The sequence below is a fragment of the Pseudorhodoferax sp. Leaf265 genome (genome assembly GCF_001422365.1).
Taxonomy (GTDB): Bacteria; Pseudomonadota; Gammaproteobacteria; order Burkholderiales; family Burkholderiaceae_C; genus Pseudorhodoferax.
The window spans coordinates 1-109,949 of the sequence record NZ_LMMT01000001.1 but is presented as its reverse complement, the minus strand read 5'-3'; the positions used below and the strand labels follow the sequence as shown (position 1 = coordinate 109,949).

Annotated in this window: 108 protein-coding genes, 3 tRNA genes and 1 pseudogene (1 of these 112 running past the window's edge); 52 read left to right on the top strand and 60 right to left on the bottom strand. The window is 70.2% G+C overall.

The genetic code is table 11. The features are described 5' to 3' along the window. Positions 1-883 carry the 3' portion of a mechanosensitive ion channel domain-containing protein gene (locus ASF45_RS00545; RefSeq protein ID WP_082550728.1) on the top strand. 287 nt of this gene lie to the left of the window's left edge, so only the last 883 of its 1,170 coding nucleotides appear in the window; its start codon lies beyond the left edge, outside the window; its stop codon occupies positions 881-883. Positions 884-908: 25 nt separating this feature from the next. Here ASF45_RS00545 and ASF45_RS00540 read toward each other — a convergent pair whose 3' ends face one another. After that, complete coding sequence (locus tag ASF45_RS00540) at positions 909-1,814, bottom strand: cytochrome c (RefSeq protein ID WP_056655274.1); 906 nt, start codon at positions 1,812-1,814, stop codon at positions 909-911. Further along, on the bottom strand, positions 1,811-2,773 hold the full coding sequence (locus ASF45_RS00535) for a VOC family protein (protein ID WP_056655271.1): 963 nt from the start codon (positions 2,771-2,773) through the stop codon (positions 1,811-1,813). Before ASF45_RS00535 ends, ASF45_RS00540 begins: the two co-directional genes overlap by 4 nt. An 89-nt stretch (positions 2,774-2,862) precedes the next feature. Between ASF45_RS00535 and ASF45_RS00530 the strand changes: the two genes are divergently transcribed. After that, positions 2,863-3,570 carry a TetR/AcrR family transcriptional regulator gene (locus ASF45_RS00530; RefSeq protein WP_056655268.1) on the top strand — a complete coding sequence of 236 codons (708 nt, stop codon included), beginning with the start codon at positions 2,863-2,865 and terminating at the stop codon, positions 3,568-3,570. 7 nt (positions 3,571-3,577) lie between these two features. Here ASF45_RS00530 and ASF45_RS00525 read toward each other — a convergent pair whose 3' ends face one another. Continuing rightward, positions 3,578-4,483 carry a LysR family transcriptional regulator gene (locus tag ASF45_RS00525; protein WP_056655265.1) on the bottom strand — a complete coding sequence of 302 codons (906 nt, stop codon included), beginning with the start codon at positions 4,481-4,483 and terminating at the stop codon, positions 3,578-3,580. Positions 4,484-4,577: 94 nt separating this feature from the next. On the opposite strand from ASF45_RS00525, the gene ASF45_RS00520 reads away from it, so the two are divergent. Continuing rightward, positions 4,578-5,741 carry a mandelate racemase/muconate lactonizing enzyme family protein gene (locus ASF45_RS00520; RefSeq protein ID WP_056655262.1) on the top strand — a complete coding sequence of 388 codons (1,164 nt, stop codon included), beginning with the start codon at positions 4,578-4,580 and terminating at the stop codon, positions 5,739-5,741. A gap of 22 nt (positions 5,742-5,763) precedes the next feature. After that, positions 5,764-6,831: an alpha/beta fold hydrolase gene (locus ASF45_RS00515; RefSeq protein ID WP_056655259.1), complete on the top strand. Its 1,068-nt coding sequence runs from the start codon at positions 5,764-5,766 to the stop codon at positions 6,829-6,831. 16 nt (positions 6,832-6,847) lie between these two features. On the opposite strand, the gene ASF45_RS00510 is transcribed toward ASF45_RS00515, so the two are convergent. The 6 genes from ASF45_RS00510 to ASF45_RS00485 form a co-directional block, all read right to left on the bottom strand. Then, on the bottom strand, positions 6,848-7,252 hold the full coding sequence (locus ASF45_RS00510; protein WP_056655256.1) for a phage holin family protein: 405 nt from the start codon (positions 7,250-7,252) through the stop codon (positions 6,848-6,850). Positions 7,253-7,288: 36 nt separating this feature from the next. Beyond that, positions 7,289-8,455 (bottom strand): GGDEF domain-containing protein, encoded by a 1,167-nt coding sequence (locus ASF45_RS00505; protein WP_056655254.1) that lies wholly within the window; start codon positions 8,453-8,455, stop codon positions 7,289-7,291. A 6-nt stretch (positions 8,456-8,461) separates the two neighbouring features. Then, positions 8,462-9,958, bottom strand: a complete 1,497-nt coding sequence (locus ASF45_RS00500; protein WP_056655251.1) for an AMP nucleosidase — start codon at positions 9,956-9,958, stop codon at positions 8,462-8,464. Between the two features lie 30 nt (positions 9,959-9,988). Then, the gene (gorA, locus tag ASF45_RS00495) at positions 9,989-11,356 is read right to left on the bottom strand and encodes a glutathione-disulfide reductase (protein ID WP_056655249.1); all 1,368 of its coding nucleotides are present in this window, start codon (positions 11,354-11,356) and stop codon (positions 9,989-9,991) included. Positions 11,357-11,425: 69 nt separating this feature from the next. Continuing rightward, complete coding sequence (locus tag ASF45_RS00490) at positions 11,426-11,968, bottom strand: hypothetical protein (RefSeq protein WP_056655245.1); 543 nt, start codon at positions 11,966-11,968, stop codon at positions 11,426-11,428. A 4-nt stretch (positions 11,969-11,972) separates the two neighbouring features. Beyond that, complete coding sequence (locus ASF45_RS00485) at positions 11,973-13,511, bottom strand: class I adenylate-forming enzyme family protein (protein ID WP_056655242.1); 1,539 nt, start codon at positions 13,509-13,511, stop codon at positions 11,973-11,975. A gap of 73 nt (positions 13,512-13,584) precedes the next feature. Between ASF45_RS00485 and ASF45_RS00480 the strand changes: the two genes are divergently transcribed. The 5 genes from ASF45_RS00480 (at position 13,585) to ASF45_RS00460 (ending at position 16,710) form a co-directional block, all read left to right on the top strand. Then, positions 13,585-14,133, top strand: coding sequence for a phosphatidylglycerophosphatase A (locus ASF45_RS00480; RefSeq protein WP_056655239.1), 549 nt, complete (start codon positions 13,585-13,587; stop codon positions 14,131-14,133). Next, the gene (locus tag ASF45_RS00475) at positions 14,130-14,612 is read left to right on the top strand and encodes a CinA family protein (protein WP_369802089.1); all 483 of its coding nucleotides are present in this window, start codon (positions 14,130-14,132) and stop codon (positions 14,610-14,612) included. The genes ASF45_RS00480 and ASF45_RS00475 overlap by 4 nt, the downstream gene beginning before the upstream one ends. A gap of 77 nt (positions 14,613-14,689) precedes the next feature. Continuing rightward, complete coding sequence (locus ASF45_RS00470) at positions 14,690-15,136, top strand: MarR family winged helix-turn-helix transcriptional regulator (RefSeq protein ID WP_056655232.1); 447 nt, start codon at positions 14,690-14,692, stop codon at positions 15,134-15,136. A 54-nt stretch (positions 15,137-15,190) separates the two neighbouring features. Continuing rightward, positions 15,191-15,613: an organic hydroperoxide resistance protein gene (locus ASF45_RS00465; RefSeq protein ID WP_056655229.1), complete on the top strand. Its 423-nt coding sequence runs from the start codon at positions 15,191-15,193 to the stop codon at positions 15,611-15,613. A gap of 50 nt (positions 15,614-15,663) precedes the next feature. Continuing rightward, positions 15,664-16,710 carry a serine/threonine protein kinase gene (locus tag ASF45_RS00460; RefSeq protein ID WP_056655227.1) on the top strand — a complete coding sequence of 349 codons (1,047 nt, stop codon included), beginning with the start codon at positions 15,664-15,666 and terminating at the stop codon, positions 16,708-16,710. A gap of 3 nt (positions 16,711-16,713) precedes the next feature. On the opposite strand, the gene ASF45_RS36875 is transcribed toward ASF45_RS00460, so the two are convergent. Beyond that, on the bottom strand, positions 16,714-17,070 hold the full coding sequence (locus tag ASF45_RS36875) for a hypothetical protein (protein WP_056655223.1): 357 nt from the start codon (positions 17,068-17,070) through the stop codon (positions 16,714-16,716). A gap of 14 nt (positions 17,071-17,084) precedes the next feature. After that, positions 17,085-19,121, bottom strand: a complete 2,037-nt coding sequence (gene htpG / locus ASF45_RS00450) for a molecular chaperone HtpG (RefSeq protein ID WP_056655220.1) — start codon at positions 19,119-19,121, stop codon at positions 17,085-17,087. A gap of 213 nt (positions 19,122-19,334) precedes the next feature. Here htpG and aqpZ point away from each other — a divergent pair, with 213 nt between their 5' ends. After that, positions 19,335-20,030, top strand: a complete 696-nt coding sequence (gene aqpZ / locus ASF45_RS00445) for an aquaporin Z (protein ID WP_056657340.1) — start codon at positions 19,335-19,337, stop codon at positions 20,028-20,030. Between the two features lie 143 nt (positions 20,031-20,173). Here the strand turns inward: aqpZ and ASF45_RS00440 are convergent, their stop codons facing one another. Continuing rightward, positions 20,174-21,004: a pseudouridine synthase gene (locus ASF45_RS00440; protein WP_082550726.1), complete on the bottom strand. Its 831-nt coding sequence runs from the start codon at positions 21,002-21,004 to the stop codon at positions 20,174-20,176. 382 nt (positions 21,005-21,386) lie between these two features. Here ASF45_RS00440 and infA point away from each other — a divergent pair, with 382 nt between their 5' ends. From infA to ASF45_RS00430, 3 genes are all read left to right on the top strand, one after another. Continuing rightward, positions 21,387-21,647: a translation initiation factor IF-1 gene (gene infA, locus ASF45_RS00435; RefSeq protein WP_056655216.1), complete on the top strand. Its 261-nt coding sequence runs from the start codon at positions 21,387-21,389 to the stop codon at positions 21,645-21,647. A 186-nt stretch (positions 21,648-21,833) separates the two neighbouring features. Then, on the top strand, positions 21,834-22,340 hold the full coding sequence (locus ASF45_RS34150; protein ID WP_082550725.1) for a pilin: 507 nt from the start codon (positions 21,834-21,836) through the stop codon (positions 22,338-22,340). A gap of 527 nt (positions 22,341-22,867) precedes the next feature. Continuing rightward, complete coding sequence (locus tag ASF45_RS00430; protein WP_235580775.1) at positions 22,868-24,274, top strand: PglL family O-oligosaccharyltransferase; 1,407 nt, start codon at positions 22,868-22,870, stop codon at positions 24,272-24,274. On the opposite strand, the gene moaC is transcribed toward ASF45_RS00430, so the two are convergent. Then, positions 24,247-24,744 (bottom strand): cyclic pyranopterin monophosphate synthase MoaC, encoded by a 498-nt coding sequence (gene moaC, locus ASF45_RS00425; protein WP_056657336.1) that lies wholly within the window; start codon positions 24,742-24,744, stop codon positions 24,247-24,249. The two genes, ASF45_RS00430 and moaC, sit on opposite strands and share 28 nt — an antisense overlap. A 67-nt stretch (positions 24,745-24,811) precedes the next feature. Here moaC and ASF45_RS00420 point away from each other — a divergent pair, with 67 nt between their 5' ends. Next, entirely contained in the window at positions 24,812-26,341 is a 1,530-nt protein-coding gene (locus tag ASF45_RS00420; RefSeq protein ID WP_056655210.1) for a M48 family metalloprotease, read from the top strand. Between the two features lie 20 nt (positions 26,342-26,361). Here the strand turns inward: ASF45_RS00420 and ASF45_RS00415 are convergent, their stop codons facing one another. After that, positions 26,362-26,841, bottom strand: coding sequence for a hypothetical protein (locus tag ASF45_RS00415; protein ID WP_056655207.1), 480 nt, complete (start codon positions 26,839-26,841; stop codon positions 26,362-26,364). A gap of 77 nt (positions 26,842-26,918) precedes the next feature. Then, the gene (locus ASF45_RS00410) at positions 26,919-27,608 is read right to left on the bottom strand and encodes a TerC family protein (protein ID WP_056657333.1); all 690 of its coding nucleotides are present in this window, start codon (positions 27,606-27,608) and stop codon (positions 26,919-26,921) included. Between the two features lie 356 nt (positions 27,609-27,964). On the opposite strand from ASF45_RS00410, the gene ASF45_RS00405 reads away from it, so the two are divergent. After that, positions 27,965-28,399: a DUF3717 domain-containing protein gene (locus ASF45_RS00405; RefSeq protein WP_056655206.1), complete on the top strand. Its 435-nt coding sequence runs from the start codon at positions 27,965-27,967 to the stop codon at positions 28,397-28,399. Here ASF45_RS00405 and ASF45_RS00400 read toward each other — a convergent pair whose 3' ends face one another. Together ASF45_RS00400 and purB are read right to left on the bottom strand one after the other, a co-directional pair. Next, positions 28,400-28,963: a YaeQ family protein gene (locus tag ASF45_RS00400; protein ID WP_056655203.1), complete on the bottom strand. Its 564-nt coding sequence runs from the start codon at positions 28,961-28,963 to the stop codon at positions 28,400-28,402. It abuts the gene before it with no gap. Positions 28,964-28,967: 4 nt separating this feature from the next. Continuing rightward, positions 28,968-30,347, bottom strand: coding sequence for an adenylosuccinate lyase (gene purB / locus ASF45_RS00395; protein ID WP_056655201.1), 1,380 nt, complete (start codon positions 30,345-30,347; stop codon positions 28,968-28,970). Between the two features lie 102 nt (positions 30,348-30,449). Between purB and ASF45_RS00390 the strand changes: the two genes are divergently transcribed. Both ASF45_RS00390 and ASF45_RS00385 read left to right on the top strand, forming a co-directional pair. Beyond that, a complete protein-coding gene (locus tag ASF45_RS00390) occupies positions 30,450-31,064 on the top strand; it encodes a glutathione S-transferase N-terminal domain-containing protein (protein WP_056655198.1) in 615 nt (204 codons plus the stop codon). A 339-nt stretch (positions 31,065-31,403) separates the two neighbouring features. Next, positions 31,404-32,258 (top strand): hypothetical protein, encoded by an 855-nt coding sequence (locus tag ASF45_RS00385; RefSeq protein WP_056655195.1) that lies wholly within the window; start codon positions 31,404-31,406, stop codon positions 32,256-32,258. On the opposite strand, the gene ASF45_RS00380 is transcribed toward ASF45_RS00385, so the two are convergent. Beyond that, entirely contained in the window at positions 32,255-33,463 is a 1,209-nt protein-coding gene (locus ASF45_RS00380; RefSeq protein WP_056655192.1) for an HD-GYP domain-containing protein, read from the bottom strand. The genes ASF45_RS00385 and ASF45_RS00380 overlap by 4 nt on opposite strands. Before the next feature lie 90 nt (positions 33,464-33,553). Here ASF45_RS00380 and rfaE2 point away from each other — a divergent pair, with 90 nt between their 5' ends. Beyond that, positions 33,554-34,048: a D-glycero-beta-D-manno-heptose 1-phosphate adenylyltransferase gene (gene rfaE2, locus ASF45_RS00375; RefSeq protein ID WP_056655189.1), complete on the top strand. Its 495-nt coding sequence runs from the start codon at positions 33,554-33,556 to the stop codon at positions 34,046-34,048. Here the strand turns inward: rfaE2 and ASF45_RS00370 are convergent. The 6 genes from ASF45_RS00370 to ASF45_RS00345 all read right to left on the bottom strand — a co-directional run bounded on the left by ASF45_RS00370 (position 34,003) and on the right by ASF45_RS00345 (position 44,478). Next, positions 34,003-34,596, bottom strand: a complete 594-nt coding sequence (locus ASF45_RS00370; protein ID WP_056655185.1) for a hypothetical protein — start codon at positions 34,594-34,596, stop codon at positions 34,003-34,005. The two genes, rfaE2 and ASF45_RS00370, sit on opposite strands and share 46 nt — an antisense overlap. A 4-nt stretch (positions 34,597-34,600) precedes the next feature. Further along, positions 34,601-37,687, bottom strand: coding sequence for an efflux RND transporter permease subunit (locus tag ASF45_RS00365; protein ID WP_056655182.1), 3,087 nt, complete (start codon positions 37,685-37,687; stop codon positions 34,601-34,603). Positions 37,688-37,700: 13 nt separating this feature from the next. Then, entirely contained in the window at positions 37,701-38,852 is a 1,152-nt protein-coding gene (locus ASF45_RS00360; RefSeq protein WP_056655179.1) for an efflux RND transporter periplasmic adaptor subunit, read from the bottom strand. 2 nt (positions 38,853-38,854) lie between these two features. Further along, positions 38,855-40,360, bottom strand: a complete 1,506-nt coding sequence (locus ASF45_RS00355) for an efflux transporter outer membrane subunit (RefSeq protein ID WP_056655176.1) — start codon at positions 40,358-40,360, stop codon at positions 38,855-38,857. Continuing rightward, positions 40,357-41,064 carry a CerR family C-terminal domain-containing protein gene (locus ASF45_RS00350; protein ID WP_056655173.1) on the bottom strand — a complete coding sequence of 236 codons (708 nt, stop codon included), beginning with the start codon at positions 41,062-41,064 and terminating at the stop codon, positions 40,357-40,359. The genes ASF45_RS00355 and ASF45_RS00350 overlap by 4 nt, the downstream gene beginning before the upstream one ends. Before the next feature lie 213 nt (positions 41,065-41,277). Further along, positions 41,278-44,478, bottom strand: coding sequence for a YCF48-related protein (locus ASF45_RS00345; protein ID WP_162243944.1), 3,201 nt, complete (start codon positions 44,476-44,478; stop codon positions 41,278-41,280). 242 nt (positions 44,479-44,720) lie between these two features. Between ASF45_RS00345 and ASF45_RS00340 the strand changes: the two genes are divergently transcribed. The 4 genes from ASF45_RS00340 to ASF45_RS00325 all read left to right on the top strand — a co-directional run bounded on the left by ASF45_RS00340 (position 44,721) and on the right by ASF45_RS00325 (position 47,177). After that, a complete protein-coding gene (locus tag ASF45_RS00340; protein WP_056655168.1) occupies positions 44,721-45,581 on the top strand; it encodes a hypothetical protein in 861 nt (286 codons plus the stop codon). 78 nt (positions 45,582-45,659) lie between these two features. Continuing rightward, positions 45,660-46,139: a DM13 domain-containing protein gene (locus ASF45_RS00335; RefSeq protein ID WP_056655166.1), complete on the top strand. Its 480-nt coding sequence runs from the start codon at positions 45,660-45,662 to the stop codon at positions 46,137-46,139. A 106-nt stretch (positions 46,140-46,245) separates the two neighbouring features. Continuing rightward, positions 46,246-46,737: a GNAT family N-acetyltransferase gene (locus ASF45_RS00330; protein WP_056655163.1), complete on the top strand. Its 492-nt coding sequence runs from the start codon at positions 46,246-46,248 to the stop codon at positions 46,735-46,737. Positions 46,738-46,742: 5 nt separating this feature from the next. After that, complete coding sequence (locus ASF45_RS00325) at positions 46,743-47,177, top strand: gamma-glutamylcyclotransferase family protein (RefSeq protein ID WP_156472759.1); 435 nt, start codon at positions 46,743-46,745, stop codon at positions 47,175-47,177. On the opposite strand, the gene ASF45_RS00320 is transcribed toward ASF45_RS00325, so the two are convergent. The 3 genes from ASF45_RS00320 to ASF45_RS00310 form a co-directional block, all read right to left on the bottom strand. Then, positions 47,156-47,605 (bottom strand): sigma 54-interacting transcriptional regulator, encoded by a 450-nt coding sequence (locus ASF45_RS00320; RefSeq protein ID WP_056655157.1) that lies wholly within the window; start codon positions 47,603-47,605, stop codon positions 47,156-47,158. The genes ASF45_RS00325 and ASF45_RS00320 overlap by 22 nt on opposite strands. Positions 47,606-47,877: 272 nt before the next feature. After that, on the bottom strand, positions 47,878-48,117 hold the full coding sequence (locus ASF45_RS00315) for a hypothetical protein (protein WP_056655155.1): 240 nt from the start codon (positions 48,115-48,117) through the stop codon (positions 47,878-47,880). 183 nt (positions 48,118-48,300) lie between these two features. After that, positions 48,301-48,531, bottom strand: coding sequence for a hypothetical protein (locus ASF45_RS00310; protein WP_056655152.1), 231 nt, complete (start codon positions 48,529-48,531; stop codon positions 48,301-48,303). Positions 48,532-48,969: 438 nt separating this feature from the next. On the opposite strand from ASF45_RS00310, the gene ASF45_RS00305 reads away from it, so the two are divergent. After that, on the top strand, positions 48,970-49,434 hold the full coding sequence (locus ASF45_RS00305; protein WP_156472757.1) for a hypothetical protein: 465 nt from the start codon (positions 48,970-48,972) through the stop codon (positions 49,432-49,434). Positions 49,435-49,445: 11 nt separating this feature from the next. On the opposite strand, the gene ASF45_RS00300 is transcribed toward ASF45_RS00305, so the two are convergent. Further along, positions 49,446-51,062 carry a hypothetical protein gene (locus tag ASF45_RS00300; protein ID WP_056655145.1) on the bottom strand — a complete coding sequence of 539 codons (1,617 nt, stop codon included), beginning with the start codon at positions 51,060-51,062 and terminating at the stop codon, positions 49,446-49,448. A gap of 124 nt (positions 51,063-51,186) precedes the next feature. On the opposite strand from ASF45_RS00300, the gene bla reads away from it, so the two are divergent. Beyond that, positions 51,187-52,092, top strand: a complete 906-nt coding sequence (bla, locus tag ASF45_RS00295; protein WP_056655142.1) for a class A beta-lactamase — start codon at positions 51,187-51,189, stop codon at positions 52,090-52,092. Here the strand turns inward: bla and ASF45_RS00290 are convergent. From ASF45_RS00290 to ASF45_RS00280, 3 genes are read right to left on the bottom strand one after another with little or no spacing between them, the layout of a single operon-like run. Continuing rightward, positions 52,089-52,601 carry a GNAT family N-acetyltransferase gene (locus ASF45_RS00290; RefSeq protein ID WP_056655140.1) on the bottom strand — a complete coding sequence of 171 codons (513 nt, stop codon included), beginning with the start codon at positions 52,599-52,601 and terminating at the stop codon, positions 52,089-52,091. The genes bla and ASF45_RS00290 overlap by 4 nt on opposite strands. A gap of 22 nt (positions 52,602-52,623) precedes the next feature. Continuing rightward, positions 52,624-53,535, bottom strand: coding sequence for a lysylphosphatidylglycerol synthase transmembrane domain-containing protein (locus ASF45_RS00285; protein ID WP_056655137.1), 912 nt, complete (start codon positions 53,533-53,535; stop codon positions 52,624-52,626). Positions 53,536-53,539: 4 nt separating this feature from the next. Then, the gene (locus ASF45_RS00280) at positions 53,540-54,559 is read right to left on the bottom strand and encodes a glycosyltransferase family 2 protein (protein WP_056655134.1); all 1,020 of its coding nucleotides are present in this window, start codon (positions 54,557-54,559) and stop codon (positions 53,540-53,542) included. Positions 54,560-54,678: 119 nt separating this feature from the next. On the opposite strand from ASF45_RS00280, the gene ASF45_RS00275 reads away from it, so the two are divergent. Further along, the gene (locus ASF45_RS00275) at positions 54,679-56,148 is read left to right on the top strand and encodes a glycosyltransferase family 39 protein (RefSeq protein WP_200932088.1); all 1,470 of its coding nucleotides are present in this window, start codon (positions 54,679-54,681) and stop codon (positions 56,146-56,148) included. Here the strand turns inward: ASF45_RS00275 and ASF45_RS00270 are convergent. The 4 genes from ASF45_RS00270 to ASF45_RS00255 form a co-directional block, all read right to left on the bottom strand. Next, a complete protein-coding gene (locus tag ASF45_RS00270) occupies positions 56,130-57,482 on the bottom strand; it encodes an ATP-binding protein (protein ID WP_056655129.1) in 1,353 nt (450 codons plus the stop codon). The two genes, ASF45_RS00275 and ASF45_RS00270, sit on opposite strands and share 19 nt — an antisense overlap. Then, on the bottom strand, positions 57,479-58,147 hold the full coding sequence (locus tag ASF45_RS00265; RefSeq protein ID WP_056655126.1) for a response regulator transcription factor: 669 nt from the start codon (positions 58,145-58,147) through the stop codon (positions 57,479-57,481). The genes ASF45_RS00270 and ASF45_RS00265 overlap by 4 nt, the downstream gene beginning before the upstream one ends. 49 nt (positions 58,148-58,196) lie before the next feature. Beyond that, a complete protein-coding gene (locus ASF45_RS00260; protein ID WP_369802088.1) occupies positions 58,197-59,369 on the bottom strand; it encodes a glycerophosphodiester phosphodiesterase in 1,173 nt (390 codons plus the stop codon). 111 nt (positions 59,370-59,480) lie between these two features. Then, on the bottom strand, positions 59,481-59,801 hold the full coding sequence (locus tag ASF45_RS00255; RefSeq protein ID WP_156472755.1) for a hypothetical protein: 321 nt from the start codon (positions 59,799-59,801) through the stop codon (positions 59,481-59,483). Between the two features lie 188 nt (positions 59,802-59,989). On the opposite strand from ASF45_RS00255, the gene ASF45_RS00250 reads away from it, so the two are divergent. Then, complete coding sequence (locus tag ASF45_RS00250; RefSeq protein WP_056655118.1) at positions 59,990-61,201, top strand: MFS transporter; 1,212 nt, start codon at positions 59,990-59,992, stop codon at positions 61,199-61,201. Here the strand turns inward: ASF45_RS00250 and ASF45_RS00245 are convergent. From ASF45_RS00245 to ASF45_RS00235, 3 genes are read right to left on the bottom strand one after another with little or no spacing between them, the layout of a single operon-like run. Beyond that, positions 61,177-62,049, bottom strand: a complete 873-nt coding sequence (locus tag ASF45_RS00245; protein ID WP_056655115.1) for an oxaloacetate decarboxylase — start codon at positions 62,047-62,049, stop codon at positions 61,177-61,179. The genes ASF45_RS00250 and ASF45_RS00245 overlap by 25 nt on opposite strands. Continuing rightward, complete coding sequence (locus ASF45_RS00240) at positions 62,046-63,005, bottom strand: tripartite tricarboxylate transporter substrate binding protein (protein WP_056655112.1); 960 nt, start codon at positions 63,003-63,005, stop codon at positions 62,046-62,048. Before ASF45_RS00240 ends, ASF45_RS00245 begins: the two co-directional genes overlap by 4 nt. 34 nt (positions 63,006-63,039) lie before the next feature. Beyond that, the gene (locus ASF45_RS00235) at positions 63,040-64,158 is read right to left on the bottom strand and encodes a TauD/TfdA family dioxygenase (RefSeq protein WP_056655108.1); all 1,119 of its coding nucleotides are present in this window, start codon (positions 64,156-64,158) and stop codon (positions 63,040-63,042) included. 89 nt (positions 64,159-64,247) lie between these two features. On the opposite strand from ASF45_RS00235, the gene ASF45_RS00230 reads away from it, so the two are divergent. Further along, positions 64,248-65,129, top strand: coding sequence for a LysR family transcriptional regulator (locus ASF45_RS00230; protein WP_056655105.1), 882 nt, complete (start codon positions 64,248-64,250; stop codon positions 65,127-65,129). A 20-nt stretch (positions 65,130-65,149) separates the two neighbouring features. Here the strand turns inward: ASF45_RS00230 and ASF45_RS00225 are convergent, their stop codons facing one another. Continuing rightward, on the bottom strand, positions 65,150-66,316 hold the full coding sequence (locus tag ASF45_RS00225; protein WP_056655102.1) for an acyl-CoA dehydrogenase family protein: 1,167 nt from the start codon (positions 66,314-66,316) through the stop codon (positions 65,150-65,152). A gap of 192 nt (positions 66,317-66,508) precedes the next feature. Between ASF45_RS00225 and ASF45_RS00220 the strand changes: the two genes are divergently transcribed. Further along, positions 66,509-67,003, top strand: a complete 495-nt coding sequence (locus ASF45_RS00220; protein WP_056657326.1) for a DUF6321 domain-containing protein — start codon at positions 66,509-66,511, stop codon at positions 67,001-67,003. A gap of 71 nt (positions 67,004-67,074) precedes the next feature. Continuing rightward, the gene (locus ASF45_RS00215) at positions 67,075-67,578 is read left to right on the top strand and encodes a TspO/MBR family protein (RefSeq protein WP_235580774.1); all 504 of its coding nucleotides are present in this window, start codon (positions 67,075-67,077) and stop codon (positions 67,576-67,578) included. A 7-nt stretch (positions 67,579-67,585) separates the two neighbouring features. Here the strand turns inward: ASF45_RS00215 and ASF45_RS00210 are convergent, their stop codons facing one another. From ASF45_RS00210 to ASF45_RS00190, 5 genes are all read right to left on the bottom strand, one after another. Beyond that, entirely contained in the window at positions 67,586-68,569 is a 984-nt protein-coding gene (locus tag ASF45_RS00210) for a tripartite tricarboxylate transporter substrate binding protein (protein WP_056655098.1), read from the bottom strand. Positions 68,570-68,664: 95 nt separating this feature from the next. After that, positions 68,665-69,093 carry a VOC family protein gene (locus tag ASF45_RS00205; RefSeq protein ID WP_056657323.1) on the bottom strand — a complete coding sequence of 143 codons (429 nt, stop codon included), beginning with the start codon at positions 69,091-69,093 and terminating at the stop codon, positions 68,665-68,667. 88 nt (positions 69,094-69,181) lie between these two features. Next, positions 69,182-70,684: a tripartite tricarboxylate transporter permease gene (locus ASF45_RS00200; RefSeq protein WP_056655095.1), complete on the bottom strand. Its 1,503-nt coding sequence runs from the start codon at positions 70,682-70,684 to the stop codon at positions 69,182-69,184. Between the two features lies 1 nt (position 70,685). After that, complete coding sequence (locus ASF45_RS00195; protein WP_369802087.1) at positions 70,686-71,192, bottom strand: tripartite tricarboxylate transporter TctB family protein; 507 nt, start codon at positions 71,190-71,192, stop codon at positions 70,686-70,688. Between the two features lie 9 nt (positions 71,193-71,201). Further along, on the bottom strand, positions 71,202-72,161 hold the full coding sequence (locus ASF45_RS00190) for a tripartite tricarboxylate transporter substrate binding protein (protein ID WP_056655090.1): 960 nt from the start codon (positions 72,159-72,161) through the stop codon (positions 71,202-71,204). A gap of 131 nt (positions 72,162-72,292) precedes the next feature. On the opposite strand from ASF45_RS00190, the gene ASF45_RS00185 reads away from it, so the two are divergent. Both ASF45_RS00185 and ASF45_RS00180 read left to right on the top strand, forming a co-directional pair. Beyond that, on the top strand, positions 72,293-72,958 hold the full coding sequence (locus ASF45_RS00185; RefSeq protein WP_056655086.1) for a response regulator transcription factor: 666 nt from the start codon (positions 72,293-72,295) through the stop codon (positions 72,956-72,958). Continuing rightward, positions 72,958-74,361, top strand: coding sequence for a sensor histidine kinase (locus ASF45_RS00180; RefSeq protein WP_056655083.1), 1,404 nt, complete (start codon positions 72,958-72,960; stop codon positions 74,359-74,361). Before ASF45_RS00185 ends, ASF45_RS00180 begins: the two co-directional genes overlap by 1 nt. A gap of 26 nt (positions 74,362-74,387) precedes the next feature. On the opposite strand, the gene ASF45_RS00175 is transcribed toward ASF45_RS00180, so the two are convergent. After that, positions 74,388-74,759, bottom strand: coding sequence for a PilZ domain-containing protein (locus tag ASF45_RS00175; protein ID WP_056655079.1), 372 nt, complete (start codon positions 74,757-74,759; stop codon positions 74,388-74,390). Between the two features lie 152 nt (positions 74,760-74,911). Between ASF45_RS00175 and otnI the strand changes: the two genes are divergently transcribed. Together otnI and ASF45_RS00165 are read left to right on the top strand one after the other, a co-directional pair. After that, positions 74,912-75,703, top strand: a complete 792-nt coding sequence (gene otnI, locus ASF45_RS00170; protein WP_056655078.1) for a 2-oxo-tetronate isomerase — start codon at positions 74,912-74,914, stop codon at positions 75,701-75,703. Positions 75,704-75,805: 102 nt separating this feature from the next. Then, the gene (locus tag ASF45_RS00165) at positions 75,806-77,068 is read left to right on the top strand and encodes a glycosyltransferase (RefSeq protein WP_156472753.1); all 1,263 of its coding nucleotides are present in this window, start codon (positions 75,806-75,808) and stop codon (positions 77,066-77,068) included. Between the two features lie 52 nt (positions 77,069-77,120). Here ASF45_RS00165 and priA read toward each other — a convergent pair whose 3' ends face one another. The 8 genes from priA to apaG all read right to left on the bottom strand — a co-directional run bounded on the left by priA (position 77,121) and on the right by apaG (position 87,171). Beyond that, on the bottom strand, positions 77,121-79,226 hold the full coding sequence (priA, locus tag ASF45_RS00160) for a primosomal protein N' (RefSeq protein WP_056655073.1): 2,106 nt from the start codon (positions 79,224-79,226) through the stop codon (positions 77,121-77,123). Between the two features lie 353 nt (positions 79,227-79,579). After that, positions 79,580-80,665, bottom strand: coding sequence for a uroporphyrinogen decarboxylase (hemE, locus tag ASF45_RS00155; RefSeq protein WP_056655070.1), 1,086 nt, complete (start codon positions 80,663-80,665; stop codon positions 79,580-79,582). 32 nt (positions 80,666-80,697) lie between these two features. Next, a complete protein-coding gene (locus tag ASF45_RS00150) occupies positions 80,698-81,417 on the bottom strand; it encodes a hypothetical protein (protein ID WP_056655067.1) in 720 nt (239 codons plus the stop codon). A 4-nt stretch (positions 81,418-81,421) separates the two neighbouring features. Further along, complete coding sequence (gene thiL, locus ASF45_RS00145; protein WP_056655064.1) at positions 81,422-82,378, bottom strand: thiamine-phosphate kinase; 957 nt, start codon at positions 82,376-82,378, stop codon at positions 81,422-81,424. A 1-nt stretch (position 82,379) separates the two neighbouring features. Continuing rightward, entirely contained in the window at positions 82,380-83,498 is a 1,119-nt protein-coding gene (locus ASF45_RS00140) for a YbdK family carboxylate-amine ligase (RefSeq protein ID WP_056657319.1), read from the bottom strand. 5 nt (positions 83,499-83,503) lie between these two features. After that, positions 83,504-84,757, bottom strand: a complete 1,254-nt coding sequence (locus ASF45_RS00135; RefSeq protein WP_056657316.1) for a cation:proton antiporter — start codon at positions 84,755-84,757, stop codon at positions 83,504-83,506. Continuing rightward, a complete protein-coding gene (locus ASF45_RS00130; protein WP_063887551.1) occupies positions 84,726-86,765 on the bottom strand; it encodes a site-specific recombinase in 2,040 nt (679 codons plus the stop codon). The genes ASF45_RS00135 and ASF45_RS00130 overlap by 32 nt, the downstream gene beginning before the upstream one ends. Before the next feature lie 10 nt (positions 86,766-86,775). After that, a complete protein-coding gene (gene apaG, locus ASF45_RS00125; protein ID WP_056657313.1) occupies positions 86,776-87,171 on the bottom strand; it encodes a Co2+/Mg2+ efflux protein ApaG in 396 nt (131 codons plus the stop codon). Positions 87,172-87,237: 66 nt separating this feature from the next. Here apaG and rpe point away from each other — a divergent pair, with 66 nt between their 5' ends. Together rpe and ASF45_RS34920 are read left to right on the top strand one after the other, a co-directional pair. Next, positions 87,238-87,924 carry a ribulose-phosphate 3-epimerase gene (rpe, locus tag ASF45_RS00120; protein WP_056655061.1) on the top strand — a complete coding sequence of 229 codons (687 nt, stop codon included), beginning with the start codon at positions 87,238-87,240 and terminating at the stop codon, positions 87,922-87,924. 77 nt (positions 87,925-88,001) lie between these two features. Beyond that, on the top strand, positions 88,002-88,142 hold the full coding sequence (locus ASF45_RS34920) for a hypothetical protein (protein WP_156472749.1): 141 nt from the start codon (positions 88,002-88,004) through the stop codon (positions 88,140-88,142). A 3-nt stretch (positions 88,143-88,145) separates the two neighbouring features. Here the strand turns inward: ASF45_RS34920 and trpB are convergent, their stop codons facing one another. The 5 genes from trpB to ASF45_RS00095 form a co-directional block, all read right to left on the bottom strand. Further along, the gene (trpB, locus tag ASF45_RS00115) at positions 88,146-89,351 is read right to left on the bottom strand and encodes a tryptophan synthase subunit beta (RefSeq protein ID WP_056655058.1); all 1,206 of its coding nucleotides are present in this window, start codon (positions 89,349-89,351) and stop codon (positions 88,146-88,148) included. An 85-nt stretch (positions 89,352-89,436) separates the two neighbouring features. Continuing rightward, positions 89,437-90,009, bottom strand: coding sequence for a DUF2894 domain-containing protein (locus tag ASF45_RS00110; protein ID WP_056655055.1), 573 nt, complete (start codon positions 90,007-90,009; stop codon positions 89,437-89,439). Then, entirely contained in the window at positions 90,002-90,658 is a 657-nt protein-coding gene (locus ASF45_RS00105) for an OmpA family protein (RefSeq protein WP_056655052.1), read from the bottom strand. Before ASF45_RS00105 ends, ASF45_RS00110 begins: the two co-directional genes overlap by 8 nt. A gap of 73 nt (positions 90,659-90,731) precedes the next feature. Further along, the gene (locus ASF45_RS00100) at positions 90,732-93,536 is read right to left on the bottom strand and encodes a DUF802 domain-containing protein (protein WP_056655050.1); all 2,805 of its coding nucleotides are present in this window, start codon (positions 93,534-93,536) and stop codon (positions 90,732-90,734) included. A 197-nt stretch (positions 93,537-93,733) separates the two neighbouring features. Further along, on the bottom strand, positions 93,734-94,450 hold the full coding sequence (locus ASF45_RS00095; RefSeq protein WP_063887550.1) for a DUF3348 family protein: 717 nt from the start codon (positions 94,448-94,450) through the stop codon (positions 93,734-93,736). A 173-nt stretch (positions 94,451-94,623) separates the two neighbouring features. Between ASF45_RS00095 and ASF45_RS00090 the strand changes: the two genes are divergently transcribed. Genes ASF45_RS00090 through ASF45_RS00080 form a run of 3 tightly spaced genes read left to right on the top strand, consistent with a single transcriptional unit; the run spans position 94,624 to position 96,369 of the window. After that, complete coding sequence (locus ASF45_RS00090; RefSeq protein WP_056657312.1) at positions 94,624-94,998, top strand: hypothetical protein; 375 nt, start codon at positions 94,624-94,626, stop codon at positions 94,996-94,998. A 28-nt stretch (positions 94,999-95,026) separates the two neighbouring features. Continuing rightward, entirely contained in the window at positions 95,027-95,557 is a 531-nt protein-coding gene (locus tag ASF45_RS00085; protein ID WP_056655042.1) for an RNA polymerase sigma factor, read from the top strand. A 2-nt stretch (positions 95,558-95,559) separates the two neighbouring features. Then, entirely contained in the window at positions 95,560-96,369 is an 810-nt protein-coding gene (locus ASF45_RS00080) for an anti-sigma factor (RefSeq protein WP_056655040.1), read from the top strand. Positions 96,370-96,401: 32 nt separating this feature from the next. Here ASF45_RS00080 and ASF45_RS00075 read toward each other — a convergent pair whose 3' ends face one another. Then, on the bottom strand, positions 96,402-96,941 hold the full coding sequence (locus tag ASF45_RS00075) for a cytochrome b (RefSeq protein ID WP_056655037.1): 540 nt from the start codon (positions 96,939-96,941) through the stop codon (positions 96,402-96,404). A gap of 221 nt (positions 96,942-97,162) precedes the next feature. Between ASF45_RS00075 and gph the strand changes: the two genes are divergently transcribed. Next, a complete protein-coding gene (gene gph, locus ASF45_RS00070) occupies positions 97,163-97,873 on the top strand; it encodes a phosphoglycolate phosphatase (protein ID WP_082550719.1) in 711 nt (236 codons plus the stop codon). A gap of 220 nt (positions 97,874-98,093) precedes the next feature. Then, a complete protein-coding gene (locus ASF45_RS00065; RefSeq protein ID WP_056655034.1) occupies positions 98,094-100,277 on the top strand; it encodes a catalase in 2,184 nt (727 codons plus the stop codon). Between the two features lie 220 nt (positions 100,278-100,497). On the opposite strand, the gene ASF45_RS00060 is transcribed toward ASF45_RS00065, so the two are convergent. Next, entirely contained in the window at positions 100,498-101,475 is a 978-nt protein-coding gene (locus tag ASF45_RS00060) for a chemotaxis protein (protein ID WP_056655031.1), read from the bottom strand. A gap of 365 nt (positions 101,476-101,840) precedes the next feature. On the opposite strand from ASF45_RS00060, the gene trpE reads away from it, so the two are divergent. The 12 genes and pseudogenes from trpE (at position 101,841) to tuf (ending at position 109,949) form a co-directional block, all read left to right on the top strand. Continuing rightward, on the top strand, positions 101,841-103,352 hold the full coding sequence (gene trpE / locus ASF45_RS00055; RefSeq protein ID WP_056655028.1) for an anthranilate synthase component I: 1,512 nt from the start codon (positions 101,841-101,843) through the stop codon (positions 103,350-103,352). A gap of 3 nt (positions 103,353-103,355) precedes the next feature. Beyond that, positions 103,356-103,928, top strand: coding sequence for an aminodeoxychorismate/anthranilate synthase component II (locus ASF45_RS00050; RefSeq protein WP_056655025.1), 573 nt, complete (start codon positions 103,356-103,358; stop codon positions 103,926-103,928). After that, on the top strand, positions 103,925-104,962 hold the full coding sequence (gene ltaE, locus ASF45_RS00045) for a low-specificity L-threonine aldolase (protein ID WP_056655022.1): 1,038 nt from the start codon (positions 103,925-103,927) through the stop codon (positions 104,960-104,962). Before ASF45_RS00050 ends, ltaE begins: the two co-directional genes overlap by 4 nt. 10 nt (positions 104,963-104,972) lie before the next feature. Next, complete coding sequence (locus tag ASF45_RS00040; protein ID WP_056655019.1) at positions 104,973-105,623, top strand: LysE family translocator; 651 nt, start codon at positions 104,973-104,975, stop codon at positions 105,621-105,623. 24 nt (positions 105,624-105,647) lie between these two features. Next, on the top strand, positions 105,648-106,679 hold the full coding sequence (trpD, locus tag ASF45_RS00035; protein ID WP_056655016.1) for an anthranilate phosphoribosyltransferase: 1,032 nt from the start codon (positions 105,648-105,650) through the stop codon (positions 106,677-106,679). 8 nt (positions 106,680-106,687) lie between these two features. Further along, positions 106,688-107,482 (top strand): indole-3-glycerol phosphate synthase TrpC, encoded by a 795-nt coding sequence (trpC, locus tag ASF45_RS00030; RefSeq protein ID WP_056655013.1) that lies wholly within the window; start codon positions 106,688-106,690, stop codon positions 107,480-107,482. After that, positions 107,479-108,213 (top strand): uracil-DNA glycosylase, encoded by a 735-nt coding sequence (locus tag ASF45_RS00025; protein WP_056655010.1) that lies wholly within the window; start codon positions 107,479-107,481, stop codon positions 108,211-108,213. Before trpC ends, ASF45_RS00025 begins: the two co-directional genes overlap by 4 nt. A 13-nt stretch (positions 108,214-108,226) precedes the next feature. After that, positions 108,227-108,312: transfer RNA gene (locus tag ASF45_RS00020), tRNA-Tyr, on the top strand. Between the two features lie 96 nt (positions 108,313-108,408). Further along, positions 108,409-108,482 (top strand) — tRNA-Gly (locus tag ASF45_RS00015). A 31-nt stretch (positions 108,483-108,513) separates the two neighbouring features. Continuing rightward, positions 108,514-108,588 (top strand) — tRNA-Thr (locus ASF45_RS00010). Continuing rightward, positions 108,588-108,757, top strand: a pseudogene (locus tag ASF45_RS37010) (GTP-binding protein); the annotation flags it as partial. The gene ASF45_RS00010 and the pseudogene ASF45_RS37010, both read left to right, overlap by 1 nt. 1 nt (position 108,758) lies before the next feature. After that, positions 108,759-109,949, top strand: a complete 1,191-nt coding sequence (tuf, locus tag ASF45_RS00005; RefSeq protein WP_056657307.1) for an elongation factor Tu — start codon at positions 108,759-108,761, stop codon at positions 109,947-109,949.

Here is a 109,949-nt window from a genome sequence, read left to right as displayed (position 1 = left end):
GCTGGCCTGCCTGACCTGGGTCGGGCTGCGCGCGGTGGCCGGCGTGGGCCAGGGCGTGGTCGACCAACACCCGCTGAACGTGGCGGACAACCTGCATGCGCGGCGCATCCATACCCAGGCCAAGGTGCTGTCGCGCACCGTCATGGTCGTGGTGGGCCTGGCCGGCGTGGCGCTGATGCTGATGACCATTCCGGGCGCCCGCCAGTTCGGCACCAGCCTGCTGGCGTCCGCCGGCGTGGTCGGCCTGGTGGTCGGCATGGCCGCGCAGCCGGTCTTCGGCAACCTGATCGCCGGCTTGCAGCTGGCGCTGGCGCAGCCGATCCGCATCGACGACGTGCTGATCGTGCAGGGCGAGTGGGGCCGCGTCGAGGCCATCACCGGCACCTACGTGGTGCTGGCCATCTGGGACCAGCGCCGGCTCATCATCCCGCTGCGCTGGTTCATCGAGAACCCGTTCCAGAACTGGACGCGCACCAGCTCGGACATCATCGGCACGGTATTCCTGTGGGTGGACTACCGGTTGCCTTTGGCCCCGCTGCGGGCCGAGGCGCAGCGCCTGTGCGAAGCCTCGCCGCACTGGGACAAGCGGCTGTGCCTGCTGCAGGTGACCGACACCACCGAGCGGACCATGCAGCTGCGGCTGCTGTGCACGGCGTCCGATTCGGGCAAGGCCTGGGACCTGCGCTGCTTCCTGCGCGAAGGGCTGATCGCCTTCATCGCCCGCGAGTACCCCGAGCACCTGCCGCTCACGCGGACCGAGCTGCGCGGCGGCGAGCCGCCGCTGTCGGTCTCGCAGGGCCTGGCCGAGCGGCCGCTGCCGCCCGGCCCGGCGCAACCCATGCCGCCGGTGCAGCCCCAGCCGCCTTCGCCCAATCCGGTCTGAGCGTTGTCGGCCCGCGCCGCGCCGGTCAGCGCCCTCCCGCGGGCCGGGGCGGCAGCGCCTTGAGGTACAGGTACAGCGCGTCGGCGTCGGTGGCACTCATGGCCTGCAGCGAGCCGAACGGCATCACCGGGCTCACGGCCGTGCCGTCCGGGCGCTTGCCCGTGGACAGCATGCGGCGGAACTGCTCGGCACTGGCGTAACGCGGCATCACGCTGCCCTCGCCCGAGGTCAGGTTCGAGGCCGCGGGCCAGTCCGGCGGTCCGCCGGGGATCCTGCCGCCCGACAGGCCGGGGCCATGGCAGCCCAGGCACATGTTGGCCACGTAGGCACCGTGCGCGGGCGTCACGCCTTCGGCCACCGGCTGCTGCGGCGGCAGGCGGTGGTCGATCTTCTCGTAGGCATCCTGCACCACACCCAGTGCATAGAGCAGCTTGACGGGTGGCGGCAGGCGCACGGCGCCGGGCTCGCCGTCCACCGGTGGCAGCTGGCGCACATGGGCCACCAGCGCGGCCAGGTCGTCGTCGGTGAGGCGGTTGTAGTCTTCGCTGGGCATGACCAGCGCGGGCCGGCCGTCGCGCTTGACGCCATGGCGCACGATGCGCACCCAGTCGATGCTGCGGTAGCCCTGCACGGCACTGTGCGCGCCGGCTGTCAGGTTGGGCCCGCGCACCAGCATGCCGTTCGGGTCGTCGATGAAGGTGCGGCCGGCGCCGTTGGCGCCGTGGCAGTCGACACAGCCACGCGAGGCGAACAGGTAGCGCCCGCGTTCCACGCTGGCCGCATCCTCGCGCAGGGGCACATCGGCCACCTGCAGCGCCAGCTGGCGCTGCATCTTGCGCTCGGCCAGCCGCATGCCGGCCGCCACGGCCACGCCAGCCAGCAGCGCCAGCCCCAGCGCGCCCCACAGGCTGCGGCGCAGCCAGGGCCTCACAGCGCTTCTCCACGCGCGGCGCTGCGCGGCTGGCGTCCGCGCAGGCGGGCCTTGAGCAGTTCGCGGGCCATCTTGAGCTTCAGGCGCAGCCGCGGCCGGTGGCCCCAGGCGCTGGTCTGCTGCGTGTGCATGGTGCGCCAGCAGGCGGGGTCGATCTCGCGCGTCTGCGCGCCGATCTCGAAAGCGAAGCCCGATGGCGTTTCGCCGTAGAACGAGAAGGTGCCGTCCGGATCGGGGTGCTGGCCCAGCTCGAGCGCCAGCGGCACCCCCAGCGCTTCGGCGCGTTCGAAGGCGCGGCCCACGTCGCGCGTGGCACGTGCCTGCAGCATGAAATGGTGGATGCGCTGGGACCCGGGCAGGTCGAACAGGGCCAGCGAGTGGTGGCGCCGGTTGCAGTGCAGGAAGGTGCCGCGCATGCGGACGGGGCCGACGCGCGTGTCCAGCCGCTCCGTCACGCCGAAGCCCAGCAGGCTGTAGAAGGCTTCCATGGCCGGCAGTTCGTGCGCGACCAGTACCACGTGGCCCAGGCCCAGGGCGCCGGTCTCGAAGCCGTCGGGAAAGGCCGCGCTGGTGAACGGCGTGGCGGCCTGCTCCAGGCCCAGGCACAGCTCGACCCGTCCCTGCGCGGGATCGTGCAGCCACCACAGCGCGCGCACGCCGCGCTGGCGGCACAGGGCCAAGTCGGCCGGCCGGGGGGCGTGGCCGGCGTCGCGCAGGCGTTCGAGCAGTCGGTCGAGTTCGGCGGCATCGGTGCACTCCAGGCCCAGCGCCAGCAGGTCGTCGTGGGTGCCTGGCACGGTCACGAGGCGCTGGCAGGCCTCGTCCACGCGCCAGCCGGCACTGCCGTCGGCATGCAGCGTGGGCGCGGGCAGACCCAACATCTCCTGCATGAAGCGCTGCCAGCGCGCGGGCTTGCGGACCTCGAACACGAGGTAGGCGAGGCGAAGGGGCATGGCCATTGCGGTATCCTCCTAAAAAGTGATGAAGAAAGCAAAATTGAATTGGCTATTCAAAAATGAATTCTGAACCCGTTTTTGGATGGTCGTCAATGCCGGCTCTGCCGGAGCCGCTTGCGCATTTCCTCCTTCCTGAGGATGGCGAGCGCCCGCTCAAGCGCGAGCGCACCCGGCGCCAGCTGCTGCAGGCGGCGGTACAGGTGCTGTCGGCGCGCGGCCTGGCCGGTACCAGCATCCAGGAGATCGCGCGCGTGGCCGGCATGGCGCCGGGCACCGTCTACAACCACTTCCGCACGCGCGAGGAGATCTTCGAGGCCCTGGCCGTGGCCTTGTCCACCACGCTCAACGAGCGCGTGGTGCAGAGCTACCAGGGCATCGAGGACGGCGCCCAGCGCATGAGCATCGGCATGCGCCGCTTCCTGTGGCTGGGCGAGACCAGTCCGGCCTGGGCGCTGCTGTTGATGCAGCTGTCCATGGCGTTCCCGCAGGTCATCGAACTGATCAAGCCCTACTCGCTGGGCGACCTGCGGCTGGCCCGGTCGCAGGGGCGCTTCCGGGTGGCGGACGAGGAGGCCGCCATCGACATGGTGTTCGGCACCTGTCTGCGCGCCATGACGCGCATCGCCCAGGGCGAGGTGGCCGCCCCGCAGGCCTATGTGTCCGAGCTGCTGCAGATGGTGCTGTGCGGCCTGGGCATGGCGCCGGCCGACGCGGCCGAGGTGATGGCGCGGCCCCTGCCCCCCTTCGCGTTGCCGGCCACGGCCGCGCCGGCCGCGCGAGCGCGGCGTCGCCTGGCCTGAGAGGCGTTCAGCCGGCCGGCTGGCCGGTGCCGGCGCGCAGGCTGTCCAGCAGCAACCGTGCCGCTGGCGTGAGCGTCCTGGCATCGCGCACCGCCAGCACGAAGCGCCGCCTGGCCCAGTCGTCGGCCAGCGGCACGACCACCAGGCCCAGGGGCTGCTCGAACAGCCGCGCCTCTTCGCGCGGCACGATGGCCAGCGCCAACTGCGCGGCGACGATGCGGCAGGCCGCGTCCACCGTGGCGACCTGCAGCCGCGTGCGCAGCGATTTGCCGGCGATCGCGGCCTGGCGCTGCTGCGTGGTCTTCATGATGCTGCGGCCCAGGATGTCCACATGCTCGTGGTCCAGCGTGTCGGCAAAGCGCAGGCGCTTGCGGCCGGCCAGTGCGTGGCCCGCGGGCAGCACCACGGCCAGACGGTCCTCGCGGTAGGCGAAGCGCTGCAGGCGGCCCAGGTCCACCGCGTCCCAGCACACGCCGATGTCGGCCCGGCCTTCCTCCACGCCGCGCACCACCTCCCAGATCTCGCGCTCCTCCATGCTCACGCGCACCTGGGCGTACTCGCGCGCGAAGCGGCCCACGTCGGCCGGCAGGAACTGCGCCAGCGCCGACATGCTGGCGAAGACCCGCACCTGGCCCTGCACCCCCTCGGCATAGGCCGTGAGTTCGGCCTGCATGCGCTCGAGCAGCTGCAGCGCCTCGCGCGCGTAGCGCCACAGCGTCTCGCCGGCCGGCGTCAGGGCCACGCCGCGGCGGCCGCGCGCCAGCAGCGGTGTGCCGGCCCGGGCCTCCATCTGCGCGATGCGCTTGCTGACGGCCGAAGGCACGATGGCCTCGCGCTGCGCGGCCAGCGCGATGTTGCGCTCCTCGCAGACGGCGACGAACAGGCGCAGGGAAACCGGATCGAATGGATGCATGCCATCTCCAAAAGGAACTCCACGAGAGAAAACATACCACTTCAGAGATTCCAGGATCTTCCCTAGCATCGACCCACTTCAACAGGAACCCGCCATGCGCATCGTCAACATCCTCGAACGTACCGCCCCGATCGCCTCGCCGATCGCCAATGCCTTCATCGACTTCTCCAAGATGACGCTGAGCCTCGTGGCCGTGGTCACCGACGTCGTGCGCGACGGCAAGCCGGTGGTCGGCTACGGCTTCAACTCCAACGGCCGCTACGGCCAGGGCGGGCTGATCCGCGAGCGCTTCGCGCCGCGCATCCTGGAGGCCGCGCCCGACAGCCTGCGCGACGACGCGCGCGACAACATCGATGCGCACAAGGTCTGGTCCACGATGTTCAAGAACGAGAAGCCGGGCGGCCATGGCGAGCGCTCGGTGGCCATGGGCACGATCGACATGGCGGTGTGGGACGCAGTGGCCAAGATCGAGAACAAGCCGCTGTTCCGCCTGCTGGCCGAGCGCCAGGGCACCCAGGCCGACCCGCGCGTGTTCGTCTATGCGGCCGGCGGCTACTACTACCCGGGCAAGGGCCTGGAGGGCCTGACGGCCGAGATGCAGGGCTACCTGGACCGCGGCTACACGGTGGTCAAGATGAAGATCGGCGGCGCGCCGTTGGCCGAGGACTGCGCACGCATCGAGGCCGTGCTCAAGATGCTGCCACCCGGCTGCCAGCTGGCCGTGGACGCCAACGGCCGCTTCGACCTGGAGACCGCCATCGCCTATGCCAAGGCGCTGCGCCAGTACCCGCTGTTCTGGTACGAGGAGGCCGGCGATCCTCTGGACTACGAGCTGCAGGCGCGCCTGGCCGAGCACTACGACGGCCCGATGGCCACCGGCGAGAACCTGTTCTCGATGCAGGACGCGCGCAACCTGATCCGCTACGGCGGCATGCGTCCGGACCGCGACTGGCTGCAGTTCGACTGCGCGCTGAGCTACGGCCTCGTGGAGTACCTGCGCACGCTGGAGATGCTGAAAAGCTACGGCTGGTCCTGGCGCCGCTGCATTCCGCATGGCGGCCACCAGATGTCGCTCAACATCGCGGCCGGCCTGGGCCTGGGCGGCAACGAGTCCTACCCCGACCTGTTCCAGCCCTACGGCGGCTTCCCGGACGGCGTGCGCGTGGAGGCGGGCCACATTACGATGCCGGAGCTGCCGGGCATCGGCTTCGAGGGCAAGGCTGATCTGTACGCGGAGATGAAGTCCCTGGCAGCCTGAACCCACAACCAGGAGACACCCCATGCGCATTCCTCTTCTCGGCGCGGCGCTCGCGCTGCCCATGGTCGTTGCCGGCGCGGCAGGCGCCGCGGACTTTCCGGCGCCGCAGAAGAAGGAATGGGTGGTCAACGACTTCCGCTTCCACACCGGGGAGGTGCTGCCGCAACTGCGGCTGGGCTACACCACGGTGGGCGATCCCAAGGGCGAACCCGTGGTGGTGCTGCATGGCACGGCGGGATCGGGCGACCGCATGCTGACGCCGGGTTTCGCTGGCGAGCTGTTCGGCCCCGGCCAGCCGCTCGACGCGCGCAGGTACTACATCATCCTGCCCGACGCGATCGGTGCAGGTGCGTCCAGCAAGCCGTCCGACGGCCTGCGCATGGCCTTTCCCAAGTACAACTACGACGACATGGTGCAGGCCCAGTACCGCCTCGTGCGCGAACACCTGGGCCTGGGCCATGTGCGCATGGTGCTGGGCAACTCCATGGGCGGCATGCAGGTGTGGATGTGGGCCCAGAAGTACCCGGGCTACATGGACATCGCCGTGCCCATGGCGTCCGTGCCGGCGGCCATGTCGGGGCGAAACTGGATGATGCGACGGCTGCTGATCGAATCGATCAAGCGCGATCCGGCCTGGGCCAACGGCAACTACACCGCACAGCCGCCGGGCCTGGGTTTTGCGCTGGCCTACTTCGGCCTCGCAACGAGCGGCGGCACGCAGAAATTGCAGAACGATGCGCCGACGCGGACGCAGGCCGACGCGCTGGTGGACCGGCAGCTGGCCGCGCCCGCCGTCGGCGACGCCAACGACCACCTGTACCAGTGGGACGCCTCGCGCGACTACGACGCCTCGGGCCAGCTGGAGCGCATCGAGGCCACCGTGCTGGCGATCAATTCGGCCGACGACGAGCGCAACCTGCCGGAGCTGGGCCTGCTGGAGCAGGGCATGCGCCGCGTGAAGAACGGCCGCATCCTGTTGATTCCGGCCAGCGCGCAGACCAGCGGCCATGGCACGACCGGGCAGGCCCGGTGGTGGAAGGATGGACTGGCCGAGGTGCTGCGCAGCACGCCGGTGACGGCTGCGCGATAGTGCCCGACTTGCCCGGCTACAGCCAGTTGCCGGTGCCCTGCGGCATCTGGATCTGCTGGGCCGGGTCGCTGCCGCCGATGAAGGAGCCGATCACCAGGCTCAGCACCGAGACGAACAGGCTCGCGAACACCGCAGTCCAGAAGCCCGAGACGCGGAAGCCCTTGACCAGCGCGGCCACGAGCAGGATCACCAGCGCGTTGATGACCAGCAGGAACAGCCCGAAGGTCACGAGCGTGAGCGGCAGCGTCAGCACGATGAGCAGCGGCTTGACGATGGCGTTGGCAAAGCCCAGCAGCAGGGCCGACACGACGAGCGCACCGGTGCTGTCGAACTTCACGCCGCGGAAGATGTGGCTGGCGACCCACAGCGACAGGGCGGTGATGGCCCAGTGGATCAGGAAGGGAGAAAGCTGTTCGAACATCGGCGGATGCTACCAGCGGCGCCACCGGCCGCAGGTTCAGACCACCGTGTGGCCGGAACCGCTGTCGCCCATCAGCAGCCGGCCACGGCCACCGTGCTTGGCCTCGTACAGCGCGGCGTCGGAGCGCGCCAGCAGGCCGGCCAGCGTGGCGTCGCCATCGGTCATGGCGGCCACGCCGGCGCTGTAGGACAGCGCGAAGCCCAGCTCTTCCTCGCTGCGCTGCTGCAGCCGTGCGCGCAGGCGCTGGTCGAAACCGCTGGCCGTGTCGCGCTGGCTGGAAGGCAGCACCACGCAGAACTCCTCGCCGCCGAGCCGGCCGGTCAGGTCGCCGGTGCGCCGCGTCTCGCGCAGCATCCGGGCGAACAGGCGCAGGGCGTCGTCACCTCGGTCGTGACCATAGCTGTCGTTGATCTGCTTGAAGTGGTCCAGGTCCAGCATCAGCACCGCGAGCGGCTGGCGGTAGCGCTGGGCGTTGGCGAACAGCGCCTCGGCGCGCTCCATGAAGCCGCGGCGGTTCGGCAGGCCGGTCAGGCTGTCGGTGTTGGCCATGGCGCGCAGCCGGTCGTCGGCCTCGTCGCGCCAGGCTACCAGCAGCGCCACCGTGCCCAGCACCACGGCCATGTTGACGGCCACCGCGGCGGCGATGTTGACCGGGTTGGGCGAGAGGAAGGTCGGGTAGGCCGATGTGAAGAACGCGCCCAGCACGCCGCGCGCTGCGGTCAGCACCGCCATGGTGGCGAAGCAGCCCAGCAGCAACAGCCGCCAGTGGTGGCCGGCATGGCGGCGCGCGACCAGCGTCGCCCGCGCCAGCAGCACGAGCATGGCCGCCAGCAGGAAGTTGGACCAGCCCACACGCAGCGGGTAGTGGGCGAACGAGAACGCATAACCCAGCGGCATGGCGATGGCCAGCGCCTTGAGCGCCAGGGCGCCGGGGCGCGGTCCCAGCCAGCCGCTCAGCGCGCGGTGCAGCATCACCAGGCTGGCGGACAGGCCGGCCATGGACAGCACCGACAGCACATAGGAAGACACCAGGTATTCGGAGGCCACCAGCGAGGCCCAGCCGGCCGTGAGCAGCAGCAGCGCGCGCTGCGCCGCGCGCGCGGCCGGCGTCAGGCTTTTGCCCATGATGAGCGGCAGGGCCAGCGAGATGGTGACGAGGTTGACCATCGCCACCGTCATCAAGGACAGCGCGTCGAGCTGCACAGCGGCTTACTGGAACGCCACTTCCGCGAAGCTGCGCAGCTTGCGGCTGTGCAGCTGGTCGATGCCCTGGGCGCGCAACAACTCGGCCGCGCGGATGCCGATGCGCAGGTGCTGGTCCACGCGCTCGCGGTAGAAGTGGTTGGCCATGCCGGGCAGCTTGATCTCGCCGTGCAGCGGCTTGTCGGACACGCACAGCAAGGTGCCGTAGGGCACGCGGAAGCGGAAGCCGTTGGCGGCGATGGTGGCGCTCTCCATGTCCAGCGCCACGGCGCGGCTCTGGCTGAAGCGCAGCTGGGCCTTGTTGTCGGGCAGCAGCTCCCAGTTGCGGTTGTCGGTGCTGGCCACGGTGCCGGTGCGCAGCACGCCCTTGAGCTCCGGGCCCTCAAGCTTCGTCACGTCGCGCACGGCCTTCTCCAGCGCGAGCTGGATCTCGGCCAGCGCCGGGATCGGCACCCACAGCGGCAGTTCCTCGTCCAGCACGTGGTCCTCGCGCACGTAGCCATGGGCCAGCACGTAGTCGCCCAGCTGCTGGGTGTTGCGCAGGCCGGCGCAGTGGCCCAGCATGATCCAGGCGTGCGGGCGCAGCACGGCGATGTGGTCGGTGATGTTCTTGGCGTTGGCCGGGCCCACGCCGATGTTGACCATGGTGATGCCGGTGTGGTCGGGCCGGATCAGGTGGTAGGCCGGCATCTGCGGCAGCCGCGGCGGCGGCGCGCCGAAGGCGTCGATGTCCTGTGGCGCGAGGTCCTTGCGGCGCGTGACCACGTTGCCCGGTTCGATGAAGGCGATGTACTCGCTGTTCTCGTCGGCCATGGCCTCGTGGCCCATGCGCACGAACTCGTCGATGTAGAACTGGTAGTTGGTGAACAGCACGAAGTTCTGGAACCACTCGGGTGCCGTGCCGGTGTAGTGGCGCAGCCGGTGCAGCGAGTAGTCCACGCGCGGCGCCGTGAACAGCGCCAGCGGCTGGGGTTCGCCCGGGCGCGGGTTGTAGGTGCCGTTGGCGATGCCGTCGTCCATGGCCGCCAGGTCGGGGAGGTCGAACACGTCGCGCATGAGGCCGCGGCGCTCCGCACTCATGCTGCCTTCCACATGGTCGTTCTCGGCGAACGAGAAGTGCACCGGGATGGGCTGGTTGCCGATGCCCACCTCCAGCGGCACCTGGTGGTTCTGCAGCAGCAGGCGGAACTGCTCCAGGTAGTAGTTGCCGTACAGGTCGGGCCGCGTCAGCGTGGTCTCGAAGCGGCCGGCGCCGGCCACGAAGCCGTAGGCCAGACGGTCGAGCTCGTCCTCGACCTTGGCGCGCGACAGCGTCTCGGTGTGCACGCGCACGAAGGGGTAGCAGGCCCGCACATGGCCGGGCAGCGTCTCGCCGGCCACGAAGCGCGCCATGGCTTCGCGCAGATGCTCGATCTGCTGCGCGTAGATGCGCTGGACCTGCGCCAGCGCAGCGGCAGGGTCGGTGTAGAGCGTCGGGGCGATGAAGGGCGGCAGATAGGGCATGCACCCATTGTGCAGCGCCCCGGCGACGCCTTATTCGGGCGCGGGCTCCCGCAGGGTCACGAATTCCTCGGCGGCTGTCGGGTGGATGCCGATGGTGCCGTCGAACACCGCCTTGGTGGCGCCCGCGCGCAGCGCCACGGCGAAGCCCTGCACGATCTCGCCGGCGTCCGCGCCCACCATGTGCAGGCCGACCACGCGGTCGCTCGCGGCATCGACCACGAGCTTCATGAGCGTGCGCTCGCCGCGTCCGGACAGCGTGTGCTTCAGCGGCTTGAACTCGGTGCGGAACACCGTGACGCGGCCGAACTTCGCGCGCGCGGCCTCCTCGGTGTAGCCCACGGTGCCGACCGGCGGGTGCGTGAAGACGGCCGTCGGGATGTACTCGTAGGACACCGTGCGCGCGGCCTTGCCGGGCGCCGGGCCGAGCAGGTGGTCCACCAAGGCCATGGCCTCGGCCGTGGCCACGGGCGTCAGCTGCATCTCGGTGGACACGTCGCCCAGCGCGAAGATGGACGGCGCGCTGCTGCGGTAGTGCGCATCCACCACCACGGCGCCCTGCGCGTCCAGCCGCACGCCGGCCGCCTCCAGGCCGATGTTGGCGGTGTTGGGGCGCCGGCCGGTGGCGAACAGCACGGCGTCGGCGTCCAGCAGATCGCCACCGGCCAGCGTGAGGTGCAGGCCCTTGGGTGTGCGGGCGATGCGTTCGACCTGGGCGTTCAAGCGCAGGTCGATGCCGGTCTTGCCCATCTCGGAGGCGAGGAAGCGGCTGATGTCCTGGTCGAACGAGGTCAGGATGCGGCCGCCGCGTTGCAGCTGCGTGACCTCGGCCCCGAGCCCGCGGAAGATGGACGCGAACTCGCAGGCGATGTAGCCGCCGCCCACCACCACCAGCCGCCTGGGGAAGGGGTCGAGGTCGAACATCTGGTCGGAACTCAGGGCCAGCTCGCGTCCCGCGATCTCGGGCATGAAGGGCGTGCCGCCCGTCGCGACGAGGATGTGGCGCCCGGTCAGCCGGCGCGGACCGACCTGCAGCGTGTGCGCGTCCGCCAGCAGGCCCCAGCCCTCGACGACCTCGACGCCCGCACCCTTGAGCAGGTCGCGGTAGATGCCGTTGAGCCGGCCGATCTCCTGGGCGCGGTTGGCCTTGAGCGCGGCCCAGTCGAAGCGCGGCTCGGGCACGCGCCAGCCGAAACCCGCGGCCTCCTCGAAGGCCTCGGCATAGCCGGCGGCATAGCTGTAGAGCTTCTTGGGGATGCAGCCCACGTTCACGCAGGTGCCGCCGAGTGCCGCGGCCTCCACGAGCGCCACGCGCGCGCCGCGCTGGGCCGCCATGCGTGCGGCGCGCACGCCGCCGCTGCCGCCGCCGAGCACCAGCAGGTCGTGATCGAACTGTTCCATCGTCTTGTTCCTTGTTGTCGCGGCGCGATGATCGCCGGATCGCCAAGCCCGCAGACCGCGATGGGGCAATCAGCCGAAGCGCTGCAGGCCTTTGGCGTGCGACCAGACCCAGGCCGACTGCGCGGGGTCGCCCGGGAAGTCGGGCCGGCGCCAGAGCCAGATGGCCGCGAAGTGATCGGCGCTGGCGTAGTGGGTCAGCCAGACCTCGGCGCTGACCAGCACCTGGGGCCAGGGCGTGGCGAGGTGGTCGGACCAGGCCAGCAGCTCCAGGCGGCTGGCCTCGACGCCATCGTACAGGCCGGCCTCGGCCTTCTTGAACTTGCGCGAGAACGCGTCGACCGCGCTGGCCATGGGCGGCAGCCGGGCCGGCGGCGCATCGGCCGGCGGCAGCCGCGGCGCCTGACGCGCCAGCATCTGGCTGTCCTGCTCGGTCAGGCGCACGAGCTCGATGGCCAGCGGCTGGTCGCTCTCGCTGGACTTGGCCAGGATGTCGGGCTCGCGCGCGTTGGGGTTGCCGCTGGCGACCGAGGCCAGGTCGATGTCGGCGCGCCAGCGCTGCGCGAACTCCACGAAGATCGCGCGTTCGAGCGCGGCCTTGGGCAGGTCGCGCATGCTCTTAGGCGACCTTGCCGGTCCAGCTGTCGCGCAACTCGCGCTTGAGAATCTTGCCGATCGCGCTGCGCGGCAGTTCCTCGGTCAGCACGAGCTCGGCCAGGCGCTGGGTCTTGCCCACGCGCGCATTGACCCAGTCCTTGAGCTCGGCCGCGCCGATGCTCTGGCCCGGCCGCAGCACCACGAAGGCCACGGGCGTCTCGCCCCAGGCCTCGGACGGCACGCCGACCACGGCGCTCTCCAGCACCGCCGGGTGCTGGCGCAGCTCGCCTTCCATGTCGCTCGGGTAGATGTTGAAGCCGCCCGAGATGATCATGTCCTTCTTGCGGTCGAACAGCACGAGGAAGCCGTCGGCGTCGAAGCGGCCGATGTCGCCGGTGCGGATGAAGCGCTTGCCGGCCGGGTCGAACCACTCGGCCTCGCGGGTTTTCTCGGGTTGGCGGTGGTAGCCGTTCATCATGCCGCTCGAATGGCCGACCACCTCGCCGGCCTCGCCCGCGGGCACTTCCTTGCCGGCTTCGTCGATGAGCCGGATGTCGCTGGTCGGCGTCGGCTTGCCCACGGTGTGCAGCTTGTCCGGATGCACATGGGCATCCAGGATGCAGCTGCCGCCGCCTTCCGTCATGCCGTAGAACTCCACCAGGCCGCCGGGCCAGCGCTTGAGCACATCGGCCTTGAGCAGGGGCGAGAACGGCGCGCTGGTGCAGAACTTGAAGCGAAAGCTCGACAGGTCGTGCGCGTCGAAGTCGGGCAGGGCCAGCAGGCGCTGGTACTGCACGGGCACCAGCATGGTGTGGCTCACGCGGTGGCGCACGGCCAGCTTCAGGTATTCGGCCGCGTTGAACTTGGCCATCAGCACCAGCGTGCCGCCGAAGGCCAGCGTCGGGAAGAACAGCACCAGCGTGGTGTTGGAGTACAGCGGGGTGGACAGCAGCGTGACCGTCTGCGGGCTGTAGTCGTACTGCAGGCCGCGCTGGATGTGGGACCAGCGCATGCCGTGCGACTGCACGATGCCCTTGGGCGCCCCGGTGGTGCCCGAGGAATAGATGATGTTGAAGGCCGCGGCCGGCTCCACCGGTGCCGGCTGCGGCTGGCTGCCTTCGGGCGCGAGCCAGTCCGCCAGCGGCTGGCCGACGGCGGCGTCGCCGTCCAGCGCGATGCGCGGTGGGTTCAACGCGCCCGTGGCGATCTCGCTCGTGGCGTCCAGGAACACCAGCTTGGCCTCGGCGTTGTCCACCATCTGGGCCAGGCCCTGCGGGGTGGTGCTGGGCGCCAGCGGCGCCACCACCACGCCGGCGCGCAGCGCGCCCAGGAACACGGTGGCGTAGGCGATGGACGAGGGCGCGCAGATGGCGATGGCCTCGCCAGGCTGGATGCCGGCGCGCTGCAATGCCACGGCCACCTGGTCCATGCGCCGGTCCAGCGTGGCGTAGTCCACGCGCTCCTCGCCGTGCACGACGGCCGGGTGCTGGGGTTGGCGCCGGGCGTGCAGGGTGATCAGGTCGGCGATGCGGGCGAAGGGCTGGTCGATGGTGTCTTGCATGGTGTGGGGGCGAAGAACAGGCGCGGCGCGCAGCTCGGCCGGTGGCACGCGCGGCTACCATCGCCGGCATTCCATGACGACCGACTCTGCTGTCTCCGCGCCCGACCCGGCGCTGCGCGCGCCGATTCTGCGGCCAACGGCGCGTTTCATGCTGTCGCATCCGGCGCACTGGATCGCGTTGGGCTTCGGCTCGGGCCTCTCGCCCAAGGCGCCCGGCACCGCTGGCACGCTGTGGGCCTGGCTGGCCTACTGGGTGATGCACAGCCGGCTCGATGCGGCGCAGATCGGCTGGGTCATCGCGCTGTCGCTTCCGCTGGGCTGGTGGGCCTGCACGGTGTGCGCGCGCCACCTGCGCGTGGCCGACCCCGGTGCCATCGTCTGGGACGAGGTGGTGGCCTTCTGGCTCGTGCTGTGGCTGGTCATGCCCACGGGCTTCTGGGGCCAGCTGGCCGCGTTCGCGCTGTTCCGCTTCTTCGATGCAGCCAAGCCCGGCCCGGTGGCCTGGGCCGACCGCCAATTCAAGGGCTTCGGTGCGCGTGGCGGCTTCGGCATCCTGTTCGACGACCTGGTGGCGGCGTTCTGCACGCTGCTGGTCTTTGCCCTTTGGAGGTGGATGTGGTGACTGAATCTGTCAATGCGCAGGTCGCGCGCCTGGCCGAGGTGCTGCGTGCGCGCGGCCTGATGCTGGCCACGGCCGAGAGCTGCACCGGCGGCCTGATCGCGGGCGCCTGCACCGACCTGGCGGGCTCCAGCGACTGGTTCGAGCGTGGCTTCGTGAGCTACTCCAACGCTGCCAAGACCGAACTGCTGGGGGTGGATGCCGCGCTGATCGTGGCGCACGGGGCCGTCAGCGAACCGGTGGCGCGGGCCATGGCGCAAGGCGCGGTGCGGCACGCCCATGCGCAGCTGGCCGTGGCGGTGACCGGCGTGGCCGGCCCGGGTGGTGGCAGCGCCGAAAAACCGGTCGGCACGGTCTGGTTCGGCTGGGCGCTGCCGGGCGGCATCCACACCGAGGTGCAGTGCTTCGCTGGCGACCGCGCGGCCGTGCGGGCTGCCACCGTGCGCCACGCCCTGGCACGCCTGCTGGACCTCCTGGGCTGAACCCATCGGGGGCGGCTTGCATTTTGTTACCAGCAATTGAATTGCGCGCAATTGAATTGCGAATTAGAATTCAGCCCATGGCATCGAACCCCGCTCTCGGCGAACAGGCATTGCAGCTGGACCACCAGCTGTGTTTTGCGCTGTACTCCGCCTCGCTGGCGATGACCAAGCTCTACAAGCCGCTGCTGGAGCCGCTGGGCCTGACCTATCCGCAGTACCTGGCCATGCTGGTGCTGTGGGAGCAGGACGGCCCCATGGTCTCCGCGCTGGGCGAGCGGCTGCGGCTGGATTCCGGCACGCTCACGCCGCTGCTCAAGCGCCTGGAGGCCGCCGGCCTGGTGCAGCGCGAGCGCGCGGCCGAGGACGAGCGCCGTGTGCACGTGCACCTCACGCCGGCCGGCCGCAAGCTCAAGGCCCGCGCGATGGCCATCCCCGGCTGCGTGCTCGAGGCCAGCCAGTGCACGCTGGCCGAGATCTCCGAATTGACACAGCAGGTGCGTACGCTGCGCGACCGCATCGCCTGATCATCCGTTTCACCCCAACCGCTTCGACCGAAGCACCTACCCCCAGGAGTCACCATGACCACCACGCTCGACAAGGTTCTGTACACCGCCCAATCCCACACCACGGGCGGCCGTGATGGCGGCGCCGGCAAGTCGTCCGACGGCAAGCTCGACGTCAAGCTGAGCTCCCCCGGCACCTCGGGCACCGGCACCAACCCCGAGCAGCTGTTCGCGATCGGCTACTCCGCCTGCTTCATCGGCGCCATGAAGGCCGTGGGCGGCATGAAGAAGATCACCGTGCCGGCCGACGTGGCCGTGGACGCCGAAGTCGACCTGGGCCCGACCGCCAAGGGCTACGGCATCGCCGTGCGCCTGAAGGTCTCGCTGCCGGGCATGGAGCGCGAAGCCGCCCAGGCGCTGGTGGACGCCGCCCACGGCGTGTGCCCGTACTCCAACGCCACGCGCGGCAACATCCCGGTCGAGATCACGCTGGTCTGACGCCGGCAGGGCAGCCGCCAGCGCGGCAGGTGCCCGGCGACAATCGCGCGATGTCTTCCGACACCCTCTTCACGGACGCATCGCGCCACCCCTACGACAGCCTCACGCCCGACCGGGTGCTCGATGCGCTGGACACCATCGGTCTGGTCGGCGACGGCCGGCTCATGGCGTTGAGCTCCTACGAGAACCGCGTCTACCAGGTGCAGCTGCAAAGCGCCCCCGACGGCGTCTCCGAGACGGTGGTCGCCAAGTTCTACCGCCCTGGCCGCTGGAGCGAGGCGCAGATCCTGGAGGAGCACGCCTTCGCAGCGGAACTGGAACAGGCCGAAGTGCCGGCCGTCGGGCCGCTGGCCATCGGCGGCGCCACGCTGCACCGCTTCGAGGACTTCTGGTTCGCCGTGAGCCCGCGACGTGGCGGCCGCACACCCGAACTCGACGACTTCGAGGTGCTGGAATGGATTGGCCGCTTCCTCGCCCGCATCCACAGCGTGGGCGCCGTGCGGCCGTTCGTGGAGCGCCCGGTGCTGGACCTGCAGAGCTTCGGCACCGCATCGCGTGACTGGCTGCTCGGCCATGACATGGTGCCGCTGGATGTGCAGGCCGACTGGGAGCGCGTGTGCACCGAGGCCCTGGCGCGCGTGCAGGCCAGCGCGCTCGGGCAGGTCGGCCGGGCCGGTGGCATCGCCAGCCTGCGGCTGCACGGCGACTGCCATCCCGGCAACATCCTCTGGACGCCGACCGACCGGCCCGGCGGCGGCCCGCATTTCGTGGACCTGGACGACGCCCGCATGGGTCCTGCGGTGCAGGACCTCTGGATGTTGCTGTCGGGCGACCGCAGGCAGCGCACGCTGCAGCTGTCGGGTCTGCTGGACGGCTACGAGCAGTTCCGCGAGTTCGACCGGCGCGAGCTGGCGCTGATCGAGCCGCTGCGCACGCTGCGCCTGATCCACTACAGCGCCTGGCTGGCGCGGCGCTGGAGCGATCCGAGCTTTCCGGCGAATTTCCCGTGGTTCGGCAGCAGCGATTACTGGCAGGGCCAGGTCGTGGTGCTGCAGGACCAGATCGAGGCGATGGACGAGGCGCCGCTGAGCGCCTGAACGCTAGGGACCGCCGACGTTGTCGGCGTTCGTGTTGGCCGGCGGGTTCCGCCGGTCCTTCGGATCGTAGATCACGGTGCCGGTGCCCACGCCGGCACCGACGCGCGCGCCACCGCCCACGCCCGTGCTGACGCCGACCCCGGCACCCGCCGACACCTGGCCGCGCTGGTTGACGCCCACGCCCACGCCAACCGGCCCGACGCCGGTGCCCACGCCGACGTTGACATTGCCGCCCGAGCCCACGCCCACGCCCAGCGAGACGCCCGGAAACACCGGAACGCTGATGCCCACACCGGCCGCGCAACCCCCCAGCACGATGGTGCCCGCGAGGGCGGCGAGGAGGCGGGTGGCGTGGGTCATGGAGGCTTGGACCCTCAGGCCAGCAAGGCGTTCACACGGCGCACGTAGGCCGCGGGATCGTCCGGCAGTCCGCCTTCGGCCAGCAGCGCCTGGTCGAACAGGATGTGGGCCAGGTCGTGGAAGTGCACGGAGCCGTCCAGCTTCTTGACCAGCGGGTGCTCGGCGTTGACTTCCAGCACGGGCTTGACCTCGGGCGCGCTCTGGCCGGCCTGCTTGAGCATGCGGGCCAGTTGGGTGCTCATGCCGTGGTCCTGCACCACCAGGCAGGCCGGGGAATCCACCAGGCGCGTGGTCACGCGCACATCCTCGGCCTTGTCCTTGAGCGCTTCCTTGAGCTTGGCCAGCAGCGGCTTGAAGGTCTCGGCGGCCTCTTCGGCGGCCTTCTTCTCGTCCTCGTCCTGCAGCTTGCCCAGGTCCACGGCGCCCTTGGCGACCGACTGCAGCGGCGTGCCGTCGAACTCGGTGAGGTAGTTCAGCGCCCACTCGTCCACGCGGTCGGTCATCAAGAGCACCTCGATGCCCTTCTTCTTGAAGACCTCGAGTTGCGGGCTGTTCTTGGCCGCGGCCAGCGTGTCGGCGGTGATGTAGTAAATGGCCTCCTGGCCTTCCTTCATGCGGCTCTTGTAGTCGGCGAAGGAGACCGTGACGGCATCGGACTGCGTGCTCGCGAAGCGCAGCAGCTTGGCCAGGCGTTCGCGGTTGGCGAAGTCCTCGCCCAGGCCTTCCTTGAGCACCGAGCCGAACTCGGCGTAGAAGCGCGCGTACTTGTCCGATTCGTCGGCGAACTGCGCGGCGGCATCGGCGGCCGTGGCGGTCTTGTCGACCACGTCGCTCACATCGTCGTTCAGCGCCTCGGTCGGCTCGGGGGCCGGCACGGCGTCGCCCGAGCCCACGTCGATCTTGCCCTCCTGGCTCTCGGGCGCGGTCTTCTGTTTCTTGGCCAGGTCTTCTAGCATGGACAGCACGCGGCGCGTGTTGCCGTCGCGGATGGCCCGCACATCGCGGCTTTCCTGCAGCAGCTCGCGGCTCACGTTGAGCGGCAGATCGGCCGAATCGACCACGCCCTTGACGAAGCGCAGGTAGCTCGGCAGCAGCGCCTCGGCCTCGTCCATGATGAAGACCCGCTTGACGTAGAGCTTGAGCCCGCCCTTCTTGTCGCGGTTCCACATGTCCATCGGCGCCTTGCCGGGGATGTAGAGCAGCTGCGTGTACTCGGTGCCGCCTTCCACGCGGTTGTGCGAGTGGGCCAGCGGAGCCTCGTGGTCGTAGCTGATCTGCTTGTAGAACTCGGCGTATTCCTCGGCCGTGATGTCCTTCTTGGGGCGCGACCACAGGGCGGTGGCCTTGTTGACGGTCTCCCATTCGTCGGTGAGGACCATGTCGCCGCCCTTGTTGTCCTCGCCTTCCTTCCACTCTTCCTTGCGCATCAGGATGGGCAGGGAGATGTGGTCGGAGTACTTGGCGATGATGGACTTGAGCTTCCAGGTGTTGAGGTATTCCTCGGCATCGGGGCGCAGGTGCAGCGTGACGCTGGTGCCGCGCGCGGCACGCGTGATGCTCTCGACCTCGAAGTCGCCCGTGCCGCCGGACACCCAGCGCACGCCCTGGTCGGCCGGCAGCCCGGCGCGGCGCGATTCCACGGTGATCTTGTCGGCGACGATGAAGCCCGAGTAGAAGCCCACGCCGAACTGGCCGATCAACTGTGCGTCGACCTTCTGGTCGCCCGACAGCTTGCCCATGAACTCCTTGGTGCCGCTCTTGGCGATGGTGCCCAGGTTGGCAATCGCCTCGGCTTCCGACAGGCCGATGCCGTTGTCGGTGATGGTCACGGTCTTGGCGGCCTTGTCGAAGGAGACACGCACCTCCAGGTTGGGCGCGTCCTCATACAGCTTGCCGTCGTTCAGCGCTTCGAAGCGCAGCTTATCGCAGGCGTCCGAAGCGTTGGAGATCAGCTCGCGCACGAAGATCTCGGGGTTGGAGTACAGCGCGTGCGTGACGAGGTGCAGCAGCTGGGCCACTTCGGCCTGGAAGGACAGGGTTTGCTTGGTCATGTCGTCGTGTGGTCGGTCGGTTCCGGCGGCGTGCCGGACAGGGGCGCAATTATGGGCGGCGCAAAAGTCTTCAAGTCCGTGAACTAATCCGTCGCGATCTGCCAACTCGTTACAAAGTGCGCCAGGCCTGTTGCATGTTGCACGCAATTACGTGTTGACAATTTTGGCTGCCCGGTGCGTGTGCACTGCATCCTCTTCAAGAAAGACCAAGAAATGGACAGCAACATCAAGAAGTGGACGGCCGAGTTCCTCGGTACGTTCTGGCTCACCTTCGGCGGCTGCGGCAGTGCCGTGCTGGCGGCGGCGTTTCCGGGTGTGGGCATCGGCCTGCTGGGCGTGTCGCTGGCCTTCGGTCTCACCGTGCTGACCGGCGCGTACGCCTTCGGCCCGATCTCGGGTGGTCACTTCAATCCGGCCGTGTCGGTGGGCCTGGCCGTCGGTGGCCGTTTCCGCTGGGCCGAGCTGCCGGGCTACGTGATCGCCCAGGTGCTGGGCGCCGTCGCCGCGGCCGGCGTGTTGTACCTGATCGCCACCGGCAAGCCGGGCTTCGAGGTCGGCGGCTTCGCCAGCAACGGCTTTGGCGAACTCTCGCCCGGCAAGTACAGCATGACGGCGGTGCTGATCGCCGAGGTGGTGCTGACGGCGGTGTTCCTGCTGGTCATCCTGGGCAGCACGGCCAAGCGCGCGCAAGGCGGCTTCGCAGGCCTGGCCATCGGCCTGTGCCTGACGCTGATCCACCTGGTGTCGATCCCCGTGTCCAACACCTCGGTCAACCCGGCACGCAGCACGGGCCCGGCGCTGTTCGCCAGCACCGGCGCCGTCGACCAGCTGTGGCTGTTCTGGGTGGCGCCCATCGTCGGCGCCGTGCTTGGCGCGCTGATCTACCAGGCCGTGCTCAGCGACGAATAGAGAGCATTCCCCCAAGCGGCTGCGCCGCTCCCGCCTTCTGCTGCGCGAAGGGGGCACATCCAGCGGTCTGGCAGAGCCAGCCCCGCGGATGTCGCTGGCATCGCCTGCTCCGCGGCGTTCTGACCACGCCGGATCGACCGGATCTAGAACTGCTCGCCGGGGGCCAGGTAGCGCCACTGCCCCGGCGGCAGCCGGCCCAGCAGCACCCGCCCCATGCGGATGCGCTTCAAGCCCACCACCCTGAGGCCGACCTGCTCGCACATGCGGCGGATCTGCCGCTTCTTGCCCTCGGTCAGCACGAAGCGCAGCTGCTCGGCGTTCTCCCATTCGACCACGGCGGGCTTGAGCGGCTTGCCGTCCAGCGACAGGCCGTGTCGCAGCCGGGCCAGCTGCGCCGCCGGGAACGCGGCGCGCACGTCCTGCGCCAGCGTGTCCCATTGCACGCGCACGAGGTATTCCTTTTCCATGTGCGCGTCTTCGCCGATCAGCTGGCGCGCGACGCGGCCGTCCTGCGTCAGCACCAGCAGGCCCACGGAGTCGATGTCGAGCCGGCCGGCCGGGGCCAGGCCGCGCAATTGCGTGGGCGTGAAGCGCATCGGTGCGCGGTCTTCGGCCCAGCGGTTCTGCGCGGTGACCAGCGTCACGGCAGGTGCGTGACCGTCCTCGGCCTGGCCGCTGACATAGCCCATGGGCTTGTGCAGCAGGATGGTGACCTGGCGCGCCTGCTGGCCCTGGGCCGCACGTTCCACGGTGATGCGGTCCGTGGCGCCCACCTTCTGTCCCATGGTGGCTGGCTGCTCGTTCACGCGCACCCAGCCGCGTTCGATCCAGTCGTCGGCTTCGCGGCGCGAGCACAAGCCCATGTCCGCCATGCGCTTGTTCAAGCGCACAGCCTCCGTGGTGGCGGCAGGCGTCGACACGGCGGCCTTGGGAATGCGGCGGATCGGCGGAGCAGGGGGCTTGGGGGTGTTCATGCGAAAGGGCCCCGGGCAAGGGGGCGGACGACGCAGGAGTCTACGCGACGGGCTGCGCGGCACGGCGCCCGCAGGCAGCACGCCGACAGCCAGCGCCGGCTACACTTGCTGCCCTCGCCGCCCGGCAGCTGGCCGATGCGGTGCAGTCGTCCGGCGCCCCGCGCCGCCCCGACCTGCCTCTGACCGGCTGGCTGCGCCGGTCGCCAGTTCGTGTGCCGTGCGGCCACGAACGCCCGGGTCGGCGCTTCCCCTTTTCCGTCCCACTCTGTTACCAGGCGGCCTGCTGTTGCCTGGTGTGTGCGTCCCCGGCCTTTCCGTGGCCGACTGTGTTGAACCTTAGCGCTGTGCGTGCGCCTGCAGCACCGCCCTGTGAGGAGTTTGAATGAGCAAGGAAGAACTGATCGAAATGCGCGGCAAGGTCGACGAGGTGCTGCCCGACTCGCGTTTCCGCGTGACGCTGGAGAACGGCCACCAGCTGATCGCCTACACCGGCGGCAAGATGCGCAAGCACCGCATCCGCATCCTGGCGGGCGACAACGTGTCGCTGGAACTGTCGCCGTACGATCTGACCAAAGGGCGCATCACCTTCCGGCACCTGGAATCGCGCGGGCCTGCGCCGACCTCGCGGCCGGGATCGCGCTGATCGGGTGACAAAAACGTCAGAGCCGTGTTCCATAAATGGCCAGGACATGGGGCTCTGACACCGGCGATGCATGGAAAAGCGAGAAAAATGTCGCATTCCAGGCGTCGGAACGCAGCGATTCGGGGCTGGCACGCAACCTGCACAGAAGTGTTGGTTGTCCTATCCCCCCGTTTTGAGGAGTTCCGAATGAAGCGTTCCATGCGCACCCTGCAGAAGGGTTTTACCCTGATCGAACTGATGATCGTGGTTGCGATCATCGGCATCCTGGCGGCGGTGGCGCTGCCGGCGTATCAGGATTACACGAAGCGGGCGCGCATGTCGGAAGTGATTCTGGCGGCGTCGGCATGCCGCACTTCCATCACTGAATCCATTCAGTCCATGTCGCCAGACAAACTTGGTACTGCTAACGGCTGGGGCTGCGAAAGCGCGACTGCAACATCGAAGTACGTAGATAAGATTGAGACTACTGCAGAGGGAGTGATTAAGGTACTTCCGAACTTCTCAAATCTAGGCATTACCGGGGCTAATACGGACGTGTTGACGCTGACACCTTATGCGCCGCCAGCTGCTGGTGCTGCTCCTGTTGCCATTGTCGTTGCAACGGCGAATAAGGATCAGGGAAAGCAGGTCTACGAGTGGAAATGCACTGCGACGACGGCTCTGCAAAAATTCGTCCCCGGCTCTTGCAAGTAATTGCAACGAGGCTGACGTAAGGCCGCCTTCGGGCGGCTTTTTTAATCCGGGCGTTTTAGCGAATTACAGTTCGCCGTTTGCGGCACCTTTTCTGTTGAAGGCTGGCCTTTGGACATTCAGGGTCTGTGGCGAGCATTCTCGTGCGATCACGTCGGGAGCATGGGGCGCACGGCGATCTAGGTCCTGATTGTTCCCGCTTCTCCTATGTGGCATCTGCCGCAGCCTCTGCGGCCCCTACTTTCGCGATGTCTGCATCCAGATCGGAGTGTCTCCGTGTCGTGGCCAGCGCGTGCGTTCTGAGCGCGCTCCCCTGGCTCAACCCTTTCTCCTTTGGCCCCGTTCCATCGGTATCGCCGTGGCTGCTCACAGCCTTCGTGGTAGCGCTGGCGGTGCTGACGTCTGCGCCGATCGCACAGCGGCGGCCTGCAGCACGAGGGCCTTGGTTGTTCTTTTGCGGCGCGCTGGTTCTGCTCGTCCTGGCCCTGTGGGGGCGCGCAGCAATGCTGCCGCACTACGAAGCAATCGCCTTGGCCGGCGCCCTGATGCTGATCGCCCTGGGCTGGGCGTTGGCGCGGCGTCTGGCCCTCTCGCCCGCGCAAGACGGCTTGCCATGGGGGCTGTGGTGCGCATTGCTGCCATGGATCGTGGCGGGCCTCGCCAGCAGCGTGCTTGCGCTGGTGCAGTACTTCGGAAAGGCCGGCGCGCTGACGCCCTGGGTCAACTGGGCGCCGGCCGGTGAGGCCTTCGCCAACCTGCGCCAGCGCAATCAGTTCGCGTCGCTGACCAGCATCGCACTGGCTTCCGTGCTGGCGATCGAGGTGCTGGCGCTGCGGCGGCTGTCGTTGGGCCGGCTTGCCTGTGTGGCTGGCGTTGTGGCGCTGCTGGTGGTGGGAAACGCCGCATCCGCGTCACGCACAGGGCTTGTGCAGCTTCTGGTACTGGCATTCGCCGTGCTGTTGTGGCGCCGCGACCTGCGCACGCTGGCTTGGCTCGGCGCCATGCTCGCGTGCTACGCAGTCGCCACGCTCGCGCTGCCCTGGCTCGCCAACCTCGACCCCGAAAGCCACGGCATGTTCTCCCGCCTGCGCGAAGGCGATGTCCTGTGCGCCAGCCGCCTCACCCTGTGGAGCAACGTGCTCCACCTGATCGCCGCCAAGCCCTGGCTGGGCTGGGGCTGGGGCGAGCTCGACTACGCGCACTACATCACGCTGTACGAGGGCCCGCGCTTTTGCGACATCCTCGACAACGCCCACAACCTGCCCCTGCACCTGGCCGTGGAACTGGGCATCCCGGCCGCGCTGCTGGTGTGCGGCGGCGTCGTGGTCTGGGTCCTGCGGGCCAGGCCCTGGCGCGAGACCGATGCCGTGCGGCGCGCGGCCTGGATGGTGCTGGCAGTCATCGGGGTGCACAGCCTGCTCGAATACCCGCTCTGGTATGGCCCGTTCCAGCTGGCGCTGGGCCTGTGCCTGGGCCTGCTGTGGCGCGACGACCCGTCCGGCCGGCCAGCACCCGCCGCCATGCGCCACGTGCCCACGCTGTCGGCCGTGCTGGCGCTCGCCCTGGTGGCCTACGCCGCCTGGGACTACCGCCGCATCAGCCAGGTCTACCTGCCCCCGAACCAGCGCGCTGCCGCCTACCGCGACGACACGCTGGCTAAGGCGCAGCAGAGCTGGCTCTACCAGCGCCAAGTGCGCTTCGCAGCGCTCGGCGTGGCCGAGGTGGCGCCGGGCAGCGCTGCGTTCGTGCACGCCCTGGCGACCGAACTGCTGCATTTCTCGCCAGAGCCGCGCGTCATTGAGAAGCTGCTGGACAGTGCGCAGCTGCTGGGGTTGCGGAGCGAAGTGGAGTTCCACAAGCCGCGCTTTGCCGCGGCATTTCCCAAGGACTATGCGCGCTGGCTGGCCGCTCAGGCGGCCGACCCGCCAGCCAAGTAGTCGCCCGACTTGCCGCCGCGCTTCTCCAGCAGCCGCACGTCCGTCATGACCATGCCGCGGTCAGCCGCCTTGCACATGTCGTAGATGGTCAAGAGGCCGACCTGCACGGCCGTCAGCGCCTCCATCTCCACGCCCGTGGGCCCGATGGTCTCGGCCGTCACCGTGCAATCGACCCAGGCTGCGGCATCGCCCTCGCCAGGCAGCGCGAACGCGACGGCCACGCGCGTCAGCGCCAGCGGATGGCACAGTGGAATCAACTCGCTGGTCTTCTTGGCGGCCTGGATCGCGGCGATGCGCGCGATGCCCAGCACGTCGCCCTTCTTGGCGTTGCCAAGGCGGATCAGCGCCAGCGTGGCGGGCTGCATGGCGATGCGGCCGGTGGCCACGGCCACGCGGCGCGTGGCGGGCTTGTCGGCCACGTCCACCATGTGGGCCTGGCCGTGGGTGTCGAAATGTGTCAGCGTGCTCATGGGCGGGAAGTCGAAGGCGCTGCGGCCGGGAACTGAACCCGGCGCCGGATCGCGCATCATAGAGGGCATGGTTTCCACATTCCTGCGCCGTGCGCAGCGCTTCGCCGGTCTGGCGCTGGCCTGCTCCATGACCCTGGCCACTGCCCAGGGCCTGCCCAGCCTGGGCGACGGCAGTTCGATGACGACGGCGGCTGAGCGCAAGCTCGGCGAGCGCATCGCGCGCGAGCTCTACCGCGATCCGGACTACATCGACGATGCCGTGCTCGAGGACTATGTGCAAAGCATCTGGCAGCCGCTGCTGGCGGCCGCCCGGCAGCGCGGCGAACTGACGTCCGAGCAGGACGAGCGCTACGCCTGGGAGATCCTGATGGGCCGCGACCGCACGATCAATGCGTTCGCGTTGCCGGGCGGTTACCTGGGGCTGCACCTGGGCCTGATCGGTGCCGTCAGTTCGCGCGACGAGTTGGCCTCGGTGCTGGCGCACGAACTGACCCACGTGACGCAGCGGCACATCTCGCGCCTGATGGAGCAGTCCTCGCGCGTCACGCCCTGGGCCATCGGCGCCATGATCCTGGGTGCGCTGGCCGTCAGCAAGAGCCCGGACGCGGCCAGCGCCGTCATCATGGGTGCCCAGGGCGCCGCCGTTCAGAGCCAGCTGAACTTCTCGCGCGACATGGAGCGCGAGGCCGACCGCATCGGCTACGGGGTGGCCACGCAGGCCGGTTTCGACCCGGCCGGTTTCGTGAGCATGTTCGACAAGCTGCAGCAGGCCAGCAAGCTCAACGACAACGGCTCCTTCCCCTACCTGCGCAGCCACCCGCTGACCACCGAACGCATGGCCGACATGCAGGCCCGCCAGGCCCTGCTGGAGCGCCGGCCTGCACCCACGCAACCCGACCTCGTGCACGGCATGATGGCGGCGCGCGCGCGCGTGCTGTCCAACCCCGGCCCGGACCGGCTGCGTTCCTGGGGCGGCGAAGCCGGCGCGCTGGGCGAGGTGCCCGCCGCACAGGCCGCGCCGGTGCTGTATGCAGGGGCGCTGTCGGCCAGCCGCTTGCGCGACGACGGCGCGGCGCGCAGCCTGGTCGGGCGCTTGCGCGCGGCGGTCCAGTCCGACCCAAAGGCCCTGCGCCAGGCGGCGCTGCTGGACGCCGAGGTGCGCGCTGCGGCCGGCGATGCCGGCGGTGCGCTGGCGGCACTGGCCGCCATTCCCGCGGATCTGGCTGGCCGGCCAGAGATGCTGCTGGCGGCGCCGCTGCAGATCCGCAGCGGCCGCGCGGCCGAGGTGGCGCAGCGGCTGCAGGCGCGCGTTGCGCTGGACCCGCGCGACGCCGCTGCCTGGCAGCAGCTGGCCAGTGCCTACGAACAGCAGGGGCAGACGCTGCGCGCCATCCGCGCCGAGGCCGAGCTGCAGGTGGCGCGGCTGGACTATGCCGGCGCGCTCGACCGCTTCAAGGCGGCCCAGAACTACGCGCGTGGACCGCGCCAGGGCAATGCGGCGGGCGACCACATCGAGGCCTCGATCATCGACGTGCGCGCACGCGCGATCGAGGTCATCGTGAAAGAGCAGGAGAAGGAGCGGCAGGCCGAGCGCTGACGGCCCGACGCGGCGCGGCCTTACTCCGCGAGCACCAGAACCAGGCCGAAGATGCCGGCAATGGCGCCGGGCAAGGACCACGGCGGCTGCTTCGTACCGGCGGCTGGCGCTTGCGCGACGGGCGCCACCACCGGTTGCATGTCGTGGCCCAGCTTGGGCCGGCGCGCGTCCAGCAGGTGCTGCGAGCGGTGCTCGGCGGCCAGCTGCGTGTGCAGCTCGGTCAGTGGACCCTTGGCCAGCACTTCGGTGATGCGGTCGCCGCGCTGGCGCAGCCAGGGCGAGACCTCGTTGAACAGCTTGTCCGACCATTTGGCGCGCCAGTTCTCGCGCGCGCTGTGGCTGACCCACTTGCTGATGCGGTGTGTCATGCGCGGTGCGCACGCCACCAGCACCCAGTGGACCGGGGGCAGTTGCGTGTCCGTCGCGCCGGCATCGAGCACAGAGGCCAGTTGCTGCCTGGCGTAGGCCGCATCGTCGATGTAAACAATGACCGTTTCCATGGGGGCCTCCTGGTTCGGCGGACTGTCGTCAAGGCATGGGGCTGCCGCCGCAACCCCATGCCTGGGCCTTCGGCCGTTCAGGCCGCTTGCTGTTTGCCGGCGCTGTGGCGCTCCTTGAGCCAGCCTGCAACGAGCACGCCAACGATCACGGTGGCCGTCAGGCCCCAGCGCAGCGCGGGATTGTCGGTGAACGTGGTGCCCAGCACGGGCTCGTTCACGATCATCTTGGCCGCCGTGAAGGCCAGCACCGCCGCACCGATCTTGATGATCATCGGGAAGCGCTCGACCAGTTTCAGCACCATGGTGCTGCCGAAGACCACGATGGGCACGCTGATCAGCAGGCCGATGACCACCAGGTCCATGGCGCCATGGGCCGCACCGGCCACGCCCAGGACGTTGTCCACGCCCATCAGCGCGTCGGCGATCATGATGGTCTTCATCGCGCCCCAGAAGGTGGTGGCCATGGGGCCGTGGCCTTCCTCGTCCCCATGGTTGTCGGCCAGCAGCTTGTAGGCGATCCAGACCAGGCCGATGCCGCCGACCAGCATGAGGCCGGGCACCTTGAGCAGCCAGACCACGCCCAGCGTCATGACGGCACGCACGGTGATGGCGCCGACGGTGCCCCAGATCACCGCCTTCTTCTGCAGGTGCGGTGGCAGGTTGCGAGCGGCCAGGGCGATGACGATGGCGTTGTCGCCAGCGAGCACCAGGTCGATGAGGATGATGGCCAGCAACGCCGACCACCATGCGGTGGACATGAACTCCATGAACAAAACTCTCCGTGTTGTAGATCAAGTACAACCAGAAACAGGCGAGCCTGGCGGAGCTGGTGGATGCCATGCCACCGCAAACGCACTTCGACCCGCCCATCTCGGGCTTGGATCGAAGGTCTTGCTCGGCATGTAGTTGTCCGATGTCTGCCCGACCTGCCGGAAGCCATGCTTCGTCATGACGGCGCGGTCGAAACGGCTGCGGCAGCTTTCCCCAACGGATTGCCTACTCGCGTCGCAGCCAGTGGGAGCTACTCCCCTTCGCGGCGCGGATTAGAGCACCGGCTGCAGCATTTGCTTGCAAGTCCTTGCGCCGCAAAAGGGGCTTGACACGGCGCTATGATCCGCGCCCCATGGCAGGCATCCACATCACCGACATCGAAGCCGCCATCAACCACTGGCGCGAGCGCACCCCCTCGCCCGATGGCGTGACCCTGGGGCCCGAGCTGCGGGCCCTGGCCGAGGTCTACGCGCTGATGGTGTACTACCACGAGGACGAGGCCGACGAAGCCAGCATGCCTGCCAAGGCGCGGCAGGCCTGGCTCGACTGGTACGCCACCCAGCCCGACACGCCCTGCATCGCGATCTGCTCCACCAGCCAGGGCGACGACGATTGCAAGGGGTGCGGCCGCACCTTCGAGGAGGTGCAGCTGTGGCCTGAGATGTCTCCGGCCGAGAAGCGCGCGACCTGGCGCCGCATCACGCTGCACGGCCAGGCCTGGCGCTTCAACCGCTATGCCGAGCGGGCGACCGAGAACAAGGCCACCGACCAGCCCGACCCCGCTTGATCAGGGCTGCCAGCGTTCGCAGGCCAGTTCGAGGCTGGTGCTGGCGTTGGACAGCAGCAGCTGCCCATCCTGCACGGTGGCCTGCAGCTGCATGCTGCGTTCGGCCATCGCGGCCAGGGCCTGGCTGGTGGCCGTGGGAATGCGCCAGACCGTGAGCTTGTCCTGCCGCGCGAGCTTGCCGCGGATGCCCTGCCACCAGATCTCGGCCGAACTCTGGTAGGCGTAGACCGCCACCGCGTCGGACTTGCCGCAGGCCTTGGCCAGCGCGCGCTCCTCGGGCAGGCCGACCTCGATCCAGAGCCGTGCCTGGCCGGTGTAGTCGCGCAGGATCACGTCCGGGTCGTCGGGATCGGACAGGCCGGCGCCGAAACCGAGTGTGCCGTCGCCGTTGCAGACCGTCTGCAGCGCGTGCGCGTTGAGCGCCAGCGCGGCCAGCCGCACCATCATGCGTTCGTCGGTCTCGCTCGGGTGGCGGGCCAGCGTGAAGGCGTGGTCGGCGTAGTAGTTGTGGTCGATGTCGGCGATGGACAGCGCGGCCTTGAAGACCGTGGACTTGAGCGCCACGGGTCTAGACGCGCTTGGCCAGGTCGACGGCCTTGCCGATGTAGCTGCCCGGCGTCATGGCCAGCAGCCGGTCCTTCTCGGCCTGCGGAATGTCCAGCGAGCGGATCAGCGCATGCAGGTCGGCCGCCTGCACGGTCTTGCCGCGCGTGACTTCCTTGAGCTTCTCGTAGGCGCCCTGCACGCCGAAACGGCGCATCACTGTCTGGATCGGCTCGGCCAGCACTTCCCAGGAATTGTCCAGGTCGGCGTCCAGCGCCTCACGGTTGAGTTCCAGCTTGTTCAGGCCGGTCAAGAGCGACTGGTAGGCCAGCGAGGCATAGCCCAGCGCCACGCCCATGTTGCGCAGCACGGTGGAGTCGGTCAGGTCGCGCTGCCAGCGGCTGACAGGCAGCTTCTCGGACAGGTGGCGCAGCAGTGCGTTGGCCAGGCCCAGGTTGCCCTCGGCATTCTCGAAGTCGATCGGGTTGACCTTGTGCGGCATGGTCGACGAGCCGATCTCGCCGGCCTTCAGGCGCTGCTTGAAGTAACCCAGGCTGATGTAGCCCCAGACGTCGCGCGACCAGTCCACCAGGATGGTGTTGGCGCGCGCCACGGCGTCGAACAGCTCGGCCATGTAGTCGTGCGGCTCGATCTGGATGCTGTAGGGCTGGAACGTGACGCCCAGGCCCAGCGGCTCGGGCGTCTCGATGACCTTGCGGCTGAAGGCCTCCCAGTCGAATTCGGGCCAGGCCGACAGGTGGGCGTTGTAGTTGCCCACGGCGCCGTTCATCTTGGCCAGCAATTCCACACCGGCGATCTGCGCGCGCGCCTTCTCCAGGCGGCGCAGCACGTTGGCCACTTCCTTGCCCACGGTTGTCGGGCTGGCGGTCTGGCCGTGGGTGCGCGCCAGCATGGGCACGTCGGCGAAGGCCTGGGCCATCTCGCGCAGCTTGGCCAGGATGGCGTCCAGCGCGGGCAGCAGCACGGTCGCGCGCGCGGCCTTCAGCTGCAGCGCATGGCTGGTGTTGTTGATGTCCTCGCTGGTGCAGGCGAAGTGCACGAACTCGGCCGCGGCCAGCAGCTCGGGCCGGGCTTCGAACTTGGACTTGATCCAGTACTCCACGGCCTTCACGTCGTGGTTGGTGGTCTTCTCGATGTCCTTGATGGCCAGCGCATCGGCCTCGCTGAAGTTCTTCACCAGGCCCAGCAGGTAGGTGCGCGCGCCGGGTGTCAGCGGCTTGAATTCGTCGAAGCCGGCGTCACTGAGGGCGATGAACCAGGCGATCTCGACCTGCACGCGCCGGTGCATGAAGCCGTGCTCGCTCATCAGGGGGCGCAGCGGCGCGAGTTTGGCGGCGTAGCGGCCGTCCAGCGGGGAAAGGGCGGAGATCGTCGAGGGGCTCATGGGGCCGAATTGTAGGTTGCGCACCACGCCCGCCCCGGACCGGCCGCCTAGAATCTGCCGGCCTGGGGCGGTGCCCAGGCCGCCCCCAAAACCCCCATGCCCATGAAACTGATCGGTTCCCTCGCCAGCCCCTACGTCCGCAAGGTACGCATCGTCATGGCGGAGAAAAAGCTGGACTACCAGTTCGTGGACGAGGATGTGTGGGCCGATGCCACCACCATCGCGCGTTCCAACCCGCTGGGCAAGGTGCCCTGCCTGGTCATGGAAGGCGGCGAGGCGGTGTTCGATTCGCGCGTGATCGTCGAGTACCTGGACACGTTGTCGCCGGTCGGCCGGCTGATCCCGACCCAGGGCCGCGAGCGTGCCGAGGTCAAGACCTGGGAGGCGCTGGCCGACGGCGTCATGGATGCCGGCGTGCTGGCCCGCCTGGAGGCCGGCTGGGCGCACCGCGCCGAGGGCGAGCGCAGCCAGGCCTGGATCGACCGCCAGCTCGGCAAGGTCAACGCCGGGCTCAAGGCCATCAGCCAGGGCCTGGGCGACAAGCCCTACTGCAGCGGCATCCACCTGAGCCTGTCGGACATCGCGGTCGGCTGCGCGCTGGGCTGGCTGGAATTCCGCTTTCCCGACATCGCCTGGCGCAACACCCACCCCAATCTCGCGCGGTTGCAGGACAAGCTGATGCAGCGCGCCAGCTTCGCCGATACCCAACCGCGCTAAACCGCAAGGTGCAGATGCAGGACAGGGCCCCGCGGGGCCCTGTCGTCATTGGCGGTGTATGAAAGGCTGCGAAGCGCCCCGGAGCGAACGAGGGGGAGGGAGGAGGAGGAGAACCACTCCGGGATTGCTTCCATCGAGAGGAAGGCTTCGCAGCGAAAAAAGGCAATGCCCTACAGGCACCATGCTCCATGGAGCATAGACGGTGCGGGAAAGTTCCGGCAATGTTCCGCCTGGGCCGTAAAAAAATGTTCACGCATCGGTGCTTGCCCTGGGGCCGGCGCGGACAAAGGCTCTGACAAGGCCGCCTTGCCTACAATCCCCGCCTCAATGAAGACTGCCATGCTGTACCCGGAACTGTTCAAACAACTCGAAGCCGTGCGCTGGAACATGGAGAAGGACATCCCCTGGGACCAGTTCGATGCCTCCAAGCTCACGGACGAGCAGGCGCAGACCATCAAGATGAACGCCATCACCGAGTGGTCGGCGCTGCCGGCCACCGAGATGTTCCTGCGCGACAACCAGGGCGACAGCGATTTCTCCGCCTTCATGTCGGTCTGGTTCTTCGAGGAGCAGAAGCACTCGCTGGTGCTCATGGAATACCTGCGCCGCTTCAAGCCCCATCTGGCGCCCACCGAAGCCGAACTGCACGAGGTGCGCTTCGAGTTCGACCCCGCGCCCGCGCTGGAAACGCTGATGCTGCACTTTTGCGGCGAGATCCGGCTCAACCACTGGTACCGGCGCGCCAGCGAGTGGCACACCGAGCCCGTGATCAAGAAGATCTACGACACGCTCAGCAAGGACGAAGCCCGCCACGGCGGCGCTTACCTGCGCTACATGAAGCGCGCCATCCAGAACGCCGGCAACGAGGCGCGGGCCGCCTTCACCAAGGTCGGCGTGCTGATGGCCAGCGCGCGGCGCACGGCGCAGGCCCTGCACCCGACCAACCTGCACGTGAACCAGGCCCTGTTCCCGCGCGACACGGTGCAGTCGCGCCTGCCCAACCCGGAGTGGCTGGAGCACTGGCTGGACCAGCAGATCAAGTTCGACGCCGTCTGGGAAGGCAAGGTCGTCGAGCGCATCCTGCACAACCTGAGCCTGCTGATGGACCGCAGCTTCAAGACCGTGCAGGAACTGAACCGCTACCGCAAGGAAATCACGCGCGAGCAGGCCGCGGCGGCGCCCAACGCCGCCTAGACCAGCGTCAGCAGCCGGTCCAGCGGTACCTGGACCTTCACCTCGCGCTGTGGCACGCTGGCCGTGATCTTGTACTGCGGCAGGGCCGTGTCGCGCAGCATCATGGTGCCGGTCGGCAGGCCGTCGCGGTTGACCAGCACCGCCACGCGCGGCGTGCTGGTGTTCTTGCCGCGCTGGATCACCACCGCCAACTCGTTGTTGACGAGCCGCACGTACAGGCCTGGCGAGTACACGCCCACGGCCTTGATCAATGCCGCACCGGCTTCGTCCACCTGCTGCGCCTCGTCGAAGTAGCAACCCTGCATGGCAGCCGAGGTGGACATGGGCGTGCGCGACACGCGCGGCGCCAGCCGGCTCGTGAACATGTCGGCGCGCTGGATCAGGCGCGCCAGCCGCAGCGGCACGGTCTTGTCCGCCAGCGCACCCGGTGCGCGGTCGTGGTGGTGGCGCACGGCCAGCAGCCAGTTCTCGTCGGTCACGCCGAGGGAGAGCAGTTGCGCGAAGCTGCGCTGCGCGTGCAGCTCGATGGCCTCGATCTGCGCGGCGGTCAGCGCATCGGCCTGCTGCGCCAGTTGGTCCTGCAGCGCCGTCATGCTCATGTTCATGGTCAGCGCGGCCTTGCCCAGGGCTTCGTCGAGTTCGGCTGGCCACTGCAGCACCTCGCGCGCGGCCAGGCTGCACACCACATAGACCACCATGGCGTGCGTGGCGCTGTACATGCGCGTCTCGGTGGCCGCCAGGTGGTTCAGGGCCAGCAGCGTCGCGTCGGCGTGGTGTTGTACGGCCTCGCGCAGCTCCTGGTAGAGCTTGTCCAGCCGGCCCAGGAAATCCTCGCCCTGTGCGTCGCGCAGCAGGCCGTTGGCACGCGACTGCAGCGCCACCCAGTCGGGCCGGTCGGGCTTCTCGGGCCGCACGTTGCTGGAGAACAGGTCGTCCGGCGCGATCTTGACGTTCTGGATCTCGCCCAGTGTGCGCTCGGAACGCACCATGTCGTGCAGCTTGCCCACGTAGGCGCGCTGGCGGTCGTCGCTGGCGTCCATGTCGATGCAGACCGTGATGCCGCGCGCCGTCCACTGCGTGAACTCGCCGCGCGTCTGGATCACGTAGCCCTTGTGCGCCAGCAGCACCCCGCGCTCGGTGCGCAGCTCGAACGGCAGCGGATGGCCGAGCTTGATCGAGTTGATGTTGACTTCGACAAGGTTCATGGACGCACGATTATGGGAGCCGCGGCGCCGGCCGCACAGTTCGAAATGGCGGGCCATGACGCGCCATTTCGGCTGCTAGCATCGCCGCCCATGAGCGCCTTCGCCCCACCCGCCTTCCTGGACAAGATCTGCGCCCGCAGCGACGCACCCGCACGGCTGGCCGCGCTGCCGCGCCCCTGGGTCTTCACCAACGGGGTGTTCGACATCCTGCACCGCGGCCATGTGAACTACCTCGCGCAGGCGCGCGCGCAGGGGGGAAGCCTGGTCGTGGCGCTCAACAGCGACGCCTCGGCGCGCCGCCTGGGCAAGGGGCCGGACCGGCCGCTCAACGCCGAGGCCGATCGCGCCGTGATGATGGCCGCGCTCGGCGCCGTCGACCTCGTGACCTGGTTCGACGAGGACACGCCGCAGGCGCTGATCGGCGAACTGCGGCCCGACCTCATCGTCAAGGGCGGCGACTACGACATGGACACGCTGCCCGAGACCGCGCTGGTGCGCAGCTGGGGCGGCGATGCGCTGGCGATCCCGTTCGTGGACGGCTACTCAACCACCGCGCTGGTGGCACGCATCCGCGACAAGCCGTAGGCGGCCAGCGCGCAGAGCAGCCCGGCCAGCGCGCCCGTGAGGTGCGCGCCCGTGGCCACGGCGAAGCCCCATTCCGGCTCGAACACCAGCGGCCGGCTCCAGGCGCCCTCGGCCAGCAGCTTGGCGGCCAGGCCCGCACCCAGCAGGCCGGCCCAGGCCTGGTGCCCGCGCGTGAAGGCGCAGTGCACCACCAGCACGGCCACGGCCGCGTGCAGCACGCCGGACAGGCCGGCATAGCGCTCGATCTGCGGGAACAGCAGCAAGCCCAGCGTGGACAGCGGCCAGGCCGCGAACAGGGCCCAGGCCTGGGCGCGCGGCACCTGCAGCGCCAGCCCCAGCACGGCCACGGCCGCCAGCGCCAGCAGGTTGGCCAGCCAGTGCGCGGGCGAGCGGTGCACGAGGGCGGCGATCCACCAGGTCATGGCGTCGCCCGCGAAGTCGGGCCACCACTCCCATTCCAGCGGGTTGCCCAGCCACCAGGCCAGCCCGCTGCCGGCGCCCAGCAGCAGGCACAGCGCGGGCCAGGACCAATCGTCGTTGCGGTTCACATGCTCAGTGTGGCACGGGCGCGGCCTCGGGCGGTTGCCGGCGCACGCGGCGCACGCTGCGGCGGACCCACTGCTCGAAGTCGTCCACATAGGTGAACACGGCCGGCACCACGAGCAGGCTCAGCACCGTGGAGGTGATGAGGCCGCCGATCACCGCCGTGGCCATGGGCGAGCGGAAGCTCGCGTCGGCCGCACCCCAGCCAACCGCAATGGGCAGCATGCCCGCGCCCATGGCCAGCGTCGTCATGATGATGGGCCGCGCGCGCTTGTGGCAGGCGTCCAGCAGGGCCTCCCAGCGGTTCATGCCATGGTCGCGCCGCGCCACGATGGCGTACTCCACGAGCAGGATGGAGTTCTTGGTGGCGATGCCCATCAGCATGATGAGGCCGATCAGCGAGGGCATGGAGAAGCTCTTGTCGGCGATCATGAGGCCCACGAAGGCCCCGCCCAGCGACAGCGGCAGCGCCGCCAGGATGGTCACCGGCTGCAGGAAGTCCTTGAACAGCAGCACCAGCACGATGTAGATGCAGACCACGCCGGTCAGCATCGCGAGGCCAAAGCCCGTGAACAGCTCGCCCATGGCCTCGGCGTCGCCCACGTCGATGATGCGCACACTGGCCGGCAGGTTCTTCACGGCCGGCAACTGGCGCACCGCTTCGGTCACGTCGTTGAGGCCGCGAGTGGACAGCTCGATCTCGTAGTTCATGTTGCGTGCGCGGTCGTAGCGGCTGATCACGGCGGGCCCGCCGGCCAGCTCCAGCGTGGCCACCTCGCCCAGGCGCACCGGCCCATGCGCGCCGGGCACGGCCAGGCTTTCCAGCAGCGCCAGGTCCTGGCGCGCGTCGTCGCGCAGCTTGACCATGATGGGCACCTGGCGCTCGGGCAGGTTGAGCTTGGCCAGCTGGTTGTCGTAGTCGCCCATGGTCGCCACGCGCAGCGTGTCGGCGATGGCCGCGCTGGTCACGCCCAGGTCGGCCGCGCGCGCGAAGTCGGGCCGCACCACGATCTCCGGCCGCACCAGGCTGGCCATCGAGGTCACGTTGCCGATGCCCGGGATCGTGCGCAGCTCGCGCTCCACGTCGGTGGCGGCCTGGCGCAGCGCATGCGGGTCCTGGCTGGACAGCGCGAGCACGTACTTGTCGTTGGAGCCGCCCAGGCCCACGCCCGTGCGCGCGCCGGGCAGGTCCGCGAGCGCAGCACGGATCTGCTGCTCGATCGCCTGCTTCTTGGGCCGCTGGCCGCGCGGCGCCAGCTGCAGCGTGAGCGTGGCCTTGCGCGCCTCGACGAAGTTGCCCGAGAACGGATCGGCCCCTGCGCTGCCCGCGCCGATGGCGGTGTAGATGTCGCCGATGTGGTCGATCTTGAGCAGGCGCTGGCGCACCTGCTCCGCCATGGCCATGGTCTGCTCCAGCTTGGCGCCGGGCGGCAGTTCCACGCGCACCTGGGTCTGCACGTTGTCGTCGGGCGGGATGAAGCCCGAGGGCAGCAGCGGGATCAGCGCCAGCGAGCCGAAGAAGAACACCGTGGCGCCCACCATGGTCAGGAAGCGGTGGCGCAGGCAGGCCTGGGCCGCGCGCATGTACCAGCGCAGCCAGCCAGGCTCCTTCTCCTGGCCGACCAGCGGCTTGAGCAGGTAGGCGGCCATCATGGGCGTCAGCAGCCGCGCCACCACGAGCGAGGCGAACACCGCCAGCGAGGCGGTCCAGCCGAACTGCTTGAAGAACTTGCCGACCACGCCGCTCATGAAGGCCGTGGGCAAGAACACCGCGATCAGCGTGAAGGTGGTGGCCACCACCGCCAGGCCGATCTCCTCGGCCGCCTCCATCGCGGCCTGGTAGGGCGTCTTGCCCATGCGCAGGTGGCGCACGATGTTCTCGACCTCGACGATGGCGTCGTCCACGAGGATGCCCACCACCAGCGAGAGCGCCAAGAGCGTGATGATGTTGATCGAGAAGCCCAGCAAATGCATGCCGATGAAGGCCGGGATCACCGACAGCGGCAGCGCCACGGCCGAGACGATGGTGGCGCGCCAGTCGCGCAGGAACAGCCAGACCACCAGCACTGCCAGGATGGCGCCCTCGTAGAGCAGCTTCATCGAGGCGTCGTACTCCTCCGAGGCGATCTTCACGAAGTCCAGCGTGCGCGTGAGCTGGATGTCGGGATGGTCGGCCTGCAGCTTCTTCAGCGCCTCCTCGACGCCGGCGCCGACCTCGACCTCGCTGGCGCCGCGCGAACGCGCGACCTCGAAGCCCACCACCTGCTTGCCGTTCAGCACGGCCGTGGCGCGCTGCTCGGCCACCGTGTCCTGCACCGTGGCCACGTCCGAGAGCAGGATGCGCCGCCCGTCGGACAGTGGGATCTGCATGCGCCGCAGCTCGTCGGCCGATTGCACGGTGCCGATGGTGCGCACCGGCTGCTCGTTGCCGCCCAGGTCGGCCCGGCCGCCGGCGCTTTCCAGCTGTACCTGGCGCAGCTGGCGCGAGACGTCGGCCGCCGTGGCGCGCAGCGCCTGCAGCTTGGCCGGGTCCAGCGCCACCCGCACCTCGCGCGTCACGCCGCCCACCCGGTTCACGGCGCCCACGCCGCGCACGGCCAGGAGCCGGCGCGCGACGGTGTCGTCGACGAACCAGGACAGTGCCTCGTCGTCGAGCCGGTCCGACGAGATCGCGAAGGCCAGGATGGGCTGGGACGCCAGGTCCAGCTTGGTGACGATGGGGTCGCGCAGGTCGGTCGGCATGTCCGAGCGCACCCGGCTCACGGCCGAGCGCACGTCGTCCACGGCCTCCTGGATGGGTTTTTCCAGCACGAACTCGGCCGCGATGGTGGCCGAGCCATCGGTCAGCGTGCTCGTGATGTGCTTCAAGCCCTGCAGCGTGGCAATCGCGTTCTCGATCTTGCGCGCCACGTCGTTTTCCAGCTGCGCGGGCGAGGCACCCGGCAGCGCGGCGGTCACGATGACCACGGGCAGGTCCATGTCCGGGAAGTTCTGCACCTTCATCGCGTGGAAGGAGAACAGGCCGCCCAGTGTCAGCAGCACGAACAGCATCGCCGCCGGGATGGGGTTCTTGATCGACCAGGAAGACAGGTTCATGGGGTGCTCCGTCTCACTTGGCCGCGCCCGGCGCTTCGGTGTGTGCCGCATCGACCACACGCACGAGGTCGCCGTCGTTGAGGAAGCCCGCACCCTCGGTCACCACGCGCGCGCCGGCCGGCAGCTCGCCCGTGATCTCGATGCGCTCGCCGATGCGCCGGCCGGCCTGCACCTTGCGCATCTGCACGCGGTTGTCGGCCTGCAGCACCATCACGGTGTTGAAGCCGTCGCGCGGCACCACGGCGGCGGCCGGCACGGTCAGGGCCTGGCTGCGGCCCAGCGCGAACTCGCCGCGCGCGAACATGCCGGCCTTGAGGCCCTTGGCGGCCTGTACGCCGGGGATGTCCACATAGACCAGGCCATTGCGCGTCTGCGCGTCCACGGTCGGCGCGATGCTGCGCACCTTGCCCCGCACCTGGTCGCCGTCCGGCGCCGTCACGCGCACGGTCGTGCCCACGGACAGGCGGCCCAGCTCGGCTGCGCCGACCTCGGCACGCCATTCCAGCCGGCTCTGTCGGATCAGCCGGAACAGCTCCGTGCCCGAGCCGACCACGCTGCCCACGGTGGCGCTGCGCGCCGAGATGATGCCGTCGTCCGGCGCCAGGACCTGGGTGTTGCGCCCGCGCACCTGCTGGGCCGCGAGCACCGCCTCGGCCGCCTCCACGCGCGCCTTGGCGGTCTGCTCGGCGGTCTGGTACTGGGTGATCTGCTGCTGGCTCAGCGCGCCGGTCTTCTCCAGCGTGCGCGCACGGGCGGCGTTGCCGGCCGCGTCGGCGGCGGTGGCGCGGGCCTCGGCCAGAGCGGCCTTGGCCTGGGCGACGTCGGCATCCACGGTTTCGGGCGCGAAGCGGGCCAGCACCTGGCCGCGGCGCACCACGTCGCCCACGTTCACGCGCACCTCGGCCAGGCGCAGGCCGGCGGACTCGGAGCCCACGCTGGCTTCCTGCCAGGCGGCGATGTTGCCGTTGGCCGCCAGCGTGATGGCCAGCTCGGCCGGCTCGGGCGCGGCCACGCGCACGGTCAGCGCCGGGCGGGGCTGGGCCTCGTCGGCCTTGGCCGGGTGCGGCGCTGCATCGGAAGCAGGCTGGCGCGTGAACCACCAGCCGGCGGCCACCAGGGCCAGCACGACGGCGGTGATGGAAAGAGTGCGTTGGGTACGGGTCATGGTCAACGGGTCTGCACGGCGGCAGCGGGGGAAGAGGTGTGAAAGGCGGCCTGGCCGTCCTCGGGGCGGGTCCAGCCGCCGCCGAGCGCGCGGTACAGGGCCACCCAGGCTTCGGTGCGTTCGCGCTGCAGCGCCACGCGCGCGGTCTGCGCCGCGAACAGCGTGCGGCGCGCGTCCTCGAGTTCGAACAGGCTGGCCAGGCCACCGTCGTAGCGGGCCTGGGTGGCGTCGAACGAGGCCTGGTAGCCGGCCACGGCGGTGTCGGCATCGTCGGCGCGCCGGGCCGTGTCCTGCAGCCTGAGCAGGGACTCCTCGACCTCGCGCACGCCCTGGCGCACCTTGGCGCGGTACAGCGCCACGGCCTCGTCGTAGCGCGCGCGGGCGGATTCGGCATTGGCCGCGCGCGTGCCGCCGTCGAAGATGGGCAAGCTCAGCTGCAGCGGGCCGATGCTCCAGCTGTTGACCGTCTCGCTGGCGCCCGCGCCGCGCACGTGCAGCGCCGAGATGCTGCCCGCCAGCGACAGCCGCGGGTAGCGCTGGGCCTGGGCCGCGCCAGCGTCGGCACTGGCGGCGGCCACGGCCAGCTCGGCCGCATAGACGTCGGGCCGCTGCGCAAGCGCGCGTGCGGGCACGCTGTCCACAGGCTGCAGGGCGGGCAGGGCCAGGTCGCCGGGCCGGGCGTCCAGGCGCTGCGCCAGGACCGGCAGTTCCCAGCCCGTCAGCGCCACCAGTGCCTGGCGCTGCAGCGCGCATTGCGTGCGCTGCTGCGTGAGCCGGGCCGCGGCGTCGGCGGCGCTGGCACGCGTCAGCGCCGCATCGGCCGGCGCGGCGAAGCCGGCCTTCTCGGACAGCGCGGTCAGGCGCGCGCTCTCGCGGCGCGAGGCCGTGTCCTGTTCGCTGACCGCGAGCTGCCGCGCGCAGGCCTGTTCGGCGAAGTAGGCGTTGGCCGTCTCGGCGGCCACGGCCACGCGGGCCTGGTGCCACTGTGCCTGGCTGGCCGACAGGCGCGCGCCGGCCGCATCGCGCGTGGCGGCCAGGCCGCCGAACAGGTCGATCTCCCAGCCGGCCTGCAGGCCGGCCTGGGCATTCGTGAAGGTCGGCAGCGAGGCCGTGCCGCCCGAGATGCCGCCGCTGCCCGTGGACAGCGTGTTGCCGCGGCTCAGCGACAGGCTGCCGTCCAGCGTCGGGCCCATGGCGGCGCCGGCCTGCACGCGCGTGGCGCGGGCCTCGGCGATGCGCGCGGCCGCACTGGCGATATCGGGGCTCGCGGCCTGCGCCGCGTCGATGAGCTCGACCAGCAAGGCGTCGCCGGACTGGTGCCACCAGTCGGCCAGCTGCGGCACGGCGCCGCCATGCGGCAGCGCCGTCTGCGGTGTTTGCCACTGCGCGGGGGTGGGCGCCTGGACGGCGGCCGGTGGCCGCGTGACGCTGCACGCGGCCAGCAGCAATGGCAGGCCGGCCAGCGCCAGACGCCGCAGCGTGGGGGAGGGGGAAGGGGACAGGTTCATTTTTTCTTGCGTGTCTTGGCCGCAGCGGTCGCACTGCGGCGCTGCTTCTCGGCATCCACCAGCGCCAGTGCATAACCCACCAGGCGTTCGGCCCAGCGGTCGATGGCGGCGTCGTCGCGCATCAGCCCGGGGTGGACCACGTCGACCACGTCGTGCGTGACGAACAGCTGCATCGCCAGGCCCGTGATCGCGAAGGCCAGGCGGTGCAGGTCGTCGTCGGCGCGCACACCCAGGTGGCGCGCGAGGATGCCCACCAGCACCAGGTGCGGGCCCTTGATGTCGCGCTCGACCTCCTGCGCCCACTGGCTGGTCGGCTCCAGCATCTCGCGCAGGTGCAGGCGCATGCACTGGCGCACGATCTCGCCCTGCTTGAGCGGCTCCACATAGCCGGTCAGGAACAGCCGCAGCGCCTCGGCCACCGGCAGATCGGGCGCGCCGCACAGGCGCGTCAGGTCGCCCGCGTTGCCGCCCAGCGGTTCGGAGAAGCAGGCGGCGTACAGCCCGGCCTTGTCGCCGAAGTAGTAGCGGATGGCGGCCAGGTTCACGCCGGCAGACTGGGCGATGGCGCGCGTCGAGGTCTTGGCGAAGCCATGGTCGGCGAACAGCGCGAGCGCGGCGGAGAGCAGTTGGGCGCGTGCCTCCTGGCCGTCGCTGCGTGCGGCGGCCTGGCGGGTGGGGGGGGGCGGGGCGGTCTTGCGGAGCATGCGGTGCGCATTAGACCACGTAGATCAATCGATTGATTGAACTGTGCCGCTGACGCCGGCAGGGGGATCGAAGTGTGACCCACCGCCGTGTGGCGGTGGATCCCATGGCAGGTGGATGTCGAGGCCAGCGCTTCCGGTGAACGGGGTGGCAATGGCGGCGATGGCCGCGTCGCAACGGGCGCCCCGCCTGGGCGCGCTGCTGCGGCGAAAAGATCAGGGCGCCGCGATGAGCGTGATGACGCCACCCACACCGACGGCCACGAACCCTTGCGCGCCCGCCGCAGCCACGGCGTCCATGCCTCCGATGCGCTGGGTGTAGTCGGGTTGCCATGTAGCGCCCGCATCGCGCGTGAGCATCACCGTTCCGAACGTGCCGACCGCCGCTCCCGTGGTCGGCGAGGAGAACGCGACACCATAGAACCAGGTGTCGGAGAAGAACGGGAACTGGCCCGGCTGCCACGTGATGCCGGCATCAGTGCTGCGGAGCACGACGCCGTCGACCCCCACGGCAATGGCAATGCCGGAGCTGGCGAAGGTGACGGCCTTCAGGTCCTTGACTGTCCCACTGGCCGTCGGCGACCAGGTCTGGCCGCCGTCCACGCTGCGGTGGATGGTGCCGCCGGCACCCACAGCAACGCCGGTCTGCGCGCCGTTGAACGCGACGGCTCGGGTCTGTAGCAACGGGGTTGCCAGGACGGTGCCCCATGTCAGTCCTGCGTCCGTCGTGCGCGACAGCCCGTTGTCGGTCGCAGCCACCGCCGTCGCGGCATCGACCCGCGCAAAGCCGCGGTACGAGACGCCGTTGCCGCTGACCGCAGGGGCCCAGCTTGCACCACCATTGGTGGTCCGTCGCACCGAGCCGTCGCTTCCCAGAACCACCCCGGTGACAGCATCGAAGAAGCCGGCGGCCCGCCACGAAGCCGTGCCGCCGCTGACCACCGACGCCCACGTCCGACCACCGTCGATGCTGCGCAGCAAACTGCCGCCGTCGCCCGCGGCAATGCCGTTGGATGGCGTCGAGAAGGCGGCGCTCAGCAGCCCCTGATCGAGAGCGCCTCCGGTCACCTTGCTCCAGCTCTGCCCGCTGTCGGTGCTGCGCAGGATGTTGCCGTACATGCCGACAGCCACCGCGTTGCCCGTGGGGCCGATGCCCACGCCGAGCAGTGGAATGTCATTGGCGGGAACGGTCGCCGGGTTCCAGTTGCTGCCTCCGTCGGTGGTGACACGGACGAGGCCCTGGGGCAGCGAGAGCACGCCGTTGGAAGCACTTCCGAAATGCAGCCCCAGAATGTCCAGCGTGGTACCGCTGGCGGCGCTCTGCCAAGTCTGGCCGGCGTCATCGCTGCGCATCAGCGTGCCATTGGCGCCGCCGACGAAGACGACATTGCGCGAGGCGAATGCCACCGCGGCGAGGTGGACGGCGGCGCCGGGGACGCGTTGCCAGTTGGCTCCGCCGTTGATGCTGCGCAGGATGATGCCGCCGTTGCCGACGATGATGCCGACGCCATCGGTGTTGAAGGCCATCCCCTTGACCACGACCGGAAAGGTGTCGCTCACTGCCGCCTGCCAGCTCAGGCCGGCATCCGTGCTGCGCAGGATCGTGCCGTTGTCGTCGGCGAGGCAGAAGGCGCCGGTGTTGGTCGCGGCGACCGCACCCGATCCGTAGATGGATGGAATCTGCACCGATGCCCAGTGCAAGCCACCGTCGACGCTGCGCTTGATCAAGGCGCCTTGGCCGGGCGTGGTGATGCCGACGCCGTCGGCATCGAAGGCGATGCGTGTCGTATCGGGGAAGCCGTAATAGCCTTCACTGACCACGGACCAGGAAGAGCCGGCGTCGGCGCTGCGCAGGATGGTTCCGGCAGCACCGGTCGCGAAGACGGTGCTTGCATCGCGCCACGCGACAGCGGTGAGCGTGGCGCCCGTGGGGGCGGGGGCCACGGTCTGCCAACGCAGTGCATCCAGCCGTCCGGTCAAGCTCGCGGTCGAACCTGCGCCATTGCTGGCGACCAACCGGACGGCGTTGACGGAGGCGCTGGCATTCGCTGCGTGCACGTAGCTCGTACCGCGTTCCCCCGGCGCGTTCACCCAGGAGGCGCCCTGATCGCTGCTGAGCTGCCACTGGTATTGCACATCCGCACCGCTGGCAGATGCCGTGAAGAGCGCGTCGAACTGTCCGGGCCGCCAGGTGGTCGAGGCGGGCTGGAGAGTGATGACAGGCGCCTGGATGATCCGCAACTGCGCGGTGGCGCTGGTGACCGTGCCCAGGAGGTTCGCGACGGTTGCGCGGACGCGCCAACCGTCCAGGGAAGGCTGCACGCTTCTGAGCCTCAGTTCGGCGGTGGTCTCGCCGTTGATGTTGGAGAACGTCGTACCGCCATCGGTGCTGAACTGCCATTGGTAGGCGACACCGGGAACGCCGCTGGCCTGGATGGAGAAGACAGCGTCCCTGAACAGGCCCACGGACGCATCCTGCGGCTGAACAAGGACCACAGGCGGCGCCTGCACCCGCACGAACAACCGCACAGGCGCGGAGGCGACGTCCCCGGTCTGGTTGGTGGCGATGGCGCGCACGTACTTGCCGTCGTCGGCGGAGGCAACCTGGGCGATGGAGAAGTTCGGGCCACTGGCTCCTGCTGCGTCGGTCCAGGCTGCACCGTCGGTGCTGGTCTGCCAGCGCAGCGTGGGTGCCGGAGCGCCGACTGCGACAGCATGGAAGCTTGCGGTCAATCCTGTTGCTGTGACCGCGTCGCTGGGAGAGACCACGAAGCTGGGCGCTGCAGCCGCGCTGACCCGCAACTGCACGGCGGTGCTGGTCGCAATGCCGCTGCCGTTGGTGACGACCACGCGAAATTCTGCGCCGTTATCTGCCAGCGTCACCCGCAGTGTGATCGTCGGCGTCGTGGCGCCAGCGATGTCGGCCCAGTCAGCGCCCGCGGTGCTGCGCTGCCAGCGGTAACTCGGGCTGGTACCGGTCACGGTGACGCTGAAGCTGATCTCCTGCCCATCGACAGACGTTGCAGGAACGGGCTGGACGGTGATGGCCGGCGCAAGCGGCGTGCCAGGGACCGTCAATGTGACCACGGAGCTGACGATCTGCAGGGCCGGGTTCTGCCGCGAGGTGGCAACGACGCGGAACTGCGCACCGCTGTCCGCCCCCTGCACAACGGCTTGCGTGTAGCGCGCCGACGTGGCACCCGCCAGATCGCTCCACCCCCCAGGCAGCAGGCGCTGCCACTGCAGGGCGGCATCGCCGGTGACCACCACGGTCAGAACGAGCGCATTGCCTTCAACAACGCTGACGTCGGTCGGCTGCACCGCGAACGCCACCGCTGCGCCGTCTTCACCGCCGCCGCCACCGCCGCAGGCGGCCAAGGCGACTGCCATAAACCAGGCGAAGAACAGTCGCAGCAAGCGTCCGATGGGGAATGGGGTGCGGGAAGGGGGCGTTGTAGAGGCCATGCTTTTGGGGTGAGCTGTACTGGGTAGGTGCTGGCGGCGGGCGATGCGCACGCGGGCGGCGTCATCTTGCCTAAAGTTTTGTTACAAAATTTCGTGAATCTTCACGATGAATGGCTTGAATTCCGTGCTGATTGGCACGTCGGCCCAAGCCTGGGCCGACACCTAGAATCGCCAGCTTTTTTGCCCGAGCGCCCATGGACATCGTCGTCAACGAAGAACTCAAGGCCTACATCGATCCGTTGACGCCGGATGAATACGAAGCGCTCGAGCGCAGCCTGCTGGCCGAAGGCTGCCGCGACGCGCTGGTGCTGTGGGGCGACGTGCTGGTGGACGGCCACAACCGCTACGGCATCTGCCGCAAGCACGGCCTGCCGTTCCAGACCGTGCAGAACACGCGCTTCCAGTCGATGGAAGACGTGCACCTGTGGATGATCGACCAGCACCTGGGCCGGCGCAGCGTGTCCGACTTCCAGCGCGGCGTGCTGGCGCTGCGCAAGCGCGAGATCGTCGCCAGCCGGCGCGAACGCGCCAAGGCGGCGCCGGCCGAAGGTGCCGACTCCGCGTCACAGGAAGCCGCCGCGCCGCTGCCCAAAACCGAATCTCTGGACAGCCGCGAGGCCCTGGCACGCGCCGCGCGGCTCAAGAGCAACCAGGTCGTGATGATCGAGAAGATCCAGCAGAGCGCCGCGCCCGAGGTGGTGGCCGCTGTCAAGTCGGGCGAAATCACGCTGAGCGCAGCCGCCGCCGTGGCCAGCCTGCCGGTCGAGGAGCAGACCGCCGCGGCCGCTGCCGGCAAGGACGAGCTCAAGCAGGCCGCCAAGCGCGTGCGCGAAGCCAAGCGCAAGCCGGCGCGCGAGAGCAGCGAAGAGGTGGGGTCGGCCGAATCCGCGGCGCCGCAGGATGAGGACGAGGTGGCCGCGCTGCGCAAGCGCGTCAAGGAGCTCGAGGCCGAGAACGCGGCGCTGCGCAAGCAGGTGCTCACGCTGCTGGGCAAGCCGGGCCAGGCTGCTGGCCCGGCCCCTGCGCCGGCCGACGACGCCGACGCACCGTTCTGAACGGGGCGCAAGCCCTGTGTGGCGGCGCGGTGATGGGCCAGAATGCGGCCGTCGCTCCCTTCGCCCGAGGCCGCTGCCATGTCCCGCGCCACCCGCTTCGTCCTGCTGCTGGGTTCGCACCTGTTGGTGCTCGCGTTCGGTTTTGCGCTGGGTGTGTACTTCCTGCCGGTGCTGACAGCACCGCCTGCGCCCAGCGCCACCGAGGTCGCGGCCCAGGCCCGGTCCGCACAGTGGACCGCGCATTTCCGCCGCGACCTGAAAGACAGCGACGCGCTGCACTGGGGCGAGGGCACGGTCACGGTGGCGGCCCGCAGCATCGCGTTGGCCGGCGACCTGGCCCCGGGACCGGACTACAAGCTCTACCTTTCTCCCGAGTTCGTCGAGACCGAGGCCGACTTCCTGCGCCTGAAGTCCGGCATGGCACGCGTCGGCGACGTGCGGACCTTCCGCAACTTCGTGGTGGCTGTGCCTGAACAGATCGACGTGGCGCACTACACCACGGTGATCGTCTGGTGCGAGAGCTTCGGCCAATTCATCACGGCGGCCCGGTACCGCTGACCCGGACATTGTGCCGTCCGTGCGGGGTCCGCGCGGGACCGGAGTGCACCGTCCTCGCCGCATCGGCCGCGCGCAGGCCCGCCCCCGGCTGCGGCACACTCGGCCCATGACCGCCGTCCAGATCCGCCCCGCCCGCCCTGACGATGCCGACGCCATCGCCGCGCTGATCCTGCCGATCCAACAGCAGGAGTTCGGCATTTCCATCACGCGTGAAGCGCAGCCGGACCTGGCCGACATCCAGGGCTTCTACCAGCAGGGCAGCGGCAACTTCTGGGTGGCCGAGGCCGGTGGGACCGTGGTCGGCAGCATCGGCCTGCGCGACATCGGCAGTGGGCAGGCCGCGTTGCGCAAGATGTTCGTCGCGCCGGCATGGCGTGGCGCACACCACGGCGTGGCGCAGGGGCTGCTGGACACGCTGGCGCAGTGGGCGGCCGCGCGGGCCGTGGCGGAGGTCTACCTGGGGACCACGGCGCAATTCCTGGCCGCGCACCGCTTCTACGAGAAGAACGGCTTCGCCCAGGTCGACCGGGCGGCGCTGCCGCCGGCCTTTCTGGTCATGGCAGTGGACAGCCGCTTCTACCGCCTGCGCCTGGGGTGAAGGCCATGGACACGCTGGTCTTCGTCTACGGCACCCTCAAGCAGGGCTTTCCGAACTTCTTCCGCAACAGCGGCCGCCGCATCGGCGGCAGCTACCGCACGCAGCGGCCCTATCCGCTGTACGTGGTGCAGCTGCCCAACGAGGACCGCGCCCCCTGGCTCGTGGACCTGCCGGGCCAGGGCCAGCACGTGGTGGGCGAGGTCTTCGCGGTGGACGCCGCGCTGCTGGCGGCCATGGACGCCTTCGAAGAGGTGGGGCTGCCGGGCGGCTACGTGCGCACGGAGATCGCCGTTCAAGCCCTCGAGGCACCACACACGGTGCTGCAGGTGCAGGCCTACCTCAAGCCGCCGGCGCAGCTGGTGCCCGGGCAACGGCGCGAAGGACCGTTTGCGGCCTACACCGAGGCGCTGGCGGTGGGCTACCGCATCGATCCGGGCTGAGCACTGCGGTGCGCCGCTGTGGCCGGCGCCAACCGTGCCGGCAGGTCGATGCGGGCCGTGGCCAGCCATGGCGCCAGCGCGCCGGGGAAGGCGGCTGCCTCAGCCCGTGCCAGGTCCTCGACACCTGCGATCCAGCGCACCGCGGACGCGCTGTGCGCCTGCTGCCACACCGTCTCCTGGCCGCTGGCCGTCAGGCTGGCGACCTCGTCCAGGAACAGCGTGCCGCCTGCGGCCAGCTGCACGAGCCCGGGCAGCGTGCGCTCCAACGGGGTGCCTTGCAGCGCCGCACAGTCGATGGAAATGAAGGGGCGTCCGCGGCGTGGGCCCAGGTAGTGCACGGCGCGCGCCACGCGCGCCCGGCTGGTGCCGGACTCGCCATGGATCAGCAGTGGCGTGTCTGCGGCGGCATGCTCCCCAGCCGTCTCCATTGCTGCCTCCAGCAGGGCGACCCGATCGGCCGGGCGCTGGCCCCTGGTCGCTGCAGCCTCTTGTGCCAGGAACCCGGGTCGCAAAGAAATCACGGAGCTTGCGTGCATGCCTGGTCGTCCCCCGCTGGTGGGCTGATGCGCCCTGTTGGTTCGGCTTGTCGGCGGGAACTGTAGGTCTGCCCTGCGCCTGTTGTGTTGCTATCGTGTTTTGTCACAAATAGAGCGTTTGGATACACCTGGCCACGCCGCAGTGCATGCCCATGGGCCTCGGCTCAAGCCGACGCCAGGCCGTACCGCAACAGCCATTCCCAGGGATCGCGGTAGACCGGTCGGCCTTCGCTCAGCAACAGCAAAGCGATGGGCGCCCGGTTGCCCAGCAGCGCAATGCACTCGGACGCCCAGCGCTGCAGCTGCGGCGTGACGACCAGTTTCAGCAGGCCGGAGACGGGATTGCGTTGGAAGTCGTGGTGGGGGACGGGAGGAAGCGCGGGGCCCGAAGGAAAGGCATTCACCGCAGTCGCAGAGGGCCGTCGTCACGCGCCGGACCTTGGCGCCGCGCGGACAGAGCGACGAGGTTCAGATTCATACCCCGTGCATTCTGTGCACCGCGTCCGGTTCTTCCTACATCAAATGATGTGCCGCTGAAGGGGCCGGCCACGCCTGCCATGGCCCGGCCCGCGACCCGAGCGGCTTGCTCATCCGGGGCCGGACTTGTCCTCGATGCGGTCGTACTCGGCTTGGGCGAACGCATCCTGGCGTCGCTCCACTTCGCCGTCCAGCCGTGCGATCTTGGCGATCAGGCGGCGCGGGACGGCCCTGCCGGATGTTGCAAGCTCGGCTCCTTCGTCGAGTGCCGCCTGTGCACGCCGTGCGGCATCGGTCCATTCCCGGTATCGGTCTTTTGCCTCGGACATGGACAAAAGCATGGGCCGTTCATGTGGCGCGTGTTGTCAGCGCAGGTCGGCCGGGTGCGTCAAGCGGAGACTACGCTCTCAACGCGTCGAGGGGCCGTTGCGTCCATGCCCGGAGCCGTGTGCTGCGCGCAGCGTCATGTGCCTCGCGGCAAGACCTCCAACAAGCTGCGGCACTGTCCCACAAGCCTGAACCGATGCGGGGCCTGGCCGCGCGGCGCACCTGCCGCTCTCGCCCGTGTCAGAAGCCATTTCCGCAGCGCTGCCGACAGCTCGCCAGCAGCTCCTGGCAACGTTCATGCAACTGGCCAAGCCCGTTCTGGTCGGTGACATGCGGATGAAGGCCTGAGACCTGCCGATGCGCGCGACGCGCTGTGGATGACGGGGGTGAGCGGCCGCGCAAGAGTTCTCTGCTGCGCGCCCTGGCTGGCCTGTGGCGCGACGGGTTGCGCCATGCTGCGTTCGGTTGCGACCGGTTACGAATCCCTTCCCATTTCCGGCCGACCGTGTTTAGGCGACGGGCTGCGCTCGTCGCCATTCAGTGGCATGCCACCTGAAGTCCGCACCCTGCTGGTTCGTTTCCGCGATGCGTTGGCGTGCACGCGGTTGCCCGACGACGATGCGCACGGGCTCGCGAAGGACCTGGTGGACCACCTGATCGCGCTGCACGACGCCGGCACGCTGACGGCACCGTTCCTCAAGTTGGCGCTCGAGCCGTTCCACGAGCTGCCGCAGGTCGCGCAGATCGTGGGGCCGCTCGTGCGCTTCGCGGCGCACCAGTCGGCCGCCATGGGGCTCCGGGAGTTCAAGCGCAGCGATTCGCTTCCGTGGATCACCTCGTCCTACGCCAACCTCGAGCCCAACGGCGTGCTGGACGGGCTCTCGGGTTTCAGGCCTTCGGACTTTCCCCCGGACTAGATGCCCGGCTTTCAACGCGCCCGCGGCCGGCGCGGTGGGGGCTCCAGCGCCAGCAGCTCGGCCGGCAGGCCGTCGTTCCACACCTCGCGGAAGTAGGCCCTGTCGCTGGCCACCAGTTGCGGCAGGGCTTCGCGCAGCGCGGCCAGCGCCTGCGCGGCCAGCGCCAGCGTGCCCGCATGCGCGGCAAACCAGGCCTGCTCCAGCAGCAGGCCACAGTACTGCAGGCCCGGATAGCGGCGCGCGCCGCTACGGTGCTCGGCCAGGCGCTGGCCGGCCACCTGGACCCAGTCGTCCGGCCAGTCGGCGCCACGGAACACCTCGGCCAGCGGGCCGGCCTCGCGCGCCAGGGTGGTCGGCGTCAGCGGCGCCAGCGCACGGAACTGGGCCAGCGTGGGGCGCGGCGGCGGCCGGCAGGCGCCGCGCGCGATGCGCAGCAGGTAGATCGCGTTCCAGGCCGAGCGGCCCTGCAACTCGGCCTGGCCGCTGAGCCATTCGCTGAACGCGATCCACTGGATGGCGCGCGGCCGGGCGCTGTCCACGCCGGCCTGCAGTCCCACGCGCTCGAACAGCCAGACCGCCATGCCCATGTTGGCCGCCACGTGCTGGGCCGCGTCGAAGGAATGCGACTCGAAGGCCGCCGCCAGCGCGCGGCCGAAGTGCTGCAGCGACTCCTCGGCCTGCGCCGCGGCCTGCGCGGGCGCTTGCGCGGCACTGCCCAGCGCCTGCGAACGGCAGGCCAGCGCCCACAGGTTGCTCCACTCGAAGCGCACCTGCGGGTGGTGCGCCAGCAGCGCGCCCTGGGCCGGATCGCGCGCGATGGCCAGCAGCTGCGCGCGGGCAGCCGACAGGTCGCGCGCCGTGTAGTCGCACCAGGCCGAGACGATGGCGGCCATGGCGCCCAGGTAGTCGTGCCCGGCCACGTGGCGGGCCAGGCGCTGGCGGCCGAGCGCCTGCACGCGGCGGCGCGCCTGTGCGTCGTCGCCGATGCGGCGCCAGAGCAGGGCCTCGTTCAGCGTGACCAGCGCGCGCTGGAAATCGCTGCCGGCCAGCTGGGCCGCGCGACGCATGGCCTGCAGCGCGCTGGCCGGCGCGGGCGCGCCGCCGGCCGTCAGCTGCGCGGACCAGCGGCCCTGGCGCATGGCCTGCTGCGCGGCCACCAGCTGCTGCCAGAAGCCGGCGTCCTGCAGGTGCACGGCGTCGGGTGCCGTGCCCGATGCCGCGCCCGCGCGGGCCAACGGTGCCGGTAGCCCCAGGAAGGCCGCGCGCTCGGCCGGCGTGGCGGCCTGGCCCTCCACCAGCAGCAGCAGGCGCTGCGCTTGGGCCTCGGGCAGCCAGAACGGGCCCTGGCTGCGGCGTTCTGCGTTCAGGAAGCGCGGGTCGCGTTGGCGGTCCTCGCCCCAGCCGGCCACCAGGCCCCAGGCCTTGAAGTCGCGGAAGGCGCGGCTGACGAGCATGCGCTGCGTGCGCGCGGCCGAGACCTGGCCGCGCAGGTCGTCGATGCGCACTGGCTGACCCGCGGCATGTGCGTGCAGCAGGCGCACCAGCAGCCACAGCGACTGGTAGGTCGCCGGACGGCCGTCCACGGTCTGCGGGGAACTCAATTCGATGGTGATCGGGCTGGCGGACATGTGACACAGGTTACACCGGGGCGTGCGGGTCGAGCGCCGTGCTTGGAACCCTGGCCGGTGCCGCCTAGCATGCGCAGCGTCGCGACACCTTCCCGCTCTTCATCCTTCACTCGGAGACCTTTCCATGCATTCCCCCCTTTCGCACAGCCGCCGTGCGCTGCTGCTGGCCGCTGCTGCCATGCCACTCGTCAGTGCCTGTGCCGCACCGGCACGCCGCGCCGGCCAGGCGCAGGCTGAAAGCGCCCTCGCTGCCCTGGAGCAGGGTTTTGCTGGTCGCATCGGCGTCTGTGCGCTCGATACCGCCGACGGCGCGCTGCTGGGGCAGCGCGCCGACGAGCGCTTCCCGATGTGCAGCAGCTTCAAGGCCTTGCTGGCCGCGGCCATCCTGGCGCGCAGCAGCACCGAGCCCGGCCTGCTGGCGCAGTCCGTGCGCTACACGCGTGGCGACCTGCTGCCGCATTCGCCCGTCACCACGCAGCACCTGGCCCAGGGCATGCGCGTGGATGCGCTATGCGAGGCCACTGTGCAGACCAGCGACAACGCCGCCGCCAACCTGCTGCTGCAGCGCATCGGCGGACCGGCCGGGCTGACGGCCTTCATGCGCAGCATCGGCGATGCGCAGTTCCGCCTCGACCGCTGGGAACTGGAGCTCAACAGCTCGCTGCCGGGCGATCCGCGCGACACCACCACACCGCGCGCCATGGCCGAGAGCCTGCGCAAGCTGGTCGTCGGCGACGCGCTGGCGCCGGCGCAGCGCGAGCAACTGGCCACCTGGCTGCGCGGCACGGTGACGGGCGCGGCGCGCATCCGCGCCGGCATGCCAGCCGGTTGGGTGGTGGGCAACAAGACCGGCACCAGCGGCCAGGGGTCCTATGGCTCGGCCATCGATATGGCCGTGGTGTGGCCGCCGGCACGCGCGCCGCTGGTGCTGGCCGTGTTCACGACGCGGCATGCGGCCGATGCGCCGGCGCTGGACGCACCGATCGCGCAGGCAGCGCGCATTGCCGCGCAGTGGGCGGCGCCCGCCTAGAGACCGGGCCGCAGCAACGCCATGGCCAGGCTGTCGTGGTAGGCGCCATCGGTGCAGTAGGCATGGCGCTGCACGCCTTCCTGCACGAAGCCGAAGCGCCGGTACAGGGCCTGGGCATTCAGGTTGTCGGCACGCACCGCCAGCTCGATGCGCGCCATGCCGCGCGCCCAGGCGCCGGCAATGGCCTGCTCCAGCAGGCGGGCGCCGATGCCGCGGTGGCGCGCCCTGGGCACGAGGCCGATGCCCAGCGTGCCGACGTGCGCGCGTGCCTCGCCGCGCACCGGCAGCACGTCGCACCAGCCGACGACTTCGTCGTCCAGCACGGCGATGCACTGGCACAAGCTGGCGGCGACGATGCCGCGGTAGAAAGCCCGGGCCTCCTCGAAAGGCGGTGCCTGCGTGAAGGCCAGGTAGCGCTTCTCGCGCGCCACCTGGTCGAGTGCCTGGTGCAGGCCGGCGAAATGCCGCTCGGCGAGGGGCTCGATGCGCAGCAGGGTGGGCTCGGACATGGGCCGCATTGTGCGGCCGGCTTCAGCGCTCGGTGCGCCGCTGCAGCAGCGTCAGCCCCAGGCCGGCCAGCGCCTGCACCAGCCCGAGCACGCCGTACAGCAGGGAGACCGCCACCGCGGGCGCAGCCGCCACGCCGAACGGCGCCAGGCTCAGCGCGGCGGCGGCCTCGCGCGTGCCCCAGCCGCCGAAGCTGACCGGCAGCGCGGCCATCAGAAAGGTCGGGGCGGCCGCGATGGCATAGGTCCAGTACGGCAGCTGCAGGCCCAGTGCCTGGCCACAGCAGGCCAGGGCGCCGACCGACAGCAGCTGCACCAGCGCTGACTGCAGCAGCTGGCGGCCGAACTCGCCGGCGGTGTCCGTGCGCTGCGCCAGCACGGCGGCGCGGCCTGGCCGGGGCGCGCGCTGCAGGCCCCAGAGCAGCGCTGCCGGCAGGGCCAGCAGCAGCACCGCGGCCACGGCCGGCAGCGCCACGCTGAAGGCCGGCAGGCCCCAGCCGACCAGTGCCGCCTGCGCGCCGCCGTGCCAGGCCCAGGCGGCCGTCGCGGCAGCCAGCACCCACAGCATCCACAGGCCGCTGAGCCGGTCCAGCAGCACCGACAAACCGGCGGCCCAGGTCTCCATGCCGCCGCGGCGCAGCGCCACGGCGCGGAACACGTCGCCGCCGACCACGGCACCCGGCAACAGCGCGCTCAGCGCCATGGCCTGGAAATACAGCCGCATCGCGCGCCCGAGCGCCAGGCCATGGCCCAGCCAGCGTACCAGCGAACGCCAGCGCCAGGCCGAGACCAGGTTGGACGCGACTGCGCTGGCCAGCGCCGCCGCCAGCCAGCCGGGCTGGGCCTGGCGCAGCTGGCGCGCCACGTCACTGAGGTCGACGAACCACAGCACCCCCAGCAGCAGGACGGGCGCGAGCGCGATGCGCAGCCAGGCCATCGGCTCAGCGGGCCGCGTCGGGGGTCTCGGGGTCTTCGCGCAGGTGGTACTGCTTGCCGCCACCGCCCTCGTAGTAGATGCGCATCATGACCTCGCCGATCAGCCCGGCGACGACCAACTGCATCCCCACCAGCACCAGCATCACGCCGGCCAGCAGCAGCGGGCGGCCGCCGATGGCCTCGCCCGCCAGCTTCTGCGCGAACAGCCAGGCCAGGATCAGCGTGCCCGGCGTGGCCAGCCACAGGCCCAGGCCGCCGAAGGCGTGCAGCGGGCGCTGGCGGTAGCGCAGGAAGAACAGCACCAGCACCAGGTCGAGCACGACGCGGAAGGTGCGGTCGATGCCGTACTTGGACTTGCCCTTGGCGCGTGCATGGTGGCGCACGGGCACCTCGGCGATGCGCGCGCCGGCGTCGTGCGCCAGCAGCGGCAGGAAGCGGTGCAGTTCGCCATAGAGCCGGATGCGGTCGACGATGGGCCGGCGGTAGGCCTTCAGTGCACAGCCGTAGTCGTGCAACTGCAGGCCCGTGGTGCGTGAGATCAGCCGGTTGGCCAACATCGACGGCAGTTTGCGCGACAAGGCCTTGTCCTGGCGGTTCTGGCGCCAGCCCGACAGGGAGTCGAGTTCGGGCTCGGCGTCCAGCCGGTCCAGCAGCGCGGGGATGTCCAGCGGATCGTTCTGCAGGTCGGCGTCCAGCGTCACCACGTAGCTGCCCCGCACGCGGTCGAAGCCGGCCTGCAACGCGCAGGACTGGCCGTAGTTGCGCGCTAGGCAGACCGGGCGCAGCCACGGCCGCGTGTGGGCCAGCTGGCGCAGCAGTGCGGGCGTGCCGTCGCGCGAGCCGTCGTCCACGGCGATCAGTTCGAAGCTGCGGCCGCTGGCCTGCATGGCCTCGCCCACGCGTGCGACCAGGTCGGACACGCTCTCGGCCTCGTTGAACATCGGCACGACGATGGACACCTGCGGCGGCTGCGGTGCGGTGGCGGAGTGCAGGAGCGTGGGATCGGGCAAAGGGACGGTGGACATCGTGATGGGGGCTGCATTCTGGGGACGGGCGCGACCGCCGGCGCCATGGCCAGCCGCCCCGGTGGGCTTTGGTGCGGGCGGGGCCGCTATCATCGCGCGCGAATTCGAGCTTCCCCACGATGGCCGGCCCCCCCCCTGCGCTTGCGCGCGCACGCATTCTCCCCGCAACGGCCATGCCGCCCTGGGGCTGGCTGCTGCTTTATTTCGCGGCCCATGTGCTGGGCCGCGTGCTGGTCTCGCCGGCGCTGGAGCTCGACGAGGCCGAGCAGGCGGTGTGGACCCAGCACCTGCAATGGGGTTACGGCGCCCAGCCGCCGCTGTACACCTGGCTGCAATGGGTGGTGTTCCAGGTGCTGGGCGTGTCGGTGTTCACGCTGTCGCTGCTCAAGAACGCGCTGCTGGCGTCGGCCTATGTCTGCGTCTGGCTGGCCTGCCGCATGCTGATGCCCGCAAGCCTGGCCGCGGTGGCGGCGGCCAGCATGCTGCTGATGCCGCAGATCGGCTGGGAGGCCTCGCGCGACCTCACGCACTCGGTGCTGCTGACCACCGTGTCCGCGGCCACGCTGGCGGTGGTGATGGCGCTGCTGCACCGCCCGCGGCCGGCGCTGTACCTGCTGACCGGCTTCGTCGCGGGCCTGGGCATGCTGACCAAGTACAGCTATGTGGGCTTTCTCGCGGTGCTGCTGCTGGCCCTGCTGGCCGGCCGCGACACGCGCGCCGTGCTGCTCAGCCGTTGGACGCTGCTGGCCGTGGCCGTGGCCGCGCTGATGGTCGTGCCGCATGGCCTGTGGGTGCTGCAGCACTGGAACCAGGCGATCGAATCGACGGCCGGCAAGCTGACAGGCAAGGTGCCGGTCGGTTTCGTCCACGGGCTGTGGCTGGGCCTGTCCAGCCTGGTGCTGGCGGTGCTGGCGTTCGCCGGTCCCTGGGCCCTGACGCTGGGCCTGGTGTTCGGCCGCGATGCGTTGCGGGCCTGGTCGCGCTGGTGGCGGCCGGCCGCGCCGCCGGCTGGCGCTGGCGTGGACATGCAGGCACTGTGGCGGCGCTATTTCCTGGCGCTGGGCCTGTTGTTCCTGGCAATGACGGTCTTCGGCGAGGTCACGCGTTTCAAAGACCGCTGGATGATGCCCTTCCTGTTCCTGCTGCCGGTGGCCTTCTTCGGCTGCGCGCCGGAACTGGCCGGGCATGCCCGGCTGCCGCGGCTGCGCCGCGTGATCGCCACCGTGGCGGTGCTGGTGCTGGTGCTGCTGACCGCGCGCGTGCCCTACAACGCCCTGCGCGACAAGCCCGACGAGCTCAACCAGCCCGTGCGCGAGCTGGCCCAGGCGCTGCGCGCGCGCGGCTATGCGGGCAAGGGCACCATCGTGTCGAACGACCGCACGCTGGCCGGTGCGCTGCGGGTGCAGTTCCCGCGCGCGCACGTCGAGGTCGACGATGGCGACGGCATCCTGCCGGCGGAGCGCCCGCTGCTGTGGGTCGAGCCGCTGACGGACGCGCTGCCGGCGCTGCCGCAGGACCTGGTGCTGCCCTACCACTTCTCCGCCTCGGGCGATGCGCCCGCGCGCTACCGCTACGCGCTGCTGCCCTGACGGGGCGGGAAGTCCAGCAGCACCGCCAGCCCCCCGCCGTCCAGCCCGTCCGCGAAGTGCAGACGGGCGCCATGCAGCGCCGCGGTGCGCGCGACGATGGACAGGCCCAGGCCGTTGCCGGTCTGGCCCGAGCCCAGCACGCGGAAGAAGCGCTCGCCCAGGCGCGCGCGGTCGGCCAGTGCCACGCCGGGGCCGTCGTCGGCCACGCCCAGGCGCACGCCGCCATCCGGCCGCGGCGTGGCGCTCAGGTGCACGCGGCCGCCGGGGCGGCCGTAGCGCACGGCGTTGTCCAGCAGGCTGCGCAGCGCGCTGGCCAGCAGCGCCGGCTCGGCCTGCAGTGCAGCAGCGTCCACGGCCTGCGTGACGGTGATGCCGCGGGCCTCGGCGGGGCTTCGGTCCAGGCTGTCGAACAGTGCGGCCAGGTCCACGCGCTGGCGTGCCGGCGCGGCCTGTGCCGGGTCGAGCCGGGCCAGCGCGAGCAGGCTTTCGACGAGTGCCGTGCAGCGGTCCACGTCCTCGCGCAGCGCGCGCAGCGGTTCGGCCGGGCCGGCCTGCTGGCGTTCGAGCAGTTGCACGCGCATGCGCAGCGCGGCCAGCGGCGTGCGCAGTTCATGCGCGGCGTCGGCCGTGAAGCGGCGTTCGGATTCCAGTGCCTGGCCGAGCCGTCCCAGCAGCGCGTTCAGCGCGTCGAGGATGGGCCGCAGCTCGCGCGGCTGGCCGGCATCGGCCACGGGCGAGAGGTCCTGCGGCGACTTGGCGGCGATGCCGGCGGCCGTGCGCTCCAGCGGTGCCAGCTGGCGCCGGATCGCGAGCCAGCAGACCGTGCCCAGCAGCACGAGCAGCCCCAGCATGGGCCAGGCCAGCTTCTCGGCCATCTCCTCCAGCAGGTCCGCGCGCTCCTTCCAGGGCTGGCCGACCTGGGCCGTGAGGCCGCTGCGCGCATCGCGTTCGACATAGACGCGCCAGTAGCTGCCGTCGATCCACACGTTGGCGTGGAAGTCGCGCCGCTTGGCGTCGCGCACGAACGGCTGCGCGGGCGCATCCTCGGCACGGCTGCGCACGCGGCCGTCGGCATCGACCAACTGGTAGTACAGCTTGAGCCGGCTCTCGCCCGCGAGCGCGCTGCCGGCGCGCGGCGTGGCGCTGCGCTGCTGCGGATCGGTGCCCAACGCCAGGGCCAGCCGGGCCGTCTCTTCGAGGGCTTCGTCGAACACCGCGCTGGACTCGTGCCAGGCCACGCCGACCACGATGGCCAGGCTCACCAGCCAGGCCGTGACGCTGGCACCCAGCACCCAGGCCAGCAGCCGGCGCCGCAGCGAATAAGAAGCCTTCACGGTGTGGCCAGCCCGTAGCCCTGGTTGCGCACCGTGGTGATGAAGCCGCTGCCCAGCTTCTTGCGCAGGTTGTAGATGTGCACCTCGATGGCGTTGCTCTCCACCTCCTCGCCCCAGCCGTACAGCGCTTCTTCCAGCTGCGCGCGCGAGAGGATCTGGCCGGGCCGGCGCATCAGCGCGCGCAGCACGGCGAACTCGCGCGCGGTGAGCGCCAGCGGCGCGCCGTCCAGCAGCACGCGCTTGGCCGCGGTGTCCAGCACCACGGGACCGTGGCGCAGCTCGGTGGAGCCCTGACGCGCCTCGCGCCGCAGCAGCGCGCGGATGCGGGCCGACAGTTCTTCCAGGTCGAAGGGCTTGACCAGGTAGTCGTCGGCGCCCAGGTCCAGGCCCTGTACGCGGTCGGGCAGGGTGTCGCGCGCGGTGATCACGATCACCGGCACGAGGGCGGCCGGTGCGCCGCGGCCGCGCAGCGCGGCCAGCACCGCATCGCCGTCCAGGCCGGGCAGGCCGCGGTCGAGCAGCACGCACTGGTAGTCGTGCGTGGCCAGCGCGGCAGCGGCCTGGTCGCCGCGCTGCAGCCAGTCCACGGCATAGCCGTCCAGCTGCAGCCAGGACTGCAGCGAACTGCCGAGCGAGGGATCGTCTTCGAGGAGCAGGATGCGCATCGGCCGCGAGGCTACACCCTGCGGCTGATGCGAATCTGATGTCCCTCGTTCAGCGGGCCTTGACGGCAGTGTCCGGGAAGTCGCTGAACAGCCCGTCCACGCCAGCGGCGTAGAAGCGCTTGTACTCGTTCACGGGGTCGCCCTTGTCGTCGGACGGCAGGCCGGGCAGTTCGTTGCGGAAGGTGTAGGGCACGACCATCAGCCCGACGGCATGGGCGTTCTTGATCACGTCGGTGGTGGGCATCACCACGCGGTCGCGCTCGTCGATCTTGCCGTCGCCGTTGAGGTCGTCGGGCTGGCCGTCGTTGTTGGCGTCGACCTGCCTGGTCGGGATCAGGTAGGGCTTCCAGGGGCCGATCATGTCGGCATAGGTCTTGATCTCGCGCAGGCCCTCGGGCGTCAGCAGGCTCGCGAAGGTGCGTGGGTCGCCGGCCACGGCAAAGTCGTAGGGCTTGTCGTAGGGCGCGACCAGCTGCATCTGGCCGTTCTTGTCGACCGAATCGCCGTCGACCAGCTGCACCAGCCGGATCTGGCTCTTGCTGCGCAGGTACTTGAGGTTGGAGACCTCGAAGGACTGCACGACCACGGGCGAGCTCTTCTGCGTGTAGCCGTACGTGGCCAGCAGGTCGAGCAGCCGGTCTTCCAGCTTGAGGCCCAGGTTGACGTGGAAAGTCGGGTGCTTGGTCTCGGGGATCACGCCGATGGTGCGGCCCAGGCGCGCGCTCTCGGACTTGGCCAGGTCCAGCACCTCCTGCAGCGTGGGGATGCGGAACTGCTGGTTGTAGCTCTGGTCGCGCGCGGCGTTGGCCTGCTTGGCGAACAGGGTCTTGAGCTCGGCCAGCGTGAAGTCCGACGCGAACCAGCCTTCCTCGGACACGCCGTCGACCACCTTGGTGGTCTTGCGGTCGGCGAACTCGGCGCGCGTGGAGACGTCGGTGGTGTTGGTGATGTTGGGCTCGTGGCGCGCGACGAGCACGCCGTCCTTGGTGGCCACGAGGTCGGGCTCGATGAAGTCCGCACCCATGTCGATGGCCAGCTGGTAGGAGGCCAGCGTGTGCTCGGGGCGGTAGCCGCTGGCGCCGCGGTGGCCCACCACCAGGGGTTTGTCGCCGCTCAGTGTGGGGTAGTCGTCACTGTCGCCGCCGCAGGCGACGAGCAGGGTGCATGCGGCCAGGGTGGCCAACGTGGCGCGCATGAAAGGGCGCTGGGGCAGCGGCTGCATCTTCGTTCCTCCTTGTTGTTGGGCGGCGAGTCTCCGCAGCCACTATGACAAGGCCGTGAACCGAACGGCAGCGCATTTGCAAGTAGTTGTGTCGCGCTGTGGCGCCGGACCTCAGATGTCCACCGGCACCTTGAGCCTGGCCACCGGCACCAGGCCTTGGTCGCCGTCTTCGTAGACGATGTAGACGGCGCTGGAGACGCGGCTCCAGCAGGCGGTGTAGCGCTGGCCCTGCAGCGTGGCCGATGCGGTGCGGAACAGGGCGCGCTCGGCCGGGGCGATGCGCTGGAGCACGGCCGCGTTGCTGCAGGCCGCATCGGTCAAACGGATCGAATCCTGGCCTTCGTTGACGACCAGGTCCTGCGCCTGGGCGCCTGCGGCTGCCAGGCCGACCACGGCCGCGAACAGCACGGGAAGGGAAGCGGTATGTCGCATGGTGTCCTCCGGTGGTGCGCGGCGGGCTGTCGCGCCATGGATTCATTCTGGTCGGCACGGACCGCAGCGCTGTAGGACGCGGCGCGTTGTGCGGCACGCCGTTGGCGAAGCCCGGTGTCCGACGCCGCGCATGGACCGGCACGGCGGCCGACTTGGGGCAACATCGGCGGCTTCGCCTGCCGCCCACGATGCCTGTTCTTCCCGCCGCTTCCGTCCGTCCGGTCTGGCTCACCGCCAACCTCGTCGCGCAACTGGCCCTGGGCCTGTTGGCCATGACCATCTGCCTGCCCTCCATGCAGCAGTGGCCGGCCGAGTTCGGCGCGAGCCAGGCCCAGGTGCAGCTGGGCTTTGGCGGCTACGTGGCGGCCTACGGCGTGTTCCAGCTGGTCTACGGCGCGGTGTCCGACCGCATCGGCCGCAAGCCCGTGCTGCTGGCCGGCCTGTTGCTCGCGCTGGCGGGTTCGCTGGCCGCGGCGCTGGCGCCCAGCCTGGCCGTGCTCAACCTCGCGCGCGTGATGCAGGGCGCGGGCTGCGCGGCCGGCATGGTGATCGGCCGGGCCATGGTGCAGGACCTCTTCACGGGCTCCGAGCGCACGCGCGTGATGGCCTTCATCGGCATGATGATGGGCCTGTGCCCGCCCACGGCCATGCTGCTGGGCGGGCAGGTGCATGCGCGCTGGGGCTGGCAGGCCAATTTCCTGCTGATCGCCGTGCTGGCTGCGGGGCTGCTGGTGGCGGCCTGGCGCTGGCTGCCGGCCACGCCGCCGCCCGTGCAGGCCCGGGGCGCCAGCGTGGCGACGCTGCTGGGCGGCTATGCGCGGCTGGCGCGCGAGCGCTCCTTCGTGCTGTACGTGGGCATCCTCGCGATGACGGCCGGCACCTTCTATACCTTTCTGGGCGGCGCGCCGCTGGTGCTGGCCAGCTACGGCGTGGGACCGCAGCAGATGGGCCTGTACATCATGACGCCGCCGGTGGCCTATGTGGTCGGCAACCTGCTCACGCAACGGCTGCTGCATGCGGGCCGCAGCGACCGCTTCCTCATGAACCTGGGCCAGGCCGTCACGCTCAGTGGGCTGGTCACGGTGCTGGTGCTGGGCCTGGCCGGCCTGCACCATCCGTTGGCGCTGTCGTTGCCCATGCTGGCCATGGGCATCGGCCACGGCCTGCTGCTGCCGCCCACGCTGATCGGCACGGTGGGCCTGGTGCCGGCGCTGGCCGGCTCGGCGGCGGCCGTGGCCGGGCTCATGCAGCAGCTGACTGGCGCGGTGGGCGGCTTCGCCGTGAGCCTGGTGCCCATGGACGGGCCGGTCTGGCTGGGCGTGCTGATGCTGGGTTGGGCCGGTGGTGGGCTGCTGGCCCAGGCGCTGCTGCTGCGTCAGCGCGCGTTGGGATCGGCGTAGATCTGGCCCTGGGCCAGCAGTTCGGGCGTGCCGATCACGCCGTTGAGCTGGTCGAAGTCCAGCATGCGCTCGCGCAGCGCGGCCGTGCTGCCGTCGGCCTTCAGCTGGGCGAAGTACTGCTGCAGGCCGGCCGCGACGAAGCGCGCGGTGCCGCCCGGAAAGATGGCGATGCGAAAGCCGATCTCGCCGAGTTCGCCGGCGCTGCCGATCGGCGTCTGGCCGCCCTCGACCATGTTGGCGAGCATGGGCGTGCGGCTGGCGAAACGCGCGCAGGCCTGCTGCATCTGCTCGCGCGAGCGCAGCGCCTCGATGAACAGCGCGTCCACGCCGCATGCCAGGTAGGCTTCGGCACGCTCGAACGCGGCGTCCAGGCCCTCGACCGCCACGGCATCGGTGCGCGCCAGAATCAGTGTCTCGGGCGAGCGGCGTGCATCCAGCGCGGCATGCAGCTTGCCCTGCATTTCGGCGGAGGACACCAGCGACTTGCCGGCCAGGTGGCCGCAGCGTTTGGGAAAGTCCTGGTCTTCGAGCTGGACCATGGCGGCACCGGCGCGCTCGAAGTCGCGCACCGTGCGCTGCACATTGAGCGCATTGCCGTAGCCGGTGTCGCCATCGACGATGACGGGCAAGCGGACGCGGTCGGTGATGCGGGCTAGCACGTTGGCCGTCTCGCTGGCCGTCGTCAGCCCGATGTCGGAGCGGCCGAGCTGGCTGTAGGCCACGGCACCGCCCGACAGGTACAGCGCCTCGAATCCGGCCTGCTCGGCCAGCAGCGCGGTCAGCGCGTCGTAGACGCCGGGGACCAGCAGCGGCCGGGGCTCGGCCAGGCGTTCGCGCAGCGTCGTCATTCTGCTTTGGCGCCGGTGGCGGTGACGATCTTGGCCCAGCGCGAAATCTCACTCTGCACGAAGGCGCCGAACTCAGCTTGGCCGCGCGACATCGCGATCAGGCCCTCGTGGCGGAAGCGCTCGCGCAGCGCGGGCGACTGCAGCGCCGCCTGCACCGCCTGCGCCAGGCGCTGGGTCTCGGCCGCGTCCATGCCGGCTGGGCCGAACACCCCGTACCAGGAACTGAAGTCGAAGCCCGACAGCGTCTCGGCGATGGTGGGCACCTGCGGGAACTCGGCCACGCGCTGCAGGCTGGTCACGGCCAGCGCCTTGACCTTGCCGGCCTTGAGCAACTGCTGCACGCTGGCCACGCCCGAGATCACGAGCTCGATCTGCCCGGCCACGACCTCCTGCAGCGCCGGCCCCGTGCCCTTGTAGGGCACGCTGGTGATCTGCAGGCCGGCGTCGAGCTTGAGCACCTCGCCGGCGAGGTGGTTGGAGCTGCCCAGGCCGGCGATCGCGATGTTGAGCTTGCCCGGCTTGGCCTTGGCCAGCGCGATGAGCTCGGGCAGCGTGTTGGCCGGCAGCGCGGGGTGGGCAACCAGGATGCCGGGCAGCGAGGCCACGCCCGCGATGGGCGTGAAGTCGCGCACCGTGTCGAACGGCAGCTTGTCGTACAGCGAGGGGTTGATGACGTGGCTGGTGTAGCTCAGCAGCAGCGTGGCACCGTCGGGTTGGGCCTTGGCCACGGCCTGGGCCGCGATGTTGCCGGCTGCACCGGGCCGGTTGTCCACGATGAACTGGCGGCCCATGCGCGTGCTGAGTTCCTGTGCCAGCGCACGTGCCACGATGTCGGTGCCGCCGCCCGGTGTGGCGCCGACCAGCAGCCGGGTCACGGCGGGCTGGGCCTGCAGGCCCGTGGTGGTGGACAGGGCCAGCATGCCACCCAGGGCGCCCAGCAGTTCGCGTCGTTGCATGTCTCGTACTCCGTGGAATCGTTGTCGCTGTGCTTCAGGCGCTGGCGGTGTCGCGCGTGACCAGGGGGCGCCAGGGCCGCCAGGCCATGCCCAGATCGGCCGCCTGGCGTTCCTCGTAGGCCAGGAACTCGGCCGTGATGGCGCTGCCGCGCACGCCGCCGCGCACGCTGCCGGCACGGCGATCACCGTAGTACTCCTCCCATTGCGGCGGCAGCGGCTGCGAGGACGGCACGGCCAGCCACAGGCGCAGCAGGTGGCGCTTGCGGTCGGGCGTGTCGAAGTCCTCGAACGGCGTGCGCGAGTGCAGCGTCACGTAGTTGTTGAGCAGCTGCAGGTCGCCTTGCTCCAGTTCCATCGAGTAGCAGAGCTTGTCGCTGGGCATGAGCTGGTCCAGCAGGTCGAGCACCTCGCGTTGGGCGGTCGACAGGCGCGGCACCTCGTCGAAGTCGCGCTGCGCGGCGTCGGTGTTCTTGCGGTTGGTGCGGGCGCAGAACCAGTCGGGGTCGTCGCCGACGATGGGGCAGCGGTAGTAGGGCGGCTGCACCGGGTCCTGCGTGCCCTGGTAGCTGTGGTACCAGTCCTGCTGCAGCACGGGCACCAGGTCGGGCCGCAGCCGGGCCACCTCGTCGCGCAGCGCGATCGAGCTGATCACCTTGCTGGTGCCGCCGCTCTTGGCGGTGCGCCGGCAGAGCAGCGCCACCACGTCGCAGGAGTCCTGGTGGAAGTCCAGTCCGGCGTTGGTGTTGTAGCCGCGGCCGCCCTTGACCTTGTAGTCCGCGCCGGTGTCGCGCACGTCGTTGATGATCTCGCTGGCGCGGTTCTGCGTGCGCGCCGTGCCCATGTGCAGGCCCATGCCCCAGTAGGCCAGGCGGGTCTGCGCTTCGGTCCAGCGGTCCACGCCGAAGCCCTTGAGCAGGCACATGCCCCAACGGCCCTGGGTGGTGGCGATGGCGCGCTCCAGCACGGCGCGCGAGGCCGGCGGCAGCGGGAAGTCGGCGCGCGTCATGGCCAGCAGCGGCTTGGCGGCGGCCTCGGCGTGGGCCAGCGCGGCGTCGAAGCCGGCGGCTTCCTCGGAAGTCATGTGGATGGTCCAGGACAGGTCCTGCGCGGCGTCGCGCGCCAACCAGGCGCTTGGCTTGTTCTCTTGGCTCATGCGGTCTCCAGTGGGGATGGCCATGAGTCTAGGTTTGAGCATCGTCAAGAAAAAGCGATGATTGTTGAATTGGAACGTCAAGGAATTTGATGAAGATCGAAGCTTTCTCCACGCTCGATGCGGTGCTGCGCACGGGCAGCTTCGCCAGTGCCGCGGCCGCGATGAACCTCACGCCAAGTGCTGTCAGCATGCAGATGAAGCAGCTCGAGCAGTACCTGGGTCAGCCGCTGTTCGACCGTTCCGGCCCACAGGTGCGCCCGCGCGTGGCGGCGTTCGATGTCGCCGCCGCCATGCGCGGCGGGCTGCAGCGGCTCGACGGCCTGCGTCGGCGCCCCGGCATCGAGATCGAAGGCGTGCTCCGCTTGGGCGTGATCGAGTCGCTGCTGCCTTCGTTGTTGCCCGGCACGCTGTCGGCGCTGCGCGCGCAGCACCCGCGGCTCGCGGTGCGGCCGGTGCGCGGGCGCAGCGCCACGCTGATCGCAGGCGTCAAGGCCGGCCAGATCGATGCGGCCGTGGTGGCCATGCCGGCCAAGGGCGGCAGCGAGCAGCTGCGCTGGTGGCCGCTGGCGCGGCGCGAGCTGGTGCTGATCGCGCCGCCAGATGCCACCGAGTCCAGTGCCACGGCCCTGCTGCGCCGGCACGACTGGATCCGCTACGACCGCAACACCGTCACCGGTGCGATGGCCGCCCGCCATGTGCTGTCGCTGGTGCCCGACAAGCGCGGCGTGCTGGAGCTGGATTCGGCACCGGCCATCGTCGCCATGGTCAGCGGCGGCCTGGGCGTGGCCATCATCCACCTGCTGGACGGCACCCTGCTCACGGCCTATCCGGTGCGCGTGCTGCGACTGGGGCGCAATGCGCCGGTGCTGGAGCTCACGCTGGTGACGCGCAAGGCGGCCGACGACGACCGCGGCCTGGCGGTGCTGCGCGAGCGGCTGGTCGAGCAACTGAAGGCGACGGCACGGCCGTAGCCGCCCGCAGACGGGTCAGCTCAGCGCAGGCCGCGCCGCGCGATGGTCTTGGCCATGCTCCAGCGGTGCACCTCGCTCGGGCCGTCGTAGACGCGGAAGGCGCGCATGTCGCGAAAGATGCGCGCGACGATGGTCTCGTCCGAGACGCCGCTGGCGCCCAGGATCTGCACCGAGCGGTCGACCACGCGCCACTCGGCCTCGGAGCACAGCACCTTGGCCACGCTGGATTCGTGGCGGCCCTTCTCGCCCTGGTCCAGCACCCAGGCGCAGTGCCAGATCGCCAGCCGCGCGCTGTGCAGGTCCATCTCGTTGTCGGCCAGCATGAAACCCACGCCCTCGTGCTCCACCAGCGGCTGGCCGAAGGCCTGGCGCGTCTTGGCGTACTCGCTCGCCACGTCGTGCGCGCGGCGCGCCTGGCCCAGCCAGCGCATGCAGTGCGTGAGGCGCGCGGGCGCCAGGCGGATCTGCGCGTAGCGGAAGCCCTGGCCCAGCTCGCCCAGCACGTCGGTGGCCGGCACGCGCAGACCGTCGAAGCGCACCACGCCGTGGCCGCCCGTGAAGCAGCTGTCCAGCGCGTCGATCTGGCGCTCGATGACGATCTCTTTCTGGGCCATGTCGGCCAGGAACATGGTGGCGCTGCCGTCTTCCATGCGCGCCATGATGATGGCGAAGCCCGCGCCCGTGGCGCCCGTGATGAACCACTTGGTGCCGGTGATGACGTAGTCGTCGCCGTCGCGCACGGCCAGGGTCTGCATCATCGACGGGTCGGAGCCCGCACCCGGCGGCGGCTCGGTCATGCAGAAGCACGAGCGCACGCTGCCGTCGATCAGCGGCTGCAGCCAGCGCGTCTTCTGCGCGGCCGTGGCCACCACTTCCATCAGGTGCACATTGCCTTCGTCGGGCGCGTGGATGTTGAGCGCCACCGGGCCCAGCGGCGAGTAGCCGGCTTCCTCGAACACGATGGCCTTGTCCACGTGCGACAGGCCCAGGCCGCCGTGCTCTTTCGATGCGTGCGGCGTCAGCAGGCCGGCACGCTTGGCGCGCGCGACGAGCTCGTCGCGCAGCGCCTCGTGCGGGCCGTGGTGGTCCTGGCGCGGGTCTTTCTCCAGTGGAATCACCTCTTCGGCGATGAAGCGGCGCGTGCGCTCCTGCAGTTCCTGTTGCAAGGGCGAGAGGCTGAAATCCATGTTTGGGCGTTCTGGGGTTGACGGTGCGCGAGCCTAGCGCAGCGTTGCGCGGCGGCCGTGTCACATTGGCTACCCGCACCGGCGCGGCTGTCACGTCGGCGGCATCCCACGGCCGTCGCAGCCGCCGACGCACGTTCACGGCGGCCGCGGCGGTGCAGCATGGGCCGATCGCATTGCACGAGGAACATGGCCATGGCACGCGCCCACCACGATGAAGAACCCTGGAACCAGCCCGCGCCGCGCGGCACGCACCGCCAGCCGCTGAGCCCGGCGGCCAAGGCGTCCGCTCGCAAGCATGCGCGCGCCGCCGGCCGCCCCTATCCCAACCTGGTCGACAACATGCAGGCGGCGAAGCGCCAGAAGACGCGCGATCCCAAGGGCGGCCTCACGCCGGCCGGCCGCGCCGCGTTCAAGCGCAGCGACGGCGCGCACCTGAAGCCCGGCGTGACCAAGCTGGTGCGCGACATGACGCCCGAGGAGATGCGCCGCAAGGGCAGCTGGGCCATGCGCTTCTACGGCCGCGCCGAACTTCCGCCGCTGCGCGATGCGCATGGCAAGCCCACGCGCTTTGCGTTATCGGCCCATGCCTGGGGCGAACCGGTGCCACGCACCGAAGCGGCTGCGCGCCGCATCGCCGCGAAGGGCGCACGGCTGCTGGCCCGCTACAAGCGCCTGCGCGACCACTGAGGGCCTGCCCGCAGCCGCGCGCCACGCCTACAGACGTCGTCGGGCGCCGCAGGCATCATGGGGCGATGCCCTTGCCACCACCCCCAACTGCGCGCACCCGACACCCCTGGCTCGGACTTCTGGGCTGGCTGTTGCTGTGCTTTGCGGTGGCTGCGCTGGGCGCGCTGGCCTCGCGCGATGCGCCCGGCTTCTATGCACAGCTGAACCGGCCGGACTGGGCCCCGCCCGCCAGCGTGTTCGGCCCGGTCTGGACGCTGCTCTACGCCATGATGGCGGTTGCTGCCTGGCAGGTGTGGCGCCAGCGCAGCTGGGGCGGCGCGGCCGTGCCGCTGGGCCTGTTCGTGGCGCAGCTTGCGGCCAATGGGCTGTGGAGTTGGCTGTTCTTCGGCTGGCGGCTCGGCGCGCCGGCCTTCGCCGACATCGTGCTGCTGTGGGTACTGCTGGCGGCCACGCTGGCCGGCTTCTGGCGTATCCGGCGCAGCGCCGGCCTGCTGCTGCTGCCCTACCTGGTCTGGGTGACGTTCGCCACCGCGCTGACCTGGTCCGTGTGGCAGCGCAACCCGCAACTGCTCTGAAGACCTGTCACTTCTTCACGTCGATCTTGGCCAGGATGCCCTTGAACATCTCGCGGTCCGCCAGGATCTGCTTGAGGAACAGGTCGCCCTCGGCGTACGAGTAGCCCAGGTTGGCGCGCTCCAGCGTCTCGCGGAAGGCCGGCTCGGCCGCCGCGGCGCGTGCCATGGTGCGCAGCTTGGCCACCACCTCGTCGGGCGTGCCCTTGGGCACGACCAGGCCGCGCCAGGCACCCACGGTCAGGTCGATGCCGCGCTCCTTGAGCGTGGGGGTGTTCGCGAACAGGCCCGGCATGCGCGCATCGGCCATCACGGCGAGCACGCGCAGCTTGCCGGCGGCCACGTGCTGGGCGACCTCGCCGGGGCTCACGGTCACGGCATCGAGGTGGCCGCCGAGCAGGCTCAGCACGGCCGGATTGCCGCCCTGGTAGGGGATGTGCGTGAAGCGCGTGCCGGTCTTTTCCTCCAGTGCCAGCGCGGCCACGTGCCAGGCGTCGCCGGTGCCGGCGTTGCCCACGCGGATCTTCTCGGGCGCCTGCTTGGCCGCGGCCAGGAACTCCTCGATGCTCTTCCAGGGCGCATCGGCTGCCACCGTGATGGCCGAGGGGTCGTTGTTCAAGCGCGCGATGAAGCTGTAGTCCTCCACCGTCACCTTGGTCAGGTTCAGCGCGGGCAGGATCGCCAGGTTCACGCTGATGACGCCCATCTTGTAGCCATCCTTCTTCGACAGGGCCACATCGGTGAAGCCGATGGAACTGGCCGCGCCGGGCTTGTTGACGACGACGATGGGCTGGCTGAAGTGGGTGCGTGCGGCCTCGGAGAAAGTGCGTGCCACGGCGTCGGTGCCGCCGCCGGCCGCGGCCGAGACCACGAGTTCGACGGGCTTGTTGGGATAGTCCTGCGCCAGGACGGGCAGGGCGGCGCAGAAGACGGCGCTGCAAGCCAGGCCGAGCAGCAGATGGCGCCGCGCGGGCGCTCCAGAGAGATGGGTCATGAAACCTTCAGCGGTGCACTGGCACAGCGCCAGCGGGCTGCGAGTGTCAGCGCTGAGGTACGGTATGCAAGTCCGTGGGAACCCGCGGTTCCTGTCTAGAACGTGACGACCACCGAGGGCACGTTGCGCTGCGCCTCGCCGTGGAACACGGCCTCGATGTTGTTGCCGTCCGGGTCGAGTACGAAGGCGCCGTAGTAGCCCGGGTGGTAGGGCCGCTCGCCGGGGCCGCCGTTGTCGCGGCCGCCATGGGCCAGTGCCGCCTTGTGGAAGGCGTCGACGGTGGCGCGGTCCTTGGCCTGGAAGGCCAGGTGGTGGCGTCCTGTCAGCTCGCCCTGGGCTGCCTCGCTGCTGGCGGTCGAGACGAACAGCTCGTCGGCCCAGAAGTAGTCCTCGGCCGTGCCGCCCAGCGGGATCTCCAGCACCGCGAACACGGCGGTGTAGAAGCGCCGGCTGGCGTCGAGGTCGCGTACCACCAGCTGGATGTGGTCGATCAGCCGGCCCCGGTGCAGTTGATTGGTCTCCATCATTCGCTCCTTGGGAAAAGGAAAAGCCGGCAGCGTACGCCCGCCAGGGGGCACGGTGCCGGCTTTTCCCGCAGCGAGAGCGGGGATTTCAGGCCGCCTTGCGCCGCCCCATCCACTGCACCACGCGCGGCAGCACCAGCACGGCCAGCACCACGACCAGCAGCGCCAGCGACATGGGCCGCTGCAGGAACACCATGGCGCTGCCTTCGCCGATGGACACGGCGTTGCGCAGCTGCGCCTCGGCCAGCGGGCCCAGGATCATGCCGACCACCACGGGCGCGGTGGGGAAGGCGTAGCGCCGCATCACCACGCCCAAGAGGCCGATGCCGAACAGCAGGAACAGGTCGAACGCGCTCTGGCGCATGCCGTAGGCACCCACGGTCGAGAAGATCAGGATGCCCGCGTACAGCTGCGGCTTGGGGATCTTGAGCAGCTTGACCCACAGGCCCACCAGCGGCAGGTTCAGCACCAGCAGCATGAGGTTGCCGATGTAGAGCGAGGCGATCAGCGCCCAGACCAGCGCGGCCGAGGTGGTGAACAGCTGTGGGCCGGGCTGGATGCCGTAGTTCTGGAACGCGCCGAGCAGGATCGCCGTGGTGTTGCTGGTGGGGATGCCCAGCGTCAGCAGCGGGATCAGCGCGGCCGTCACGGTGGCGTTGTTGGCGGCCTCGGGGCCGGCCACGCCTTCGATGGCGCCCTTGGTGCCGAACTCGGCCCTGTCGGCCGGATCCTTGGCCAGCTTCTTCTCGGTGGCGTAGGACAGGAAGGTCGGGATCTCGGTGCCGCCGGCAGGGATGCAGCCGAAGGGCGTGCCGATGGCCGTGCCGCGCAGCCAGGCCGGGACCGAGCGCTTCCAGTCGCGCGCGCTCATGTGCACGCGGCTGAGCTTGTTCTGCGACTCGACGACGCGGCCCTCGTACAGCACGGCGTAGAGCACCTCGGCCACCGCGAACAGGCCCACTGCCACCAGCACGATCTCGATGCCGTCCAGCAACTCGGGGATGTTGCCCACGTAGCGGCCCTGGCCCGAGATCTGGTCCAGGCCCACGCAGCCGATGGCCAGGCCGATGAACAGCGAGGCCATGCCGCGCAGCGTGCTCTGGCCCAGCACCGCGCTGACGGTGGTGAAGGCCAGCAGCATGAGCATGAAGTACTCGGGCGGGCCGAGCTTGACCGCGAACTCGGCCACGCTGGGCGCGAACAGCGTCACGACGATGGTGGCGATGGTGCCGGCCACGAAGGAGCCGATCGCCGCCGTCGCCAGCGCCGCGCCGGCACGCCCGCTCTTGGCCATCTTGTTGCCCTCCAGTGCCGTGACCATGGAGGCGGTCTCGCCCGGCGTGTTGAGCAGGATGGAGGTGGTGGAGCCGCCGTACATCGCACCGTAGTAGATGCCGGCGAAGAAGATCATCGAGGCCGTGACCTCGACCTTGCCCGTGATGGGCAGCAGCATGGCCACGGCCACGGCCGGGCCGATGCCGGGCAGCACGCCGACGGCGGTGCCGAGCGCGCAGCCGACCAGGCACCACAGCAGGTTGCTGACGGTGATGGCCTGGCTGAAGCCTTGCAGAAGGGCGTTGAAGATGTCCATGTCAGATCCAGCCCGTGTCCGTCAGGCCCGGCAGGTTGATCGCCAGGAATTTCGTGAACATCCAGTACACGGGCGCGGAGATCAGCAGGCCCGTGACGAGGTCCGTCGCCCAGGTGCGCGCGCTGCCCGCCACGGGCTGACCGGCCGCGCGGCGCAGACCCTGCACGGCCAGCACGTAGCACAGCGTGCAGCCCAGGATGAAGCCCAGGTGCTCGATCAGCGCCGCATTGAGCAGCAGGCCGGCCGAGATCCAGGCCAGGCCGCTCCAGTTCGGCGGCGGCAGGTCGGCGTCGTCCCCCATGTCGCGGAATCCGCCGCTGCGCGCCTCCCAGAGCAGGAAGGCGCCGCACAGCGTCAGCGCGCCCGCGCACAGCATGGGCAGGAAGTTGGGGCCCACGCCGCCGTAGCCGGCGTCCGAGGAGATGCCCAGCGCGCCCCAGCCCATGGCCAGGCCGGTCAGCAGCACGCCCAGGGCGACCAGCGTCTGCGGGCCGCGTTGATCGCTCACCGCCATGGCTCAGACCATCCCGGACTTGGCCATGATGGCGCGCAGCGAGGCGAACTCGTCGTCGACGAACTTGTCGAACTCGGGGCCGGCGAGCACGGCTGGAGTCCAGTCGTTCTTCTTGAGCGCCTCCTGCCAGGATGCGCTCTTCACCGCGGTCAGCACCATGTCGGTCAGCGCCTTGCGCTGCGGCGCCGACAGGCCTGGCGCGCCGTAGACGCCGCGCCAGTTGCCGATCACCACGTCGATGCCCTGCTCCTTGAGCGTGGGCACGTTGACGCCGGGCAGGCGCTGCTCGGAGGTGACGCCGATGGCGCGCATCTTGCCGTCGGCGATGTAGGGCGCGAACTCGCTCATGCCGCTGCCGCCGATGCTCACGTTGCCGCCCAGAATGGCGGCCGTGGCCTCGCCGCCGCCACGGAAGGCCACGTAGTTGATCTTGGAGGGGTCGACGCCGACGCGGCTGGCGATCATGGCCGCCGCGATGTGCTCGGTGGCGCCGCGCGAGCCGCCGCCCCATTTGACGCTGCCGGGGTCCTTCTTGAGCTGGGCCACCACGTCGGCCATGGTCTTGAACGGCGAGTTGGCCGGCAGCACGAAGACGTTGTATTCGCTGATCAGGCGGGCGATGGGCGTGGCCTGCGACAGGTTCACGGGCGGCTTGCCGGTGATGATGCCGCCCAGCATCACGGCGCCCATGACCATGAGCGCGTTGGCGTCGTTCTTGGAGCCGTTGATGAACTGGGCCAGGCCCAGCGCGCCGGCCGCGCCACCCTTGTTGTCGAAGCTCACCGTGTCGGCGGCCTTGGAATCCATGAGCGCCTTGCCAAGCGCACGGCCGGTGATGTCCCAGCCGCCGCCCGGGTTCGCGGGGATCAGCATCTTGACGTTGGGCGCGGCCAGCGCGTGCAGGGGCAGGGCGCCCGTGGCGGCGAGGGCGGCGAGGGACTTGAGGAAGGTGTCGCGGCGCATGCTTGCGTCTCCTGTTGGGTGTGTGAAAGAAGCGGCCGGCCATGGGCTGACCGGAAGCTGACGGCGTGGCTATGATGCGCCGCGCTCCTGTCAGTTGGCTGTCCACCGGCCTGGGGTAAACACCGAGAACCATGAAGCTGCTGCTGGTCGAAGACGATCCCGCGATGCAGGCCACGCTGCAGCGTGCGCTGGGCCGCAAGCAGATCGACGTGCGCGTCTGCGGTGATGGCGCTGCGGCGCTCGCGCAATGGCAGGCTTTGGCCCCCGACGTGGTCGCGCTGGACCTGAGCCTGCCTGGCCGCGACGGCCTGCAGGTGCTGGCCGATGCGCGTGCCGCCGGCCTGCGCACACCCGTGCTGCTGCTGACCGCGCGCGGCACCGTGGGCGACCGCGTGCTGGGCCTGAACGCCGGTGCCGACGACTACCTGCCCAAGCCCTTCGACCTGGACGAGCTGGAAGCGCGGCTGCGTGCGCTGCGCCGGCGCCAGGGCGGTGCGGACGAGCCCGTGCCCGAGGTCGGCGCGCTGCGGCTGGACCCGGCCAGCGGCGCGATCTACCTGCGGGGCGAGGTGCTGGAACTCACGCCGCGCGAGGCCGCGCTGCTGCGGGCGCTGATGGCCAGGCCCGGCCACGCCGTGGCCAAGGAGCGCCTGTTCGCGCTGGTGTTCCCGGGCGAGGCCGAGGTGCAGGCCGAGGCCATCGAGGTCGTGGCCTACCGGCTGCGCAAGAAGCTGGCCGGCAGCGGCGCCAGCCTGGTCACGCTGCGCGGCCTGGGCTACCTGCTCAAGCCCGATTGATGGCCCGCACCTCGCTGCGTTTCCGGCTGCTGCTGGGCCTGTTGCTGCCGCTCACGCTGTTCATCGTGCTCAACAGCATCAGCGTCTACCGCCAGGCGCTGGCGGCCGCCACCACGGCCTACGACCGCACGCTGCTGGCCTCGGCCAAGACCATCGGCGAGCAGCTCGACGTGCAGGGCTATGACGAGCTGGCCGAACTGCGCGCCACCGTGCCGTTCTCGGCGCTGGAGGCCTTCGAGGCCGACAACCAGAGCCGCATGTACTACCGCGTCTCGCGCCGCGACGGCGAGATGATCTCGGGCTTCGCCGAGCTGCCGTTCTGGCGCGGCCAGCTGCCGGCGCGCCCGCCCTATGCGGCGCTGGTGGACTTCTACGACGACCGCTTCCGCAACCTGCCGGTGCGCGTGGCCGTGCTGCTGCAGCCCGTGGCCAGCGAGCGCGGCCGCGGCATGGCGGTGGTGCAGGTGGCCGAGACGCTGGAACTGCGCGAGACGCTGGCGCGCCGGCTGCTGCTGGACATGCTGTGGCGCCAGCTGCTGCTGCTGGCCGTGGTGGCCGGCGCCACCGTGTTCGTGGTGCAGCGCGCCACGCGACCGGTGCGCGCGCTGGGCCAGGCCATCGAGGCGCGCGCGGCCGACGACCTGTCGCCGATCCGGGCGCCCGATGCGCCGCGCGAGCTGGCGCCGCTCATCGACGCGATGACCGCCGTCATGGACCGGCTGCAGCGCCTGCTGGACCACCAGAAGCGCTTCGTGCGCGATGCGGCCCATCAATTGCGCACGCCCCTGGCCGTGCTCAAGACCCAGGTGCAATCGGCCCGGCGCGGCGACGCACCGGCGCCGCAGGCGCTGGCCGAGATCGGCGCCACCGTCGAACGCGCCACCGTGCTGGCCAACCAGATGCTGTCGCTGGCCAAGGTGGAGCAGCTGCGCCAGCGGCCCGAGTTCGAACGCATCGACCTGGCCGAGGCGGTGCGCGACGTGGCGCTGGACCTGTCGCCGCTGCTGGCCGACAAGGGCCTGGACTTCTCGCTCGAGGTGCAGCCCACGCCGGTGCGGGCGCACCGCTGGATGCTGCAGGAACTCACGCGCAACCTGCTGCACAACGCCATTCGCCTGAGCCCGCCCGGGGCAGCGCTGCTGGTGCAGGTGCGGCCGCAGGCCGGGTCGGCGCTGCTGCGCGTGGCCGACGGCGGGCCGGGCATCTCGGCCGAACTGCGCCAGCGCCTGTTCACGCCGTTCGCGGCGGGCGACGTGGCGCGTGGCTCGGGTCTGGGCCTGGCGATCTGCCGCGAGATCGTGCAGACGCTGGAGGGCGAGATCGCGCTGGACAACCGCCTCGCCGCGGACGGGCAGGTGCTGGGGCTGGACGCCGTGGTGCGCCTGCCGCAAGCACCCGCGTAGACGCCGGGCGCGAGGCCGCAGCCTTCTCAGGCGCGAGCCGTGGCGACGGCGCGCAGCCGGTCTCGGCCCTCTGCGTCCTGCGGCAGGAAGGCCATGCCGATGCGGAAGTCACCCGGCGCTGTATAGGACGAGTACACCGCTTTGACCTCCAGCTTGAGCCAGTCTTCGTCGGGCCTGGGGCGCAGCAGCAGCGTGCAGCGCGAGCCCGGCGCGATCGGCCGGTCGGTGGAGAGCGACAGGCCCTCGGCGCTGAGATCCACGGTCGTGCCGCGGCGTTCGTTGCCTCCGGAGACCAGGATGGTGACCGGCCAGCGCAGCGCGTTGCGGGGCTGCAGTCGACGGCTGGGCTGGCCCGCGAAGGGGCCGGACAGGATGGACGATGGGCGGTGTTCTTGCATTGCGGCGGCAGGGCGGGCCCTTGGCGCAGCCAGTGCGTGGCCGTAGGGCGGTCCGTCCTGGGGCGCCATTATGCGGTGCAGCGCCGCCGCTGTTAAGCCGAGGCCGGCCAGTGGTACAAGACGCGCGCCACGATTTCCATTGGAGACACCCTATGCCCCGCTTCGCCGCCAACCTCAGCATGATGTACAACGAGCACGATTTCCTGGACCGCTTCGCGGCAGCGGCACAGGACGGCTTTCGCGGCGTCGAGTTCCTGTTCCCCTATGCATTCGCGGCCGGCGAGATCGCCGCGCGGCTGCACGGTGCCGGCCTGTCGCAGGTGCTGTTCAACGCGCCGCCCGGCGACTTCGCGGCGGGCGAGCGCGGCATCGCCGCATTGCCGGGCCGCGAGCAGGAATTCCGCAGCGGCTTCGCGCGCGCGCTGGCCTATGCCGAGGCGCTGCAATGCCCGCGCCTGCACGTGATGGCGGGCCTGGTGGCGCCCGACGCCGACCGCGCACGCATGCACGATACCTATTGCGCCAACCTGTCCTGGGCCGCAGGTGAGGCGCAGGCGGCCGGCCGCACGGTGCTGATCGAACCCATCAACGGCCGCGACATGCCCGGCTACTTCCTGCAGCGCCAGGACCAGGCGCATGCCGTCGTCGAAGCCGTGGGCGGCGCCGGTCTGGCGGTGCAGATGGACCTGTACCACTGCCAGATCGTCGAAGGCGACCTGGAGACCAAGCTGCGCCGCTACCTGCCGACCGGGCGCGTGGGGCACATCCAGATCGCCGGCGTGCCGGCGCGCCACGAACCCGACACGGGCGAGCTGAACTACCCACACCTCTTCGGCGTGCTGGACGCACTGGACTATGCGGGCTGGGTCGGTTGTGAATACCGACCTGCGAGCGGAACCAGCGCGGGCCTGGGCTGGCTGCGCGCTCTGGGCCAGGGACGGTAACACTTCACACAAAGCCGCTTCACCGTCGCGCACTGCTTGTGCTGTCTGCATGCAATGCATACATTTCGATAAATGTAACAACATGAGTCTGGAGTGGATGCCATGGCCATCTCAGCTGCGCTTTGTGGGGACGATGCCGTCCAGAAACGCCCCGCCTGGGTCGCAGAGCGGCGCCGTCCGCGCGTCTTGCTGGCCTGGGAGCATGGCCGCAATTTCGGGCGCCTGTCGCGGCTGCTGGCCGTCGCGCGCATGGTGGAACAGCAAGGCGGCGAGCCGGTCTGGGTGGTGCCGCGCAGCCAGCGCCATGCGCCGGCCCTTGCTGCGCTGTCGCAGCGCCGGGAGGAGGCGCCAGTGCTGGAGCAACAGACCTTCGGCCCGGACTTTCGCGCCGACTCCTTTGCCGATGTGCTGCTGGCCAGCGGCTTCGGCGATGCGGGCCGGCTGTTGGCGGCCGTCGATGGCTGGACCCGCATCATCGACATGCTGGCGCCCGAATGCGTGGTGCTGGACTATGCGCCGGCCGCGCAGCTGACCAGCCAGTTGCTGGGCCTGCCCGCCTTCCAGCTCACCAATGGTTTCGACGCGCCGCCGCCCGATTGCCCGCCCTACGCGGGCGTGCGCGCCGCATCGTCTCTGGGCCAGCGCACGGCCGAGCGCGTGGAGCGGCTGTCGGAGACCATCGCCCAGGTCGGGCAGCGCTTCGGTGGTCCGCACGCGAGTTCGCTGGCCCTGATCCTGCGCCACCCGCGTCGGGTGTTCGAGTGCATTCCCGAAACCGATCCCTATGGCCCGCGCCACGAGGGCCTGTGGGTGGGCCCCCTGGCCAGCCACCACGAGACCGTCGACGCGCCCTGGCCGGAAAGCTGGCAGCGCCGCCGCGTGTTCGCGCACCTGCGCACCGGCGCCGGTGCCAGCGCACTGCTGGACGAACTGCAACTGTCGGATGCGGTCACGCTGTGCGTCTGGCGCGACGCGCCGGACGAGATGCTGGCGCGCTACCGCCACACATCGGTGCGCGTGCTGCGCCAACCCTTGCACCTGGGCCGCGTGCTGGCGGATGCCGACGCTGTCATCAACCAGGGCTCGACCGCGCTGGTCAGCCACTGCCTGCTGGCCGGCAAGCCGCAGCTGATCCTGCCGGCCGATTTCGAGAAGCTCAAGGTGGCACAGCGCGTGGCGGCCTGCGGCGCTGCCGCGCTCTGGAATCCTGCCGAATGCAATGCGCGCGAGGCGCTGCGGCGTTTGCTGCACGCGCCGGCCCTGGGTGAGGCCGCGCGCACCATCGCGGCGCGTTACACGCCCGAGTGGTTCGCCGCGAACCGCAACCGCTTCGCGCGCGACCTGATCGGCCGCGTGGCGGTCTAGGGCTTGTGGACGCTACGGGTGGGGGGGGGCACGTCCGTAGCGTCAACAGGCCCTAGACCATCAGCGGGTCGACATCGATGGCCCAGCGCAGCACGCCCTCGATGCCGCCATCGCGCCGCGTGCTGTGCAGCACCGCCTGCCAGGCCGCGAGGAACTGCTGCAACGCGCTGCGCGAGGCGCTTTCAACCAGCATCTGCGCCCGCTCCACATTGGCCACGCGCTGCACTGCGGTCGGCACGGCGGGGTACACCAGCACCTGGTCGGCGCCTGGCAACTCCGTCGCCGCGCTGCTGGCCTGCGTCAGAAACGCCTGGGCCGCCTGCTGCGTGCGCGCATCGGCCCGCACCAGGGCCTGGAAGCTGAACGGCGGCATGGCGGCCTGCATGCGCTCGGCCAACTGACCGTCCGCGAACGCCGGGTAGTCGTGCCGGCGCAGTGCCGCGAACAGTGCGTGCTGCGGATGGGCGGTCTGGACCCACATCTCGCTCGCCGCGCCCTGGCTGGCGTCGCGGCCGGCCCGCCCGGCCGCCTGCATGAGCAGCGCGAACAGGCGCTCGGGCGCTCGGAAGTCGCTCGAGAACAACGCACCGTCCGGGTTCACGGCGGCCACCAGCGTGATGCGGCGAAAGTCGTGGCCCTTGGCGATCATCTGCGTGCCGACCAGCACGTCGACCGCGCCGGCATGCACCTGTGCCAGTTGCTCCTCGAGCGCGCCCTTGTGGCGCGTGCTGTCGGCGTCGATGCGCAGCACGCGCACGCGCCGGTCCTCGCCCTCGGCGCCGGGGCGCTCCATGCCCTCGAACAACTGCCCGAGATGCTCTTCGAGCCGCTCGGTGCCGCGGCCCACGGGTGCCAGGTCCACGTCGCCGCACTCGGGGCACGCGCGCGGCACGCGCTCGGCAAAGCCGCAGTGGTGGCAGCGCAGCGAGCGGTCGATCTTGTGGAACACGCGGTAGGCGCTGCAATGCGGGCACAGGCTCTTCCAGTCGCAGCTGCCGCAGGCCAGCACCGGGGCGTAGCCGCGCCGGTTCAGCAGCAGCATGGCCTGTTCGCCGCGCGCGATGCGTGCGCCGATGGCGGCCATCAACTGCGGTGCCAGCTGGGTGTTGCGCGGCTGTTGGCCCATGTCCACCAGGCGCACGGCCGGCAGCCGGCCGGCGCCGACGCGGCTGGGCATGGCGAGGCGCTGGTACTTGCCGCCTTCGGCCGTCGGGCGGCTGTGGTGCCAGCTTTCCAGCGAGGGCGTGGCCGAACCCAGCAGCACGCGGCAGGGCTGGCCGCTGTGCCGGCTTTCCAGGCGGCCGCGGTAGATGGCCAGATCGCGCGCCGAGTAGCGCGCGCCTTCCTGCTGCTTGTAGCTGGGATCGTGCTCCTCGTCGACGACGACCAGACGCAGCCCCGGCATCGAAGCGAACACCGCCATGCGCGTGCCCAGCACGATGCGGGCGCTGCCGGTGTGGGCCGCGAGCCAGCTGGCCAGGCGCTGGGCGGGCGTCATGCCGCTGTGCATGGAGACCAGCGCGTGGCGGCCAAATGCTGGCGCGAAGCGGGCCACGAAGCGCTCCTCCAGCTGCGGCGTGAGGTTGATCTCGGGCACCATGACCAGTGCCTGGGCGTGCGGATCGGCCACCACGGCTTCCTGCACGGCGCGCAGGTAGACCTCGGTTTTGCCGCTGCCGGTGCTGCCGTACAAAAGGAACGGGCCGTCCTCGGCCTGGATGCGCGCCAGCGCCTGCGCTTGCTCCTCGGTCGGCTCGGGCGGCGGCGCCTGGGCTTCAGCGGCGGCCGCGGCCTTGCGGCTCTTGCGCTGGAGACGGCGCTGCCATTGCACGGCGTCCAGCTCGCGCAGCTGCGGTGGCAGTGCGGCCAGCGCCACCTCGCCCAGCGCACGCTGGTAGTAGCCGGCGGCAAAGCCCACCAGCTGGCGCCAGGCCGCCCCCAGCGGGGCGATGCCTTCCAGCACGCTGGCCACGGGTTTCAGCTGGGCGCCTTCCGGCTGCGGCGCAGCATCCCAGACCACGCCCAGGGTTTCGCGCCGGCCCAGCGGCACCCGCACCAGCGTGCCGGGCTCCAGCGCCTGGTCGCAGCTGTAGCTCAGCGGGCCGGCCAGCGCACTGTGCGCCGGCAGTTGCACGACCACGGAAACGGTGAAAAGCATGCTAGGCGCGCACTAACCTGGGTTGTTGATGTGAACTCAAGGTTATGCCCTTAAGTTGTTGATTCAGAAGTTATTTGAAAGTCATCCCAGGAATCTGTGGATAACTTTGTTGATAGCTGGCCTTGGGCTTTCGCAATCCCTTGTCAGTCAAGGCTTCGCGGTCCATTGCCCGCAAATCATGCAAAAGACAGATTCTTTATAAATCAACAACTTGCATGGATTTCAGCGCGAGAGGAAGGCAGTACCTGCTGAGGCAGGGCCTGCCGCGCCGCATCACCGTTTTTGTGCATAAGTGGAAGCCGGTGCCAACTCTTTCGCAGCCGGCGACGTGTATGCAAAGCCCCAAGAATGTGTCAGTGGCGCAGCTGGCGCGAGTGGCTGTGGACGGCTTCCACCAGGGCTGTCACATGCTCGGGCGGCGTGTGCTGACTGATGCCGTGGCCCAGGTTGAAGATCTGCGTCGGCCCCTGCCCCGGGCCCTGGTGCGGTGGGCCGAAGCTGTCCAGCACGCGGCGGGCCTCGGCGGCCACAGCCTGCGGCGGCGCGAACAGCACGTTGGGATCGAGGTTGCCCTGCAGTGCCTTGCGGTTGCCGACGCGCGCGCGCGCCTGGCCCAGGTTCACGGTCCAGTCCAGGCCCAGCACCTCGCAGTCGAGTTCGGCCATCTGGTCCAGCCAGACGCCGCCACCCTTGGTGAACACGATGCGCGGGATGGTCTGGCCGTCGTGCGTGGTCTTGAGCTGGCGCAGCACCTGCTGCGTGTAGGCCAGGCTGAACTCCTGGAACGCGCCGTCCGCCAACACGCCGCCCCAGCTGTCGAACAGCATCACGGCCTGGGCCCCGGCCTCGATCTGGGCGTTCAGGTAGGCGGCCACCGCCGTGGCATTGATCTGCAGCATGCGGTGCAGGAGGTCGGGCCGGCCGTACAGCATGCTCTTGACCAGGCGGTAGTCGTCCGAGCCCTGGCCTTCCACCATGTAGCAGGCCAGCGTCCAGGGGCTGCCGGAAAAGCCGATCAGCGGCACGCGGCCGTTGAGCGCGCGGCGGATGGAGGTGACCGCGTCGAACACGTAGCGCAGCTTGTCCATGTCCGGCACCGCGAGTTGGGCCACCGCCGCCTCGTCGCGCACCGGCGTGGCGAAGCGCGGGCCTTCGCCCAGCGCGAACGACAGGCCCAGGCCCATGGCGTCGGGCACGGTCAGGATGTCGCTGAACAGGATGGCGGCGTCCAGCGGGTACCGCTCCAGGGGCTGCAGCGTGACCTCGGTCGCGTAGTCCGGGTTGGTGGCCAGCCCCATGAAGCTGCCGGCCCTGGCGCGCGTGGCGCGGTACTCGGGCAGGTAGCGGCCCGCCTGGCGCATCAGCCAGATCGGCGTGTGGTCGGTGGCCTGGCGCAGGCAGGCGCGCAGGAACTGGTCGTTCTGGAGCGGGGCAAACATGGGGCGGGATTGTCGCCCACCGCCCTGCGGGCTCAGCGCACCGGCAGGAACTGGAAGAACTGGCCGCCCAGCAGGCTCTGCACATAGCCGATGGCGGCGCGCCGCAGCTTCTCGGTCAGGTAGGCCGCCAGCAGGTCGAGCCGGCCGATGATCTTGCCGAATTCGCGCTCGAAGCTCAGGTTGCGCTCCGCGGCGTTGATCTCGTCGGCCAGCAGCAGGGGCTGGCCGGCGCTGTTGCGGCGCTGGGCCAGCAGCCAGGCGGCGGCCTCGACGTTGCGCGCCGCGTTGTGCAGCAGCTGCGGCTCCAGGCCATCGAGCAGATTGAAGCTGGTCTTGCCGCCGTGGGCCGTGATCAGCATGTCGGCCGTGGCGTAGACGAAGGCGTTCACGCGGTCCCCCACGAAGTCGGGCTGCAGTGCCAGCGCCATGGCGGCGATGTCGCGCCTGCCCTGCAGCGAGGCCGGGGGCTGGGCCATGCGGATGGCCGCGGCCAGGTTGTCGAGCGCGGCTTCGCGGCTGGCCTGGCCGGCGCGGCGCCATTCGGCCGGGTTGCGCCGGTACAGCTTGTCGGCCAGCAGCATCAGGCTGGCCAGGTTGTCGCGCATGGCCAGCGTGGCCATGCGGTTGGTGTCCGACTGCACGGCCTCGCCGGCCGAGGCCGGCTCGCCGCGCGCGCTGCCGCGCGTCTGTGGCGGGCTGGTGCAGGCCGCGGCACCCAGCGGCAGGGCCAGCAGCAGCAGGCGGCGTTGCATGGGGTCAGCCGAAGTGGTCGAAGGAGCCGAAGCGCTGGTCCAGCGGCTGGCCCTGGGCATCGACGACCTGCACGCCAGGCGCGGCCGTGGTGCTGCCGATGCGCGTGACCTGCACCTGGGCCTGGGCGACCGCGCCCTTGACCTGACCGCGCGCCGACGGCGGCGCCGTGAACACGAGCTCGTAGTCGTCGCCGCCGGCCAGCGCGAAGTCCAGCCGCTGGGCCGGTGAGAGGGGGGCGTCGGCGCAGCCCATCAGGCCCAGCGCGGCGGGTGCCTCGATGCGCGCGCCCAGGCTGGACGCCTTGAGTACATGGCCGAGGTCGCCGAGCAGGCCGTCGCTGACGTCCGCGGCCGCCGTGGCCACGCCGCGCAGCGCCAGGCCCAGCGCCACGCGCGGCGTGGGCATCTCCATGCGCGCGCGCGCCTGCGTGAACACCTGCTGCGGCATGGCCAGGCTGCCGCGGAACACCTCGAGCGCGAGCCGCGCATCGCCGACCGTGCCGCTCACGTAGATGTCGTCGCCGGCCCGCGCGCCCGAGCGCAGCAGGGCCTGGCCGCGCGGGACTTCGCCGAACACGGTGATGCAGATGTTGAGCGGGCCGCGCGTGGTGTCGCCGCCCACGAGCTCGCAGCCGTGCGCATCGGCCAGCGCGAGCAGGCCTTCGGAGAATGGCCCCAGCCAGGCCGCATCGGCTGCGGGCAGGGCCAGTGCCAGCGTGAAGGCCAGAGGCTTCGCGCCGCAGGCCGCCAGGTCAGACAGGTTCACGGCCAGCGCCTTGTGGCCCAGCGCCCGCGGGTCCACGGTGGACAGGAAGTGCCGGCCCTCGACCAGCATGTCGCTGGAGACGGCCAGCTGCATGCCGGGGGCGGGCTGCAGCAACGCGCAGTCGTCGCCCACGCCCAGCGCAGCGCGCTGCACAGGCCGCTTGAAGAAGCGCTCGATGAGGTCGAACTCCCCCATGTCAGCCTTTTCGGAAGCGCTCGGCGGCCTGGCGCACGACTTCGGCCAGCAGCCGCTCCTCACCCTGCCGCTCGCGCAGCCAGCGCGCGTCGTTGCGGCTGGCCTGCACGTCGGCGCGCAGCAGTGCCAGTCCGTTCTCGGCGCCGAGTTCGCGGGCGTGCGGCGCGATGCGGTCCATGGTGGCCAGGATGTGCTCGCGCAGCGCCATGTGCTCGCCCGTGGCCGGGTCCACGTAGACCGCATCCAGACCGAAGCGGCAGGCCTGGAAGCGGTTGTAGGTGTAGACCAGGTAGTCGTCGTCGGTCGGTACGAAGGGCTTGTCGTGCATGCACCAGGCGGCCAGGCTCTGCACGTAGGCGGCCAGTGCGGCGGCGCGCTGCACCGTGAGCGGCGTGTCGAACACGCGGATCTCGATCGTGCCGTACTCGGGCTTGGGCCGGATGTCCCAGTAGAAGTCCTTCATGCTCTTGACGACGCCGGTGCGCGTCATCTTGGCGAAGTAGTCCTCGAAGGCATCCCAGGTCAGCGCGAACGGCGCGCGGCCCGACAGCGGGAACGCGAACACCGAGTTCAGCCGCGCCGAGTCGAAGGCCGTGTCCTGCCCCTGCACGTAGGGCGAGGAGGCCGACAGCGCGATGCAATGCGGGATGTAGCGCGACATCTGGTGCAGCGTGACCAGCGCGGTGTCGGCATCGGGGCAGCCGATGTGCACGTGCTGACCGAAGATGGTGAACTGCTTGGACAGGTAGCCGTACAGCGCCGAGAGCTCGCGAAAGCGCGGCTTGTCGTAGATGCGCTGCTGGTGCCATTGCTGGAAGGCGTGCGTGCCGCCCCCCAGGATGGCGATGTTGAGCTTGTCGGCGCAGGCGACGAGCGCGTCGCGCAGCTGCGTGAGCTCGTCCAGCGCCTGGCCGGCGCTGGTGCACACGCCGGTGGAGATCTCGATCATGCTGGAGGTCATCTCCGGCACCACCGATCCCGGAAGCCGGCGGCCGGCCATCAGGCGCAGCATGTCCTCGGCATAGGGCGCAAGGTCGTAGTTGTGCGTGTTGACGAGCTGCAGTTCCAGTTCCACGCCCAGCGACAGGGCCGCCGAGCGGCCGAAGGGTTCCAGGCCAATCGCGGTCATTCCAATGCTCCCCGGCCGCTGTCGCCGGCCTCGCGTGCGTGGTCGCGCCCGCTCTCGCCGGCGCGCCGCAGCGCCACCGTGGCGATCACGGCGCCGACCACTTCCATCAACAGGATGCAGGGCAGGGCCACGCCCGTGATGACCGCGCCGTGCGCCTGGGAAGCCAGCGCGAACTGCGAGGCCAGCAGCAGCGCGACGGAGGACATGGGCGACATCGCGCAGCCCGTCCACAGCGCCTGCGACAACCGCAGACCGCTGCCCGGGCTGGCCAGCACCGTGCCCAGCACCTTGGCCAGCAGGCGCACGGCCACCACGCCCAGCACCAGGGCTGCGCCGGCCGCGGTCCAGACCGTGCCGGCCGCCACGGTGGAGACCAGCACGAACATCAGCATGGTCAGCATCGAGGCTGCCGTGCCGAGTTGGCGCGGCCAGATCCAGGGCCGTGGGTTGAGTTGCTTGAGCAAGAGGCCGGCCAGCAGCGCCGACAGCGCGGCCGAGCCGCCCACCAGCGTGGCCAGCGCCGTGCTGGCCGCGATCAGCGCGAGCAGCAGCATGGAGGTGTTCTCGCTGGTCGGGCTCATCACGCGCAGTGCCGTGCGGATGGCCAGGCCCAGCAGCGCGGCCACGGCCAGCGACAGGCCCAGCAGCTTGAACAGCGGTGCGATGGTCTCCAGCACGCCCGTGTTCTCGCCGGCCTCGATGAGGCCGGCCAGCGCGCTGCCGATGGTCAGCGCATACAGCGTGGACAGCGTGGAGAGTGCGATGGCGCGCTCGGTCACCGGGCCGGCCGCATGCGTGTCCATCACCACGCGCGTGAGCACGGCGGGCGAGGCCACCACCGCCACGATGGCCAGGGCCTGCGCGGCGATGGGCGCCAGGTCGAATTGGCGCAGCAGCCAGTACACGGCGATGAAGGTCAGCACGGTCTCGACCAGGGACTGCACCAGCACCATGGGGTTGTGCTGGAACCAGCGCAGCGAGATGCGCGCGCCGGCTTCGAACAGCACCACGGCGATCGCGATCTCCAGCAGGAACAGCGCGTTGCCGGTCAGCGGCCAGGCCGCATCGGCAAAACCGAAGAAGCCGGCGATGGCGCCAACCACCGAGTAGCCCGCCACCTTGGGCAGGCCGCTGTGGCGCTGCACCAGGTAGCCGGCCGCGGCCGCGCAGGCCAGCACCAGGGACCAGGCCAGCGTGGGCAGGCTGGCGCTGGCTCCGTCAGCGTTCCAGAAGGTCAGCAGATCCTGCATCGGATGGGGGTCTCCTTGGGGTGTCGTTGTCGGGGGTGTCCGTGGCGGCGGGCCGCAGCACGGGCAGGAAGAATTGCAGCGGCCGGCGCCGCAGCCGCGCGCGGATGGCGGCGTAGATGCGCGCGCGGTCCACACCGCTCACGTTGTGTGCGCGCGCCGCCACGCGGAACGCGAGGTAGAAGCTCACCGCCACGTTGAGCATGCCGATGACCGGGATCGCGGCCACGCACCACCAGAAGGCCTCCATGCGCAGCACGGCCGGCCCCAGCGAGGCCGCCGCCGCGGCCAGCTGGCCCGAGGACAGCGTGACGTGGCGCACGTCCAGCGCGATCCCGAAGAAGCCCAGGAAGGCCGGCACCAGGCCCAACATGAAGCCCAGCGTGACGTTGGACGCCAGGCCCGAGATGTTCTCGCGCATGAAGCCGGCCCAGCGCGCCGCGCGCCCCGCGCCAAGGAGGCGCGTGATGCGCGGGTTGTAGCGCAGCGCCGAATCCAGCCGGTGCAGCACGAACCAGTTCTCGGCCCAGCCGCCGACCAGGCTGGCGGCGAACAGCAGCACGCCCGTGAAGGCCGCGAACAGCGCCGTGGGGCCGCGCAGGTCCAGCGCATGCAGCACGTACTGCGCGCCCTGGGCGTCGATCATCGGATGGCCCAGCGTGTGCAGCATGAGCAGGCTGATGCCGACCACGGCCGGCACCACCACCAGCACGTTGCCGAGCACGGCCGCCACCTGCGAGCGCGTGAGGTGGGTGATCTCGTCGACGAAGCGGGTCACCGCCTCGCCGCTCAGGTCCCTGAGCTTGGCCGCCATGGCCGGTGCCGTCATGGCCGGCTGCTTGGTGGCCAGCGTGCAGTGCAGCAGCTGGATCAGCACGAAGCTCGCGGCATAGGACACACCAGCCCAGAAGCCGCCCCAGAACGCCGACAGGCCGATGGCCATGATGCTGAACTTGAGCAGCACCGTGAAACCGGTCAGGAAGCCGCCACCGGCGGCCTTGCGCAGCATCATGAAGTAGGCCGGCACGTCGCGCGTGATGTAGTGCTCGCCGGTCTCGGCGCTGCGCTCGGCCACCTTGGCCGCCAGCAGCGAGGAGTTGGCCGCGACCAGCGCGCGCAGGCTCTTCTTGTCCTGCTCGGCCTGGGCCAGGCGTGCGATCAGGCGCGCGCCGCTGGCCAGCGGCTTGCCGCCCAGCAGCATGTCCAGCAGCTCGCGCACGCGCACGATGCGCTCGCGCAGCTGGCGCAGCCGGAACACCACGCCGACCGAGATGCCGTTCTCCTCCAGGTGCGCGTAGACGTCGTTCACGGCCTGGCGGCAGGCCTCCAGCCGCTCGCGCAGCTGCTGGGCGGCCGCATCCACGGCCTCCTGCGAGGCGGTCTGGCGCACGGCCCGCGCCAGCTGGTCCACGTCGCTGACGAGGAAGTGGAACGCGCGGTCGGCACGCGTCTTCTCGCCCATGCGCAGGCGCAGTTCGGGCGCGAAGCCGTTGGCCTGGATCTGGCCGGCGCAGTAGGTGATGGCGTCGAGCACGATGCTCTGCCAGGGCGGCGTGCGCGGGTCGTCCGGGTCGGACAGCTGCGCCGCCAGGCGCTGCAGCAGCGGCTCGTCGAGCGCGGCCAGCCAGGCGCCATCGATGCGGCGCGGAAACGCCAGCGAGAACAGCGCCGAGGCGTCCACGGTCTCGGGCGTGCCGGGCAGCAGCTTGCGCCGCAGCCGTTCGTTGAATTCACTGGCGAAGGCCGTGCGCGGCGCGAAGCCGTGGTCGCCCAGCAGCACCGAGAAGTCCACCGTCAGCACCATGGTGCGCCACCAGGCGCGCAGGCGCGGCAGCAGCTCGGGGCGGGCTTCGAGCGCTTCGACGAGGAACTGCACGCGGCTGACGGCGGCTGCAACGGACTTGCCGTCGCCGCGCACCCAGTCGAGCACGCGGATCAGCCAGATGTGGCGGTGCGCGAGCGGCGCCGACGGGTCCAGCGCATCGAGGATGCGGTTGATGTCTTGGGGCATGGCAGGGGGGTCAATGCAGCACCCGTGCGCCGCCGCCAGTGCCCGTGTCGGCGTCGAGGATGAAGGCCGGGATCTCGACCTCGAAGCGCGTGCCGTCCTCGGCCACGCAGAAGTAGCTGCCGCGCATGGAGCCCGTGGGCGTGTGCAGCCGGCAGCCGCTGGTGTACTGGAAGGATTCGCCGGGCCGCAGCAGCGGCTGCTGGCCGACCACGCCCAGGCCCTTGACCTCCTCGGTGTGGCCGTGGCCGTCGGTGATGATCCAGTGGCGCGAGATCAGCTGCGCGGGCACGTCGCCGCGGTTGTGGACGGTGATCTGGTACGCGAAGCTGTAGACGGCCTGCTCGGGCGAGGACTGGTCCGGCAGGTAGTGCGGCTGGGCCTCGGCCGTGAACTGGTACTTGGGCATGGCCGGCATCCTACCCGCCCCACCGCGCTCCGCAGCCAATACCCGGCTGGGCGAAAATGCGGCCCCATGAGCCTTCCTGCCTACCGCATCGCCCCCTCCCTGCTGTCCGCCGATTTCACGCGGCTCGGCGAAGAGGTCACCAACGTCATCGCCGCCGGCGCCGATTGGATCCATTTCGACGTGATGGACAACCATTACGTGCCCAACCTGACCTTCGGCCCCATGATCTGCAAGGCGCTCAAGCCCCTGTGCAAGAGGGCCGATGGCACGCCCGTGCCGCTGGACGTGCACCTGATGGTGCAGCCCGTGGACGCGCTGGCCGCGGCCTTCGCCGAGGCCGGCGCCGACCTGATCAGCTTCCACCCCGATGCGAGCACCCATGTGCACCGCAGCGTGCAGGCGATCCGCGCGGCCGGCTGCAAGGCCGGCGTGGTGTTCAACCCGGCCGCCCCGCTGGACGTGCTGGACTGGGTGCTGGAAGACCTGGACCTGGTGCTGATCATGAGCGTGAACCCCGGTTTCGGCGGCCAGGCCTTCATCGACAGCGCGCTACGCAAGACCGAGCTCGTGCGCAAGCGCATCGACGCCATCGGCAAGGACATCCGCCTGGAGGTGGACGGTGGCATCAAGGCCGACAACATCGCCCGCGTGGCGGCGGCCGGTGCCGACACCTTCGTGGCCGGCAGCGCCATCTTCGGGCAGAAGGATTACAAGGGCGTGATCGACAGGATGCGCGCCGCACTGGCCGGCTGAGCCTGCGTCACAGTCCTGCCAAGGTCGCGCCACAGTTGCGCCACATTGGCCAGGGGGCGGGGCCGAACAATGCGGCCATGCGCGATGCCACCCTTGCCTTTTCGATCGCCCGTTTGCCGCAGACGCTCTGGAACCTGGGCTGCGCGGGCCTGGTGCTGCTGGCGCTGCCGCTGGTCTGCTGCGTGTTGATGCTGCAGCTGCGGCCGCGCCCCTTGTGAGGCTCAGAGCCCCAGGCGCTGCGCCACGAAGTCGGCGTCCTTGTCGCCGCGGCCGGACAGGTTGACCAGGATGTGCTGGTCGGCCGACAGGCCCGGTGCCGTGCGCATGGCCCAGGCCACGGCGTGCGCGCTCTCCAGCGCCGGGATGATGCCTTCCACGCGCGACAGCGTCATGAAGGCCTCCAGGCACTCCGCGTCGCTGGCGGCCTGGTAGTCCACGCGGCCGATATCCTTCAGGTAGCTGTGCTGCGGGCCCACGCCCGGGTAGTCCAGGCCCGAGGCGATGGAATGCACGGCGGCCGGCTCGCCGTCGGCGTTCTCCAGCACGTAGCAGGCCATGCCGTGGATGGCGCCGGGCTTGCCCATGGTCAGCGTGGCGGCATGGCGGCCGGGCTTGTCCGTGCCTTCGCCCGAGGGTTCCACGCCGACCAGGTGCACCTGCGCGTCGTCCAGGAAGGCCGTGAAGATGCCCATGGCGTTGGAGCCGCCGCCCACGCAGGCCGCCACATGGTCGGGCAGCCGGCCGTGTTTTTCCAGGAACTGCGCGCGCGCCTCGCGGCCGACGATGGACTGGAAGTCGCGCACCATCATCGGGAACGGGTGCGGGCCCACCACCGAGCCGATCGCGTAAAGGTAGTCGGTCGGGTTGTTCAGGTACTCCTCGAACGCGCTGTCCACGGCCTCCTTGAGCGTGGCCGCGCCGCGCGTGACCGCGACCAGCTTGCAGCCCAGAATGCGCATCTTGGTCACGTTGGGGTGTTCCTTCTCGATGTCCACCTGGCCCATGTGGATCTCGCAAGGGATGCCCACCAGCGCGCAGGCCGTGGCCAGTGCCACGCCGTGCTGGCCGGCGCCGGTTTCGGCGATGACCTTCTTCTTGCCCATGAAACGGGCCAGCAGCGCCTCGCCCAGGCAGTGGTTGATCTTGTGCGCACCGGTGTGGTTGAGGTCCTCGCGCTTCAGGTGGATCTGCGCGCCGCCCAGCTGTGCCGACAGGCGCCGCGCGTGGAAGATCGGGCTGGGCCGGCCCACGTAGTCGGCGAACAGGCTCGCCAGTTCCTGCTGGAAGTCCTCGCGCTGCGTGATCTCGGCGTAGGCGCTGGCGATGTCGTCCATGGCCTGCTTGAGGTGCGCAGGCACGAGCTGGCCGCCATAGGGGCCGAAGTAGCCCTCGGCGTTGGGCATGGGGGCGAAGGCGGTGCTGGTCATGTGTGTTCTGCTCTGACAGGTGCTGAGGGAAGAGTCCGCGGAGGATTCTGGCGGCCCTGTGCGCCGCACGCCATGTGCAATGACCCTAGGTGCGCTTGCTGCGCGTGGCCTTCCTGGCCGTCTTCTTCGCAGGTGCCTTGCCGGCCTTGGGCGCCGGTTTGCCGGCGGCCGTGGCTTCGGCCTGGGCATCCTCCAGCCAGGCCAGCGCGTCCACCTGGGCCATGAAGTGCCGCAGGTAGTCCGGCGCGCAGCCGCGCATGAGCTGCAGGGCCTGGTGCACCAGGTGCTCGGAGTTCAGCGGGCCGGGGTTCTCGGGTGCATCGGCCAGTGCGTGGTTCAGGCGCTGTTCGGCATGCAGCCGGGCCCAGGTGCTGCGGAAGAACTGCAGTAGCTCCGGCTCGCCCGTCTGGCCCGCGCGTGGACCCTTGGGCGTGGCGGGCGGGCGCAGCACCTGCACCAGGCTGGCCAGGGGCCCGGGCGCAGCGGGGCGGGGTGCGGGCAAGGGTGCAGCGGGCCGGGGCTCGGCCTGCAACGCGGCCAGGCGGGCCTCCAGCAGCGCGCGCTCGGCGCCCGTGCGCGTGGCCGTGCGCCGCGCCAGCGCCGCGACGAAGTGCGCGTGCAGCGGGTCGGCGGCGGCGCCGGCGATCTGCTCAGTCACGCGGCTTGCTGCCGGTGCGGGCCGGCCGGGGCGTGGGCGCGATCTCCACGCGGCGGTTGCGCGCGCGGCCCTCGGCATCGGCATTGGAGGCCACGGCTTGTTCGGAGCCGAAGGCCGCGGCGAACACGGCCGATGCGGGGATGCCTTCCTCGACCAGCGTGCGCGTGACGGTCAGCGCGCGCTGCGCCGAGAGCTCCCAGTTGTCGGCGAACTGGCGGTTGCTCGCGCGCACCTGGCGGTCGTCGGTGAAGCCGCTGACCATCAGGATCTCGTCGCGTTCCTTGAGGTAACTGGCCAGCGGGCCGGCCAGGCTCTGCAGCAACTGGCGGCCCTCAGGCTGGAGCTCGTTGGAGTTGAACGCGAACAGCACGCTGCCGCTGATGCCGATGCGGCCGTCGGACAGCGTCACGCGGCCGGCCGCGAGTGGGCCCGACAGCGCCTGCTCCAGTGTCTGCAGCTTCTTCGCCTGGGCCTGGCGCTGGGCGATCTCGGCCTGCAGCCGGGTGTCCAGCTCCAGCTGCATGCCGATCACGCCGACCAGGATCAGCACGAAGGCGCCGAGCAGGCCGGCCATGAGGTCGGCGAAGGCGGTCCAGACCGGCGCGGCGGCGTCGTGGCCCAGGCCTTCGTCGAAGTCCTCCGCGGTCATTGGCGCTCCCTTCGGCCTGCGGCCTGTCCCCCCGAGGGGGAGCGAGCTTGCTTGGGGCGGCCCGGCGCGGCGCTCATGCTTCAGCCGCCTGCGCGCTGCGCTCGTTGGCCAGGCGCTGCAGGTCTTCCACGATCTGCTTCTGCGACAGCAGCGAGAGGTCGATGACCTCGCGCGCCTGGGCCACGTAGTAGGCCAGCTGTTCGTCGCTGCGCGCGATGGACTTGGCCAGCGTCTCGTCGACCTGCTGCAGATGCGCGCCGAGCTGGGTGTTGGATTCGCTGAACAGCTGCACGGCGGCGCCGAAGGCTTCTCCGAGGCTGGCGACCTCGGCCGCGCCCGCGCCCAGCTGGGCGGCGGACTCGGCCAGGCGGCTGCCCTGGTCCTCGACCTGCGTGGCAAAGCGCTCGCCCGCGCGTTCCAGCAGTTCGGCCGAGCCCGAGACCAGTGCGTCGATGGCGGCGCGCTGTTCGCTGGAGGCGTGGTTCACGGCGTCCAGCAAGGTGCGCAGCGTGTCCAGCACGCGTGCGCGTTCGTCCAGCATGGCGTTGTCGCGGGCCATGCTGTCGGTCAGCTTGTCGCGCAGCTCGGCGATGACCTCGGCGGCCGCACGCGGCGCCTGCGCCGCCGCATCGACCAGGCGGCCGATCTCAGCCACGGTGGCGCTGGCCTGGGCCTCGGCGCGCTCGCCCATGGCCTGGGCGGTCTCGGCCAGCGCGGTGCAGATGCGCTGCTGCTGCGCCAGCGCGTGTTCGCTGGCTTCGCGCCACTGGGCGGCCAACTGGCCGGTCATGGTGGTCAGCGTGGTGTTCCAGCCGGCCAGGCGCTCGGCGTCGCGCGCGCCGGCCTGGGCCTGCAGATCGGCATGGGCCTGGGCCACGGTGGCCTGCAGCACGGCCGCATGGTGCGAGAAACCGTCGGCCACGCTGGCCAGGGCCTGGCGCGTCTCCTGGCCATGGGCCTGGGTGCTGTGCTCGTGCCGGGCCAGTGCGGCGGCCCAGGCGGCCAGGCGTTCGCTGTCGCGTTCGGCCACCTGCTGCTGCAGCGTGGCCACCTGCGCGACGAAGCCGCTGGTGGCGCCTTCCAGCGCGGCGCGTGTGTGGCTGGCCAGGGTTTGTTGCGCAGCCTCGTGCCGGGCCAGTGCCTCGCTCCAGGCCGCGGCCTGTTCGGCGTTGCGGGCGGCGGCTTGCGCTTGCAGATCGGCATGGGCCTGGGCCACGCCCTGCTGCAGCGCGGCGGCATGGGTGCCGAAGCCGGCGGCCGTGCTGGCCAGGGCTTGTTGCGTGTCGCTGGCCAGGGCCTGGGTGGCGCGCTCGTGCTGCGCCAGTGCGGCGGTCCACGCCGCCATGCGCTGCGCGTCGCGCGCGTCCACCTGCTGCTGCAGCTGGGCGTGGGCCTGCTCGACGGTCTGCAGCAGTGCGGCCGTGTGCTGCGCGAACTGCGCCGCGGTGCCCGCCAGGGCCTGCTGCGTGTCGCCCGCCAGGGTCTGGGTGGCCTGCTCGTGGCGGGCCAGGGCCTCGGACCAGGCCGCCAGGCGCGTTGCATCGCGCTGGTCCACTTGTTCTTGCAGCTGGGCATGGGCCTGCTCGACGGTCTGCAGCAGCGTGGCCGTGTGCTGCGCGAATTGCGCCGCGGTGCCGGCCAGGGCCGCGTGGGTGCCGCTGGCCAGGGCGTCGTTGGCCTGGGCATGCCGGGCCAGGCTGTCGTGCCAGCGCTGCTCCAGCGCGCCCGTGCTGCGCGCGAGCTGCTCCGACACCTGCTCCACGAGCGTGGCCGAGCGCTGCGCGAAGCTCTGCGTGAAGCCCTCCAGGCTGGTCTGCAGGCCGCTGCCGAGCTGGGCCTGGGTGGCGCGTTGCTCGGCCAGGGCCTCGGTCCAGGCGCGGGACACGCCCTCGGCGCTCGTGGCGAAGCGCTGCGCCAGCTGGTCGAGCTGCTGCTGCACACCCTGGGCCGCGCCCGCGTGCAGGGCCGCGGCCTCGCGCGCCACGCCGGCCATGGTGGCCTCCACGGCGGGCTGGATCGCGGCGCCGGCCAGGCGTGCGCTTTCCGCGAGGCTGTCCTTGAGCGAGCGGTCCACCGCACCGGCCAGGCCCGTGTAGGCGGCCTCGGTGCGGCTGTGGAAGTTTTGCTGGTCGGCCAGCAGGCGTTCGTGCAGCTGCTGACTCTGGCGCTCCATGCCTTGCACCAGCGTGTTGAGCTTCTCGACCAGCGCAGGCATGGCCTCGGCCTGCTGGCGCAGCAGCTGGAAGGAGTCGTCGCGGCGTTGGGCCTCGGAGAAGCTGCGCAGCGTGGTGCCGGTGAGCTGGTCGAGTTGCTGGCCGGCCACGAGGCGCTCGCGCCGCGCCAGTGCCGCCGCCAGGCCCAGCGTGGCCGAAGCCGCCACGCCGGCCAGCGAGGTGCCGAAGGCCACGCCCAGGCCGCTGACCGGTGCGGCCAGCGCGGCGCGCACGCTGGCCAGGTCGGTCGCGCCCTGCAGTGCCAGGCCGGTGCCGCGCAGCGTGACCACCATGCCCAGGAAGGTGCCCAGCATGCCCAGCAGCACCAGGAAGCCGGCCAGGTAGGGGGTGAGCACCGGGCCGGGCAGGGCGACGCGCTGGCCTTCGATGCGCAGGCGCACGGGGTGGCGCAGCGTGGCGGGCAGGCGCTCCAGCCAGGGCCCCAGCGCCGCGGGCGGTGCGCTGCTGTCGGCCAGCACGCCGGCCAACTGGTCGGTGGCCCGGCGGAAACGCCACAGCTCCAGCGCGCCGAAGACGAAGAACGCGCCGATCAGCGCGGTGACGGCCAACGCCAGCAGGTGGCTGCTGCCGGCGTAGCCGGCACCGACCCAGGCGATGCAGGCCAGGCCCGCGAGCAGGACGGCGTGGTGGAGAACTCGGTTCATGGGGCTCGCTTGCATCTTGGTTGTCCGTTGCGTTGGCGCCCCACATGCAGGGCAGGAAAGCGGCAGACAAGCCACTGTTCCGAAGGCCGCGGAGCAGGCCATGCCAGCAGACGCTTCGGCCCGGGCTCTGCCCGGCCGCTGGCGGCGCCCCATGGGGGTTGGCAGAGCGCGTAGTGCGCAGACTGGGGGTGTGTCATTCAGTTGTTACGAAGGGTCTTCATGAGCCCTTCGATCGGTTGCCATCGAAGATCCAGTTCGGCCAGCAGCACGCTCTGCACCTCCTGCTGGAACACCAGGGGCCAGTCCGCCACGGCGTCCTCGCCGCTGGCATCGCGCAGCTGGCGGAAGCGCTTTTCCAGCAGCTTGGGAATGCCGGCCAGCAGCCGGTGCTCCTGGTTGCCGATGACCTGCTCCAGCACCGTGTCCACCGTGGCCAGCCGTGCCAGCGCGGGCGAGCGCGCCGACAGGGCCATGCGCAGGCGTCCGCGCAAGGGCGCGATGCCCGCGGCCATGGCCGACTGGCGCGCCAGCACGCAGCGCCGGTAGGGCGCAAAGCCGGGCGTGGCCTCCTTGACCTCGCCGGGCAGCGGCACCGGCGGGGCGCGGAACTCCACCGTGGCGGCCGCCGTTTCCTCGGCGATGGCCCGGGCCAGCGCGCTGCGCAGGCGCGCCGCGGCGCCGGCCGTGGCCTGCAGCGTGGCGGCCGCCTTGGCCGGGTCGCCGGTGGCGGCCGATGGCTGCGGCGCGTCCTTCAAGGCCGTGAACAAGGGCATGGCGTCGGTCCACCGGAGCCAGAGCCCCAGGCGGTCCGCAAAACCCTGCGGGGAGGGGCGCGCGTCCGACCCGGCCAGGCGGGCCAGCAGACGGACCAGTGCCGAGTCGGGCGTGCCTGTGTGCCGTGACGCTTGCACCATGCCGACGGATTCGAAAAAACCGCGCAGTCTACATGGCCGGGCCGCCCGGAACTGTCACAGCTTGTGCGCCGCCCGTGCTGCGCCTGGGTTTTTTTTTGATGGGCGGTGGAATAAGCGCGCCCCGCCATCCGTCCATGCCGGTGTTCCTCAACCCCTTGCGAAAGACCGCCACCATGCACACCCGCCTCGCTTCAACGCTCGCCCTGGCGCTTGCCGCCGCCTTCACGCTGCCGGCCCAGGCCGAGCCCGCCCCCAAGATGGCCGGCGGCATGCTCGTCAACGCCAGCGGCATGACGCTCTACACCTTCGACAAGGACCAGGCGGGCAGCGGCAAGAGCGTGTGCAACGGCCCCTGCGCCACGCTGTGGCCGCCGGCGCTGGCCGACGCCGATGCCAAGCCCGTCGGCGACCTGGGCGTGGTCACGCGCGACGATGGCGCCAAGCAGTGGGCCTACAAGGGCAAGCCGGTCTACACCTATGCCTCCGACAAAAAGGCCGGCGATATGACGGGCGACAACTTCAAGGACATCTGGCACATCGTGAAGTAAGCGGCCGGACCGCCGACACTCGGCCTCCATGCGCTCTCCGGACGAAGCCGAGATCGTGGCCTGCATTCCCAGCCTGCGCCGCTACGCGCGCGCGCTGGTGTCCGACCGCGACCGCGCCGACGACCTGGTGCAGGACACGCTGGAGCGCGCCTGGTCGCGCTGGGCGATGTGGCAGCGGCGCGGCGAGGTCCGGGCCTGGCTGTTCGGGATCATGCACAACCAGTTCATCGACCGGCTGCGTGCCCAGCGCAGCCGGCCGGAAGACAGTGCCGGCGACGCGCTGCCCGAGCAGCTGCAGCGCCCGCTGCAGAACGACGCGCTGGAACTGCGCGACCTCGACCGCATGCTGCAGCGCCTGCCGCCCGAGCAGCGCGAGGTGCTGCTGCTGGTGGCCGTCGAGGAGCTGAGCTACCAGGAGGTGGCCGGCGCGATCGGCGTGCCGCTGGGCACCGTGATGTCGCGGCTGTCGCGGGCCCGCGCGCGGCTGCAGGAAGAACTGCGCGGGCCGGGCCCCGTGCGCACCGGCGCTGCAGCCGACCGGCTCCGGCGCGTGAAATGACCATGGACGACCCCCGACTCCAAGCCATCGGCACGGGCACGGCCCCGCCCGTCACCGAAGCCGATCTGCATGCCTATGCCGACCGCCAGCTGGCGCCCGGGCGGCTGGCGCAGGTCGAGCAGTTCCTGGCCGCGCACCCCGAGCAAGCGGCCCGCGTGCGCGACTGGCAACAGCAGAACGCGCTGCTGCGCGACCTGCTGGCCCCCGTGCACGAGGAGCCCGTGCCGCCGGGCCTGGCCATGCGGCCGGTGCGCGCGGCCTGGCCATGGCGCGGCCTGGCGGCCAGCCTGCTCATCGCCACCGTGAGCGCGGGCGCGGCCTGGTCGCTGCGCGGCATGGTGGAGGCCGGTGCGGCGCCGGCCACCGCCAGCGGCCCCGCGCTGACCGGATTCGCGCAGCGCGCGGCCATCGCGCACGCGGTGTACAGCCCCGACAAGCGCCGTCCCGTGGAAGTGGGCGCCGACCAGGAGCAGGCCCTGGTGACCTGGTTGACCCGGCGCATGGGCGCCGAGGTGCGGGCACCGGCGCTGGCGCCGCTGGGCTACGCGCTGATCGGCGGGCGCCTGCTGCCCGGCGAGAAGGCGCCGGTGGCGCAGTTCATGTATGGCGCAGCCGACGGCAGGCGGCTGACCCTGTACGTCACGCGCGAGGTGGGCCAGGCCGACGCCGCGTTCCGCTTCGGCCAGGACGGCGCGGTCAACGTGTTCTATTGGGTCGAGAACCACTTCGGCTACGCCATCTCGGCGGATGCCGACCGGGCCGAACTCATGAAGGTCTCGCAGGAGGTCTACCGGCAGCTCAAGCCGGGCTGAGCCGTGCTGCGGGCATTGGCCTCGGTTGGCGGTCAGGGCAGCATGCGCCTCAGCGTGTTGTCGCGCAGCACGTGGTGGTGAAACAGCGCCGCCGCCGCGTGGGCCGCGATCAGGAGGTAACCCAGGTTGGCCAAGAGCTCGTGGGCGTCCTTGATCGCGCCTGCGCTGGCCTGTGCCGGGGCGATGAGTCCCGGCAGGGGCACGCCGAAGAATGGGATCGCCGAGCCCTTGGCGCTGAGGAACAGCCAGCCGAGCAGCGGCGTGGCCACCATGAACAGGTACAGCGCCAGCTTCATGGCGGTGGCGAGCCAGCTCTGCCAGGGCGGTGGAGGCGGGTTGATGCGCGGAGTGCAGCTGGCGAGCGCCAGCCCCACGCGCACCATCCCCAGTGCCAGCACGCACAGGCCCAGCGTGAAGTGCCACGTCTTGATGGCCTCCCGCGCTGCGCTGCCGCGGGGCAGGAAACCCTTGAGTTCCATGCCGGCATAGGCCGCGGCAATCAGCAGCAGTGCCAGCCAGTGCAGCGCGACGGAGACGCTGCCGTAGCGCTCCCGGGTGTTGGTCCATTGCATAGGGGCCTTCGTTCTGGAGAAAGCCCGATGCTCGGGCGGCGGGATTAACGCACTCTTAAGGATGCCCTGCGTGAATCGCTGTTCAGCGCCGTTGGCTGCTGCAATCTGTTGATCGTTCGGCGGTCAGTCTTCTAGTCTCGATGGACGCAGCGGTTCCTTGACTGCGCGGCGGCCGACAATCCAGCCCTTTTGCCACCATCCGATTGCCTGGAGCCCCCTGCATGCCCTCGAAGAACGCGGAACGAGGTTCCGCCGGTAAGAACCCGTCCCTGGCCCTGTCGCTGCCGTTGCAGGCCGCGATCGTCGACCTCGACGGCACCATGGTCGACACGCTCGGCGACTTCAGTGCGGCGCTGGACCGCATGCTGGCGGACCTGGCGCTGCCCGCCGTGCCGGCCGCCGCCGTGGTCGACATGGTGGGCAAGGGCTCGGAGCACCTGATCCGCAGCGTGCTGGCCCGAGTACAGGCCGCCCCCGGCCTGTACGACGCGGCCTGGGCCAGCTACCAGCGCCACTATCCGGACGTGAACGGCCGCCATTCGCAGGTTTACCCCGGCGTGGTCGAGGGCCTGCGCGCGTTGCAGGCGCGGGGCCTGGCGCTGGCCTGTCTGACCAACAAGCCCACCGATTTCGCCCGCGCGCTGTTGCGCGACAAGGGGCTGGATGGCTTCTTCGTGCAGGTCTTCGGCGGCGACGCCTTCGCGCGCAAGAAACCCGACCCGCTGCCGCTGCTGCGCACCTGCGAGGTGCTGGGCAGCGTGCCTTCGCGCACACTGATGCTGGGCGACTCCAGCAACGACGCCCAGGCCGCGCGCGCGGCCGGCTGCCCGGTGGTGCTGGTGAGTTACGGCTACAACCACGGCCAGCCCGTGCGCGCGGTGGACGCCGACGGCTGGGTCGATTCGCTGGCCGAGGCTGCTGCGCTGCTGTAGTTGGCCTCCTACCGGCACTCGCAGGCTGGTCCCACAGCGCGCTGAAGCGGGCAACTACCGGGCGGGCCGGGGCGCACGCTTAGTCTTGTGCACATCTTCATTGCGTACAAGAGGGATCAGGTCATGGACATCGTCGTTTGGGCCGTCGCGGGCATCGTGGGCCTGCTGGCATTGTTGGCCGTGGGCCGTGCCATCGCCTGCTGCATGGACGCCTGAAACGATGCCGCGCAAGGACGCAGCCGGCGCCAAGGTGCCGCGGGCCGGCACCAGCCCCAAGCAGCAGCAGATGCAGGCCTTCGTCGCGGGCGAAGCCACGGCGGCCACCGGCCTCACCACCAACCAGGGCCTGCGGCTCTCTGACAACCACAATTCGCTCAAGGCGGGCGCGCGCGGCCCCACGCTGCTCGAAGACTTCATCCTGCGCGAGAAGATCACGCACTTCGACCACGAGCGCATCCCCGAGCGCGTGGTGCATGCGCGCGGTGCCGGTGCGCATGGCTACTTCCAGCTGTACCGCTCGATGGCCACCTACACGCGCGCGGCCTTCCTGCAAGACCCGGAGCAGCGCACGCCGGTGTTCGTGCGCTTTTCCACCGTGGCCGGCTCGCGCGGCTCGGCCGACACGGTGCGCGACGTGCGCGGCTTCGCCGTCAAGTTCTACACGACCGAAGGCAACTACGATCTCGTGGGCAACAACATCCCCGTGTTCTTCATCCAGGACGCGATGAAGTTCCCGGACCTGATCCACGCCGTCAAGCCCGAGCCGCACCACGAGATGCCGCAGGCCGCCAGCGCACACGACACCTTCTGGGACTTCGCCTCGCTGATGCCCGAGAGCACCCACATGCTGATGTGGGCCATGAGCGACCGCGCCATCCCGCGCAGCTACCGCATGATGGAAGGCTTCGGCGTGCACACCTTTCGGCTCGTCAATGCGGGCGGCGATGCGGTGTTCGTCAAGTTCCACTGGAAGCCCAGGCTGGGCGTGCATGGCCTGGCCTGGGACGAGGCGCAGAAGATCGCCGGCATGGACCCCGACTTCCACCGGCGCGACCTGTGGGAGGCCATCGAACGTGGTGAATTCCCCGAGTGGGAGCTGGGCCTGCAGATCATCGACGAGGGCAAGGCCGACCAGCTCGGCTTCGACATCCTGGACCCGACCAAGCTCGTTCCCGAGGAGATGGTGCCAGTCCAGCGCATCGGCAAGCTGGTGCTGGACCGCAATCCCGACAACTTCTTCGCCGAAACCGAACAGGTGGCCTTCCACCCGGGCCACATCGTGCCGGGCATCGACTTCACGAACGACCCGCTGCTGCAGGGCCGGCTGTTCTCCTACACCGACACGCAACTGTCGCGCCTGGGCGGGCCGAACTTCCACGAGATCCCGATCAACCGCGGCGTCTGCCCCTTCCACAACTTCCAGCGCGACGGCATACATCGCCAGACCGTGAACCGCGGCCGGGCGGCCTACGAGCCCAACACGCTGGGCCAAGGCGGCGCGGAGTTCCGCGTCGACGGCGGGCCGCAGGGCTTCCAGGAGTTCCAGGCCGCCACCGGCACGCCGCGGCTGCGCCAGCGCAGCCCCTCGTTCGACGACCATTTCTCGCAGGCCGCGCTGTTCTGGCACAGCCAGGGCCCGGCGGAGAAGGAGCATATCGTGGCCGCCTTCCGCTTCGAGCTGGGCAAGGTCGAGCATCCCGAGGTGCGTCAGCGCATGGTGGACAACCTGGCCCATGTGGACGCCATGCTGGCGCGCAAGGTGGCGGCAGGCCTGGGCCTCGTGCCCGACCCGCGGGCGGCGGCCGGCCGCGCAGGCTTCCGCGAGGCGCGGGGCAAGCTGCCGATCGAGGAATCGGTGGCGCTGCGCATGGCCTGCAACCCGCCGACCGGCTCGCACCCGCTGGCTACGCGCAAGGTGGCGGTGCTGGTGGCCGACGGGGTCGACACGCAGGGTTTGCGGCCCGTGCTGCAGGCGCTGCAGGATGCGGGCGCGCGCTGCCTGGTGCTGGCACCGCAGCTGGCGCCGGTGGCGACCGAGGCCGGCCGCCAGTTCAATGTGGACCACGCGTTGGCGACCATGCCCTCGGTGGTGTTCGACGCCGTGCTCGTGGCCGGCGGCGAGCGCGCCGCCCAGGCGTTGGCCGGCATCGGCGCCGCCCAGCACTTCGTGCTGGAAGCCTACAAGCACGCCAAGGCGGTCTGCGCGCTGGGTGAGGGCGCGGTGCTGCTGCGCCTGCTGGAACTCACGCCACGTTCCGACGCGCAGGCCCTGGCCAGGCACCCGGGCGTGGTGCTGGGCCGCGGCACCGCAGAGACCGCGCCCGACACGGCCAAGGCCTTCATCGAGGCCATTGGCCGGCATCGGCACTGGGACCGGCCAATGGCCGAGGCCGTGCCGGCCTGATCAGGCCGGGCGGAACGCGCCGAACTTGACGGGCGCACGGGCTGGCGTTGGAGGTCTCGCTGGGCCAGCGCAGAGGACCCTGACAGGACCACCGACCACCGACCACGGGCCAGCGCGCTTGCGGAGCTCTCTGCGTCCCATGTCCATCCCTCTGCTTCAACGTGAAGCAGCGGATTCTTGGAACGCCCCGAGGCGCCTCTATGACGCCGTGGCGACGGTGTTATTGCGCCGTCGGCTTGGCGAGCCGCAGCATCTTGCGGATGGTGTCCGCCAGTTCCTCGATGACGAACTTGCCCACATAGGCATCGGCGCCCACCGTCTTCACATGGCTCTCGTTGGTGGTGCCGGACAGCGAGGAGTGGATCACCACCGGGATCGAGCGGAAGCGCGCGTCCTGCTTGATCTTGCGCGTGAGCGTGAAGCCGTCCATCTCGGGCATCTCCAGGTCGGTCAGCACCAGCGCCACCTTGGAGGAGACCGGCTTGCCCTCGGCCTCGGCCTTGGCCGCCAGGTCCTGCAGCTTGTCCCAGGCTTCGCGGCCCGACTTGGTCATGATGAAGGGCGTGCCCAGCGTGGACAGGCCCTTCTCGATCAGCGAGCGCGCAATCAGCGAGTCGTCGGCCGCGAGGATCACGCTGCCCTGCGGCAGGCTCACGCGCGGGCCGACGGATTCGTCGGTGATCTCCGGGCCCGGCGGCGGCATCACGGTGCGCAGAATCTGCTCCACGTCCAGCACCTGGGCCAGGCGTGTGTTGTGCACGTCGCCGTCGAGCCGGGCGATGCTGGTGATCAGGCCGCCGGCCGAGGTGCTGGCCTCGGCGGACAGCACCTGGTTCCAGTCCAGGCGCACGATCTCGTCCACCTCCTCCACGGCAAAGGCCTGGGTGGTGCGCGCGTACTCAGTCACCAGCAAGATGTTCAGCCCGGTCTGCGGCACGCAGCCCACGGCGGCGGGCAGGTTGATGACGGGGATCACCTGGCCGCGGATGTTGGTCACACCCATCATGTGGGCGGTGGAGTTGGCGACGGCCGTCACGGTCGGCATGACCATGATCTCGCGCACCTTGAACACGTTGATGCCGAACAGCTCGCGGTGCTCGGAATTGGGGGTCGTGCCCAGGCGGAACAGCAGCAGTTCGAACTTGTTGCTCGTCGTGAGATTGGTGCGCTCGTCGACCTCTTTTTGTACCGTACTCATGACAGATGTTCCTCGTAACCCGTTACTTGGGCGAAACAATTGTGGGTGCAGGGGGAGGGCGGGTCAACATCAGCCGCCAACTGGTCGCGATCCGCCGCCAAGCGGCAGCGGCTTCGTTCCTCTTTGCTACACTCGCCGCCCATGTCCGCTCACAGCACCAAGACATCAGGCGCAGGCCGGGGAGCCTGGCCCTGGCGTAAGCCAACGACAAGCCGCACCTGATTGCACGGCGCATCGCCGTGCGCCCGTGCTCTTCGCCAGTGCAGCCGCACCCGCGCAAGGGCTTGAATGAACGAAGGCAGCACCCCGCTGCCGCCGGGACGCACCATCCCCCAAGCGCCCGGCGTGAACTTCGAAAGCACGCTGTGATCACTGAACTCGAATTCAAGAGCCTGTCCAAGGACGGCTACAACCGCATCCCTTTGATCGTCGAGGCCTTCGCGGACCTCGAAACCCCGCTCTCGCTGTACCTGAAGCTCGCCTACTCCAATGGACCCCAGGGCGGCGGGAAGTTCAGCTTCCTGCTCGAATCCGTCGTCGGCGGCGAGCGCTTCGGCCGCTACAGCTTCATCGGCCTGCCGGCGCGCACGCTGCTGCGCGCCAGCGGCTTCGGCGCCGCCGCGCGCACCGAGGTGGTGACCGACGGCCAGGTGGTCGAGACGGCGGGCGGCAACCCGCTGGACTTCATCGAGGCCTACCAAAAGCGCTTCAAGGTCGCGCTGCGCCCCGGTCTGCCGCGCTTCTGTGGCGGTCTGGCCGGCTACTTCGGCTACGACGCGGTGCGCTACATGGAGAAGAAGCTCGAGAACAGCTGCCCGCCCGACCTGCTGGGCTGCCCCGACATCCTGCTGCTGCAGTGCGAGGAACTGGCCGTCATCGACAACCTGTCGGGCAAGCTCTACCTGATCGTCTATGCCGACCCCAAGCAACCCGAGGCCTATGCCAACGCCAAGCGCCGGCTGCGCGAGCTCAAGGACAAGCTGCGCTACTCGGTCAGCGCGCCGCAAGTGAGGCCGACGCAGGCGCACCCCGCCGAGCGGCCGTTCGCCAAGGCCGCCTACCTGAAGGCCGTCGAAGAGGCCAAGGAGCTGATCGCTGCCGGCGACTTCATGCAGGTGCAGGTGGGCCAGCGCATCAGCAAGCGCTACACCGAGTCGCCGCTGTCGCTGTACCGCGCGCTGCGCTCGCTGAACCCCAGTCCCTACATGTACTACTACGACATGGGCGACCACCATGTCGTGGGCGCCTCGCCCGAGATCCTGGTGCGCCAGGAGGTCACCGAGGCCGGCGAGCAGAAGGTCACGATCCGTCCGCTGGCGGGCACGCGACCGCGCGGCGCTTCGCTGGAGCAGGACAAGGCGGCCGAGGTCGAGCTCGTGAACGACCCCAAGGAACGGGCCGAGCACGTGATGCTGATCGACCTGGCGCGCAACGACATCGGCCGCATCGCCAAGATCGGCAGCGTGAAGGTGACCGAGGCCTTCGCCGTGGAGCGCTACAGCCACGTGATGCACATCGTCAGCAACGTCGAAGGCATCCTGAAGGACGGCATGACCAACATGGACGTGCTGCGCGCCACCTTCCCGGCCGGCACGCTGACGGGCGCACCCAAGGTGCACGCCATGGAGCTCATCGACAAGCTGGAGCCGACCAAGCGCGGCCTGTACGGCGGCGCCTGCGGCTACATCAGCTACGCGGGCGACATGGATGTGGCCATCGCCATCCGCACCGGCGTGATCAAGGACCAGACGCTGCACGTGCAGGCGGCGGCCGGCGTGGTGGCCGACTCGGTGCCCGAGCTGGAATGGAAGGAAACCGAAGCCAAGGCACGCGCGCTGCTGCGCGCGAGTGAACTCGTCGAGGAAGGTCTGGAGTAAGCCATGCCCAAGCTTTTGATGGTCGACAACTACGACAGCTTCACCTTCAACCTGGTGCAGTACTTCGGTGAACTGGGGGCGGAGGTGGAGGTGTTCCGCAACGACGAGATCGACATCGCGGGTGTGGCGGCGCGCGCGCCCGACCTGCTCGTGATCTCGCCCGGCCCCTGCTCGCCGGCCGAGGCCGGCATCTCGGTCGAGGCGATCCGGCACTTCGCGGGCAAGCTGCCCATCCTGGGCGTGTGTCTGGGGCACCAGAGCATCGGCGCGGCCTTTGGTGGCCAGATCGTGCGGGCCCAGCAGCTCATGCACGGCAAGACCAGCGAGATCACGACCACGCGCGAAGGCGTGTTCGCCGACCTGCCCGAGCGCTTCACGGTCAACCGCTACCACTCGCTGGCCATCGCGCGCGACAACTGTCCGGCCGCACTGGCCGTGACGGCCCGCACCGAGGACGGCGAGATCATGGGCGTGCGCCACAGGGAGTTGCCGATCCAGGGCGTGCAGTTCCATCCCGAGTCCATCCTGACCGAGCACGGGCACGCGATGCTGCGCAACTTCCTGGAGCAACGATGAGCGCGGTCGTCGACCTGCGCAGCGACACGGTCACGCGGCCGACGCCCGCAATGCGCGAGGCGATGTTTGCCGCGCCGCTCGGCGACGACGTGTTCGGCGACGACCCGACGGTGCAGGCGCTGCAGGAGCGCATCGCCGGCCTGCTGGGCTTCGAGGCCGCGCTGTTCGTGCCCAGCGGCACGCAGAGCAACCTGTGCGCGATCCTCGCGCACTGCGGCCGCGGCGACGAGTACATCGTGGGCCAGATGCAGCACTGCTACCGCTGGGAGGCCGGCGGCGCCGCCGTGCTGGGCAGCGTGCAGCCGCAGCCGATCGCGCACGCGGCCGACGGCACGCTGCCGCTGGCGGAGATCGAGGCCGCGATCAAGCCCGACGACGCGCATTTCGCGCGCACGCGGCTGCTCGCGCTCGAGAACACGCTGGGCGGGCAATTGCTGCCGTTCGACTACGTGCAGGCCGCAACGCAGCTGGCGGCGGACAAGGGCCTGGCGCGGCACCTGGACGGCGCGCGGCTGTTCAATGCGGCCACGGCACAAGGTTCGGACCCCTACCTTGAGGCCCGCCGCATCGCGCAGTGCTTCGACAGCGTCTCGGTCTGCTTCAGCAAGGGCCTGGGCGCGCCCGTGGGCTCGGCCCTGTGCGGCTCGCGCGACTTCATCGCGCGCGCCCACCGCATCCGCAAGATGGCCGGCGGCGGCATGCGCCAGGCCGGCTTGCTGGCGGCCGCGGCGCTGCATGCACTGGACCACCATGTCGCGCGCCTGGCCGACGACCATGCGCTGGCGCGCCGGCTGGCCGAAGGGCTGTCCGGCATCGACGGCGTGCAGGCGCAGGCACCGCACAGCAACATCGTGTTCGCCACGCTCTCGGGCGCGGCGCGCGAACGCGGCGCCGGGCTGCTGCCGTACCTGGCCGAGCGCGGCGTCCTGGCCACGGGCCTGTACCAGCTGCGTTTTGTGACCCACCTGGACGTGGACGCCGCAGGCGTGGACCGGGCCGTGGCGGCCGTGCGCGGCTACTTCGCGCAGGCATGAGGGGCAGCCCATGCCCGACTTCCACCATCTGCTGCTGTTCATCGCGGCCGGCTGGCTGCTGAACCTGACGCCGGGCCCCGACGTGCTGTGCATCGTGCGCCATGCGCTGCGCGGCGGCGTGCGCGCTGGCATCGTCGCCGGGTTGGGCATCACGGCCGGCTGCTTCGTGCATGTGGCGGCCGCGGCCATCGGCGTGGGCGCGCTGCTGGCGGCGTCGGCCACGGCCTTCAATGTGCTCAAGTGGGTGGGCGCGGCCTACCTGGCCTGGACCGGTCTGCGCCTGCTGTTCGCGCGTGCCGGCGCCAGCCCGCTCGCGCAGGCGCAGGCCGCTCCCCTGGGCGCGCCCGTGGCGTCGCGCCGTGTCTTCCTCGACGGCTTCTGGACCAATTTGCTGAACCCCAAGGTGGCCCTGTTCTTCCTGGCCTTCGTGCCCCAGTTCATCGCGCCGGGCACGATGGATGCCGCCTGGGTGTTCGTGGGGTTGGGCGTGCTGTTCAACCTCAACGCCGTTCCGGTCAATGTCGCCTGGGCGCTGGCCGCGGCCTGGATGGCGCGGCGTGCCAGCGTGCAGCGTGGCCTGGCCTGGCTGGACCGTGTGGCCGGCGTGCTGTTCATCGGTTTCGGCCTGCGCCTTGCTTGGGCCGAGAGCCCGGCGCGCTGATCCCCTCTTTCGAAAGACCTTCCCATGATCACCCCCCAGGAAGCGCTGCAGCGCACCATCGAGCACCGCGAGATCTTCCACGACGAGATGCTGCACATCATGCGGCTCATCATGCGCGGCGAATGCTCGCCCGTGATGATGGCCGCGCTGATCACGGGCCTGCGCGTCAAGAAGGAAACCATCGGCGAGATCACGGCCGCGGCCCAGGTCATGCGCGAGTTCGCGACCAAGGTGCAGGTGGCCGACACGCGGCATCTGGTCGACATCGTCGGCACGGGCGGCGATGGCTCGCACACCTTCAACATCTCGACCTGCTCGATGTTCGTCGCGGCTGCGGCCGGCGCCAAGGTCAGCAAGCACGGCGGGCGCAGCGTGTCCAGCAAGTCCGGCAGCGCCGACGTGCTGGAGGCGCTGGGCGTGGACATCATGCGCACGCCCGAGCAGATCGCGCAGTGCATCGCGGAGGTCGGCATCGGCTTCATGTTCGCGCCCAACCACCACCCCGCCATGAAGAACGTGGGCCCCGTGCGCAAGGAGCTCGGCGTGCGCACCATCTTCAACATCCTGGGGCCGCTGACCAACCCGGCGTCCGCGCCCAACATCCTGATGGGCGTGTTCCATCCGGACCTGGTCGGCATCCAGGTGCGCGCACTGCAGCGCCTGGGCGCCGAGCACGCGCTGGTGGTCTACGGCAAGGACGGCATGGACGAGGTCAGCCTGGGCGCGTCCACGCTGGTCGGAGAGCTCAAGGACGGCGAGGTGCGCGAGTACGAGATCCATCCCGAGGACTTCGGCATGGCCATGGTCAGCAACCGCGCGCTGCGTGTGGAAACGCCGCAGCAGTCGCAGGCCATGCTGCGCGGCGTGCTCGACGGCGAGCACGGCCCCGCCTACGACATCGTGGTGCTGAATGCCGGCGCGGCGCTGTACGCGGCCAATGTCTGCGGCTCCATCGCCGAAGGGCTGGCCGCTGCGCGCCAGGCCATCGCCTCGGGCGCCGCCAAATCCAAACTGGACCAGTTCGCCGCGCTCACGCGCACGCTGGCCACTGCCTGAGAAACACCATGTCCGAAGACATCCTGAAGAAGATCGTTGCCGTCAAGCACGAGGAACTGCTGCTCGCCAAGGGCCGCAAGCCGCTGGCAGAGGTGCGCGAAGACGCCGAGTCGCGCGTGCTCACGCGCGACTTCGTCGGCGCGCTGCGCGCCAAGGTCACCGCCGGCAAGGCCGCCGTGATCGCCGAAGTCAAGAAAGCCAGCCCTTCCAAGGGCGTGCTGCGCGAGGACTTCATCCCGGCCGACATCGCGCAAAGCTATGCCGAATACGGCGCGGCCTGCCTGTCGGTGCTGACCGACCGCCAGTTCTTCCAGGGCAGCGTGGACTACCTCAAGCAGGCGCGCGCCTCCTGCCAGCTGCCCGTGCTGCGCAAGGACTTCATGGTCGACGCCTACCAGATCTACGAGTCGCGCGCCATGGGCGCAGACTGCGTGCTACTGATCGCCGCGATCCTGGACGACGCGCAGATGGCCGAGTTCGAGGCCATCGCCCGGCACCTGGGCATGGCGGTGCTGGTCGAGGTGCACGACGCGGCCGAGATGGCGCGGGCGCTCAAGCTCAAGACGCCGTTGATCGGCGTCAACAACCGCAACCTGCGCACCTTCGAGGTCTCGTTGCAGACCACGCTGGACCTGCAGGCCGCCGTGCCGGCCGACCGCCTGCTCGTGACCGAGAGCGGCATCCTGCAACCGGCCGATGTGCAGCGCATGCGCACGGCCGGCGTGCACGCCTTCCTGGTCGGCGAAGCCTTCATGCGCGCGCCGGAGCCGGGCGAGGCGCTGGCCCAGCTGTTCGGCGCATGACGGCCTTCGGCCCGGTCGCAGCCGGCTGGCAGCCGGTGGTCGAGGGCTTCGCCGCGAGCCCCGAGGGCCTGCGGCTGCAGGAGTTCCTGGCTGCGCGCCAGGCCGCTGGCGCGGTGGTCTATCCGCCCGAGCCGCTGCGCGCGCTGCGGCTGACGCCGCCCGAGCGCGTGCACGCCGTGATCCTGGGTCAAGACCCCTACCATGGCCCTGGCCAGGCCGAGGGCCTGGCCTTCTCGGTCGCGCCGGGCGTGCGGCTGCCGCCCTCGCTGCGCAACATTTTCAAGGAGCTGCAGCGCGACCTGGGCTGCCCCCTGCCGACCGGCGGCTCGCTGGCCGAATGGGCCGAACAGGGCGTGCTGCTGCTCAACACCAGCCTCACGGTGGAAGACGGCCAGGCCGCCAGCCATGCCAAGAAGGGCTGGGAGGCACTGACCGACGCACTGATTGCCCAGGTGGCGGCGGTCGCTTCGCCCTGCGTCTACCTGCTCTGGGGGGCGCACGCCCAGGCCAAGGCACCCTTGATCGAGCGCACGGCCCATGCCGCAGGCCGCGAGGCGCTGGTGCTGATGGCCAACCATCCTTCGCCGTTGTCGGCACTGCGCCCGCCCGTGCCCTTCATCGGCTGCGGCCACTTCGGCCAGGCCGGCCGCTGGCTCGCCGAACGCGGCCAGACAATAAATTGGTGCTTGTCCGCCACGGCGGATGTGCAGAGTCAAAAAGTTCTGCTATAGTCCTGAGTTCGCTGGAGAGGTGGCCGAGTGGTTAATGGCAGCAGACTGTAAATCTGCCCTCTTACGAGTACGCTGGTTCGAATCCAGCCCTCTCCACCAGTGATTTTTGAAGACAGGTTGGCGATCGATCGGTAGTTGGAGTAGTGCGAAAGCGCAGTGTTTGTCGCAATCCTCTGGGGTAGCGGCAGGCGCAAGGCGGGAGTAGTTCAATGGTAGAACCCTAGCCTTCCAAGCTAATGACGCGGGTTCGATTCCCGTCTCCCGCTCCAACGGGCTTTGATCGTCAGCAATGGTTTGAGCGCCCTTTTGGCTCAGTGGTAGAGCACTCCCTTGGTAAGGGAGAGGTCGCGGGTCCGATTCCCGCAAAGGGCACCATGATTCCCGGCACTCCGCATGGAGTGCCGGGCGCTTGGCTAGTTGGAACGTATTTTTTTCGGAGTCGAAACATGGCAAAAGAGAAATTCGCGCGGACCAAGCCGCACGTGAACGTCGGCACGATCGGCCACGTGGACCACGGCAAGACCACGCTGACGGCAGCGATCACNATGGCAAAAGAGAAATTCGCGCGGACCAAGCCGCACGTGAACGTCGGCACGATCGGCCACGTGGACCACGGCAAGACCACGCTGACGGCAGCGATCACGACGGTGCTGGCCTCCAAGTTCGGCGGCCAGGCCAAGGCCTACGACCAGATCGACGCGGCTCCCGAAGAAAAGGCCCGCGGCATCACGATCAACACCGCGCACGTCGAGTACGAAACCGCCACGCGCCACTACGCCCACGTGGACTGCCCCGGCCACGCCGACTACGTCAAGAACATGATCACCGGTGCCGCCCAGATGGACGGCGCCATCCTGGTGTGCTCGGCCGCTGACGGCCCGATGCCCCAGACCCGTGAGCACATCCTGCTGGCCCGCCAGGTCGGCGTGCCCTACATCATCGTGTTCCTGAACAAGTGCGACATGGTGGACGACGCCGAACTGCTCGAGCTCGTCGAAATGGAAGTGCGCGAACTGCTGGACAAGTACGAATTCCCCGGCGATGACACCCCCATCATCCACGGCTCGGCCAAGCTCGCCATGGAAGGCGACAAGGGCGACCTGGGCGAAGGCGCCATCCTGAAGCTGGCCGACGCACTGGACACCTACATCCCCACGCCCGAGCGTGCCATCGACGGCACTTTCCTGATGCCCGTGGAAGACGTGTTCTCCATCTCCGGCCGCGGCACCGTGGTGACCGGTCGTGTCGAGCGCGGCATCATCAAGGTCGGCGAGGAAATCGAGATCGTCGGCATCAAGCCCACGACCAAGACCACCTGCACCGGCGTGGAAATGTTCCGCAAGCTGCTGGACCAAGGCCAGGCTGGTGACAACGTCGGCATCCTGCTGCGCGGCACCAAGCGCGAAGAAGTCGAACGCGGCCAAGTGCTGTGCAAGCCCGGCTCGATCAAGCCGCACACGCACTTCACGTCGGAAATCTACGTGCTGTCCAAGGACGAAGGTGGCCGTCACACGCCGTTCTTCAACAACTACCGCCCGCAGTTCTACTTCCGCACGACGGACGTGACCGGCGCGATCAGCCTGCCCGAAGGCAAGGAAATGGTCATGCCTGGCGACAACGTGTCGATCACCGTCAAGCTGATCAACCCGATCGCCATGGAAGAAGGCCTGCGCTTCGCCATCCGCGAAGGCGGCAAGACCGTCGGCGCCGGCGTGGTCGCCAAGATCATCGAGTGA

Coding starts and splice junctions, on each gene's coding strand:
- ASF45_RS00535 (WP_056655271.1), bottom strand. CDS start 2,773: ATGGCCATGCCCCTTCGCCTCGCCTACCTCGTGTTCGAGGTCCGCAAG.
- ASF45_RS00530 (WP_056655268.1), top strand. CDS start 2,863: ATGCCGGCTCTGCCGGAGCCGCTTGCGCATTTCCTCCTTCCTGAGGAT.
- ASF45_RS00525 (WP_056655265.1), bottom strand. CDS start 4,483: ATGCATCCATTCGATCCGGTTTCCCTGCGCCTGTTCGTCGCCGTCTGC.
- ASF45_RS00520 (WP_056655262.1), top strand. CDS start 4,578: ATGCGCATCGTCAACATCCTCGAACGTACCGCCCCGATCGCCTCGCCG.
- ASF45_RS00515 (WP_056655259.1), top strand. CDS start 5,764: ATGCGCATTCCTCTTCTCGGCGCGGCGCTCGCGCTGCCCATGGTCGTT.
- ASF45_RS00510 (WP_056655256.1), bottom strand. CDS start 7,252: ATGTTCGAACAGCTTTCTCCCTTCCTGATCCACTGGGCCATCACCGCC.
- ASF45_RS00500 (WP_056655251.1), bottom strand. CDS start 9,958: ATGCCCTATCTGCCGCCCTTCATCGCCCCGACGCTCTACACCGACCCT.
- gorA (WP_056655249.1), bottom strand. CDS start 11,356: ATGGAACAGTTCGATCACGACCTGCTGGTGCTCGGCGGCGGCAGCGGC.
- ASF45_RS00490 (WP_056655245.1), bottom strand. CDS start 11,968: ATGCGCGACCTGCCCAAGGCCGCGCTCGAACGCGCGATCTTCGTGGAG.
- ASF45_RS00485 (WP_056655242.1), bottom strand. CDS start 13,511: ATGCAAGACACCATCGACCAGCCCTTCGCCCGCATCGCCGACCTGATC.
- ASF45_RS00480 (WP_056655239.1), top strand. CDS start 13,585: ATGACGACCGACTCTGCTGTCTCCGCGCCCGACCCGGCGCTGCGCGCG.
- ASF45_RS00470 (WP_056655232.1), top strand. CDS start 14,690: ATGGCATCGAACCCCGCTCTCGGCGAACAGGCATTGCAGCTGGACCAC.
- ASF45_RS00465 (WP_056655229.1), top strand. CDS start 15,191: ATGACCACCACGCTCGACAAGGTTCTGTACACCGCCCAATCCCACACC.
- ASF45_RS00460 (WP_056655227.1), top strand. CDS start 15,664: ATGTCTTCCGACACCCTCTTCACGGACGCATCGCGCCACCCCTACGAC.
- ASF45_RS36875 (WP_056655223.1), bottom strand. CDS start 17,070: ATGACCCACGCCACCCGCCTCCTCGCCGCCCTCGCGGGCACCATCGTG.
- htpG (WP_056655220.1), bottom strand. CDS start 19,121: ATGACCAAGCAAACCCTGTCCTTCCAGGCCGAAGTGGCCCAGCTGCTG.
- aqpZ (WP_056657340.1), top strand. CDS start 19,335: ATGGACAGCAACATCAAGAAGTGGACGGCCGAGTTCCTCGGTACGTTC.
- ASF45_RS00440 (WP_082550726.1), bottom strand. CDS start 21,004: ATGAACACCCCCAAGCCCCCTGCTCCGCCGATCCGCCGCATTCCCAAG.
- infA (WP_056655216.1), top strand. CDS start 21,387: ATGAGCAAGGAAGAACTGATCGAAATGCGCGGCAAGGTCGACGAGGTG.
- ASF45_RS34150 (WP_082550725.1), top strand. CDS start 21,834: ATGAAGCGTTCCATGCGCACCCTGCAGAAGGGTTTTACCCTGATCGAA.
- moaC (WP_056657336.1), bottom strand. CDS start 24,744: ATGAGCACGCTGACACATTTCGACACCCACGGCCAGGCCCACATGGTG.
- ASF45_RS00420 (WP_056655210.1), top strand. CDS start 24,812: ATGGTTTCCACATTCCTGCGCCGTGCGCAGCGCTTCGCCGGTCTGGCG.
- ASF45_RS00415 (WP_056655207.1), bottom strand. CDS start 26,841: ATGGAAACGGTCATTGTTTACATCGACGATGCGGCCTACGCCAGGCAG.
- ASF45_RS00410 (WP_056657333.1), bottom strand. CDS start 27,608: ATGGAGTTCATGTCCACCGCATGGTGGTCGGCGTTGCTGGCCATCATC.
- ASF45_RS00405 (WP_056655206.1), top strand. CDS start 27,965: ATGGCAGGCATCCACATCACCGACATCGAAGCCGCCATCAACCACTGG.
- purB (WP_056655201.1), bottom strand. CDS start 30,347: ATGAGCCCCTCGACGATCTCCGCCCTTTCCCCGCTGGACGGCCGCTAC.
- ASF45_RS00390 (WP_056655198.1), top strand. CDS start 30,450: ATGAAACTGATCGGTTCCCTCGCCAGCCCCTACGTCCGCAAGGTACGC.
- ASF45_RS00385 (WP_056655195.1), top strand. CDS start 31,404: ATGCTGTACCCGGAACTGTTCAAACAACTCGAAGCCGTGCGCTGGAAC.
- ASF45_RS00380 (WP_056655192.1), bottom strand. CDS start 33,463: ATGAACCTTGTCGAAGTCAACATCAACTCGATCAAGCTCGGCCATCCG.
- rfaE2 (WP_056655189.1), top strand. CDS start 33,554: ATGAGCGCCTTCGCCCCACCCGCCTTCCTGGACAAGATCTGCGCCCGC.
- ASF45_RS00365 (WP_056655182.1), bottom strand. CDS start 37,687: ATGAACCTGTCTTCCTGGTCGATCAAGAACCCCATCCCGGCGGCGATG.
- ASF45_RS00360 (WP_056655179.1), bottom strand. CDS start 38,852: ATGACCCGTACCCAACGCACTCTTTCCATCACCGCCGTCGTGCTGGCC.
- ASF45_RS00355 (WP_056655176.1), bottom strand. CDS start 40,360: ATGAACCTGTCCCCTTCCCCCTCCCCCACGCTGCGGCGTCTGGCGCTG.
- ASF45_RS00350 (WP_056655173.1), bottom strand. CDS start 41,064: ATGCTCCGCAAGACCGCCCCGCCCCCCCCCACCCGCCAGGCCGCCGCA.
- ASF45_RS00340 (WP_056655168.1), top strand. CDS start 44,721: ATGGACATCGTCGTCAACGAAGAACTCAAGGCCTACATCGATCCGTTG.
- ASF45_RS00335 (WP_056655166.1), top strand. CDS start 45,660: ATGTCCCGCGCCACCCGCTTCGTCCTGCTGCTGGGTTCGCACCTGTTG.
- ASF45_RS00330 (WP_056655163.1), top strand. CDS start 46,246: ATGACCGCCGTCCAGATCCGCCCCGCCCGCCCTGACGATGCCGACGCC.
- ASF45_RS00325 (WP_156472759.1), top strand. CDS start 46,743: ATGGACACGCTGGTCTTCGTCTACGGCACCCTCAAGCAGGGCTTTCCG.
- ASF45_RS00320 (WP_056655157.1), bottom strand. CDS start 47,605: ATGGAGACGGCTGGGGAGCATGCCGCCGCAGACACGCCACTGCTGATC.
- ASF45_RS00310 (WP_056655152.1), bottom strand. CDS start 48,531: ATGCTTTTGTCCATGTCCGAGGCAAAAGACCGATACCGGGAATGGACC.
- ASF45_RS00305 (WP_156472757.1), top strand. CDS start 48,970: ATGCTGCGTTCGGTTGCGACCGGTTACGAATCCCTTCCCATTTCCGGC.
- ASF45_RS00300 (WP_056655145.1), bottom strand. CDS start 51,062: ATGTCCGCCAGCCCGATCACCATCGAATTGAGTTCCCCGCAGACCGTG.
- bla (WP_056655142.1), top strand. CDS start 51,187: ATGCATTCCCCCCTTTCGCACAGCCGCCGTGCGCTGCTGCTGGCCGCT.
- ASF45_RS00290 (WP_056655140.1), bottom strand. CDS start 52,601: ATGTCCGAGCCCACCCTGCTGCGCATCGAGCCCCTCGCCGAGCGGCAT.
- ASF45_RS00285 (WP_056655137.1), bottom strand. CDS start 53,535: ATGGCCTGGCTGCGCATCGCGCTCGCGCCCGTCCTGCTGCTGGGGGTG.
- ASF45_RS00280 (WP_056655134.1), bottom strand. CDS start 54,559: ATGTCCACCGTCCCTTTGCCCGATCCCACGCTCCTGCACTCCGCCACC.
- ASF45_RS00275 (WP_200932088.1), top strand. CDS start 54,679: ATGGCCGGCCCCCCCCCTGCGCTTGCGCGCGCACGCATTCTCCCCGCA.
- ASF45_RS00265 (WP_056655126.1), bottom strand. CDS start 58,147: ATGCGCATCCTGCTCCTCGAAGACGATCCCTCGCTCGGCAGTTCGCTG.
- ASF45_RS00260 (WP_369802088.1), bottom strand. CDS start 59,369: ATGCAGCCGCTGCCCCAGCGCCCTTTCATGCGCGCCACGTTGGCCACC.
- ASF45_RS00255 (WP_156472755.1), bottom strand. CDS start 59,801: ATGCGACATACCGCTTCCCTTCCCGTGCTGTTCGCGGCCGTGGTCGGC.
- ASF45_RS00250 (WP_056655118.1), top strand. CDS start 59,990: ATGCCTGTTCTTCCCGCCGCTTCCGTCCGTCCGGTCTGGCTCACCGCC.
- ASF45_RS00245 (WP_056655115.1), bottom strand. CDS start 62,049: ATGACGACGCTGCGCGAACGCCTGGCCGAGCCCCGGCCGCTGCTGGTC.
- ASF45_RS00240 (WP_056655112.1), bottom strand. CDS start 63,005: ATGCAACGACGCGAACTGCTGGGCGCCCTGGGTGGCATGCTGGCCCTG.
- ASF45_RS00235 (WP_056655108.1), bottom strand. CDS start 64,158: ATGAGCCAAGAGAACAAGCCAAGCGCCTGGTTGGCGCGCGACGCCGCG.
- ASF45_RS00230 (WP_056655105.1), top strand. CDS start 64,248: ATGAAGATCGAAGCTTTCTCCACGCTCGATGCGGTGCTGCGCACGGGC.
- ASF45_RS00225 (WP_056655102.1), bottom strand. CDS start 66,316: ATGGATTTCAGCCTCTCGCCCTTGCAACAGGAACTGCAGGAGCGCACG.
- ASF45_RS00220 (WP_056657326.1), top strand. CDS start 66,509: ATGGCACGCGCCCACCACGATGAAGAACCCTGGAACCAGCCCGCGCCG.
- ASF45_RS00210 (WP_056655098.1), bottom strand. CDS start 68,569: ATGACCCATCTCTCTGGAGCGCCCGCGCGGCGCCATCTGCTGCTCGGC.
- ASF45_RS00205 (WP_056657323.1), bottom strand. CDS start 69,093: ATGGAGACCAATCAACTGCACCGGGGCCGGCTGATCGACCACATCCAG.
- ASF45_RS00200 (WP_056655095.1), bottom strand. CDS start 70,684: ATGGACATCTTCAACGCCCTTCTGCAAGGCTTCAGCCAGGCCATCACC.
- ASF45_RS00190 (WP_056655090.1), bottom strand. CDS start 72,161: ATGCGCCGCGACACCTTCCTCAAGTCCCTCGCCGCCCTCGCCGCCACG.
- ASF45_RS00185 (WP_056655086.1), top strand. CDS start 72,293: ATGAAGCTGCTGCTGGTCGAAGACGATCCCGCGATGCAGGCCACGCTG.
- ASF45_RS00180 (WP_056655083.1), top strand. CDS start 72,958: ATGGCCCGCACCTCGCTGCGTTTCCGGCTGCTGCTGGGCCTGTTGCTG.
- ASF45_RS00175 (WP_056655079.1), bottom strand. CDS start 74,759: ATGCAAGAACACCGCCCATCGTCCATCCTGTCCGGCCCCTTCGCGGGC.
- otnI (WP_056655078.1), top strand. CDS start 74,912: ATGCCCCGCTTCGCCGCCAACCTCAGCATGATGTACAACGAGCACGAT.
- ASF45_RS00165 (WP_156472753.1), top strand. CDS start 75,806: ATGGCCATCTCAGCTGCGCTTTGTGGGGACGATGCCGTCCAGAAACGC.
- priA (WP_056655073.1), bottom strand. CDS start 79,226: ATGCTTTTCACCGTTTCCGTGGTCGTGCAACTGCCGGCGCACAGTGCG.
- hemE (WP_056655070.1), bottom strand. CDS start 80,665: ATGTTTGCCCCGCTCCAGAACGACCAGTTCCTGCGCGCCTGCCTGCGC.
- ASF45_RS00150 (WP_056655067.1), bottom strand. CDS start 81,417: ATGCAACGCCGCCTGCTGCTGCTGGCCCTGCCGCTGGGTGCCGCGGCC.
- thiL (WP_056655064.1), bottom strand. CDS start 82,378: ATGGGGGAGTTCGACCTCATCGAGCGCTTCTTCAAGCGGCCTGTGCAG.
- ASF45_RS00135 (WP_056657316.1), bottom strand. CDS start 84,757: ATGCAGGATCTGCTGACCTTCTGGAACGCTGACGGAGCCAGCGCCAGC.
- ASF45_RS00130 (WP_063887551.1), bottom strand. CDS start 86,765: ATGCCCCAAGACATCAACCGCATCCTCGATGCGCTGGACCCGTCGGCG.
- apaG (WP_056657313.1), bottom strand. CDS start 87,171: ATGCCCAAGTACCAGTTCACGGCCGAGGCCCAGCCGCACTACCTGCCG.
- rpe (WP_056655061.1), top strand. CDS start 87,238: ATGAGCCTTCCTGCCTACCGCATCGCCCCCTCCCTGCTGTCCGCCGAT.
- ASF45_RS34920 (WP_156472749.1), top strand. CDS start 88,002: ATGCGCGATGCCACCCTTGCCTTTTCGATCGCCCGTTTGCCGCAGACG.
- trpB (WP_056655058.1), bottom strand. CDS start 89,351: ATGACCAGCACCGCCTTCGCCCCCATGCCCAACGCCGAGGGCTACTTC.
- ASF45_RS00105 (WP_056655052.1), bottom strand. CDS start 90,658: ATGACCGCGGAGGACTTCGACGAAGGCCTGGGCCACGACGCCGCCGCG.
- ASF45_RS00100 (WP_056655050.1), bottom strand. CDS start 93,536: ATGAACCGAGTTCTCCACCACGCCGTCCTGCTCGCGGGCCTGGCCTGC.
- ASF45_RS00095 (WP_063887550.1), bottom strand. CDS start 94,450: ATGGTGCAAGCGTCACGGCACACAGGCACGCCCGACTCGGCACTGGTC.
- ASF45_RS00090 (WP_056657312.1), top strand. CDS start 94,624: ATGCACACCCGCCTCGCTTCAACGCTCGCCCTGGCGCTTGCCGCCGCC.
- ASF45_RS00085 (WP_056655042.1), top strand. CDS start 95,027: ATGCGCTCTCCGGACGAAGCCGAGATCGTGGCCTGCATTCCCAGCCTG.
- ASF45_RS00080 (WP_056655040.1), top strand. CDS start 95,560: ATGGACGACCCCCGACTCCAAGCCATCGGCACGGGCACGGCCCCGCCC.
- ASF45_RS00075 (WP_056655037.1), bottom strand. CDS start 96,941: ATGCAATGGACCAACACCCGGGAGCGCTACGGCAGCGTCTCCGTCGCG.
- gph (WP_082550719.1), top strand. CDS start 97,163: ATGCCCTCGAAGAACGCGGAACGAGGTTCCGCCGGTAAGAACCCGTCC.
- ASF45_RS00065 (WP_056655034.1), top strand. CDS start 98,094: ATGCCGCGCAAGGACGCAGCCGGCGCCAAGGTGCCGCGGGCCGGCACC.
- ASF45_RS00060 (WP_056655031.1), bottom strand. CDS start 101,475: ATGAGTACGGTACAAAAAGAGGTCGACGAGCGCACCAATCTCACGACG.
- ASF45_RS00050 (WP_056655025.1), top strand. CDS start 103,356: ATGCCCAAGCTTTTGATGGTCGACAACTACGACAGCTTCACCTTCAAC.
- ltaE (WP_056655022.1), top strand. CDS start 103,925: ATGAGCGCGGTCGTCGACCTGCGCAGCGACACGGTCACGCGGCCGACG.
- ASF45_RS00040 (WP_056655019.1), top strand. CDS start 104,973: ATGCCCGACTTCCACCATCTGCTGCTGTTCATCGCGGCCGGCTGGCTG.
- trpD (WP_056655016.1), top strand. CDS start 105,648: ATGATCACCCCCCAGGAAGCGCTGCAGCGCACCATCGAGCACCGCGAG.
- trpC (WP_056655013.1), top strand. CDS start 106,688: ATGTCCGAAGACATCCTGAAGAAGATCGTTGCCGTCAAGCACGAGGAA.
- ASF45_RS00025 (WP_056655010.1), top strand. CDS start 107,479: ATGACGGCCTTCGGCCCGGTCGCAGCCGGCTGGCAGCCGGTGGTCGAG.
- tuf (WP_056657307.1), top strand. CDS start 108,759: ATGGCAAAAGAGAAATTCGCGCGGACCAAGCCGCACGTGAACGTCGGC.